General features: G+C 65.0%; 101 protein-coding genes, 3 tRNA genes, 3 rRNA genes, 1 other RNA gene and 2 pseudogenes (2 of these 110 only partly in view). 52 read left to right on the forward strand and 58 right to left on the reverse strand.

Features of this window, described 5'->3' with window-relative positions; translation table 11 throughout:
* From HALZIN_RS0113855 to lldD, 8 genes are all read right to left on the reverse strand, one after another.
* Positions 1-673 carry the 5' portion of a biotin--[acetyl-CoA-carboxylase] ligase gene (locus tag HALZIN_RS0113855; RefSeq protein WP_031384794.1) on the reverse strand. 308 nt of this gene lie to the left of the window's left edge, so 673 of the gene's 981 nt are visible here — the first part of the coding sequence; its start codon is at positions 671-673; its stop codon lies off the left edge, out of view.
* Positions 674-830: 157 nt separating this feature from the next.
* A complete protein-coding gene (locus HALZIN_RS0113860; protein WP_236254993.1) occupies positions 831-1,046 on the reverse strand; it encodes a TonB-dependent receptor in 216 nt (71 codons plus the stop codon).
* 238 nt (positions 1,047-1,284) lie between these two features.
* Positions 1,285-1,400 (reverse strand): 5S ribosomal RNA (gene rrf, locus HALZIN_RS0113865).
* Positions 1,401-1,533: 133 nt separating this feature from the next.
* Positions 1,534-4,627 (reverse strand): 23S ribosomal RNA (locus tag HALZIN_RS0113870).
* Between the two features lie 242 nt (positions 4,628-4,869).
* Positions 4,870-4,945, reverse strand: a tRNA-Ala gene (locus tag HALZIN_RS0113875).
* A 207-nt stretch (positions 4,946-5,152) separates the two neighbouring features.
* A tRNA-Ile gene (locus HALZIN_RS0113880) sits at positions 5,153-5,229 on the reverse strand.
* 94 nt (positions 5,230-5,323) lie between these two features.
* A 16S ribosomal RNA gene (locus HALZIN_RS0113885) occupies positions 5,324-6,878 on the reverse strand.
* The 16S, 23S and 5S rRNA genes sit together here with 2 tRNA genes alongside, the layout of an rRNA operon.
* A gap of 707 nt (positions 6,879-7,585) precedes the next feature.
* A complete protein-coding gene (gene lldD / locus HALZIN_RS0113890; RefSeq protein WP_031384796.1) occupies positions 7,586-8,740 on the reverse strand; it encodes an FMN-dependent L-lactate dehydrogenase LldD in 1,155 nt (384 codons plus the stop codon).
* A gap of 324 nt (positions 8,741-9,064) precedes the next feature.
* On the opposite strand from lldD, the gene HALZIN_RS0113895 reads away from it, so the two are divergent.
* Genes HALZIN_RS0113895 through HALZIN_RS0113910 form a run of 3 tightly spaced genes read left to right on the forward strand, consistent with a single transcriptional unit; the run spans position 9,065 to position 13,530 of the window.
* On the forward strand, positions 9,065-9,850 hold the full coding sequence (locus HALZIN_RS0113895) for a GntR family transcriptional regulator (RefSeq protein ID WP_031384797.1): 786 nt from the start codon (positions 9,065-9,067) through the stop codon (positions 9,848-9,850).
* Between the two features lie 13 nt (positions 9,851-9,863).
* Positions 9,864-12,152, forward strand: coding sequence for an ATP-binding protein (locus tag HALZIN_RS17615; protein ID WP_084173598.1), 2,289 nt, complete (start codon positions 9,864-9,866; stop codon positions 12,150-12,152).
* Positions 12,145-13,530 (forward strand): sigma-54-dependent transcriptional regulator, encoded by a 1,386-nt coding sequence (locus HALZIN_RS0113910; RefSeq protein ID WP_031384798.1) that lies wholly within the window; start codon positions 12,145-12,147, stop codon positions 13,528-13,530. The genes HALZIN_RS17615 and HALZIN_RS0113910 overlap by 8 nt, the downstream gene beginning before the upstream one ends.
* 17 nt (positions 13,531-13,547) lie before the next feature.
* On the opposite strand, the gene HALZIN_RS0113915 is transcribed toward HALZIN_RS0113910, so the two are convergent.
* The 3 genes from HALZIN_RS0113915 to HALZIN_RS0113925 all read right to left on the reverse strand — a co-directional run bounded on the left by HALZIN_RS0113915 (position 13,548) and on the right by HALZIN_RS0113925 (position 16,239).
* Entirely contained in the window at positions 13,548-14,219 is a 672-nt protein-coding gene (locus HALZIN_RS0113915) for a metal-dependent hydrolase (protein WP_031384799.1), read from the reverse strand.
* 79 nt (positions 14,220-14,298) lie between these two features.
* A complete protein-coding gene (locus HALZIN_RS0113920; RefSeq protein WP_031384800.1) occupies positions 14,299-14,835 on the reverse strand; it encodes a gamma carbonic anhydrase family protein in 537 nt (178 codons plus the stop codon).
* 63 nt (positions 14,836-14,898) lie between these two features.
* Positions 14,899-16,239 carry a sodium-dependent transporter gene (locus tag HALZIN_RS0113925; RefSeq protein WP_031384801.1) on the reverse strand — a complete coding sequence of 447 codons (1,341 nt, stop codon included), beginning with the start codon at positions 16,237-16,239 and terminating at the stop codon, positions 14,899-14,901.
* 147 nt (positions 16,240-16,386) lie between these two features.
* Here HALZIN_RS0113925 and prlC point away from each other — a divergent pair, with 147 nt between their 5' ends.
* Positions 16,387-18,438: an oligopeptidase A gene (gene prlC / locus HALZIN_RS0113930; protein WP_031384802.1), complete on the forward strand. Its 2,052-nt coding sequence runs from the start codon at positions 16,387-16,389 to the stop codon at positions 18,436-18,438.
* An 11-nt stretch (positions 18,439-18,449) separates the two neighbouring features.
* Positions 18,450-18,704 (forward strand): YheV family putative zinc ribbon protein, encoded by a 255-nt coding sequence (locus tag HALZIN_RS0113935; protein WP_031384803.1) that lies wholly within the window; start codon positions 18,450-18,452, stop codon positions 18,702-18,704.
* 127 nt (positions 18,705-18,831) lie between these two features.
* Here HALZIN_RS0113935 and HALZIN_RS0113940 read toward each other — a convergent pair whose 3' ends face one another.
* From HALZIN_RS0113940 to hemC, 4 genes are read right to left on the reverse strand one after another with little or no spacing between them, the layout of a single operon-like run.
* The gene (locus HALZIN_RS0113940) at positions 18,832-20,055 is read right to left on the reverse strand and encodes a heme biosynthesis HemY N-terminal domain-containing protein (protein WP_031384804.1); all 1,224 of its coding nucleotides are present in this window, start codon (positions 20,053-20,055) and stop codon (positions 18,832-18,834) included.
* Positions 20,052-21,389 (reverse strand): uroporphyrinogen-III C-methyltransferase, encoded by a 1,338-nt coding sequence (locus HALZIN_RS0113945; RefSeq protein ID WP_084173600.1) that lies wholly within the window; start codon positions 21,387-21,389, stop codon positions 20,052-20,054. The genes HALZIN_RS0113940 and HALZIN_RS0113945 overlap by 4 nt, the downstream gene beginning before the upstream one ends.
* Before the next feature lie 6 nt (positions 21,390-21,395).
* Complete coding sequence (locus HALZIN_RS0113950) at positions 21,396-22,181, reverse strand: uroporphyrinogen-III synthase (RefSeq protein WP_031384806.1); 786 nt, start codon at positions 22,179-22,181, stop codon at positions 21,396-21,398.
* Complete coding sequence (gene hemC / locus HALZIN_RS0113955) at positions 22,181-23,113, reverse strand: hydroxymethylbilane synthase (RefSeq protein WP_031384807.1); 933 nt, start codon at positions 23,111-23,113, stop codon at positions 22,181-22,183. The genes HALZIN_RS0113950 and hemC overlap by 1 nt, the downstream gene beginning before the upstream one ends.
* 267 nt (positions 23,114-23,380) lie before the next feature.
* On the opposite strand from hemC, the gene argH reads away from it, so the two are divergent.
* The 8 genes and pseudogenes from argH (at position 23,381) to HALZIN_RS0113995 (ending at position 29,839) form a co-directional block, all read left to right on the forward strand.
* Positions 23,381-24,784 (forward strand): argininosuccinate lyase, encoded by a 1,404-nt coding sequence (gene argH / locus HALZIN_RS0113960; protein WP_031384808.1) that lies wholly within the window; start codon positions 23,381-23,383, stop codon positions 24,782-24,784.
* Positions 24,781-24,897: pseudogene (gene lptM, locus HALZIN_RS18610) on the forward strand (LPS translocon maturation chaperone LptM); the annotation flags it as partial. The gene argH and the pseudogene lptM, both read left to right, overlap by 4 nt.
* A gap of 119 nt (positions 24,898-25,016) precedes the next feature.
* A complete protein-coding gene (gene lysA / locus HALZIN_RS0113970) occupies positions 25,017-26,297 on the forward strand; it encodes a diaminopimelate decarboxylase (RefSeq protein ID WP_031384810.1) in 1,281 nt (426 codons plus the stop codon).
* Positions 26,297-27,130 (forward strand): diaminopimelate epimerase, encoded by an 834-nt coding sequence (gene dapF / locus HALZIN_RS0113975; protein WP_031384811.1) that lies wholly within the window; start codon positions 26,297-26,299, stop codon positions 27,128-27,130. Before lysA ends, dapF begins: the two co-directional genes overlap by 1 nt.
* Positions 27,131-27,185: 55 nt before the next feature.
* Positions 27,186-27,902 (forward strand): DUF484 family protein, encoded by a 717-nt coding sequence (locus tag HALZIN_RS0113980; RefSeq protein WP_031384812.1) that lies wholly within the window; start codon positions 27,186-27,188, stop codon positions 27,900-27,902.
* Positions 27,886-28,788: a tyrosine-type recombinase/integrase gene (locus HALZIN_RS0113985; RefSeq protein WP_031384813.1), complete on the forward strand. Its 903-nt coding sequence runs from the start codon at positions 27,886-27,888 to the stop codon at positions 28,786-28,788. Before HALZIN_RS0113980 ends, HALZIN_RS0113985 begins: the two co-directional genes overlap by 17 nt.
* A 390-nt stretch (positions 28,789-29,178) precedes the next feature.
* Complete coding sequence (locus HALZIN_RS18750; protein WP_084173602.1) at positions 29,179-29,532, forward strand: KGG domain-containing protein; 354 nt, start codon at positions 29,179-29,181, stop codon at positions 29,530-29,532.
* A gap of 103 nt (positions 29,533-29,635) precedes the next feature.
* Positions 29,636-29,839 (forward strand): hypothetical protein, encoded by a 204-nt coding sequence (locus tag HALZIN_RS0113995; RefSeq protein ID WP_031384815.1) that lies wholly within the window; start codon positions 29,636-29,638, stop codon positions 29,837-29,839.
* Positions 29,840-29,986: 147 nt separating this feature from the next.
* On the opposite strand, the gene HALZIN_RS18565 is transcribed toward HALZIN_RS0113995, so the two are convergent.
* The gene (locus tag HALZIN_RS18565) at positions 29,987-30,481 is read right to left on the reverse strand and encodes a DUF892 family protein (RefSeq protein WP_231664806.1); all 495 of its coding nucleotides are present in this window, start codon (positions 30,479-30,481) and stop codon (positions 29,987-29,989) included.
* Here HALZIN_RS18565 and HALZIN_RS16955 point away from each other — a divergent pair.
* Complete coding sequence (locus HALZIN_RS16955; protein ID WP_236254962.1) at positions 30,413-31,003, forward strand: integrase core domain-containing protein; 591 nt, start codon at positions 30,413-30,415, stop codon at positions 31,001-31,003. The two genes, HALZIN_RS18565 and HALZIN_RS16955, sit on opposite strands and share 69 nt — an antisense overlap.
* Positions 31,004-31,517: 514 nt before the next feature.
* On the opposite strand, the gene HALZIN_RS18225 is transcribed toward HALZIN_RS16955, so the two are convergent.
* From HALZIN_RS18225 to HALZIN_RS0114025, 4 genes are all read right to left on the reverse strand, one after another.
* A complete protein-coding gene (locus tag HALZIN_RS18225; protein ID WP_201448199.1) occupies positions 31,518-31,655 on the reverse strand; it encodes a hypothetical protein in 138 nt (45 codons plus the stop codon).
* A 106-nt stretch (positions 31,656-31,761) separates the two neighbouring features.
* A complete protein-coding gene (gene pncB, locus HALZIN_RS0114015) occupies positions 31,762-32,964 on the reverse strand; it encodes a nicotinate phosphoribosyltransferase (protein WP_201448200.1) in 1,203 nt (400 codons plus the stop codon).
* A 115-nt stretch (positions 32,965-33,079) separates the two neighbouring features.
* Positions 33,080-33,868, reverse strand: coding sequence for a sulfite exporter TauE/SafE family protein (locus tag HALZIN_RS0114020; RefSeq protein WP_031384818.1), 789 nt, complete (start codon positions 33,866-33,868; stop codon positions 33,080-33,082).
* 52 nt (positions 33,869-33,920) lie between these two features.
* A complete protein-coding gene (locus tag HALZIN_RS0114025) occupies positions 33,921-34,598 on the reverse strand; it encodes a GntR family transcriptional regulator (protein ID WP_031384819.1) in 678 nt (225 codons plus the stop codon).
* Between the two features lie 152 nt (positions 34,599-34,750).
* Here HALZIN_RS0114025 and dctP point away from each other — a divergent pair, with 152 nt between their 5' ends.
* The 10 genes from dctP (at position 34,751) to HALZIN_RS0114075 (ending at position 46,212) form a co-directional block, all read left to right on the forward strand.
* The gene (dctP, locus tag HALZIN_RS0114030) at positions 34,751-35,746 is read left to right on the forward strand and encodes a TRAP transporter substrate-binding protein DctP (protein WP_031384820.1); all 996 of its coding nucleotides are present in this window, start codon (positions 34,751-34,753) and stop codon (positions 35,744-35,746) included.
* A gap of 88 nt (positions 35,747-35,834) precedes the next feature.
* Entirely contained in the window at positions 35,835-36,374 is a 540-nt protein-coding gene (locus HALZIN_RS0114035) for a TRAP transporter small permease subunit (protein ID WP_031384821.1), read from the forward strand.
* Positions 36,358-37,686: a TRAP transporter large permease gene (locus HALZIN_RS0114040; RefSeq protein WP_031384822.1), complete on the forward strand. Its 1,329-nt coding sequence runs from the start codon at positions 36,358-36,360 to the stop codon at positions 37,684-37,686. Before HALZIN_RS0114035 ends, HALZIN_RS0114040 begins: the two co-directional genes overlap by 17 nt.
* 24 nt (positions 37,687-37,710) lie before the next feature.
* A complete protein-coding gene (locus HALZIN_RS0114045; protein ID WP_031384823.1) occupies positions 37,711-39,066 on the forward strand; it encodes a malonyl-CoA decarboxylase in 1,356 nt (451 codons plus the stop codon).
* On the forward strand, positions 39,063-40,592 hold the full coding sequence (locus HALZIN_RS0114050) for a malonate--CoA ligase (RefSeq protein ID WP_031384824.1): 1,530 nt from the start codon (positions 39,063-39,065) through the stop codon (positions 40,590-40,592). Before HALZIN_RS0114045 ends, HALZIN_RS0114050 begins: the two co-directional genes overlap by 4 nt.
* Positions 40,593-41,163: 571 nt before the next feature.
* Positions 41,164-41,829, forward strand: coding sequence for an ABC transporter permease (locus HALZIN_RS0114055; RefSeq protein ID WP_031384825.1), 666 nt, complete (start codon positions 41,164-41,166; stop codon positions 41,827-41,829).
* Between the two features lie 33 nt (positions 41,830-41,862).
* A complete protein-coding gene (locus HALZIN_RS0114060) occupies positions 41,863-43,029 on the forward strand; it encodes an ABC transporter ATP-binding protein (RefSeq protein WP_031384826.1) in 1,167 nt (388 codons plus the stop codon).
* A gap of 4 nt (positions 43,030-43,033) precedes the next feature.
* The gene (locus tag HALZIN_RS0114065; protein WP_031384827.1) at positions 43,034-43,765 is read left to right on the forward strand and encodes an ABC transporter permease; all 732 of its coding nucleotides are present in this window, start codon (positions 43,034-43,036) and stop codon (positions 43,763-43,765) included.
* A 53-nt stretch (positions 43,766-43,818) separates the two neighbouring features.
* Complete coding sequence (locus HALZIN_RS0114070) at positions 43,819-44,700, forward strand: glycine betaine ABC transporter substrate-binding protein (RefSeq protein ID WP_031384828.1); 882 nt, start codon at positions 43,819-43,821, stop codon at positions 44,698-44,700.
* Positions 44,701-45,369: 669 nt separating this feature from the next.
* Positions 45,370-46,212, forward strand: coding sequence for a nitrilase-related carbon-nitrogen hydrolase (locus tag HALZIN_RS0114075; protein WP_031384829.1), 843 nt, complete (start codon positions 45,370-45,372; stop codon positions 46,210-46,212).
* A 114-nt stretch (positions 46,213-46,326) separates the two neighbouring features.
* Here HALZIN_RS0114075 and HALZIN_RS0114080 read toward each other — a convergent pair whose 3' ends face one another.
* The 4 genes from HALZIN_RS0114080 to uraH form a co-directional block, all read right to left on the reverse strand.
* Positions 46,327-47,268 (reverse strand): IS1595-like element ISHzi1 family transposase, encoded by a 942-nt coding sequence (locus HALZIN_RS0114080; protein ID WP_031384830.1) that lies wholly within the window; start codon positions 47,266-47,268, stop codon positions 46,327-46,329.
* Positions 47,269-48,050: 782 nt separating this feature from the next.
* Positions 48,051-48,127 (reverse strand) — tRNA-Arg (locus tag HALZIN_RS0114085).
* Between the two features lie 82 nt (positions 48,128-48,209).
* Positions 48,210-48,959, reverse strand: coding sequence for a GntR family transcriptional regulator (locus HALZIN_RS0114090; RefSeq protein WP_031384831.1), 750 nt, complete (start codon positions 48,957-48,959; stop codon positions 48,210-48,212).
* Positions 48,960-49,046: 87 nt separating this feature from the next.
* Entirely contained in the window at positions 49,047-49,400 is a 354-nt protein-coding gene (gene uraH, locus HALZIN_RS0114095; RefSeq protein ID WP_031384832.1) for a hydroxyisourate hydrolase, read from the reverse strand.
* A 169-nt stretch (positions 49,401-49,569) separates the two neighbouring features.
* Here uraH and uraD point away from each other — a divergent pair, with 169 nt between their 5' ends.
* Together uraD and HALZIN_RS0114105 are read left to right on the forward strand one after the other, a co-directional pair.
* Positions 49,570-50,097 carry a 2-oxo-4-hydroxy-4-carboxy-5-ureidoimidazoline decarboxylase gene (gene uraD, locus HALZIN_RS0114100; RefSeq protein ID WP_031384833.1) on the forward strand — a complete coding sequence of 176 codons (528 nt, stop codon included), beginning with the start codon at positions 49,570-49,572 and terminating at the stop codon, positions 50,095-50,097.
* A 124-nt stretch (positions 50,098-50,221) separates the two neighbouring features.
* Positions 50,222-51,049, forward strand: coding sequence for an IclR family transcriptional regulator (locus HALZIN_RS0114105; RefSeq protein ID WP_031384834.1), 828 nt, complete (start codon positions 50,222-50,224; stop codon positions 51,047-51,049).
* Positions 51,050-51,143: 94 nt separating this feature from the next.
* Here HALZIN_RS0114105 and HALZIN_RS0114110 read toward each other — a convergent pair whose 3' ends face one another.
* Positions 51,144-51,998 (reverse strand): SDR family oxidoreductase, encoded by an 855-nt coding sequence (locus HALZIN_RS0114110; RefSeq protein WP_031384835.1) that lies wholly within the window; start codon positions 51,996-51,998, stop codon positions 51,144-51,146.
* A 232-nt stretch (positions 51,999-52,230) separates the two neighbouring features.
* Here HALZIN_RS0114110 and HALZIN_RS0114115 point away from each other — a divergent pair, with 232 nt between their 5' ends.
* The gene (locus tag HALZIN_RS0114115) at positions 52,231-53,262 is read left to right on the forward strand and encodes an aspartate carbamoyltransferase (RefSeq protein ID WP_031384836.1); all 1,032 of its coding nucleotides are present in this window, start codon (positions 52,231-52,233) and stop codon (positions 53,260-53,262) included.
* Positions 53,263-53,418: 156 nt separating this feature from the next.
* On the opposite strand, the gene HALZIN_RS0114120 is transcribed toward HALZIN_RS0114115, so the two are convergent.
* Complete coding sequence (locus tag HALZIN_RS0114120) at positions 53,419-54,252, reverse strand: helix-turn-helix transcriptional regulator (protein WP_231663015.1); 834 nt, start codon at positions 54,250-54,252, stop codon at positions 53,419-53,421.
* Positions 54,253-54,399: 147 nt separating this feature from the next.
* On the opposite strand from HALZIN_RS0114120, the gene HALZIN_RS0114125 reads away from it, so the two are divergent.
* Positions 54,400-55,212 (forward strand): carbon-nitrogen hydrolase family protein, encoded by an 813-nt coding sequence (locus tag HALZIN_RS0114125; protein ID WP_031384838.1) that lies wholly within the window; start codon positions 54,400-54,402, stop codon positions 55,210-55,212.
* Between the two features lie 71 nt (positions 55,213-55,283).
* Entirely contained in the window at positions 55,284-56,606 is a 1,323-nt protein-coding gene (locus HALZIN_RS0114130) for an APC family permease (protein WP_031384839.1), read from the forward strand.
* A gap of 87 nt (positions 56,607-56,693) precedes the next feature.
* Here the strand turns inward: HALZIN_RS0114130 and ruvX are convergent, their stop codons facing one another.
* From ruvX to HALZIN_RS0114155, 5 genes are all read right to left on the reverse strand, one after another.
* Positions 56,694-57,146, reverse strand: coding sequence for a Holliday junction resolvase RuvX (gene ruvX, locus HALZIN_RS0114135; protein ID WP_031384840.1), 453 nt, complete (start codon positions 57,144-57,146; stop codon positions 56,694-56,696).
* Entirely contained in the window at positions 57,146-57,703 is a 558-nt protein-coding gene (locus tag HALZIN_RS0114140; protein WP_031384841.1) for a YqgE/AlgH family protein, read from the reverse strand. The genes ruvX and HALZIN_RS0114140 overlap by 1 nt, the downstream gene beginning before the upstream one ends.
* Positions 57,704-57,717: 14 nt before the next feature.
* Entirely contained in the window at positions 57,718-58,689 is a 972-nt protein-coding gene (locus HALZIN_RS0114145) for an energy transducer TonB (protein ID WP_031384842.1), read from the reverse strand.
* Between the two features lie 69 nt (positions 58,690-58,758).
* A complete protein-coding gene (gshB, locus tag HALZIN_RS0114150; RefSeq protein ID WP_031384843.1) occupies positions 58,759-59,730 on the reverse strand; it encodes a glutathione synthase in 972 nt (323 codons plus the stop codon).
* 372 nt (positions 59,731-60,102) lie between these two features.
* On the reverse strand, positions 60,103-60,828 hold the full coding sequence (locus HALZIN_RS0114155; protein WP_035575382.1) for a CvfB family protein: 726 nt from the start codon (positions 60,826-60,828) through the stop codon (positions 60,103-60,105).
* Positions 60,829-60,967: 139 nt separating this feature from the next.
* On the opposite strand from HALZIN_RS0114155, the gene HALZIN_RS0114160 reads away from it, so the two are divergent.
* Both HALZIN_RS0114160 and HALZIN_RS0114165 read left to right on the forward strand, forming a co-directional pair.
* Positions 60,968-61,279 carry a BrnT family toxin gene (locus HALZIN_RS0114160; RefSeq protein WP_031384845.1) on the forward strand — a complete coding sequence of 104 codons (312 nt, stop codon included), beginning with the start codon at positions 60,968-60,970 and terminating at the stop codon, positions 61,277-61,279.
* Positions 61,254-61,523 carry a BrnA antitoxin family protein gene (locus HALZIN_RS0114165; RefSeq protein WP_031384846.1) on the forward strand — a complete coding sequence of 90 codons (270 nt, stop codon included), beginning with the start codon at positions 61,254-61,256 and terminating at the stop codon, positions 61,521-61,523. The genes HALZIN_RS0114160 and HALZIN_RS0114165 overlap by 26 nt, the downstream gene beginning before the upstream one ends.
* A 69-nt stretch (positions 61,524-61,592) precedes the next feature.
* On the opposite strand, the gene HALZIN_RS17960 is transcribed toward HALZIN_RS0114165, so the two are convergent.
* The gene (locus HALZIN_RS17960; protein WP_150113122.1) at positions 61,593-62,009 is read right to left on the reverse strand and encodes a hypothetical protein; all 417 of its coding nucleotides are present in this window, start codon (positions 62,007-62,009) and stop codon (positions 61,593-61,595) included.
* 139 nt (positions 62,010-62,148) lie between these two features.
* Here HALZIN_RS17960 and HALZIN_RS0114170 point away from each other — a divergent pair, with 139 nt between their 5' ends.
* The gene (locus tag HALZIN_RS0114170) at positions 62,149-63,510 is read left to right on the forward strand and encodes an IS1380 family transposase (protein ID WP_031384847.1); all 1,362 of its coding nucleotides are present in this window, start codon (positions 62,149-62,151) and stop codon (positions 63,508-63,510) included.
* Positions 63,511-63,545: 35 nt separating this feature from the next.
* Positions 63,546-63,746 (forward strand): hypothetical protein, encoded by a 201-nt coding sequence (locus HALZIN_RS17965; RefSeq protein ID WP_150113123.1) that lies wholly within the window; start codon positions 63,546-63,548, stop codon positions 63,744-63,746.
* Here HALZIN_RS17965 and HALZIN_RS17635 read toward each other — a convergent pair.
* From HALZIN_RS17635 to HALZIN_RS0114185, 4 genes and pseudogenes are all read right to left on the reverse strand, one after another.
* Entirely contained in the window at positions 63,734-64,066 is a 333-nt protein-coding gene (locus tag HALZIN_RS17635; RefSeq protein WP_328286636.1) for an FRG domain-containing protein, read from the reverse strand. The genes HALZIN_RS17965 and HALZIN_RS17635 overlap by 13 nt on opposite strands.
* 209 nt (positions 64,067-64,275) lie before the next feature.
* Positions 64,276-65,011: pseudogene (locus HALZIN_RS18715) on the reverse strand (16S rRNA (uracil(1498)-N(3))-methyltransferase).
* A gap of 16 nt (positions 65,012-65,027) precedes the next feature.
* A complete protein-coding gene (gene secB / locus HALZIN_RS0114180; protein WP_031384848.1) occupies positions 65,028-65,519 on the reverse strand; it encodes a protein-export chaperone SecB in 492 nt (163 codons plus the stop codon).
* Positions 65,520-65,570: 51 nt separating this feature from the next.
* Positions 65,571-65,990, reverse strand: a complete 420-nt coding sequence (locus HALZIN_RS0114185) for a rhodanese-like domain-containing protein (protein ID WP_031384849.1) — start codon at positions 65,988-65,990, stop codon at positions 65,571-65,573.
* A 240-nt stretch (positions 65,991-66,230) separates the two neighbouring features.
* Between HALZIN_RS0114185 and gpmI the strand changes: the two genes are divergently transcribed.
* The 3 genes from gpmI (at position 66,231) to HALZIN_RS0114200 (ending at position 70,401) form a co-directional block, all read left to right on the forward strand.
* On the forward strand, positions 66,231-67,805 hold the full coding sequence (gene gpmI, locus HALZIN_RS0114190; protein WP_031384850.1) for a 2,3-bisphosphoglycerate-independent phosphoglycerate mutase: 1,575 nt from the start codon (positions 66,231-66,233) through the stop codon (positions 67,803-67,805).
* Positions 67,806-67,812: 7 nt separating this feature from the next.
* Positions 67,813-69,006 carry a murein hydrolase activator EnvC family protein gene (locus tag HALZIN_RS0114195; protein WP_231662997.1) on the forward strand — a complete coding sequence of 398 codons (1,194 nt, stop codon included), beginning with the start codon at positions 67,813-67,815 and terminating at the stop codon, positions 69,004-69,006.
* Between the two features lie 90 nt (positions 69,007-69,096).
* The gene (locus HALZIN_RS0114200; protein ID WP_031384852.1) at positions 69,097-70,401 is read left to right on the forward strand and encodes a S41 family peptidase; all 1,305 of its coding nucleotides are present in this window, start codon (positions 69,097-69,099) and stop codon (positions 70,399-70,401) included.
* 58 nt (positions 70,402-70,459) lie between these two features.
* Here the strand turns inward: HALZIN_RS0114200 and HALZIN_RS0114205 are convergent, their stop codons facing one another.
* The 4 genes from HALZIN_RS0114205 to HALZIN_RS0114220 form a co-directional block, all read right to left on the reverse strand.
* Entirely contained in the window at positions 70,460-71,752 is a 1,293-nt protein-coding gene (locus HALZIN_RS0114205; RefSeq protein ID WP_035575384.1) for a UbiH/UbiF/VisC/COQ6 family ubiquinone biosynthesis hydroxylase, read from the reverse strand.
* 36 nt (positions 71,753-71,788) lie between these two features.
* Complete coding sequence (gene ubiH / locus HALZIN_RS0114210) at positions 71,789-73,000, reverse strand: 2-octaprenyl-6-methoxyphenyl hydroxylase (RefSeq protein ID WP_031384854.1); 1,212 nt, start codon at positions 72,998-73,000, stop codon at positions 71,789-71,791.
* Between the two features lie 112 nt (positions 73,001-73,112).
* Positions 73,113-74,492 (reverse strand): Xaa-Pro aminopeptidase, encoded by a 1,380-nt coding sequence (gene pepP, locus HALZIN_RS0114215; RefSeq protein ID WP_051907528.1) that lies wholly within the window; start codon positions 74,490-74,492, stop codon positions 73,113-73,115.
* A gap of 50 nt (positions 74,493-74,542) precedes the next feature.
* Positions 74,543-75,127: a UPF0149 family protein gene (locus HALZIN_RS0114220; RefSeq protein WP_031384856.1), complete on the reverse strand. Its 585-nt coding sequence runs from the start codon at positions 75,125-75,127 to the stop codon at positions 74,543-74,545.
* A gap of 175 nt (positions 75,128-75,302) precedes the next feature.
* Here HALZIN_RS0114220 and HALZIN_RS0114225 point away from each other — a divergent pair, with 175 nt between their 5' ends.
* From HALZIN_RS0114225 to HALZIN_RS0114230, 3 genes are all read left to right on the forward strand, one after another.
* Entirely contained in the window at positions 75,303-75,602 is a 300-nt protein-coding gene (locus HALZIN_RS0114225) for a cell division protein ZapA (protein WP_031384857.1), read from the forward strand.
* Positions 75,603-75,656: 54 nt separating this feature from the next.
* A non-coding RNA gene (ssrS, locus tag HALZIN_RS17640) (6S RNA) lies at positions 75,657-75,841 on the forward strand.
* A 25-nt stretch (positions 75,842-75,866) separates the two neighbouring features.
* Complete coding sequence (locus tag HALZIN_RS0114230) at positions 75,867-76,490, forward strand: 5-formyltetrahydrofolate cyclo-ligase (protein WP_236254995.1); 624 nt, start codon at positions 75,867-75,869, stop codon at positions 76,488-76,490.
* A 357-nt stretch (positions 76,491-76,847) separates the two neighbouring features.
* On the opposite strand, the gene ilvA is transcribed toward HALZIN_RS0114230, so the two are convergent.
* A complete protein-coding gene (gene ilvA, locus HALZIN_RS0114240; RefSeq protein ID WP_084173606.1) occupies positions 76,848-78,389 on the reverse strand; it encodes a threonine ammonia-lyase, biosynthetic in 1,542 nt (513 codons plus the stop codon).
* Positions 78,390-78,768: 379 nt separating this feature from the next.
* On the opposite strand from ilvA, the gene rpiA reads away from it, so the two are divergent.
* The gene (gene rpiA, locus HALZIN_RS0114245) at positions 78,769-79,440 is read left to right on the forward strand and encodes a ribose-5-phosphate isomerase RpiA (protein WP_031384860.1); all 672 of its coding nucleotides are present in this window, start codon (positions 78,769-78,771) and stop codon (positions 79,438-79,440) included.
* Positions 79,441-79,456: 16 nt separating this feature from the next.
* Here rpiA and waaA read toward each other — a convergent pair whose 3' ends face one another.
* The 3 genes from waaA to HALZIN_RS0114260 are packed head-to-tail and all read right to left on the reverse strand — an operon-like array spanning position 79,457 to position 83,257.
* On the reverse strand, positions 79,457-80,737 hold the full coding sequence (gene waaA / locus HALZIN_RS0114250) for a lipid IV(A) 3-deoxy-D-manno-octulosonic acid transferase (RefSeq protein ID WP_051907529.1): 1,281 nt from the start codon (positions 80,735-80,737) through the stop codon (positions 79,457-79,459).
* A 2-nt stretch (positions 80,738-80,739) separates the two neighbouring features.
* Positions 80,740-82,170: a bifunctional D-glycero-beta-D-manno-heptose-7-phosphate kinase/D-glycero-beta-D-manno-heptose 1-phosphate adenylyltransferase HldE gene (gene hldE / locus HALZIN_RS0114255; protein ID WP_031384862.1), complete on the reverse strand. Its 1,431-nt coding sequence runs from the start codon at positions 82,168-82,170 to the stop codon at positions 80,740-80,742.
* Positions 82,160-83,257, reverse strand: a complete 1,098-nt coding sequence (locus HALZIN_RS0114260) for a glycosyltransferase family 9 protein (protein ID WP_031384863.1) — start codon at positions 83,255-83,257, stop codon at positions 82,160-82,162. Before HALZIN_RS0114260 ends, hldE begins: the two co-directional genes overlap by 11 nt.
* Here HALZIN_RS0114260 and HALZIN_RS0114265 point away from each other — a divergent pair.
* The 4 genes from HALZIN_RS0114265 (at position 83,256) to HALZIN_RS0114280 (ending at position 87,726) form a co-directional block, all read left to right on the forward strand.
* Positions 83,256-84,017 carry a 3-deoxy-D-manno-octulosonic acid kinase gene (locus HALZIN_RS0114265; RefSeq protein WP_031384864.1) on the forward strand — a complete coding sequence of 254 codons (762 nt, stop codon included), beginning with the start codon at positions 83,256-83,258 and terminating at the stop codon, positions 84,015-84,017. The two genes, HALZIN_RS0114260 and HALZIN_RS0114265, sit on opposite strands and share 2 nt — an antisense overlap.
* A 50-nt stretch (positions 84,018-84,067) precedes the next feature.
* On the forward strand, positions 84,068-85,147 hold the full coding sequence (locus HALZIN_RS0114270; protein WP_031384865.1) for a glycosyltransferase family 9 protein: 1,080 nt from the start codon (positions 84,068-84,070) through the stop codon (positions 85,145-85,147).
* Entirely contained in the window at positions 85,147-85,920 is a 774-nt protein-coding gene (locus HALZIN_RS0114275; RefSeq protein WP_031384866.1) for a glycosyltransferase family 2 protein, read from the forward strand. The genes HALZIN_RS0114270 and HALZIN_RS0114275 overlap by 1 nt, the downstream gene beginning before the upstream one ends.
* 225 nt (positions 85,921-86,145) lie before the next feature.
* Positions 86,146-87,726 (forward strand): sulfatase-like hydrolase/transferase, encoded by a 1,581-nt coding sequence (locus tag HALZIN_RS0114280; RefSeq protein ID WP_031384867.1) that lies wholly within the window; start codon positions 86,146-86,148, stop codon positions 87,724-87,726.
* Between the two features lie 87 nt (positions 87,727-87,813).
* Here the strand turns inward: HALZIN_RS0114280 and waaF are convergent, their stop codons facing one another.
* Together waaF and rfaD are read right to left on the reverse strand one after the other, a co-directional pair.
* Positions 87,814-88,830, reverse strand: coding sequence for a lipopolysaccharide heptosyltransferase II (gene waaF / locus HALZIN_RS0114285; RefSeq protein WP_031384868.1), 1,017 nt, complete (start codon positions 88,828-88,830; stop codon positions 87,814-87,816).
* Positions 88,823-89,779, reverse strand: a complete 957-nt coding sequence (rfaD, locus tag HALZIN_RS0114290; protein WP_031384869.1) for an ADP-glyceromanno-heptose 6-epimerase — start codon at positions 89,777-89,779, stop codon at positions 88,823-88,825. Before rfaD ends, waaF begins: the two co-directional genes overlap by 8 nt.
* A 131-nt stretch (positions 89,780-89,910) precedes the next feature.
* On the opposite strand from rfaD, the gene glyQ reads away from it, so the two are divergent.
* The 3 genes from glyQ (at position 89,911) to gmhB (ending at position 93,656) form a co-directional block, all read left to right on the forward strand.
* On the forward strand, positions 89,911-90,873 hold the full coding sequence (gene glyQ, locus HALZIN_RS0114295) for a glycine--tRNA ligase subunit alpha (RefSeq protein WP_031384870.1): 963 nt from the start codon (positions 89,911-89,913) through the stop codon (positions 90,871-90,873).
* A gap of 2 nt (positions 90,874-90,875) precedes the next feature.
* Positions 90,876-92,942: a glycine--tRNA ligase subunit beta gene (glyS, locus tag HALZIN_RS0114300; protein ID WP_031384871.1), complete on the forward strand. Its 2,067-nt coding sequence runs from the start codon at positions 90,876-90,878 to the stop codon at positions 92,940-92,942.
* Between the two features lie 138 nt (positions 92,943-93,080).
* Complete coding sequence (gmhB, locus tag HALZIN_RS0114305; protein WP_031384872.1) at positions 93,081-93,656, forward strand: D-glycero-beta-D-manno-heptose 1,7-bisphosphate 7-phosphatase; 576 nt, start codon at positions 93,081-93,083, stop codon at positions 93,654-93,656.
* 179 nt (positions 93,657-93,835) lie between these two features.
* On the opposite strand, the gene gyrB is transcribed toward gmhB, so the two are convergent.
* The 4 genes from gyrB to dnaA form a co-directional block, all read right to left on the reverse strand.
* A complete protein-coding gene (gene gyrB / locus HALZIN_RS0114310) occupies positions 93,836-96,256 on the reverse strand; it encodes a DNA topoisomerase (ATP-hydrolyzing) subunit B (RefSeq protein ID WP_031384873.1) in 2,421 nt (806 codons plus the stop codon).
* Positions 96,257-96,259: 3 nt separating this feature from the next.
* Entirely contained in the window at positions 96,260-97,369 is a 1,110-nt protein-coding gene (recF, locus tag HALZIN_RS0114315) for a DNA replication/repair protein RecF (RefSeq protein WP_031384874.1), read from the reverse strand.
* Between the two features lie 77 nt (positions 97,370-97,446).
* Complete coding sequence (gene dnaN / locus HALZIN_RS0114320) at positions 97,447-98,550, reverse strand: DNA polymerase III subunit beta (protein WP_031384875.1); 1,104 nt, start codon at positions 98,548-98,550, stop codon at positions 97,447-97,449.
* Between the two features lie 60 nt (positions 98,551-98,610).
* Positions 98,611-100,092: a chromosomal replication initiator protein DnaA gene (gene dnaA, locus HALZIN_RS0114325; RefSeq protein WP_031384876.1), complete on the reverse strand. Its 1,482-nt coding sequence runs from the start codon at positions 100,090-100,092 to the stop codon at positions 98,611-98,613.
* Positions 100,093-100,661: 569 nt separating this feature from the next.
* Here dnaA and rpmH point away from each other — a divergent pair.
* The 4 genes from rpmH (at position 100,662) to mnmE (ending at position 104,416) form a co-directional block, all read left to right on the forward strand.
* Positions 100,662-100,796 carry a 50S ribosomal protein L34 gene (rpmH, locus tag HALZIN_RS0114330; protein WP_011508608.1) on the forward strand — a complete coding sequence of 45 codons (135 nt, stop codon included), beginning with the start codon at positions 100,662-100,664 and terminating at the stop codon, positions 100,794-100,796.
* A gap of 13 nt (positions 100,797-100,809) precedes the next feature.
* A complete protein-coding gene (rnpA, locus tag HALZIN_RS0114335) occupies positions 100,810-101,193 on the forward strand; it encodes a ribonuclease P protein component (protein ID WP_031384877.1) in 384 nt (127 codons plus the stop codon).
* A 60-nt stretch (positions 101,194-101,253) separates the two neighbouring features.
* Positions 101,254-102,939: a membrane protein insertase YidC gene (yidC, locus tag HALZIN_RS0114340; protein ID WP_031384878.1), complete on the forward strand. Its 1,686-nt coding sequence runs from the start codon at positions 101,254-101,256 to the stop codon at positions 102,937-102,939.
* Between the two features lie 100 nt (positions 102,940-103,039).
* A complete protein-coding gene (gene mnmE, locus HALZIN_RS0114345; RefSeq protein WP_031384879.1) occupies positions 103,040-104,416 on the forward strand; it encodes a tRNA uridine-5-carboxymethylaminomethyl(34) synthesis GTPase MnmE in 1,377 nt (458 codons plus the stop codon).
* A gap of 590 nt (positions 104,417-105,006) precedes the next feature.
* Here the strand turns inward: mnmE and HALZIN_RS0114350 are convergent.
* The 8 genes from HALZIN_RS0114350 to tmpA form a co-directional block, all read right to left on the reverse strand.
* Positions 105,007-105,738 (reverse strand): ABC transporter permease, encoded by a 732-nt coding sequence (locus HALZIN_RS0114350; RefSeq protein WP_031384880.1) that lies wholly within the window; start codon positions 105,736-105,738, stop codon positions 105,007-105,009.
* Positions 105,739-105,758: 20 nt separating this feature from the next.
* Positions 105,759-106,463 (reverse strand): ABC transporter permease, encoded by a 705-nt coding sequence (locus HALZIN_RS0114355; protein WP_031384881.1) that lies wholly within the window; start codon positions 106,461-106,463, stop codon positions 105,759-105,761.
* Between the two features lie 65 nt (positions 106,464-106,528).
* The gene (locus HALZIN_RS0114360) at positions 106,529-107,311 is read right to left on the reverse strand and encodes a transporter substrate-binding domain-containing protein (protein ID WP_031384882.1); all 783 of its coding nucleotides are present in this window, start codon (positions 107,309-107,311) and stop codon (positions 106,529-106,531) included.
* A 119-nt stretch (positions 107,312-107,430) separates the two neighbouring features.
* A complete protein-coding gene (locus HALZIN_RS0114365; protein WP_051907531.1) occupies positions 107,431-108,222 on the reverse strand; it encodes an ABC transporter ATP-binding protein in 792 nt (263 codons plus the stop codon).
* A gap of 72 nt (positions 108,223-108,294) precedes the next feature.
* A complete protein-coding gene (locus HALZIN_RS0114370) occupies positions 108,295-109,479 on the reverse strand; it encodes a pyridoxal phosphate-dependent aminotransferase (RefSeq protein ID WP_031384884.1) in 1,185 nt (394 codons plus the stop codon).
* Between the two features lie 41 nt (positions 109,480-109,520).
* Positions 109,521-111,119 carry a 5-guanidino-2-oxopentanoate decarboxylase gene (locus HALZIN_RS0114375; protein ID WP_031384885.1) on the reverse strand — a complete coding sequence of 533 codons (1,599 nt, stop codon included), beginning with the start codon at positions 111,117-111,119 and terminating at the stop codon, positions 109,521-109,523.
* On the reverse strand, positions 111,116-111,748 hold the full coding sequence (locus tag HALZIN_RS0114380) for an HD domain-containing protein (RefSeq protein WP_051907532.1): 633 nt from the start codon (positions 111,746-111,748) through the stop codon (positions 111,116-111,118). Before HALZIN_RS0114380 ends, HALZIN_RS0114375 begins: the two co-directional genes overlap by 4 nt.
* Positions 111,745-112,935: a 2-trimethylaminoethylphosphonate dioxygenase gene (tmpA, locus tag HALZIN_RS0114385; protein WP_051907533.1), complete on the reverse strand. Its 1,191-nt coding sequence runs from the start codon at positions 112,933-112,935 to the stop codon at positions 111,745-111,747. Before tmpA ends, HALZIN_RS0114380 begins: the two co-directional genes overlap by 4 nt.
* A gap of 154 nt (positions 112,936-113,089) precedes the next feature.
* Here tmpA and HALZIN_RS0114390 point away from each other — a divergent pair, with 154 nt between their 5' ends.
* Positions 113,090-113,536, forward strand: partial view of a GlxA family transcriptional regulator gene (locus HALZIN_RS0114390; RefSeq protein WP_051907534.1) — the beginning only. Its footprint extends 579 nt past the window's final position; 447 of the gene's 1,026 nt are visible here — the first part of the coding sequence; it begins with the start codon at positions 113,090-113,092; its stop codon lies beyond the right edge, outside the window.

A 113,536-nucleotide genomic window follows, 5' to 3' on the forward strand; every position in this document is an offset into this window, starting at 1 on the left:
CACGCGCGCGAAGCGCATCCGGCAGAAATACGTTGAGTCCGATGCCGATCACCACCTCGCAGGGGCCCTGGGCGTCGCCGCTGACCTCAAGCAGAATCCCCGCCAGCTTGCAGAGCGCCCCATCCTGCTTGAGCAGGACATCGTTGGGCCACTTGAGCGCCACCTCCAGACCATGACGCTCGAGCACCTGCGCAAGCACCACGCCGACCGCCAGGCTAAGACCTTCTAGGGCCGCCGCGCCGCCTTCGAATCGCCAGCCGATCGACAACAGCAAACTACGCCCCCATGGGCTGGCCCAGCTTCGCCCGCGCCGGCCACGCCCGGCATTCTGATTTTCCGCCAGACACACCTCGGCATGACCCGCGCCCTGGGCAAAACGCTCGCGCAGGAACTGGTTGGTCGAGGGCAGCGTCTCCTCGACGAACAGCCGCACCAGATGGCGCCGTGAGTCGCGCGGCAGCTCGGCGATGATCGCTTGACCATCAAGCAGCTCGAGTGGCCGCGAGAGTCGATAGCCGCGCCCCTTGACCGCCTCCAGCGGAATATCCAGCGCCTCCAGCTTCTTGAGCTGCTTCCAGATGGCGGTCCGCGATACGCCGAACCGTATACCGAGCTGTTCGCCGGAATGGTAGCCGCCATCGCCCAGCAGCCGGATCAGATCACCGATGGTCATGCGCATCATCCGTCGGGAAAACCGCCATTTTAGCGGAAGGCACTCACCCGCGGAAACGGCAACGGCTAAAGTGGCAGTCTCCAGGCGCAAAAAGGCGGCATTGGTTCCCCGACACCGCCACAACGATCAAGCCTCATCCGCTTGCCTGACGCGCTTTTCAGTATTCGTAAGACCAGCTCAGAGTATAGGTCCGCCCGCGCCCCTGGTAATCGTAGAGGTACTCGGGGCCGTAGCGGGGCGAGTAGAACATCGCCGCACGCTGTCCCCACACCGTCGAGGACTGCTTGTCCAGCAGGTTGCTCACGCCCAGGCTGAGGGTGCCGAAGCGAGTGTCTTCGCTCGCCGTCAGGTCGAGTGTCGTGTCCTTAGTCAACTGGAAACTGACGCTGCCCATCACGTCGACGCTGCGGTTTTCCTGGGTAGTTGCTTGGCTCTCATTTATTGTCCTCGAGTCCTATGACCGCTTGATACCTTGCTTGCAGTGCATGGTAAGGAATCGAGAACGCCATCTCAACGATAATAATTATTTTTTAGATTAGAAAATACGTATAACCGATCACACAGGACATAAAAAAAGCCCCCGGGTTATCCCGGGGGCTTTTCGTGAAGATGCCTGACGATGACCTACTCTCGCATGGGGAAGCCCCACACTACCATCGGCGCTGAGCGGTTTCACGGCTGAGTTCGGCATGGGGTCAGGTGGGACCCGCTCGCTATGGTCGTCAGGCGTAACTGTGGCACGCTGTCGTGACAACGTCCCGCTACCTGGTCTTGACACGGTGAATCAAGCTGGTTGAGGCGACTCGCGTATCCGTCGTGTGTTCTCGCCCATGGGCCGGTTCAGGCCCCTTGGGTGTTATAGGGTCAAGCCTCACGGACCATTAGTACGCGTTAGCTCAATGCGTTGCCGCACGTCCACACCGCGCCTATCAACCTCGTCGTCTTCGAGGGTCCTTCAGGGGGCGCAAGGCCCCAGGGAAGTCTCATCTTGAAGGGGGCTTCCCGCTTAGATGCTTTCAGCGGTTATCCCGTCCGCACATAGCTACCCGGCAATGCCATTGGCATGACAACCGGAACACCAGCGGTGCGTCCACTCCGGTCCTCTCGTACTAGGAGCAGCCCTTCTCAAACTTCCGACGCCCACGGCAGATAGGGACCGAACTGTCTCACGACGTTCTAAACCCAGCTCGCGTACCACTTTAAATGGCGAACAGCCATACCCTTGGGACCGACTTCAGCCCCAGGATGTGATGAGCCGACATCGAGGTGCCAAACACCGCCGTCGATGTGAACTCTTGGGCGGTATCAGCCTGTTATCCCCGGAGTACCTTTTATCCGTTGAGCGATGGCCCTTCCATGCAGAACCACCGGATCACTAGAACCTACTTTCGTATCTGCTCGACGTGTCTGTCTCGCAGTTAAGCACCCTTATGCTCTTGCACTCACTGCACGATTTCCAACCGTGCTGAGGGTACCTTCGTGCTCCTCCGTTACGCTTTGGGAGGAGACCGCCCCAGTCAAACTACCCACCACACACTGTCCTCACACCGGATCACGGTGCCAAGTTAGAACGCCAATGATGCCAGGCTGGTATTTCAAGGGTGGCTCCACCCGAACTGGCGTCCGGGTTTCCAAGCCTCCCAGCTATCCTACACAGGCAACATCAGCGTCCAGTGTGAAGCTATAGTAAAGGTTCACGGGGTCTTTCCGTCTAGCCGCGGGTACACCGCATCTTCACGGCGATTTCAATTTCACTGAGTCTCGGGTGGAGACAGCGTGGCCATCATTACGCCATTCGTGCAGGTCGGAACTTACCCGACAAGGAATTTCGCTACCTTAGGACCGTTATAGTTACGGCCGCCGTTTACCGGGGCTTCGATCAAGAGCTTCGCGCAAGCGCTAACACCATCACTTAACCTTCCGGCACCGGGCAGGCGTCACACCCTATACGTCCGCTTACGCGTTAGCAGAGTGCTGTGTTTTTAATAAACAGTTGCAGCCACCTGGACTCTGCGACCGGCCTCGGCTCCCACCGCAAGGGTGTTCACCTGACGCCGGCGTGCCTTCTCCCGAAGTTACGGCACCATTTTGCCTAGTTCCTTCACCCGAGTTCTCTCAAGCGCCTTAGGATTCTCACCCTGACCACCTGTGTCGGTTTGGGGTACGGTCTCGCGTGATCTGACGCTTAGAGGCTTTTCTTGGAAGCGTGGCATCAATGACTTCCAGACCGTAGTCTGTTCGTCTCGTGTCTCGGCATTCTCTTTGAAAGAGCGACCCGGATTTACCTGAGTCACTTGCCTACGCACTTTCACCGGGGCTACCAACGCCCGGCTCACCTAGCCTTCTTCGTCCCCCCATCGCAATCACGTGAGGTACGGGAATATTAACCCGTTTCCCATCGACTACGCCTTTCGGCCTCGCCTTAGGGGCCGACTCACTCTGCTCCGATTGACGTCGAACAGAAACCCTGGGTCTTCCGGCGGGGATGGTTTTCACATCCCTTGTCGTTACTCATGTCAGCATTCGCACTCGTGATACCTCCAGCTCGCTTCTCAACGAACCTTCATCGGCGTACACGACGCTCCTCTACCGCGAGCATGCATCCTTGATACCACTCTATCCCACCTTCCCGACTCGACGTTCGGGAGGGCTTGGACGTCGCTTCGCGACGCCCAGCGAATAGTATCAAGTGATGCATGCTCACCCGTAGCTTCGGTACCTGGTTTAGCCCCGTTACATCTTCCGCGCAGGCCGACTCGACTAGTGAGCTATTACGCTTTCTTTAAAGGATGGCTGCTTCTAAGCCAACCTCCTAGCTGTCTAAGCCTTCCCACCTCGTTTCCCACTTAACCAGGATTTCGGGACCTTAGCTGACGGTCTGGGTTGTTTCCCTTTTCACAACGGACGTTAGCACCCGCTGTGTGTCTCCCACGCTGCACTCACCGGTATTCGGAGTTTGCCTCGGTTTGGTAACCCGGGATGGGCCCCTAGCCGAAACAGTGCTCTACCCCCGGCGGTGATACGTGAGGCGCTACCTAAATAGCTTTCGAGGAGAACCAGCTATCTCCGAGCTTGATTAGCCTTTCACTCCGATCCACAGCTCATCCCAGCATTTTTCAACATACTTGGGTTCGGGCCTCCAGTTGATGTTACTCAACCTTCACCCTGGCCATGGATAGATCGCCCGGTTTCGGGTCTATATCCAGCGACTGGTCGCCCAGTTAAGACTCGGTTTCCCTACGCCTCCCCTACTCGGTTAAGCTCGCCACTGAATATAAGTCGCTGACCCATTATACAAAAGGTACGCGGTCACCCCATCACTAAGCCACCTCTGCTCGATTGGTGCGGTTGAACGTTGCAGGCAACGTTAACCGCCAAGCGGACGCCATGACAGGTCCACATCACGAAGAAGCTTAGTGATGGGGCTCCCACTGCTTGTACGCATACGGTTTCAGGATCTATTTCACTCCCCTCGCCGGGGTTCTTTTCGCCTTTCCCTCACGGTACTGGTTCACTATCGGTCAGCCAGGAGTATTTAGCCTTGGAGGATGGTCCCCCCGTCTTCAGTCAAGGTTTCTCGTGCCCCGACTTACTCGATTTCACGTCACTCGGATTTCGGCTACGGGGCTATCACCCGCTATGGCCGCGCTTCCCAACGCGTTCGCCTATCAATCATGACGCTTAAGGGCTGCTCCCCGGTCGCTCGCCGCTACTGGGGGAATCTCGGTTGATTTCTTTTCCTCGGGGTACTTAGATGTTTCAGTTCCCCCGGTTCGCCTCCCACCCCTATGGATTCAGGGTGGGATACCCAGCTTGTGCTGGGTGGGTTTCCCCATTCAGACATGCCCGGGTCACAGGTCGTTTGCCACCTCACCGAGCCTTATCGCAGGCTTCCACGTCTTTCATCGCCTCTGGCTGCCTAGGCATCCACCGTATGCGCTTAATCGCTTGACCCTATAACCCCAAGGGGTCTGGTGCGATTTCACACGACAATTGCCGGATACGCTTGAGTCGTATCTCAAATTTGTCAGCTTGATTCACATTGTTAAAGAGCAGTTAAAGCTGGAAGCTTTAAGCCCTAAGCTGTAAGTTACACCCAAAACCCAGGGCTGACTTAAAGCTCACGGCTTAATGCTTACGGCGATTTGACTGTTGGGGTCTCTTACAGCTTATAGCTTCAGGCTTAAAGCTTGAGATGGTGGAGCCTACCGGGATCGAACCGGTGACCTCCTGCGTGCAAGGCAGGCGCTCTCCCAGCTGAGCTAAGGCCCCTGAACACTAGCTTTAAGCGGTAAGCCGTAAGCTTTAAGAAACCCACCCAAGACTTCAGGGATTTTCTTACAGCTTATAGCTTCAAGCTTACAGCTTTGCTGGTGGGTCTGGGCAGACTCGAACAACCCCCGCGACCTCACCCTTCTCTTTATTCAACCCCAGGTTATTCAACCCCAGGGGGGCGCTCTAACCAACCGAGCGAGAGAATGGTGGGTCTGGGCAGACTCGAACTGCCGACCTCACCCTTATCAGGGGTGCGCTCTAACCAACTGAGCTACAGACCCAATGGTCACGCTGGGTCTCAACCCAAACAGTCGTTGCTCTGGCCGATCAGGTAATTCATTGTGAGCGCTTGACCGAACGCGATGACGCGTCGATTAAGGAGGTGATCCAGCCGCAGGTTCCCCTACGGCTACCTTGTTACGACTTCACCCCAGTCATGAACCACACCGTGGTGATCGCTCTCCCGAAGGTTAAGCTAACCACTTCTGGTGCAGTCCACTCCCATGGTGTGACGGGCGGTGTGTACAAGGCCCGGGAACGTATTCACCGTGACATTCTGATTCACGATTACTAGCGATTCCGACTTCACGGAGTCGAGTTGCAGACTCCGATCCGGACTGAGACCGGCTTTATGAGATTGGCGCCCCCTCGCGGGATGGCAACCCTTTGTACCGGCCATTGTAGCACGTGTGTAGCCCTACCCGTAAGGGCCATGATGACTTGACGTCGTCCCCACCTTCCTCCGGTTTGTCACCGGCAGTCTCCTTAGAGTTCCCGACGTTACTCGCTGGCAAATAAGGACAAGGGTTGCGCTCGTTACGGGACTTAACCCAACATTTCACAACACGAGCTGACGACAGCCATGCAGCACCTGTCTCTGCGCTCCCGAAGGCACCCCGCCGTCTCCGGTGGGTTCGCAGGATGTCAAGGGTAGGTAAGGTTCTTCGCGTTGCATCGAATTAAACCACATGCTCCACCGCTTGTGCGGGCCCCCGTCAATTCATTTGAGTTTTAACCTTGCGGCCGTACTCCCCAGGCGGTCGACTTATCGCGTTAACTGCGCCACCAAGTCCTCAAGGGACCCAACGGCTAGTCGACATCGTTTACGGCATGGACTACCAGGGTATCTAATCCTGTTTGCTACCCATGCTTTCGCACCTCAGCGTCAGTGTCAGTCCAGAAGGCCGCCTTCGCCACTGGTATTCCTCCCGATCTCTACGCATTTCACCGCTACACCGGGAATTCTACCTTCCTCTCCTGCACTCTAGCCAACCAGTTCCGGATGCCATTCCCAGGTTGAGCCCGGGGCTTTCACAACCGGCTTACTTGGCCGCCTACGCGCGCTTTACGCCCAGTAATTCCGATTAACGCTCGCACCCTCCGTATTACCGCGGCTGCTGGCACGGAGTTAGCCGGTGCTTCTTCTGTGGGTGATGTCGTCCCTGGCGGGTATTGACCGCCAGGCCTTCTTCCCCACTGAAAGTGCTTTACAACCCGAAAGCCTTCTTCACACACGCGGCATGGCTGGATCAGGCTTGCGCCCATTGTCCAATATTCCCCACTGCTGCCTCCCGTAGGAGTCCGGGCCGTGTCTCAGTCCCGGTGTGGCTGATCATCCTCTCAGACCAGCTACGGATCGTCGCCTTGGTGAGCCGTTACCTCACCAACCAGCTAATCCGACATAGGCTCATCCAATCGCGCGAGGTCCCCATTCCGAAGAACACGAAGCCCCCGCTTTCTCCCGTAGGACGTATGCGGTATTAGCCTGGGTTTCCCCAGGTTATCCCCCACGACTGGGCAGATTCCTATGCATTACTCACCCGTCCGCCGCTCGTCGGCATCCAGCAAGCTGGACCCGTTACCGCTCGACTTGCATGTGTTAAGCCTGCCGCCAGCGTTCAATCTGAGCCATGATCAAACTCTTCAGTTTAAAATCATAGATGTCCGTTAAGCGGACAAATCTTGGCTCAAGGTTCAAACGTTCTCAAAAAGATCCGAAGATCTCTGACGAGTCGCTTGCCTTGATACTTGGTGACTTGTCACCACGTATCGGACAAGCGCCCACATGAATTACCTGATCGATTGTTAAAGAGCGTCTCGCTGTGCCGTCGCACCACCGGGGTGGCTCGCCAGCGCCCTGCGAGGAAGGCGTATTCTACCGATCCGGGCCGCGCTGTCAAGCGCCGGGTCGAGCCCATCGCGCGCTCAATCCAGAGCGCCGGACCCAGCCCGAAACGCGAGGGCAGTGTAGTGTCCGTGAGCGTTTTCGGCAATCCCAATCCATTCGAACGCCTTCAAAAACCTCTCACGAAACAACCACTTGCTTCTCGAATCACCGCCCGCGACGCGGTGCGTCGTCGGCAGCGGATGCGTACTTTACGGATCGATGGTGGCGAACGCAAGCATTTTTTGCGACCAAGGTCGCAATCCGTTTCGACATGGCCGATTCACCTATACTGACAGCTGACCCAGCCATGCATGCCACGGCCAGGCCGCATATCCGCAATGCTTATCTCTCTTGCAGCCAGAGGATCTCAGTGCTCGCCGCCGGTTCGAATGTCGTCGGCGCCGCGAATTCCCTTCAGAAACGTCGCCCTGTTCAAGGCCCGCATCGTGCCGAGACTGGACTAACGGCGTTCAAACGATGTCGCGGCTCGAGGCCGCAACCAGCGAATCCGGCCCCAGCTCGGCGATGCTGCGCGCCCCCGTGAGCGTCATCGCGACCCGCATTTCCTTTTCGAACAGCTCGAGCAGATGGGCAACACCGGACTCACCAGCGGTTGCGAGCGCATAGATGAAAGCACGCCCCAGCAATACGGTATCGGCGCCCAGGGCGATCATCCGCACAACGTCGAGTCCATTGCGCACGCCGGAATCGGCCAGAATGGTCAGCTCACCCTTGACCGCATCAGCGATGGCCGGCAAGGCGCGCGCGCTGGAAAGAACCCCGTCAAGCTGGCGGCCGCCATGATTGGAAACGACGATGCCATCCGCGCCGAAGCGCACGGCATCACGGGCGTCCTCGGGATCGAGTATCCCCTTGATGATCATCGGGCCGTCCCAGAATTCGCGAATCCACTCCAGATCCTTCCAGGAGATGGCCGGATCGAAATTCTGGCCGAGCCAGGCGATGTAGTCCTCGAGCTCCGTCGGTTGGCCACGATAAGCCGAGACGTTGCCGAGGTCATGCGGGCGGCCATGAATGCCCACATCCCAGGCCCAGAAAGGATGCGTCACGGCCTGAAGCATTCGCCGAATCGCCGCGTGCTTGCCGCTCATGCCGGAATGGGCATCGCGATAACGCGCCCCCGGCACCGGCATGTCGACCGTGAAGACGAGCGTCTTGACGCCGGCGGCCTTGGCTCGCTCCAAGACATGCTGCATGAACCCCCTGTCCTTCAGCACATAGAGCTGGAACCAGATCGGACGATCGACTGCCGAGGCCACCTCGTCGATGGCGCATACCGAGACCGTCGACAGCGTGAACGGCACGCCTTTGCTTGCCGCGGCCCGCGCCGCCTGCACTTCGCCCCGACGGGCGTACATGCCCGCCAGTCCCACCGGCGCCAGAGCAACGGGCATGGCCAGGGTCTCACCGAACAGCTCGGTCTCCAGCGACAGGGAGGACATGTCCTTCAGTACACGCTGGCGCAACGCGATACCGGCGAGATCCTCGACATTACGTTGCAGCGTATACTCGGCGTAAGCGCCCCCGTCGGCATAGTGAAAAAGAAACGGCGGGATGCGGCGCCTGGCGGCTTGGCGGTAGTCCGTGGACGCTGAAATGATCATGGCGAGCCCTGTGCAGTGGATGCGCTATCGATGAGTGGCACCGCAGAATTCATGGCGGCCGAGAGAGTACCCATCTCATCCGGATAATTGGTAATACCAATTTACAATTGGCTTTAACAGCACCTTATGGTCAAGTCCTTGAAAGAGTCAACCAGTGCCGTCGTGACGGGGATGGCGCTTATACTCTGGTGGCGCATAACTAATCGCCCTCAACGAGCCAGGCGGCGGCCAAGCCATTCTAACCGCACGGTCGAGATGATCTTCTGAGATAATTTTCCGGGCCTTTACCTGCGGGCCATCAATCATCAATCACGAGAGCAGCGCATGGTCTATCAGCCGGTTCGCCAGCCACGCATCGCCGATGTCATCACCGAGCGTCTGGAATCGATGATTCTCGAAGGCAGCCTCGCACCGGGGCAACGCCTGCCCCCGGAGCGCGAGCTCGCCGAGCGCTTCGGCGTGTCGCGGCCCTCGCTGCGTGAGGCGATCCAGAAACTCGCCGCCCGCGGCCTGCTTAACAGTCGCCAGGGCGGCGGCACCTTCGTCAACGACGAGCTGAAGAGCGGCTATAGCGACCCTCTGCTTGAAATGCTCTCGCGGCATGATGAATTTCACCTCGACCTGCTCGAGTTCCGCGACGCCCTCGAAGGGCTCTCCGCCTACTATGCCGCGTTGCGCTCGACCCCCGCCGACAAGCGGTTGCTCAAGCGACGCTTCACGGAGCTCGAGACCTGCTACGCCGAGCCGACGCTGCAGGACGACCCGTACCGCGAAGCCAAGGCCGACGCCGCCTTCCACCTGGCGATCGCCGAGTCCGGTCACAACGTGCTGTTGCTGCACACCATCCGCGGCATCTTTCACCTGCTGGAGAAGAGCATCGCCTCGAGCCTCGTTCACCTGTTCGAGCGCCCCGGCTCGCGCGAGCAATTGATGAACCAGCACCGCGCGCTGCTCGAGGCGATTCTCGAAGGCCGTGCCGAGGAGGCACAGGCGCGGGCGCACGAACACCTGGCCTTCGTCGAGCAGGGCCTTTACGAGCTGGAGCGTGCCGAAACCCGGGCCCAGCGCGCCCTGCGCCGCAGCCACGCCCTGCCCGAGCGCAGCGAATGAGGACCATCTGACGATGCAGACGACCCGGCTTCCCGCACACTGGCGTCGCCTGCTACTGCTGCTGGTACCGCTGGGCCTGGCACTGTGCATCTGGCAGGCCATCCAGTTAGCCCGTGACCAGGCTCTCGATTCGCTCTACAACGAAGCCAAGAACGAACTGCGGCTGTCCGCCGCGGGCGTCTCGGCCTACCTGTCGCGCCACGACTACCTGCCGCGCCTGCTGGCCAGTCGCGAAGCGGTCGGCCGGGCGCTGGCCAACCCCGACGATGCGCAGATCGTCAACCGGCTCAACCGTATTCTCGACAAATTCCGCGCCATCAGTGACGTCTCCGACATCTACCTGCTCGACCGCCAGGGCACCACCCTGGCGGCCAGCAACTGGGCGCTACCGTATAGCTTCATCGGCCAGAACTACGGGTTCCGGCCCTATTTCAAGGACGCCATTCAAGGTCGCATGGGTCACTTCTACGGTCTGGGTACTCAATCGGGCGAGCGCGGCTATTACTTCTCCGCACCGGTGTGGTCCGAGAAATCCGGGCAGGCGCGTGTCGCCGGGGTGATGGTGGTCAAGGTGTTGATCGCCCCGCTCGAGGCCAACTGGACCGGCCAGAACGGCGAGTTGCTGATCAGCGATGGCAACGGCGTGGTGTTCATGGCCAGCCAGCCGGAGCTACGCCTGATGAGCCTCGCGCCGCTGGATCCCGAAGTACGCGTGCGCCTGCGCGAGACTCGCCGCTACGACGGCGCCCGACTGCTCCCGCTCCCCCTCGACCGACTCAGCGCGCGGCCCGACGGCTCGCAACTCGTGCGCTTCGAAGCCGGTCCGCTGGCCGGCCGCGGCTTCCTCTCGGTGAGCCGTACCTTGCCCAAACAAAACTGGCAGATATACAGGCTCAAGCCCCTCGACTCGCTGAAAAGTGCCCAATGGCAGGCCGGCTTCCTCGCGGCGGGGCTGTACGGTGTGGTGGTGCTGGGTGGCGGCATCGGCTGGCAGCGCTATCGGCTACGTCGCGAGCGCGAGCTGTTCGCCAACCGCGAACGGCGCACCCTGGCCGAAGGCCAGGCCCGGGTGCGCGGGATCATCGACCGGACCCGCGCCGGCCTGCTGGTGCTCGACGAACGCGAGGCGTTGACCTACCTCAACCCCACCGCCCAGGCGCTGTTCGGCCACACCCCGGCGGCGGTCGAAGGGCGCCGGCTCACCGAACTGCTGAGCCCCGCCGATGCGCGTCGCATCGATGCCCTGCGTCGCGATGCCAGGCATCGCTCGACCGCCGGCAGCCCGGCGGTCGAGGTCGTGGCCTTGCGCCCGGGTGGCCAGCGCGTGCCGCTGGAGCTGACCGTCGGGGCGCTGGTCAGCCCCCACGGCCAGCGCTGGCTGGCCACGGTGTTCGACATCAGCGAGCGCAAGGCTCAGGAGCAGGCACTGGCGCGGGCACGCGACCAGCTCGAACAGCGCGTCGCCGAGCGCACCCGCGACCTGCTCGATTCCAACCGGCGGCTCTCCGCGGAGATCGATGAGCGCCGCCGCGCCGAGACCGACCTGCGCCAGACCCAGGACGAACTGGTCCAGGCCGCCAAGCTGGCGGTGCTCGGCCAGATGGCAGCCGGCATCAATCACGAGCTCAACCAGCCGTTGGCGGCGATCCGCGCCTACGCCGAGAACGCCCGTGCCTTCATCGCCCGCGGCCGCGAGGATGCCGCCGACGCCAATCTTCAGCAGATCGTCGAGCTCACCGCGCGCATGGCCGAGATCAGCGCCCAGCTCAAGCAGTTCTCGCGCAAGAGCGGCGACAGCCTGGCCGCGGTCTCGGTCCAGGCCGGCTTCGGTTATGCCCTGCGCCTGTACCGGGCACGACTGCTCAGTGCCGGCGTCTCGATCGTCCGCGACTGGCCCGCCGACGAGGTGTGGGTACATGCCGATCCGGTACGTCTCGAGCAGGTATTGGTCAACCTGATCGGCAACGCCCTGCAGGCGATGACCGACACGTCCGATCCACGCCTGGAACTGAGTATCGCCACTGTCACCGGGCATGTGCGCATCGGCGTCAGGGACAGCGGCCCGGGAATCGCCGAAGCGCACCTGGGCCGCGTCTTCGAGCCCTTCTTCACCACCAAGCCGGTCGGCAAGGGACTGGGCCTGGGCTTGTCGATCTCGGCGCGCATCGTCGAGGATCTCGGCGGCCGGCTCGAGGCCTGCAATGCCGCTGCCGGCGGCGCGCTGTTCACCATCGACCTGCCGGCCGGCGAAGTGGCCCCGGCGACGCCCCGTCATCACACGCAAGAGGATCACCATGCATGAGTCCGAGGCCACACCGGTACTGATCGTCGACGACGAAGAGCACCTGCGCATCACCGCCGGCCAGACCCTCGAACTGGCCGGCTATCGGCCGCAGACGCCGAGCAATGCCGAAGCCGCTCTGGCCGCGCTGAGCGCTGATTATCCCGGAGTGCTGGTCAGCGACATCCGCATGCCGGGCATGGACGGCCTGGCGCTGCTACGCGAGGTGCGCCGCCGCGACCCCGACCTGCCGGTGATCCTGATCACCGGCCACGGCGATATTTCCACGGCCGTGGAGGCGATGCGCGAAGGCGCCTGGGATTTTCTGGAGAAGCCATTCGCCGGCGAGCGCCTCACCGACGTGGTACGCCGCGCCGTGGAGAAGCGTCGACTGAGTCTCGAGAACCGCCGCCTCAAGGCCGAGCTCGACGCCCAGCGTGCCGCACCGGGGCCGCGCATCATCGGGCGCACGCCGGCCATGCAGCAACTTTCGGCGATGCTGCAGCGCGTCAGCCAAGTGGAGGCCGATGTGTTGCTGTTCGGCGAAACCGGGGTGGGCAAGGACCTGGTGGCCCGCGCGCTGCACGAGCGCAGCGCACGCAGCGGCCATCCCTTCGTCGCCATCAACTGCGGCGCGATGCCCGAGAGCATCATCGAATCGGAGCTGTTCGGGCATGAAAAGGGCGCCTTCACCGGCGCCGTCGAGCGGCGCATCGGCAAGTTCGAGTACGCCAATGGCGGCAGCGTGTTCCTCGACGAGATCGAATCGATGCCACTGGCGCTGCAGGTCAGGCTGCTGCGGGTACTCCAGGAGCGCTCGATCGAGCGTCTGGGCTCCAACCAGTCGGTGGCGCTGGATATCCGGATCATCGCCGCGACCAAGACCGATCTGAAGCTCGCCGCCGAACGCGGCGAGTTCCGTGAGGATCTGTATTACCGGCTCAACGTGGTGACCGTGCCGATCCCGCCGCTGCGCGAGCGCCGCGAGGACCTGCCGCTGCTGTTCCAGCATTTCGCGGTGGTCGCTGCCAACCGCAGCGGACTCGAGGCGCCGCCGCTCGACGCCGCCGGGGTCTCGGTGCTGATGGCCCACGACTGGCCCGGCAACGTGCGCGAGCTGCGCAATCTCGCCGAGCGCTTCGTGCTGCTCGGCGCGACCTACGATTATCGCCTCGAGCGGCTGGTCGAGGGCGGCGACAGCGGTAGTGGCGAGATGACCCTGCCGCAGCAGGTCGAGCTGTTCGAGAAGAGCCTGATCAGCCAGTCGCTGGCCAATCACGGCGGACGTGTCAACGAGGTCTGCGAGCACCTCGGACTGCCGCGCAAGACCTGCTACGACAAGCTCAAGAAATACGACCTGCGCGCCGAGGACTACCGCCTGCGCCACGCCGGCGACTAGGAGGGGGGATGGGCGCCCTAGCGCCACAGCCGTGCGCCCTGGCTGACCAGCTCGGCGAGCGCCTGCCAGGGCGGCAGCCAGGGCGCCAGCCCCGCCGCCAGCATCAGCATGACCAGCGAATTGCCCGGCTCGCGATAGTCGAACAGCTTGAGCGCGGTGCCGAACGAGCGCTTGAGCCGCGAACCGGCCAGATCGACGCTGTAGACCTCGTCAAGCAGCAGGTGGATCACCCCGCCGAACGTCAGCGCCAGCCCCTGCGACCAGGCTTGCCAAGCCTCCTGCGCCAGCCATTGATAACTCAGCGCGGTGACGCCGAGCCCGCACAGCCCGGTCGCCAGTAGCGAATGCCAGATGCCGCGATGCACGGTGAAGCGCCGAAACACCGCGCCGACGCCGAAGCGCACGCCGAGATACAGCCCGCCGCAGGAAACCAGCAGCCCGGCCGGGCTGAGCCGCGACTGTAGCCACAGCGCGCCGGCGACCACCGCCAGCAGTGCGAACAGGTTGAAGATCAGCCGAATGGAATGGGACTGGTCGGAGTCGATGTCCGGCAGGATGCCGCCGAAGGCGGTCAGCGCGGCCAGCGACGCGCCGTCGGCCGGCGACCACAGGGCGGCCTGCCAGCCACTCACGGCGAGCAATGCGCCGCCGGAAACGGCGACACTCAGATGGGTACGGAAGTCGGCCACGCAACGCCTGCCAGAAAGGCTGGATATAAATCCAGATTATCCCCAGCGTAGTCCTGAAAAACAATCACTTGCCGCGATCTTATGCGCCTTCGGCCAGGTACTGATCCTTGAGCTTGACGTAATTGCCGGCGGTATAGCCAAAGAATGCCCGTTCGCTGTCCTTGAGCGGGCGCAGCGGCTTGGCCGGGTTGCCGGCGTAGACGTGGCCGCTCTCGAGCCGCTTGCCCGGCGCGACCAGCGCGCCGGCGGCGATGATCACCTCGTCCCCGACCACCGCGCCGTCCATCACCGTCGCCCCCATGCCCACCAGCACCCGGTCGCCCAGCGTGCAGCCATGCAGGGTCGCCTTGTGGCCGATGGTCACGTCATCGCCGATGGTCAACGGATGGCCGCCGGGATTGAAGTCGCTGGCATGGGTGATGTGCAGCACGCTGCCGTCCTGCACACTGGTGCGCGCACCGATGCGAATGCGGTGCATGTCGCCGCGAATTACCGCCATCGGCCAAACCGAGCAGTCGTCACCGAGCACCACATCGCCCAGCACCACGCAGGCCGGGTCGATGTAGACGCGCTCGCCGAGTCGCGGCGTATGGCCTTGGAAGGTTCGTAGGGTCATTGCATTCTCCTCGGCGGTCGGCCCATCATAGCCTATCGCTTATCGCCGCCCGTTGCAGCGGGCTCACCAGATCCCCGAGACCAATACCCCCACGACCAGCGGGATCGACACGAAACGCACCAGCCTCTGCCAGCTGCGAAAACCTGCCGGCCCGGTGCCCAGCGCCAGCTCGGCGGTGTCGCGCGGCATCACCCAGGCGGCGAAGATCGCGATCAGCAGGCCGCCGATGGGCAGGAACAGGTCAGTGGGCACGGTGGTCACCAGATCGAAGAAGTTCATGTCACCGAGCCAGTGCACCTCGGCCATCGACGAGAACGAGAACACCGACAGCAGGCCTACCGCCCACACCGCAACGCCCACGCAGGCCGCCGCGCGGCCGCGCTTGAGCCCCCAGCCCTGCAGGGTGGCGACCATCGGCTCGGCGAGGTTGATCGACGAGGTCCAGGTCGCCAGCAGCAGCAGCAGGAAGAACACCCCCAGCCACAGCGAGCCGCCGGGCAGCTCGGCGAAGGCGATCGGCAGGGTGACGAACATCAGCCCCGGCCCTTCGCCCGGATCCAGGCCCTGCGAGAACACCACCGAGAAGATCGCGATCCCCGACAGCAGCGCCACCGCCACGTCGAGCACCGCGACGGCGCCGACCGCCCGCGGCAGGCTCTGGTCGTCGGGCATGTAGGCCCCGTAGGCCATCAACGCGCAGGCGCCCACCGCCAGGGTGAAGAAGGCGTGGCCCATGGCGTTGAGCATCACCGACACGCTCAGCGCCGCGAGATCGGGGGTGAACAGCCAGGCCATCGCCGTGCCGAAGCCATCGGTGGTGGTGGCATAGCCGGCCAGCACGATCAGCAGCAGGTAGAGCAGCGGCATCAGCAGATTGTTGAGCTTCTCGAGACCGCCGGAGATGCCCGCCGCGACCACCGACATGGTCAGCAGCATGAACAGCGTATGGTTGAAGGTCATGCGCAGCGGATCGGCGAGGAACGCGTTGAAGTTGGCGCCCACCGCTTGCGGCGCCATGCCGGCGAAATCGCCGTTGACCGACTCGACCAGGTACTCGATCGACCAGCCCGAGACCACCGAGTAGAACGACAGGATGAAGAACACCGTGATCACGCCGAACAGGCCCAGCCAGCGCCAGTGCGGCGAAGCCCCGGCCTGGCGCGCCAGGTGGCCCAGCGAGCGCATCGGACTGCGCCGCCCGGCACGTCCGATGAGGATCTCGGCGATCATCACCGGCAGTCCCAGCAGCACGACGAAGACCACGTACAGCAACAAAAACGCCGCGCCGCCGTTCTCGCCGGTCATGTAGGGAAAGCGCCAGATGTTGCCCAGGCCCACGGCGGCCCCGGTGACCGCGAGTATGAATGCACGTCGCGAGCTCCAGCGTTCCAGCGTTTCGTTCATGATCCCCTGTCCTTTATGGCGCCCTGCGCGAAAGGCGCAAGCCTAGCAGGCCGACCGGCGACCGCCAATGGCGCAGCCGGTCATTGAAACCCGTCGCTCGTGCCCGCATCTATCCCGGTATTATTCGGTTTCATACGAGGTTCCGTCATGTCCCACAATCCGCTGCTCGAATCGCATACCTTGCCGCCCTTCGGTGAGATTCAGCCCGATCATGTGGTTCCGGCAGTCGAGCAGCTCCTCGACGAGAACCGTAGCGCCATCGATCGCCTGGCCGAGCAGGCCAATTGCGAGACGCCGACCTGGCAGAGCCTGGCCGCGCCCATCGAGGAACTCAACGACCGACTGTCGCAGGCCTGGTCGCCGGTATCGCACTTGAACGGCACCATGAACAGCCCGGCGCTGCGCGACGCCTACCAGGCGTGTCTCGGCAAGCTTTCCGAATACGCCACCTGGCTGGGTCAGCACGAGGGGCTGTTCCGTGCCTACCGGGCGCTCAAGGACTCGCCGGCCTACGCCGAGCTGAACCCGGCGCAGCAGCGCTCAATCGACAATACCCTGCGCGACTTCCGGCTCGCCGGCGTCGATCTGGCGGCCGACGACAAGCATCGCTACGGCGAGATCCAGGCCCGGCTCTCCGAGCTGACCAATACCTTCTCCAATCACGTGCTCGACGCCACTCAGGCGTGGCACAAGGACATCGCCGACGCCGAGGCGCTCGACGGCCTGCCCCAGAGCGCGCTGGACACGCTCGAGGCCAACGCCGAAGCCAAGCAGCTCGACGGCTATCGCATCACCCTGGATTTCCCCAGCTTCTTCCCGGTGATGAGCTACGCCCACGACCGGGCGCTGCGCAAGGAGGTCTACACCGCCTTCGTCACCCGCGCCTCGGAGCTCGGCCCCAACGCCGGTGAATACGACAACGCGCCGCTGATCGAGGAGATCCTCGCGCTGCGCCAGGAACTCGCCCGGCTGCTCGGCTTTGCCACCTACGCCGACTACTCGCTGGCGACCAAAATGGCCGAGTCCCCCGCCCAGGTGCTCGAGTTCCTCGCGGATCTGGCCAAGCGCGCCCACCCCCAGGCGCAGGAAGAGTTCAACGAACTCGAGGCCTTCGCCAAGGAGACCCTCGGCCTCGAGGATTTGCAGCCCTGGGATGTCGGCTACGCCAGCGAAAAGCTGCGCGAGGCCCGCTACGCCATCTCCCAGGAGCAGCTGCGCCCCTACTTTCCCGCGCCGCAGGTGATCGATGGGCTGTTCCGGGTCACCGAGCGGCTCTATGGCGTGCGCTTCCAAGAGGACGCAGAGGCCCCGCGTTATCACCCCGACGTGCGTTACTACTCGATTCGCGAAGGCGACACGCCGATCGCCGGCTTCTATCTCGACCTGTACGCCCGCGAGGGCAAGCGCGGCGGGGCCTGGATGGACGAGTGCCGGGTCCGCCGCGAGCGCCAGGACGGCAGCCTGCAGTTGCCGGTCGCCTATCTGACCTGCAATTTCACCCGCCCGGTGGGCGGCAAGCCGGCGTTGCTCACTCACGACGAGGTGACCACGCTGTTCCACGAGTTCGGCCACGGTCTGCATCACATGCTGACCCGCCAGACCGTCGCCGATATATCCGGGATCAACGGCGTGGCCTGGGACGCCGTGGAGCTGCCCAGCCAGTTCATGGAGAACTTCTGCTGGGAGCGCGAGGGCCTGGACATGATCGCCGCCCACGTCGACACCGGCGAGCGCCTGCCCGATGAACTGCTCGCCAGGCTGCAGGCGGCCAAGAACTTCCAGTCGGCGATGGGCATGCTGCGCCAGATCGAGTTCTCGCTGTTCGACTTCCGCCTTCATCACGAGCTCGAGGCACCCAGCGCCGACGACGTCCAGCACCTGCTCGATGCGGTGCGCGACCAGTACTCGGTAGTGCCGCGGGCCGACTTCAACCGCTTCCAGAACAGCTTCGGGCATATCTTCGCCGGCGGCTATGCGGCGGGCTACTACAGCTACAAGTGGGCGGAAGTGCTCTCCGCCGACGCTTACGGCGCCTTCGAGGAGGCCGGGGTGTTCGACGGCGAAACCGGGATGCGCTTTCGCCGCGAGGTCCTCGAGCAGGGCGGCTCGCGCGACGCCGCCGAGCTGTTCAAGGCGTTCCGCGGCCGCGAGCCCAGCGTCGAGCCGCTGCTTCGCCACAGCGGCATCCGCGCCGCCTGACAGGAGAAAGCATGTCGACACCCAAACGCTTCATCGCCGGCGCCATCTGTCCGCGCTGTGCGGCCATGGACAAGCTGCGCACCTGGGAAGCCAACGGCATCCGCTACCGCGACTGCGTGGCCTGTGATTTCTTCGAGCAGTTGCCGATCGAGGAGCAGGACGCCCCGGAGCTCGCCACCCGGGTCAACCAGGCACGCGACGACGAGCGGCGCAACAGCGTGCAGCCGGTACGCATCCTCGACCCCAAGGGCGGCTCCAAGGGCTAGCCCGGGCGCTGATCACCGGGGCACGCCAAGGCCCGCTTCAGGTTATACGCCGGTTTCGGTGGGCAGTGTGCCCTCGCAGGCCGTGTTTCGACACAACCTGCGGAACCCGGGAGCGCATTCGCTCCGGCTAGGGATTCTGGTCGCTTGGCTGTGGCAGCGCCGGTAGCGACCTGTCGAGCAACTCGACGCTCTGGCGGTAATACAGCTGGCTCTTGTTGTGCTCGCCGAGATTGGCGAACAGCCGCGCCAGCTCGGCGCACACCACGCCGCTGGGGCGCTGGCGCTGACTGGCCTCGAAGTACTCCTGCGCCTTGCCCCAATAGGCGTTGCGCAACGACAGGCGGCCCAGGGTCAGCAGCAGGTCGGGGTCGTTGGGACGCTCCTGCAGCCACTTCTCGGCATAGGCCAGCTGCCGGCCGGCATCGACATTGAGCAGCCCATAGCGCAGTACCAGACGATTGTCCCAGCGCTCCTTGAGAGTCTGACGCAGCAATCGTTCGGCCAGCCCCTCCTCCTTGCCGCGCACCAGCGCCTCGGTATACAGAGCGACCAGCTCGACCTCGTTGCGCAGGTGGTCAGGCATGTCCGCCCACAGGTTGCGCACCCGCTCCAGATCGCCGGGCGGTCGCGCCGCCTGCAGGATCAACTCGCGGTAGGCGCGCTGCTCGAGTTCGCGGCGCTCGTCGTCGCCGACCAGCTGCTGGCGAGCCAGTCGCGGCATCAGGCGGCGCAGCCCCTCCCAATCGTTGACGCTGAGATACGCCTGCTTGAGCAGCTTGAGCACCTGGGGGTGCTCGGGCAGTTGCTTCTCGAGGCGCGTCAGTGTCGCCAGCGCCTCCTCGAACTGCTGACGGTCGAGCATCAACTGCGCCTGCACCAGGCCGACCGCGGTCTCGGCGCCCTCGGTGCTGAAGTGGGCCCGCTTGAGCAGGCTATCGGCCTGTTCGTAGCGCCCCTGGTAATGCGCCGCCAGCGCCGCCGACAGGTAGTTGACCAGCGGCGTGCTGGAGTCGTCGGCCGCCTTGGTCAACGATTTCTCGGCACGCTTCCAGCGACCCTCGGCGAGCGCCACCAGGCCGCGCACGGTGCGCCGCATGGCGTTGCGGTTACGAGTGCGACTGTTCCAGACCTTGAGCCGGCTGACCGGGCGGCGCAGCCGCGTCAGCAACCGCAACAGGAAGTGCAGGACCAGGAACGCGGCCAGCAGCAGGATCAGCCCGAACCAGAAGGAGGTCTGAAAGGAGGTGTCGCCGACCCGGACCAACCAGTAACCGGGCAGCGACTTCATCAACTGGCCGAACAGCGCGCCGACGGCCAGGCCGAAGACGACGATCAGGACGAATTTTCTCATGCCGCGTCGCTCCCGGCGTCATGGCGACGCTCCATGAAATCGCGCAGTTTCTGAAGCGACGCGCTGATATCCGGCAGTTCGGGGCGCACGTCCTTGACGGCCAGCGTGGCCAGTCGCTCGAGCAAATTGGCGACACCCTGATTGCCGGTATCGTAGTAGCGCTCGATCAGCGTACGCGCCTTTTCGAGGCTCGCCTGGTAGAGCTGGGCGTCGCTCTGCAACAGCGCCAGCTGGGCCTGCTCGAGCTGCAGACGCACGTTCTGGCGCAGGTAGGATTCCTGTTCCGGGGTCATCAGCGCCTCGAGCGCCTGGTCATTCTTGCGCACCACCACCAGGTCCTTGAGCTCCTGACCGAAGCGCGACAACTGCTGCTGCCAGCTGCCCTTCACCGGCGAGGTATCGCCGGCCTCGGCGGCCTGCTGCTGAATGTCCTGCTCCAGCGGCAACTTGGCAAGCTGCTCCTGCTGGGCCATCAGCTCCAGATAAAGCCCGGTGCGGTCGACCTGAGCGACCGATTCGAGCGCGGCGATCTCCGACTGAGTGGCGCGCCGCACCGGCGTCAGCGCTGGATTGTCGATCTGTGCCAGACGCTGGTCGGCAGTCTTGAGCAGCGACGTCGAGCCCTTGACGTCGCGCTCGAGCTGCAGGCGCTGATTGGCCAGCCGCAACAGGTACTCGACCTCGGCGAGGCGCCATTCGCTGGTGTCGGTCTGCTGCTTGCTGGCGAGCTGCTTGAGCACCTTGTCGAGGGTGGCGTTCAGCTCCTCACGGTACTGCTGGAAGTCGTCGCGCAGCGTCTGCATCGCCTGCTGACGTTGCTGGTCGCCATCGCCGAGCTGCGACTTGAGCTGGGAAATCGCCTGGGCGTTGCTCTCGGCCTGTGCCAGACGTTGCTGCTGGGTCTGAAATTTCTGCCAGCCCCACCAGCCGCCCAGCAGCACGACCAGCGCCAGCACGATCACCAGCGCCAGCGCGATGCCTCCGGCCTTGCCGCCCCTCTTGGACGTGTCGGCGGGTGGCTTGCCGCCAGAGCCGCTGCCGCCGGCCGGCGTGGCGGTCGCGCTCGTCGCGGCGGGCTTGTCGTCAGATGGCATGGTCGACTTGCCTTCACCGGCCTTCGACTTGCCTTCACCGGCCTTCGACTTGCCTTCGCCGGCCTTCGACGTGGCGGTGGGGCGCTCGCCATCCGACGGTGCCGAAGCGCTCCGGTCGGGGGTCGCGTCGGCATTTTCCGCCGCTTCGGCGGCCGGGCGTTTTGATGCCTCGTCCGAGTTGTCCTTGCCCGCGCCTGAAAACGCACGCTGTCCATCCTGATCGTGCTCTTGCTTACTCATCTGTCGCTAGCCCTTTTCATCAAGATCGTCATGATCGGCGCCATCCAGGTCGCAGGCCTCGGCCACCGCGGTCGCCAGCGCGGTCGGGGAGGCGCCTCGCGCCACCCTGGGGCGCAGAAAGCCCAGCGTGTCGGCCAGTGTAGCCAAACGCCGACTGGAAACGATTAGCGGTTGGTTCAACGCATCCGCACCACACCATCCTGCCAGATGTTCGAGCAGTTCGCCGCTGGTGACCACCAGCGCGGCGTAATCGCCGCTGGCCAGCAGCCGCTTGCCCGCTTCTTCCGGGGCACGCAACAGGCGCCGGTAGAGCGCCAGTCGGGTCAGCCGCGCGCCGCGTCGGGTCAATTCGTCGGCGAGCCATGGGCGACCACCCTCGCCGGCCGCCAGCAGCACTCGCCGAGAACTCAGGCGCTGCAGCGAGGGCAGCGCCAGCAGCGCTTCGCTGGTACTGCCCTGCTCGCTGGACGGCAGGTGCACGCGAACGTCCAGTTGCTCGTTGAGGACCTGGGCAGTGCCCGCACCCAGCGCATAGAAGCGCGGCCCCAGCGGCAGTTGCGGCCAGTAGCGGTCGAGCCCCTCGGCCAGGCACCGGGCGGCGAAGGGGCTGGCCACCACCACCCGCTGGAAATTGTCGAAGTCGAGCCAGGCCTGACGCATCGCCGGCGTCTCGGCGAGCGCCTCCAGACGCATCACGTCGAGCGTTGCGACCTCGACGCCGCGCACCGCCAGCGCCCGGCACAACACCCCGGCGCGCTCGCCGGGGCGGCTGATCAGCACCCGTGGGCGCATCAATCCTCGCCGTAGACCTGGGCGAGAATTTCGCCGGCGCCCTGATCGAGCAATTCCTCGGCGACTCGCACGCCGAGGGTCTCGGGCTCGTTGACCGAACCGCGGCCCTCGGCGCGCAGCACTCGCGAGCCGTCGGGCATGCCCACCAGGGCACGCAGCCACAGCGTACGCCCGCCCTCCTCGAGGATCGCGTGACCGCCGATGGGGACCTGGCAGCCACCTTCGAGGCGGGTGTTCATGGCGCGTTCGGCGCGCACCCGGGTGGCGGTCTCGGCGTGATCGAGCGGCGCCAGCAGGGCCAGCAGCTCGGGATCGTCGGTACGGCATTCGATGCCCAGCGCGCCCTGGCCGCAGGCCGGCAGGCTGACTTCGGGAGGCAGTTCGTAGGTGATGCGCGCATCCAGCCCCAGCCGGCGCAGCCCGGAAGTGGCGAGGATGATCGCGTCGAAGTCGCCGGCATCGAGCTTGCCCAGCCGGGTCTGGACGTTGCCGCGCAGGCTGAGCACCTCGAGATCGGGGCGCGCTTCGCTGATCTGCAGGCCGCGGCGCAGGCTCGAGGTGCCCACCCGGGCGCCCTCGGGCAACTGCTCGGGAGTCGCATAGCGGTTCGACACGAACGCATCGGTGGGCGCGGCGCCCTCGAGGATCACCGACAGGCCGAGCCCCTCGGGGAAGTGCATCGGCACGTCCTTCATCGAGTGCACGGCGATATCGGCACGTCCGTCGAGCATGGCGTCCTCGAGCTCCTTGACGAACAGCCCCTTGCCGCCGACCTTGGCCAGCGGCGTATCGAGGATCTTGTCGCCCTTGGTGGCCATCGCCACCAGTTCCACGTTCAGCCCCGTGTGCAAGGCCATCAGCCGGTCGCGTACGTGTTCGGCCTGCCACATGGCCAGGCGGCTCTTGCGGGTGGCGATTCGCAGGGTCGTCATAGTCGGTACTGGGCTCTCCCGGCACGGCCCCGGCAAGGGCTCGGTGAAATAGGTTCGATGTTCGGCTCAGCGCTCGCAGACCGAGCAAGAGTGGCGAATCGATCGCCAGCGTATACGGCACACATGGCGTCATCATAAAGCAGTCGCCAGACAAGGAAAAATCGCCCGCCCGACGGGCCGCGGGCGGACCGCCCGCTCGCCTGATACGCTGACTCTGGTACACTCGGGGCACAACGTTCTCGTGACCATGCAGGATCCGCAACCCCGATGAGCCAGCATACCAACCAGTCCTGGGGTGGCCGCTTCAGCGAACCCACCGATGCCTTCGTCGAGCAGTTCACCGCCTCGGTGAATTTCGATCGTCGCCTCTATCACCACGACATCCGCGGGTCGATCGCCCATGCCACCATGCTGGCCCGCGTCGACGTACTGACGCTGGATGAGCGCGACGCGATCATCCAGGGGCTCAGCGAGGTCGAGCGCGAGATCGAGACCGGCGAGTTTCCCTGGTCGGTGGCACTCGAAGACGTACACATGAACATCGAGGCCCGCCTTACCGAAAAGATCGGCATCACCGGCAAGAAACTGCACACCGGGCGCTCGCGCAACGATCAGGTGGCCACCGACATCCGCCTCTACCTGCGCGACGAGATCGACGCCATCGACGCCGAGATTGCACGCCTGCGCCGCGCCCTGATCGAGCTGGCCGACGCCGAGGCCGAGACCATCATGCCCGGTTTCACGCACCTGCAGACCGCCCAGCCGGTGACCTTCGGCCATCACCTGCTGGCCTGGCAGGAGATGGTCGCTCGCGATCATCAGCGGCTGCGCGACTGCCGCAAGCGCGTCAACGTTATGCCGCTCGGCGCCGCGGCGCTGGCCGGCACCACCTATCCCATCGACCGCCACGTCAGCGCCGAGCTGCTGGGCTTCGAGCGCCCCGCCGAGAATTCGCTCGACGCGGTCAGCGATCGCGACTTCGCCATCGAGTTCACCGCCTTCGCCAGCCTGCTGCTGATGCATCTATCGCGCATGAGCGAGGAACTGGTGCTGTGGACCAGCGCGCAGTTCGCCTTCATCGAGCTGCCCGATCGCTTCTGCACCGGCTCATCGATCATGCCGCAGAAGAAGAACCCCGACGTGCCCGAGCTGGTGCGCGGCAAGACCGGCCGCGTCTACGGCCACCTGATGAGCCTTTTGACGCTGATGAAGTCGCAGCCGCTGGCCTACAACAAGGACAATCAGGAGGACAAGGAGCCGCTGTTCGACACTCTCGACACGGTCAAGGGCTGCCTGCGCGCCTTCGCCGACATGATCCCGTCGATCGAGGCCAAGGCCGACAACATGTTTGATGCGGCACGCCGCGGCTTCTCCACCGCCACCGACCTGGCCGACTACCTGGTGCGCAAGGGCGTGGCCTTTCGCGACGCTCACGAGATCGTCGGCCAGTCGGTCGCCTATGGGCTCGAGCAGGGCAAGGATCTCTCCGAGATGTCGCTCGACGAGCTCAAGCGCTTCTCGACGAGCATCGAGGACGACGTCTTCGCGGTGCTGACCCTCGAGGGCTCGGTGGCCGCGCGCAACCATATCGGCGCCACCGCGCCCGATCAGGTCCGCGCCGCCGCCCAGCGCGCCCGCGATGCCCTCGCCGCGCTGGGGGAAGGCCGATGAGCGCATTTCGCATCGCCGCACTCGCCATCGCGCTGACCACGCTCGCCCTGCTCAGCGGCTGCGGCCAGAAAGGCCCGCTGTACATGCCCGGCGACGAGCAGGCCGCCGAGCAGTACGACCCGACCGACGTCTATCCGGCGCAGCCGCCCCAGACGGAAGGAGATGCGGACAGCGCCGACGATGGCCCCACCACGAACGGCAACGCCGCCCCAAGCGAGGCCGGAGAGTAAGCATGGATCATTTCGATTACCGCGACGGCGTACTGTATGGCGAGGACATACCGCTGACCCAGGTCGCCGAGCGCTTCGGCACGCCTTGCTACGTGTATTCCCGGGCTACTCTCGAGCGCCATTACCGCGCCTACAGCGAAGCGCTGTCCGGCCACCCGCACCTGATCTGCTACGCGGTCAAGGCCAACTCCAACCTGGCGGTGCTCAATCTGCTGGCGCGCCTCGGCGCCGGTTTCGACATCGTCTCGGTGGGTGAACTCGAACGCGTGCTGGCCGCCGGCGGCGATCCCGCCAAGGTGGTGTTCTCGGGAGTCGCCAAGCAGCGCCACGAGATGGCCCGGGCGCTGGAAGTGGGCATCAAGTGCTTCAATGTCGAATCGTTGGCCGAGCTCGAGCGCCTTGACCAGGTGGCCGGCGAATGCCGCGAGACCGCACGGGTCTCGCTGCGCGTCAACCCCGACGTCGACGCGCGCACCCATCCGTACATCTCCACCGGGCTCAAGGCCAACAAGTTCGGCATTCCCGTCGACCAGGCCTTCGACATCTATGCCCGGGCCGCCGAGTTCGCGCACCTCGAGGTGGTCGGCATCGACTGTCATATCGGCTCGCAGCTCACCGAGCTCGCGCCGTTCATCGCGGCGCTGGACCGCCTGCTGCTGCTGCTCGACCGGCTTGCCGAGCGCGGCATCCATGTCGAGCACCTGGATCTCGGCGGCGGACTCGGCGTGCCCTATCACGGCGAGACCCCGCCGGCGCCTTACGACTATGCCCGCGCGCTGCTTGAACGGCTCGCCCAGTGGGACAGCCAGCGCAAGCTGACCCTGCTGTTCGAACCCGGCCGCTCAATCGCCGCCAACGCCGGGGTACTGCTGACCCGCGTGGAGTACTTAAAACCCGGCGAGGAGAAGAACTTCGCGGTGATCGACGCCGGAATGAACGATTTGATCCGCCCGTCGCTGTACCAGGCCTGGCAAATGATTCTGCCGGTGGATACGCGCAAGCCGCGCGACTCGGCGCGCTACGACGTGGTCGGCCCGGTCTGCGAGACCGGCGACTTCCTGGGCAAGGATCGCGACCTGGCGATCGCCGCCGGCGACCTGCTGGCGGTGCGCTCGGCCGGCGCCTACGGTTTCGTCATGGCCTCGAACTACAACAGCCGCCCGCGGCCCGCAGAGGTGATGATCGATGGCGAGCGCCTGCACCTGGTGCGCCAGCGCGAGAGCGTCGAGTCGCTGTGGGCGGGCGAGGCGCTGTTGCCGCCCACTGCCGTGGAGAGCCGTTGATGCGGGTGCATTTCACCAAGATGCATGGGCTGGGCAATGACTTCATGGTGGTCGATCTGGTTACCCAACGCGTGCATTTCGAGCCCGAGCAGATACGCCGCCTGGCCGATCGCCATTTCGGCATCGGCTTCGATCAGCTGCTGCTGGTCGAGCCGCCGCGCGACCCGGAGCTGGACTTTCGCTATCGCATCTACAACGCCGATGGCGGCGAAGTCGAGAACTGCGGCAACGGCGCGCGCTGTTTCGCGCGCTTCGTGCGCGACCAGCAGCTGACCCACAAGCGCGAGATTCGCGTCGAGACCCTGGGCGGGCCACTGACCCTGCGCGTGGACGACGACGAGCGCGTCCGCGTCGACATGGGCACGCCACGCTTCGACCCGGCGGCGGTGCCGTTCGAGGCCGAGACCGATCTGGCCCGCCATGTCCTGGAGGTCGACGGCGAACGGCTCGAGATCGGCGTGGTGTCGATGGGCAACCCGCATGCGGTGCTGCGGGTCGACGATCTCGACGCCACCCCGGTGGCCCGGCTGGGGCCGGCCATCGAGCGCCACCCGCGCTTCCCCCGCCAGGTCAACGCCGGCTTCATGCAGGTCGTGTCGCGCCACGAGATCCGCCTGCGGGTCTTCGAGCGCGGCGCCGGCGAGACGCTGGCCTGCGGTACCGGCGCCTGCGCCGCGGTGGCCAGCGGGATTCGTCAGGGGCTGCTCGACAGTCCGGTCGACGTTCACCTGCGCGGCGGTCAGCTGACCATCGAATGGCCGGGTGGCGACGCCGCGCTAATCATGACCGGCCCCGCCGAGCGGGTCTTCGATGGCCGTGTGCAACTATGCTGAGCCGCCAAGCTGTATCATCGAGCTGAAATCAGCGAGCGAACGACAAGAGGACGCCATGCCCCCTGCGAAAGCGCCCGAATCCCGCCAGACGCTCGACCCCGAACGAGTCGCCCGCTGGCTGGCCCGCCATCCCGATTTCTTCATCGGCCGCGAGGGCCTGCTGCAACAGCTCAAGGTGCCGCACCCCGAGTCGCACGGCGCCATTTCGCTGCTCGAGCGACTGGTGATCGACCTGCGCGAACGTGCCGAAGGCGCCGAATGGCGGCTCGAGCAGCTGCTCGAATCGGCGCGCTACAACGAGTCGCAGTATCGCCGCACTCGCGAATTGGTGCTGGCACTGCTCGAGGCCGAGGACAGCGACGCGCTCGGCGAGGCGCTGGCCACTCAGCTCGCCGAGCGCTTCCAGACCCAGGCGGTGGCGCTGTGGTGCGCCCCGGAGCTCACCGATATCGAGCCGCAGCCGCCGCAACCGCCCCGCTTCGTGCTCGACGAGAACAGCGGCACCCGCCTGGGCGCGCTGCTCGATGGCCGCGCCAGCCGTTGCCGGCGACTGTCGCGCAAGGACTGGCAACGCCTGCTGCCGCACAGCGAACCGCCCAAGCAGGCCGGCTCCTGTGCGCTGACTCGGCTGACCCTGGGCGAGCCGATAGGCTACCTGATCCTCGCCAGCCACGACGGCGACTACTTCCGCGCCAGCCTTGACACGCTGTTCACCGAATACCTCGGCGAAGTCGTCGCCCGCCTGATGATGCGCCATGCCGGACGCCTGTGAGGGCCTGACGGCCGAGATCGAGGCCTTCCTCGCCGGGCTCGCGCAGCACGCCAGCCCGGCGACCGTCGACGCCTATCGCCGCGATACCGCCGCGCTGCTGCGCTTTGCCCGCGCCCGGGAACTCGCCGGTTGGGCCGCGCTCGATGTCGCCGAGGTGCGCCGCTTCCTGGGCGGCGAACGCAGCCGCGGGCTGGCCGCGCGCAGCTTGGCGCGCCGCCGCGCGGCGCTGTCGAGCTTCGCCGAGCATCTGGTCCAGCGCGGCGTGCTCGCGCACAACCCGGTGCGCCTGGCGCCCTCGCCGCGCACGCCCCGGCACCTGCCGCGTCCCGTCGACGTCGATCAGCTGGCGCGCTTCCTGGACACGCCCCATGACGGCTCGCCGCTGGCGCTACGCGATCAGGCGATGTGCGAATTGTTGTACTCCTGCGGGCTGCGCCTGGCCGAGCTCGCCGCGCTGGACCTGGCGCACCTCGACGGCCAGCGCGTGCGGGTCGTCGGCAAGGGTGGCAAGCCGCGCCAGCTGCCCGTCGGCCGGCGCGCTCGTCAGGCGCTCGATAGCTGGCTGACGGCGCGCCACAGCCTAGCCGGTAACGACGAGCCGGCGCTGTTCGTCGCAAGCCGCGGCACGCGACTCGGCCACCGCGCCATTCAGCAACGCCTGGCCCGGCTCGCCATTGAGCGCGGCCTGCCCGAACATCTTCACCCGCACCGCCTGCGTCACTCCTTCGCCAGCCATCTGCTGGAGTCCAGCCAGGACCTGCGCGCCGTACAGGAACTGCTCGGCCATGCCCATCTGTCGACCACCCAGGTCTATACCCACCTGGATTGGCAACAGCTGGCCGGGGTCTACGATGCCGCCCATCCGCGTGCGCGACGCCGCGATTGAACGAACGTCGCCCCTCGCCGCCAGCGTATGTACCGCTTGGGTAGCAACCGTCCATGGACGGCCGCTCGATGATGCCAAAAGAGGGTCCGCAAACAAGCGTTGATCCATGCTACGAAACCATCACCGCCAATGGAGCCGCATGAGCGTACCGTTGCGGATAAGTTAGGGTTGAATCATCAAGCCGCGCTGGCCCATTGGCACCCTCAATCCAGACCGGCGAAGCTCACGATTGCTTGTTGCTTTTTTTTACACGCGCGGGTTTGCCTAAACTGCATGGCATGGCTAGCGTGAAAGGTGTCACACGGAAATGTGGCATCCAAAAGTGAAGTGACGCGAAACGTCTTCCAAGCAAGACGCGCTCACATACACCAGAGAGAAAGGAGTATTGTCATGGCTGAACATCGTGGCGGTTCTGGTAACTTCGCAGAAGATCCCAAGCGTGCATCCGAGGCTGGCCAGAAAGGTGGCGAGCATAGCGGAGGGAATTTCGCCAACGACCCCCAAAAGGCTTCCGAAGCCGGCCATAAAGGCGGCCAGCATAGTGAGGGAAATTTCGCCAATGATCCGGAAAAGGCTTCCGAAGCGGGCAAGAAAGGCGGCCAGCATAGTGGCGGCAACTTCGCCAATGATCCGGAAAAGGCTTCCGAAGCCGGTCAGAAAGGCGGGAAACACAGCGGTGGCAACTTCGCCAATGACCGCGAGAAAGCCTCGGAGGCTGGTCAGAAGGGTGGCCGCAACAGCTAATTAACTAGTTCTGCCCATCCGACATGGAAAAGCACACAGGGATGTGCGAAGCACAGGGATGTGCCAAGAGTCATCAATGAGGTTCAAGGAGAGGAGTATAGTGATGGCCAACCCAGTTAAAGATAAGAACTATAACTTGATTAGCTCCATCTATCATCTCGCCCAAGGTTCGGAAAATTGCAAGCAATATGCCAGCGATTCCCAGCGCGACAATGATGATGAAACCACCAAGCTTTTCGAAGAATTGCAACGCTTTTATTCGGAGCATGGCGAAAAGGCCGCCAAGATTCTGAAAAACCGCCTGTGAGTGAGCAGACTCATGGAGTGTGATAAGGATCGGCTTCTGCCGATCCTTTTTGATTTACGAGCATGCAGCAGTCGATCCGACAAGCAGCGGCCCGGCAGGTCGCCGGGCCGCTGGTTCGAATGATAGCTACGCGCCTGACGTCGTCGCTCAGCGCTTTGCCGTAGCACTCGAGTCTTCGTCGCGTTGCAGGTACTGCCGTAGCGTCTTGGGCATGTGTTCATCCAACCAGGCGGCCATGGCCAGCTCCTCTTCGAGGATTTCTTCGCAGACCCGCTTGGTTTCCATATCGCCGGCTTCCTCCGCCGTGGCAATCAGCACCTTATACGAGGAAATCTCCAGTTGCTCGAAGGTATAACTGGCGATACAGCCCTTGACGATCTCGTCGCCGCTGAACATGCCGCCAACTGCCTGTCCCATCGCCGACATTCTTCCGGTAGCGTCTTTCAAGGAAGACGAGCTTTCATCATAACGCGCGATACCCCCCTGTGTGTCAACCTCACTCTCTACGTGGTACTGGACCTGTAAAGCCGCTTCATCGTGGCCTGGATGGTCTCCCACAAGGAGAATGCCGCCTTGGCTCAGCAGCTCTTCCAGGAGGCCGTGGATCGCTACGGAATCCCGCAGGGAGCGCTGACGCTCCACCAGGATCGAGGCTCGCCGATGATCGCCCGCAGCTACCTGGACCTCATGGGAGAGCTGGGGGTGACGTGTAGCCATAGCCGCCCGCGGGTGAGTAATGACAACCCGTTCAGCGAAAGCCAGTTCAAGACCAGCAAGTACCAGCCCGACTATCCCGGGCGCTTCGAGAGCATCGTCCATGCCCGGCAGTGGTACCGCGCCTATGTCGACTGGTACAACCTGCAGCACCCTCACAGCGGGCGGGCTGGCTTCACCCCGGAGCAGGTCTTCACCGGCCGATATCGCGAGATTGCGGAGGTCCGTCAGCGAGCGCTCGATGACAGCTTCGAGGCGCACCCCGAGCGATTCCTACGCGGACGCCCCAAGGTGGCGATGCCACCGGCCAGTGTCTCGATCAATCCGGTACAGCCCGATGACGACGACCCGGCCCCCTACAGCGTGGTGAACTTCCCGACACTGGCGGCGGCAAGCGGCAGCGCGACGAAATCGACACTAATTTTTAACGATCTGTCCGAATCAGGTTGACAGGTTCCGCCATGAATGACGCAACCTATTTGTGTGCCATCCACATATTATCAATGTAGATGATAAATACGCCTGAAAAAACCATGGCCATATATCTTTTTTATTAAAATTAATATTAATCAATAAACCACACTCAACAACACAGGCAGGGCAGCCCACAAAGGGGCAGGATGCGGGTTTTCACCGGCCTGAGGCCAATGTCGATAACGAGAAGTCTCCAGCCTCACGGGAGACACCGGGGCATAACAGCTCTAGCGCCAAGACGCCAGTCCCAGGGGCTCAGGGGAGCGAGCAAACGGAACGCAAGCGTCGTATCGACGATGCTTCGAAAGAGGCCGACTCGCCGCGGCGCGATGAATGACGCTCTTGTTTCGATACTGGAGCGGTGCCTGATTCTTTGATCGATAGGGAAGGCAGAGCGCCTACAGAAACAATTGACACGCTGGCATCATGCGGTCGCTGCTGTCTGGATCTGCGCGTCGGTGACACCTAGCGGCTGACTGGACGATCTTGCTCAGCCCAGATAGGCGGCGACCGTGTCGAAAGCGGCTCGCTGGGTGCGTGCCTCGTCAGCCCAGAACTGCAGCACTTCCGGATCGAACTGCAGGCTCTGCGCAGCTACCGGTCGAACGAGGGAGGGGGAAAGAGTCATGGAAGTACTCCTGGTTGGTTGAAACTTCCAATGTAATACATTTTCTGCTGCAAAGCAGCATGTTCGACTAATGGCTTTTTATTAAAGAATTTACTGAATTAATGGCTCAATGCGATACCCCGAAGACACTTTTCAGATAGTTGACGTAGTTGTAGTCGCGGGACGTCGCCTTGCCCGGCTCGTCGGAAATCTTGGCGACCGGACGAGCGTTGCATGACATCATCTTGATCACGATATTCAGCGGCCTGACCCCCGGCACGTCGCAGGTCAGACTGGTGCCGATGCCGAAACTGGTCTTGATCCGGCCCTGCAGCGCCATCTTGATCTCCATGGCCTTGTCGAACGTCAGGGCATCGCTGAAGATCAGCGTCTTGGTCCCGGGGTCGACTCCCAGCTTTTCGTAATGGCGGATGCACTTTTCGGCAAATACCAGGGGGTCGCCGCTATCGTGACGCAACCCATCGAACAGCTTGGCAAAATACAGATCGAAATCGTTGAGAAAGGCATCGAGGGTGATGGTATCGGTCAAGGCGACGCCCAGATAACCCCGGTATTCCTGGACCCAAGCCTCCAATGCAGCCCGCTGGCTGTCGATCAGCCGACTGCCCAGCTGCTGGTGGGCCATGACCCATTCGTGGGCCATGGTGCCCATCGGCGCAAGGCCATGGCGACGCGCGATGTCGACGTTGCTGGTGCCCACGAAATTGCCCGGAAAATGTGTGCTCAGCGCCTCGATGATCACCTCCTGGACCGGCTGCGATAGTCGCCGACGGGTGCCGAAATCCGCCAGGTTGAATCCCTTGAGCTCGTCCGGCGAGTAGCGACGATTCAGCGTATCGAGTTTGGCGTGTAACTGCGTCAGCGCCTGGTCGACGGTCGCCTCGGGATACAGGGCGCGATTGCGGATTTCGCTGACGATCGCCAGGATGACGATTTCGTAGAGAATGCTGTGAGACCATGGCCCGTCGATGACGATGCATAGATCGTTGCCGTCCATGCCGACAACGACATAGTCCGGGTTGAAACGAAACAGCTCGAGGAAGCGGATGAAATCCGGGGTCATGTAGGCAAAGCTGCTCAGATAATGCGACTCCTCCCTGCTCAAGCTCAACATCGCCAGGTAATCGATCTGCGCCCGTATCTCGTCGACATAAGGCGCCAGGTCCTCCGCATTGCGGGAGCGGAATTCCCACGTCACGCTGGCGTTGGGGTAGTTGTGATGGACGCCCTGCATCATCGTGAGCTTGTACCAGTCGGTATCCAGCAAGGAATCGATGATGGGCCCTTGCATGCGGTAGGTATCCGTCAATGCAGCCTCCGGTGCTTTCGATAATCTGAAATTATCCTAGAGCCTAGTTGGCGGCGGCACCCTGGTAAAACGCCAATGGCGCAATGATCGCTGTCGGCTCGAATACCACCAATCTTCAAAGAAGGAGCTTGATGCCCACTAGCATGATGAGCAGGGCGAAGAGTTTCCTGAGCAGACCGGCCGGCAGCCGGTGGGCAGCGGCCACGCCGAGCCTGGCGGCCGGCACGCTGCATAGCAGCATGCCGAGAAAGGCCGGCCAGTAGAGAAAACCGGTGGCGTAGTCCGGCAGCGCCGCGTCGCGATAGCCGGTCACCACGAAGGTCACTGCGCCGAATGCCGCAATGGGAATGCCGCAGGCCGCCGAGGTGCCGATGGCTCGGGTCATGCTCGCCCCGCTGCGCAACAGCCAGGGCACGCTGAGCACGCCGCCGCCGATCCCGAACAGCGCCGAGAACGCGCCGATGACTGTGCCGGCGGTGATCGTCTGAAGCCCGCCGGCACGCTCGTTCGCTACAGTCGGCATGCGGGAAAACAGCAGGCGCAACGCCAGAAGGGTCAGGAACAGGCCGAATAGCGTCTGCAACTGAGCGGCCGGAAGCACGCTCGCCAGCAGGCCGCCCAGGATCGCGCCGGTGATCAGCCCCGGAAGCAGCCGAATCAGCAGCGGCTTGGCAACGCCCCCGCGCCGCCAATGGCCGAACGCCGACGAGGAACCGGTCACGGCAATGGTCGCCAGCGACGTACCGATGGCCATATGAGTCATGACCGAGGCATCGATGCCCTGCTTGGCGAACGCAAGGAGCAGCGCCGGGACGATCACCACACCACCGCCGATTCCGAACAGCCCCGCCGCAAAGCCGGCGACGCTCCCGATCAGGCAATAGAACAACAACGACAGCAACATGCGAACCCCCAGGGCCAGCGAAGGGAGCCAGATAAAGACCCGACCGACTGCCTCAGGACAACTCGGTCACCGCAGTGCGGCCCAGGTCCTTGACGCTCGCCACCAGATCGCTGAAGCGCTCGCCCTGGACCAGCACATGCCCGCGCAGTGCGTCCTCGGCCGCCTGGGACTCCCCCGCCTCGATCGCCATGACGATACGCCGATGCTCATCGAGCGACGACTGCATGCGATGGCGCACCTTGAGTTGCAGGCGGCGATAGGGCTTCAGGCGCATCTTCAGTTGCCGGGCCTCGTCGGCGAGAAAGGCATTGTGGCTGGCCGCATAGATGCAACTGTGAAAGGCTTCATTCTCGTAATAGTACTCATCGGTATCGCCGTTCCCGGCGGCCTGCTCGCAGCGCTTCAGGGCATCGCGGAGCTCGCCGAGCTCCAGCACCGTGATGCGGCGTGCGGCGAGTCGCCCGCACATCCCCTCCAGTTCCGCCATGACCTCGAACATCTCGATCAGCCGGTCGATGCCGACCTCGGCGACGAACGTGCCCTTCTTGGGTTGCACACTGACCAGCCCGCTGGCCACCAGTTGATGGATGGCTTCGCGAACCGGGGTGCGCGAGACGTTGAATTCCTGACCCAGCGCTTCCGGATCGAGGCGCTCTCCGGGTATCCGATCCCCGTTGAGGATAGCGTTCTCCAGTGCGTCCCTGAGTCGCTGCGTATTAGATCGCTTCATGCCGCCCACGCGTCACCTCCCGCCCCGTCCGGCTCTGCCACTATGGTCTAGGGTCAAAAAATTGACATGAATATACTAGCACCGCTATTAAAGTATACATCAGCAAGCCTGATATATACCCAGCACAATAACAATCGACAGGAGACGCCACCATGAAAACCACTTTTCTTCCCGTTCTGACCACCCTCGGCCTGGCCATCGCCTTCAACTCCACCGCGGCGGCTGCCGAGACCGTACTGCGCGCCTCGCACCAGTTTCCCAAGGGCGACGTGCGCGACGAGATGGTACAGATGATTGCCGACGAGGTCGCCAAAGCCGATGTGGGACTCAATGTTCAGGTCTATCCCGCCGAGTCGCTGTTCGGCGCCAAGGAACAGTGGTCGGCGCTGGTACGCGGCCGCCTGGATATGACCGCGTTGCCGCTGGATTACGCCAGTGGCCGTCAACCGGAGTTCTCGGCGACCTTGATGCCGGGCCTGGTGCGCAACCATGAGCGCGCCCAGCGTCTCAACGACTCCAAGTTCATGGACATGATCAAGCAAGTGATCAACGACGCCGGCGCGCGGGTGCTCTCGGATGCCTGGCTGGCCGGCGGTTTCGTGTCCGACGTGCGCTGCATCACCTCGCCGGACACCGTGAAAGGGCAAACCCTGCGCGCCGCCGGCCCGGCCTTCGACGAGATGCTGGCCACCGCCGGCGCGTCGATCGCTTCGATGCCCTCCTCGGAGATCTACACGGCAATGCAGACCGGGGTGCTCGACGGTGCCAACACCTCCTCGGGTTCACTGGTGTCCTACCGCATCTATGAGCAGTCGGACTGTCTGACCGCGCCGGGCGAGAACGCCCTGTGGTTCATGTACGAGCCGATCCTGATCTCCCAGCAGAGCTGGGAAAAACTCAACGAGCAGCAGCAACAGGCGCTGACCGCGGCGGGCGAGAAGGCCGAGGCCTGGTTCTCCAAGCAGGCCGCCGATCTCGACCAGGAACTGGTTGACGTCTACAAGCAAAACGGCGTCGAGGTGGTCAGCATGTCACCCGAGGACTTCCAGGCCTGGCTCGACGTCGCCAAGCAGAGTTCCTACAAGACCTTTGCCGAGAAAGTGCCCAATGGCCAGGCACTGATCGACGCGGCACTGGCCGTGGAGTAAGCCTACCCGCCCGGCCGTTGTCGCCGGGTGCTCGCCTTGTCGGCCGCCGTGTCTGGGCGGCCCTTCATTCACTGAACGAGAGGGCGCCATGGGCCATACCTCGAGTCACTCGTCGGTACCCACGCGTGGTGTGACCGGCCGTTATATCCGCCTGATGGACGCCTTGTCGAGCGGCTTGGCGGTACTCGCCGCCGCCGCCCTGGCCGCCGGCGTGCTCGCTGTCGTCCACATGGTCTTCATGCGCTATGCGCTCGGCCAGAGCACCGTCTGGCAGACCGAATTCGCGGTGTTCTCGGTCACCGCCGCGATGCTGCTCGGCGCCCCCTATGTGCTGATGACCGGCGGTCATGTCGCGGTCACCGTGCTGCCCGACGCCCTCGGCGGTTCGCTCAGAAAGGCCATGCTGCTGATCGCCTCGCTGATCGGTCTGAGCTTTTGTCTCGCCCTGACCTACGGCGCCTGGCTGTACGTGCTCGAAGCCTGGCACGGCGGCTGGACCACCGGCACGGTGTGGAACCCGCCGTTGTGGCCGGCGCTCACGCCCATGGCCATCGGTGCCAGTCTGCTCTCGCTGCAGTACGTGGCGGAAATTCTTCGTGGGGAGTCCGAACATGGACCCAGTCACTAGCGGCATCCTGATCGCCGTCGCGCTGATGGTACTGATGGCCATCGGCACGCCGATCGCCTTCGCGCTGGGCAGCGTGTCGCTCGGCGCCCTGGTGTTGGACCGAGGCTTCGGCGAGTTGACCTATTTCGGCGAGACCTTCTACAGCAGCCTCGCCTCGTTCGGTTTCGTGGCGATCCCGATGTTCATCCTGATGGGCGCGGCCGTGGCCTCCTCGCCCACCGGGCGCGACCTGTACCGTTCCCTCGACCTGTGGATGGGTCGGGTTCCGGGCGGGCTGGCGATCTCCAATATCGGCGCCTGCGCAATCTTCGCCGCACTGTCCGGCTCGTCGCCGGCGACCAGCGCGGCGATCGGCAAGCTGGGCATCCCCGAGATGCGCAAGCGCGGCTATCCGGATGGCGTGGCGGCCGGCTGCATTGCCGCCGGCGGCACGCTGGGGATTCTGATTCCGCCCTCGGTGACCATGATCGTCTACGGCATCTCCACCGAGACCTCGATCGGCCGGCTGTTCATCGCCGGCGCCATGCCCGGCGTCATGCTGGCCGTGCTGTTCATGGCCTGGACGCTGATCGCCTGCAAGCTGGCCGGCGGCTACGACACCCCGAGCCCGCTCACCCAGGCGGCTACCCAGATCAAGGACAACGTCGAAGGCAACCTCAAGGCGCTGGTCCGAGTCGTGCCGTTCCTGGTGGTGGTCACCGGCATCCTGTTCGCCCTGTACGGCGGGGTCGCGACACCCTCGGAAGCCGCCGCGGTCGGCGCCTTCCTGTGTCTGGCGCTGGCCATCGTGGTCTATCGCATGTGGCAGGCCAGACCGCTCAAGCTGATCATGCGCGATGCGCTGCGCGAAAGCGTGATGATCATGCTGATCATCGCCGCCGCGGAGATCTTCGCCTATGCGCTGTCGTCGATGTTCATCACCCAGACCGTGGCCGGCGCGATCGCCGAACTCGAGGTCAACCGCTGGGTGCTGTTGGCGATCATCAACCTGTTCCTGCTGGTGGCCGGCTTCTTTCTGCCGCCAGTGGCGGTGATCGTGATGACCGCGCCGATCCTGCTGCCGATCATCCTGGCCGCCAACTTCGATCCCTACTGGTTCGCGGTGGTCCTGACCATCAACCTGGAGATCGGGCTGATCACCCCGCCGGTCGGCCTGAATCTGTTCATCATCAACGGCATCGCACCGGATATCGCGCTGCGCGACGTATTGCTGGGCAGCCTGCCCTATGCGCTGTGCATGGTGCTGGGGATCGTGCTGCTGAGTTTCTTCCCGGGCATCGCTACCTGGCTGCCCGATCTGATGATGAACTGATCGCCCACGTCCGGAGCACCGATCATGAACATGAGCTTTCTGCAGGAGCTGTTCAGCACCATCACCCAGCGCGATGCCCTGCGACGCAAGCGCTCGGAGGCCCTCGCGCCGGTCAGCCACGCGGAACTGATCGCCGCCTGCAAGGCGTTGCTGGAAAGCGATGGCGAAGCCTCGAGCATCACCCTGGCGCGTCGCGCGCTGGACCTGTATGCGCGGCTCGGCGAAGACGACAAGCTGCGCTTCTTCGAGCGTCTGACCGGCGAGTTCTCCGCCGACCCGGAGCACATCGACGCAGCCTATCAGCGCTACCAGGCCTCGCGCGACAATCGCGACCTGCAGGCACTGTTCGACGCCTGCGAGCCCAGCCGTCAGGAGGTCCTGCGGCGCCTGAACCTGACCACCGACGGCACCCACGAACTGGTGGGCATGCGCGAGGACCTGCTGGGCCTGCTCAAGGCGCACCCCGACCTGCAACCGCTGAACGCCGACTTCGGCCACCTGTTCGGCTCGTGGTTCAACCGCGGGTTCCTGGTCCTGCGGCGCATCGACTGGAACACCCCGGCGGCGATCCTCGAACGCATCATCCACTACGAGGCGGTGCACGAGATCCAGGACTGGAACGACCTGCGCCGGCGCCTCGACGCCCGCGATCGGCGCTGTTTCGCGTTCTTCCACCCGGCGATCGGCGACGAACCGCTGATCTTCGTCGAGGTGGCACTCCATCGCGGCCTGCCCGACCGGATCCAGCCCATCCTCAGCGGCACCCATGGCGTCGAGGATCCCGACAGCGTCGACAGCGCGGCCTTCTTCGGCATCAGCAACTGCCAGACCGGGCTGCGCGGCATCTCGTTCGGCAACTTCCTGATCAAGCAGGTCGTTCAGGAGCTCAAGCAGGAACTGCCCAACCTGCGCCATTTCGTGACCCTGTCGCCGGTGCCCGGCTTTCGCCAGTGGCTGGATAGCCTGCGCGACAGCGAGGACCGCCTCGACGACGAAGCCCGCGAAACGCTGGCCCTGCTCGACGAGCCCGACTGGCACAGCGATCCGGCCAAGGCCGACCGTCTGCGCGACGCGATCAAGCCGCTGGCGGCCCACTATCTGCTGCACGAGAAGAACGCCCAGGGCCTGCCATTGAATCCGGTCGCCCGCTTCCACCTGGGCAACGGCGCGGAACTCAACCGCATCAACTGGCTGGGCGACGTTTCGACGAAAGGCCTCCAGCAGGCCGCCGGGCTGATGGTCAACTATCTCTATGTGCCCGAGGAGATCGAGCGCAACCACGAGCACTACACCACCAATGGCACGATCGCGCGCTCCTCCAGCGTGCGCGACCTGGGACGGCGCGCCCGGAAACTGCTCACGGGAGAAACGGAAAGATGAGCGACAACCTGTTCGAGACGTTTGCGGCGCGCATGCAGGTTCGCGGCGAAGCCACCTTCATTGCCACCCGCGACGGTCACGGCTATACCTATCGTCAGGCGCTGGCACGCAGCGCGCAACTGGCCGGCGCACTTAAGGCGCTGGGCGTGACGCCCGGTGACCGAGTGGCGGTGCAGGTCGACAAGAGCCCCGAGACGATCCTGTTGTACCTGGCGTGCCTGCGCCTGGGCGGGATCTACCTGCCGCTCAATACCGGCTATACCGCCGAGGAGATCCGCTACTTCCTGGGCGATGCCGAGCCGGCGCTGTTCGTCTGCCGGCCCGACGACCGGGAGGTCGCCCGGCGCGTCGCCGACGACACCGGCTGCCCCCAGGTCGCCACGCTGGGCACCCGGGCCGACGGCAGCCTGCTGGAGCAGGCCGAGCAGGCCGCGCCGCTGGAGACCGTCGAGCCGCGCGAGGCCGACGACCTGGCCGCCATTCTCTACACCTCGGGCACCACCGGGCGCTCCAAGGGCGCCATGCTGACGCATCGCAACCTGGCCTCCAACGCGGCGTCGCTAGTCGAGGCCTGGCGCTTCAGCGAGGTCGACCGGCTGATCCACGCGCTGCCGATCTTCCATACCCACGGGCTGTTCGTGGCCTGCAACGTGGTGCTGATGGCCGGCGCCAGCCTGCTGTTCCTGCCGCGCTTCGACGTCGACACGATCATCGAGGAGTTGCCCCGCGGCACGACGATGATGGGCGTGCCGACCTTCTACACCCGGCTGCTTCAGGACGCGCGGCTGACCGCCGAGCTCACCGCCAACATGCGCCTGTTCACTTCCGGCTCCGCGCCGCTGACCGCCGAGACCCACCAGGCGTTCGAGCAGCGCACCGGGCACGCCATTCTCGAGCGCTATGGCATGACCGAGACCAACATGAACACCTCCAACCCCTACGACGGCGAGCGCATCGCCGGCACCGTGGGCATGCCGCTGCCCGGCGTGGAGATCCGCGTCACCGACCGCGATACCCACCAGCCGCTGGCCCAGGGCGAGATCGGCATGCTCGAGGTGCGCGGCCCCAACGTGTTCATCGGCTACTGGCGCATGCCCGAGAAGACCCGCGAGGAACTGCTCGAGGACGGCTTCTTCGTCACCGGCGACCTGGCGATGGTCGACGAGCGCGGCTACGTGCACATCGTCGGGCGCGACAAGGACCTGGTGATCTCGGGCGGCTACAACGTCTATCCCAAGGAGGTCGAGCAGGTGATCGACGAGCTCGACGGCGTGGTCGAGTCGGCGGTGATCGGCGTGGCCCACCCCGACTTCGGCGAGGGCGTGACGGCGGTGGTGGTGCGCGAGCCGGGCGCCGAGATCGACGAGGCCCGGGTCCTCGCCTCGCTGACGGGGCGGCTGGCCAAGTACAAGCAGCCCAAGCGGGTGTTCTTCGCCGACAGCCTGCCCCGCAACACCATGGGCAAGGTGCAGAAGAACCAGCTGCGCCAGCAGTATCAGGACACGTACGCGGCCAAGACGCGCTGAGGCGTTCGCGGAGCAGCCGAGCGCGGCGGCTGGGTCGGCCGAGGCGGTGGTCAATAGCGCCAGCGCCTCACTCAAGGCCTGCATGTCTTCGGTGCCCGGCGCTTGGCCTCATCTTGCCTACATAAAGCCCCCCTGCTCGGCCAGCATTCTGGTCGAGACCTTATCCGATCGCCTTCACGCTGTTTAATGCGCCAAGCGTGCCGAGCCACATATAAGATACAGAGCGAAATTATTCGCCAGGTCACCCAAGATAATCGATTTAGGCGACGCTTACTCTTAACGGCAAATCAAAGCACTCATAGCCGCGCTTCTTCGCTTAATTGTCGGGACATAAATAACTGTTTTTCAGTATTTAAAGGCTGCGATCCACGGCCAGGATTGCATACTTTCATAGCACCATGAGCGTTTAAAATGAAAGGCATTGCACATCCCAATGGGCCACTCCCCTTGAGCGCTGAAAAAGCGTGTTATGCTCGGTGAATAATTCGAAATTATAAAACGTCAGCCTATCCGGAAATTTATCCGTTCAAGAACGAAGCCTCGTCCCGGAGGCTCGTAGAGGCCAATGCCTGTGGAACTCATACAATACGTCCTCGATAACCTCGAGCTGCTGTTCGAGCTGACCCTGGAGCATATTTCACTGGTCGGGGTCGCGGTGGGTATCGCCACGTTGACGGGGGTGCCGATCGGCATCGCCATCACCAAGAATGAGCGTCTGGCCAAGAGCGTGCTGTACCTCGCTTCGGTCATCGTGACCATCCCGTCGATCGCGTTGTTCGGGGTGATGATTCCGCTGCTGTCGATCTTCGGTTATGGCATCGGCTACGTCCCTGCCGTAATTGCCGTACTGCTCTATTCGCAGTTGCCGATCATTCGCAACACCTACACCGCGATCAACAACGTCAACCCGGCGCTTCGCGAAGCCGCCCGCGGCCTCGGCATGAGCCCCAACCAGCGCCTGCGCATGGTCGAGATCCCCCTGGCCGTGCCGGTGATCATGGCCGGTGTGCGCACCGCCGTGGTGCTCAATATCGGCGTCATGGCGATCGCCGCCTACATCGGCGCCGGCGGCCTGGGCACGCTGATCAGCCGCGGCATTTCGCAATCCGACCCGCGCCAGCTGATCGTCGGGTCGATCGCGGTGAGCCTGCTGGCGATCGCCGTCGACTATGCCCTGCTGGCCCTGCAGAAGCGCCTGACCCCCAAGGGCATGGAACGCGACGCCAGCGCGATGTGACCGCGCCCACTGCTGACTCGACAAGGGTTTCCCATGATACGCCTCGATAACCTCACCAAGGTCTTCGACACGCCCAAGGGGGCGGTCGTGGCCGCCGATCACATCAACATGGAAGTGCCCGAGGGGGAGATCTGCATCCTGCTCGGCCCCTCGGGCTGCGGCAAGACCACCACCCTGAAGATGATCAACCGCATCATCCGGCCCTCCTCGGGCAAGGTGTTCCTCGATGGCGAGGACACCACCGGCATGAACACCCAGGATCTGCGCCGCAACATCGGCTACGTGATCCAGCAGATCGGGCTGTTTCCCAACATGACCATCGAGGAGAACATCACGGTGGTGCCGCGCCTGCTGGGCTGGGACAAGGCCGCCTACAAGAAGCGCGCCCGTGAGCTGATGGACATGATCGCCATGGACGCCGATGCCTTCCTGAAGCGTTATCCCAGCGAGCTCTCGGGTGGCCAGCAACAGCGCATCGGTGTCGCTCGCGCGCTCGCGGCCGACCCGCCGGTGATGTTGATGGACGAGCCATTCGGCGCCATCGACCCCATCAACCGGGCGGTCATTCAGGACGAATTCCTGAAGATGCAGGCCGAACTCAAGAAGACCATCATGTTCGTCAGCCACGACATCGACGAAGCCATCAAGATGGGCGATCGCATCGCGGTGTTCCGCGAGGGCAAGCTCGTCCAGTACTCCCCGCCCGACGACCTGCTCTCGGCGCCGAAGAACGCCTTCATCGAGTCCTTCCTCGGCGAGGACCGGGCGCTCAAGCGGCTCAACCTGGTCAAGGTTCGCGAGGTGTTTTCCGACGACCTGGGCACCGTGCGCCCGGACGACACCCTGGAAACCGCGCTGTCGCGTATCGACGAGTACGGTTACCAGAACGCCATTCTGATGGTCAACGACCGCAACGAGCCGGCCGGGATGGTCACCCGCTCGCTGGCGCGCACCACCCGGGGCTTCTGCCGCGACCATTTCCAAGTCGCGCCACCGGTGGCCGAGCTCGACGACGACCTGCGCAAGGTCGCCTCGCAGATGTTCGCCAACGACACCACCTGGATGCCCTGCGTGGATGCGCAGGGTCGGGTCTGCGGGCACATCACCCAGCGGGCGATGACCCATCACCTGGGCTCGCGCTACCGCTCGCGCCCGGGGGACAGCGCATCGGTCCGCTCGGAAGCCGCCACCAAGGAGTAAGTTCATGCCGAGTCGTTCGCTGCAACGCGTGTGTCGCTGGCTGCTGGCGATCGCGCTGTTTGTGGCCGGTGTCTGGGCGCAGCGCAGCGGCATGATCGAGGAGTTCATCTTCTATCTCCCCGACGTGCGCTACCTGGCCGTTCAGCACCTGTTTCTGACCGCCGTGTCCGGCGGGCTGGCGATTCTGGTCGCCGTGCCGCTGGGCATCGTGCTGTCGCGCCCGAGCGTCGAGCGTTACGCCGAATCGTTGATGCAGGTGCTCAACGTGGGCACCACCATTCCGACGCTCGCCGTTCTGGCGTTGTCGATGAGCTTTCTGGGCATCGGCACGGTGCCGGCGGTGTTCGGGCTGTTCGTGGCGACCCTGCTGCCGATCGCCCGCAACACCTACGTCGGCCTCAAGGGCGTCTCGCCGGCGCTGATGGAGGCCGCGGCGGGGCTGGGCATGTCGCCCATCCAGCGCCTGTTCCGGGTCGAGCTGCCCAATGCGCTTTATGTCATCTTCGCCGGGGTGCGCACGGCGCTGGCCATCAATGTGGGGACGGTACCGCTGGCCTTCCTGATCGGCGCCGGCGGGCTCGGCGAGCTGATCTTCACGGGTATCGCCCTCTACGACACCACCATGATGCTGGCTGGCGCCATCCCCACGGCACTGCTGGCGATCGCAGTCGACATAGTCATCGCCATCTCCGCCTTTCTGGTAGTCCCACGCGGAGTTAACCCGAGCCGTGTCTAGCAAGCCACATCACCAACGCTTCAGATCCGACAATTCACAACAGGAGTGACACCATGAAAACCTTGATGACCCTACTGACCGGCGCGGCACTGGCCGGCACCATGGCCACCGCTCAGGCCAACGAAATCGTGGTGGGAGGCAAGGGTTTTACCGAGCAGCTCATCCTGTCGAGCATGACCACCCAATACTTGGAAGAGCTCGGCTATGACGTCGAAAAACGCGCCGGCATGGGCTCCACCATACTCCGCCAAGCCCAGGTAAACGGCCAGGTCGATCTCTATTGGGAGTACACCGGCACATCGCTGATCACCTATAACAATGTTACCGAGAAGCTCTCCCCCGAAGAGACGTATCAGCGTGTCAAGAAGCTCGATGCCGAGAAGGGGCTCGTCTGGCTCGAACCCTCCGATGCCAACAATACCTATGCCCTCACCATGCGTGCCGACGATGCCAAAGCGCGGGATATCGAAACGATCTCCGATCTTGCCGAGACCATCAACAACGGGGAGACGCTTACCTTCGCCTCCAACGCGGAGTTCTACGCCCGTGAAGACGGCCTGCGGCCATTGCAAAAGACCTACGATTTCCAATTCGGCCGCCCCAACATCAAGCGTATGGATTTCGGCCTGACCCTGCCCACCTTGCGCGACGATCAAGTCGACGTATCCATCGCCTATTCCACCGACGGACGTATCCCGGCCTATAACCTGGTGACGCTGGAAGATGACAAGCAGTTCTTCCCGGCCTACGCACTGACCCCGGTCGTGCGCAAGGACACCCTGGAAGCCAACCCGAAGCTGGATGAACAGATGAACAAGCTCTCGGCGCTTCTGAACGATGACGTCATGGCCTCGCTCAACGCCAAGGTCGACGTCGACAAGAAGAGCGTCGAACAGGTCGCCGAAAACTTCCTCAAGAAACATGATCTGCTGTGATCGGCATCTGAATGGGGCCATGTCCTACCGTGTTCGATCATGACGAAGGCCGCCCCGCGCGGCCTTCTTTCTGCATCATCCGCTGCTTCGCCAACTGCCAGCCCCGAGCCCCCTGCCATGCACGACCACGCCCCTCTCGACTGGATGCATCGGTTCGATCTTTCGAACCTCGACGATGCAGCACTTCATCAGGCCAAGCGCTGCCTGCTCGATTTGCTGGGCGTGGCGGCCGGCGCCACCCGTACGCCGCTGGGCGCGTGCCCGACTGCATCTCGCCAGTGGCGAGATCGTCGAGAGCGAGACACGCGGCAACCCGGACCAGCCCCTGTCGGACGCCGAGGTATTCGCCAAATATCAGGTTCTTCGCATTTTGCCGGGAAAGGCGGCAAAGATCATCGCGAACCAGCTCCCTCCCACAGCCCCCTGCCGGTTAGCTTGCCCTTGCGGGAGCGAATTTATTCGCGATGGCGGCGGGCACTGCACCTCCCCGGCCATGCCGGGCGCCTGCGGCGCCAATCGCGAACCACTTCCCTCCCACCGGCGTCCCCATGCTCCAGTGGGCCATCCAGGCTGGTTTGCGTGGGAGAGAGTTTATTCCCAATAGCGGGGCCTTAACGTTTCACGCTGATCTGCGATGAACCTTTTTATTCACAACATCGAGAGTCCACCATGCACTATCAGGATCACTTGCGCGTCGGCGCCGCGCAGATCAACGCCAGCCTCGGCGAGGTCGACACCAACCTCGAACCTCATCTCGCGTTCATCGCCGACGCACGCCGCGCGGGGCTCGAATTACTGGTCTTCCCCGAGCTCTCGCTGACCGGCTACGGCCTGGGCAACCGGGTAATCGACGTGGCCTGCCCGACCCATGACCCGCGTCTGGCCGAGCTCGCCCGCGCCGCCGGCGAAATGCAGGTGGTGGTGGGATTCGTCGAGGAAGCCAGCCCCGGCGAATGCTACAACGCCCTGGCAATCGTTCAGCACGGCAAGCTCCAGGCCGTGCATCGCAAGCTCAACCTGCCCACCTACGGCGGCCTGGAAGAGGGCAAACTGTTCACGCATGGCAACAGGCTGACCCACCTCGCGGTGCGCCCCGGTTGGTCGGCGACCTCGCTGATCTGCGCCGACCTGTGGAACCCGGGGCTGGTACACGCCGCCCTGCTGGCCCGCCCCACCGTGCTGTGCGCGCCGATCAACTCGGCCTCGGGCATCGTCAGCGACGATTTTTCCAACGAAAAGAACTGGCCCCTCAACCTGCAGTTCTACGCCATGACCTACGGCACGCCCGTGGTCATGGCCAACCGCTACGGCCCTGAAGGCGACAGCCACTTCTGGGGCGGTTCATGCATTCTCGGCCCACAAGGCGAGACCCTGGCCTTGGCCGAGGTCGGCGAGGGGCTGATCACTGCCACCCTCTCGCGCACCGCCATTGCCCGCGCCCGCTTCGAATTGCCCACCCACCGCAACGCCGATACGCCGCTGGTGCGCCGCCTGATGGACGGCTACCGCTAACCAGCGAGACACCGGCGACACGTCGCATTACCCGGCCCAAAACGACACTCGGCGCCTCCCAGGGGAAGGCGCCGAGTGTGTTTGCGGCGTTTAGGCAGTCAAAAATTGACCTGATTACGCATAACAGTCAGCCATCTTCAGGAACCGATACGGCATTGGCGGTGTTTTCGCCGCCACCGTGAGAAAGCGCGGGATCATGGCCTTGAGGTCATAGCGTCGATTGAATCGGTACTCGAACTCGGCCAGGTAGCGTGGGGCATGCTGCCCGCGGATGGCATGGTAAGTGCCCGTGATGGCGTTCTTGACGTTACCCAGCAGGGTGTTGACCCAGTTGAACTCGGGATTCTCCACGCTGGCACGTCCACCCCCGGTGATGTGGCAGTCATGGACGTAGAGGGGTGTGTCGAAGGCTCGGAAACACCCGAGGCCGTCGCTGATGACATGGCTCCCAGGGGCAATGGCCTGGTGGGCGTAGCGACGGATCTCGGTGAGGGTGAAGCCGCTCACGCGGCGAAGCTGAACACGCAGTGGGTGGCCTTCCTCATCGGTTTGTACGGCCGCCACGAATGGGAACTTGTGCTCAGCGCCGCGCCCGCGCTTTCCCGGTCGTTCACCTCCCAGGTAGGCATCATCCAGCTCGATGCGGCCGGAGAGCCGCTCTCCTTGGTTGCGCTCGTGCATGACCTGCAGCAGCTTGTGCTTGAGCTTCCAGGCGGTGTTGTAGCTGACGCCGAGCTCCCGGGACAGCTGCAGCGCTGAGATACCGCTCTTGCGCTGGGTCAGCAAATAGATGGCCAGAAACCAGGTGGTCAACGGCAGGTGCGTGGCATGGAAGATGGTACCGGCAGTCAGCGAGGTCTGATGATGGCAGCGATGGCACTGGTAGAGCCCCCGCGACAGCCGGCAGCCCGTGGTGTTGCCACAGTCGGGGCACACGAACCCCTTGGGCCAGCGATGCTGGAAGAGGGCTGCCTGGCATTGCGCTTCCGTGCCGTACTGCTCGAGAAACGCCGGCAACGACAGGCCGGGCTGGAACTGGATAGGATTGCGTGCCATGACGTCACCTCCTCTACTGGACATAACATCAGTATAGGAGAGACTGACGGGGTGGTGGCTGATCAACATGAGTAATCAGGTAATGCTGAGAGGTGCGACACCATGAGACGACGCAACCCCAGCCCCAGGCCATCAAAGGCGGCACGCGACGCCTACTGCCGACTGATGAGAGGCGAGGATGATTTTTCCCGACTAGAAAAGGACGGCATCGCCTGGTCGCCACCACCACGTGGCGAAAACCCGCATGGTTGAGCGGTTGAGAGCTGCCGAAGCTGCCGATTTGATGTTGAAGTTTGTTGAGGTGATGGCGCCGCCTACTGGTAGACAAAAGCCAACATGGGGGCTGCTGGTTCGCGCGGCAGGTTCGCACTGGTACGCACCATAGGTACGCACTTGGCGCCGCGTACCGGCAAGGTAGGGGGTGGGGCGATTCTTGAGCCGCTGGCGCCGGAAACCGGAGCCAAAGTTTCGTTTGATTCGTAACTCACCCGAGCAAGTGCCAGCGATCAGATGTCGATGCGGACTTCCGGGGCGCGCAACCGCTGACGAGGCGAGGGCAACAAGAAACGGCAACATGCAAAAGCCCGCTTGGCGCCAGCCTTCGAGACTCTGCTGGCAGTTCGCAGAATCCCTGACCTTGGTGACCATCCTTGCCAGCGATCAACTCTGCGATCCTGGCCCGCGAGTTCATGACGCATGGAACCTGTATGGAACCTAGAAAGCCAACAACGAAAAACCGCCACCCGGCGTTATCCATAAGTGGCGGTTTTCGCAGCAATTTCTGGCCCGCCCTGAAGGATTCGAACCTTCGACCTTTGCCTCCGGAGGGCAACGCTCTATCCAGCTGAGCTAAGGGCGGTTTGATCGTGCGCCGCAGCGCCATCAACGCGCCGTATCGTACCTGCTCGCCCCCGAGGTGTCCATAGCCGGCGCCGCACCGGCTAGCGGGCGAAGATCTCGCGCAGGTCGGGGGCCTCGTCGCGCGCTTCCTCGATCGACAGCGAGGCCTCGATCGCCTTGAGGTGGCGACTCATGAATGCCGCCGCCCGCTCGCCGCGGCCGGCTTCGAGATGGCCGATCAGCTCGTCGTGATCGTGCGACTCGCAGCCCAGATGGCCGGCGCCGCCATACACGGCAAGGATCAACGACGAGCGCGAGCACAGCCGGCCGACGAACTCGGCCAGCGTCGCATTGCCGCTCAGCCCGGCCAGGCGCTCGTGGAACTCGGCGGAGAGCTTGATCGCCACGCTCTGCTCGCCCTGCCTGAGCAGCTGGCGTTCGCGGGCGGCAAGCTCGCGCAGCGCCCGTGCTTCAGGGGCGGCCATGCGCCGGGCGACGTCCGCCATGATCCCGCACTCGACCAGTTGTCGTGCGGCGAAGACGTCGTGGGCCTCCTCGGCGGTGGGCCGGGTGACGCTGGCGCCGCGACGCGGGGTCAGCGTCACCAGTTGCTCGTGGGCGAGGCGCTGGAGAATCTTGCGAATGCCGGTACGGCTGATATCGAAGACTTCGGCCAGGGCGTCCTCGCGCAGCCGCGCCCCCGGGCGCAGGCGGTGTTCGACGATCGCGTTGCTGATGGCCCGGTAGATGACCTCATGGCGCTGCGCGCCGTCGCCGTCCTTGCCGCGCCGGCGTCTTGCCGGTTCGCCACGGCCCGCCACGGCATCGGGCGATTGCTGGCGCTCGGTCATGCTCGGAGTCCCCGCATCAGTCGTCGTCGAAGCAAGCCATTGTATACGCCCCGGCCCGGCGCAGGCGACATGCGCCGGGCGGGCTCATCAACTGCCGCGGTAGGTGGAATAGCCGAACGGCGACAGCAGCAGCGGCACATGGTAGTGCTGGCTGGCATCGGCGACCCCGAAGCGCAACGGAATGCGATCGAGAAAACGCGGCCGCTCGCCGCCGGCGCCCCGTGCATCGAGATAATCGCCGGCATGGAACAGCAATTCATATTCGCCGGCCGTGAAGGACTCGCCTTCGAGGATCGGCGCATCGCAACGGCCATCGTCGTTGGTGACCGCCTCGCCCAGCGAAATCCGATCGTCGCCGTCGAAGCGGAAGACCTCGATGCGCAGGCCGTTGCCGGGCCGCCCCGAGGCGGTGTCCAGAACGTGCGTGGTCAAGCGTCCCATCGGCTGTACTCCTTGCTCTCGTGTCGATGCCGCGGCGAATCGGCGCGCGGGCTCACGACACGTTTCATAACGGATTCGTATACCGTTTAATGGTGGCCTGTTCCACGCCGGGCAGGCAAGCGCCTGCCCGCGATTAACTCGATACAGTGCGACCAGGGAGACCACCGAGATGAGCGCCCCGCTTCTCAACCCGCGCCCCAGCACGCTGGGGCGCGACGCCTTCGTCAGCCACTACGGCGAGGTCTACGAACACTCGCCGTGGATCGCCGAATCGGCCTGGGACGCCGGGCTGGATACCGAACAGGATACTGCCGAGGGGCTGGCCACCGCGCTGGCGGCGGTCCTCGACGCGGCCCCGGCCGAGCGCCAGCTGGCGGTGATCCGCGCCCACCCGGATCTGGCCGGCAAGGCCGCCGAGCGTGGCGAGCTGACCGCCGATTCCAGCCGCGAGCAGGCCGGCGCCGGGCTCGACCAGTGCAGACCCGAGGAGTACGCGCGCTTTCATCGCTACAACGCAAGTTACCAGCAGCGCTTTGGCTTTCCCTTCGTGATGGCGGTCACGGGCAGCGATCGCCAGCGGATTCTCGCCGCCTTCGAGCGCCGCCTCGAACACACCCCCGAGCAGGAGCGACGCACCGCCATCGGCGAGGTCAATCGCATCGCCCGGCTGCGCCTGGAGGCCCGCGCCGGGTCGTGAGCCAGCCGCCGAGAGGGCACGCAGGCAAGATGGAAAGCGATTCCGCAACGGCGGACAGGCGCCACGCGAGCGTGTATTCTGGGTCGCTTGAATCGGCAAGTTCAAGCGACACGGAGAACGGGGCGTGACAGTAGAGAGCAAGCGCAAGCCGGTCGGCCGCCCGGCGAGTTCCGCCAGGAACGGCGGCGGTCACAGCCAATCGCTGGTCCGCGGCTTGAATATTCTCGAAGGCCTGGCGGCGGCCCCGGGCGGGCTCGGCCTGTCGGACATCGCCCAGATCGTCGGCCTGGCACCGTCGACCACTCACCGCCTGCTGCAGGCCCTGCACAGGCAGGGCTACATCATGCAGGACACCGAGCTGGGGCTGTGGAAGATCGGCGTCAAGACCTTCCAGGTCGGCAACACCTTCCTCGAGGCGCGCGACTTCGTCGCCACCGCCCGACCCTACCTGCGCCAGCTGACTCAGGACAGCGGCGAGACCGCCAACCTGGCGATCCGCGACGACGGCATGGCGGTATTCCTCGCCCAGAGCGAATCACCGCAGATGATGCGCATGATCACCCGGCTGGGCTCACGCGCCCCGCTTCACGCCTCGGGCGTGGGCAAGGCGCTGCTCGCCTGGCTGCCGGAACGCGAGGTCGAGCGCATCCTGCAATCCCGCGGGCTCAGCCGCGTCACCGAGAACACCCTCGACACTCCGGCCCGGCTGCGCGAGAGCCTGGCCACCATCCGCCATCAGGGTTACGCCTGCGATCGCCAGGAACATGCCATCGGGCTTAATTGCGTGGCCGCCTCGCTGCACGATCAGGACGGTCTGCCGCTGGCCGCCATCTCGGTATCCGGCCCGGTGGCGCGAATCCCCGAGGCACGCCTGATCGAACTCGGCGGACTGGTCAGCCGCGCCGCGCGGGAGATCAGCGAGCAACTCGGCGGCCACGTGCCGCAGCCCTGACCGGAAAACCGCTCGCCCGGCCTCAGCGATCGGCTGAGCATCGTGGGGTTGAGACACGCAGTCTACGCCATTGAGCCGTCCCGATGCGCCGGGCTCAGGTGTTGAGGATCACGCCGCCGTTGAGATGCAGGGTCTGGCCGGTCATGTACGAGGACTCCTCGCTGGCCAGGTAGACATAGGCCGGCCCCATCTCGCTGGGCTGGCCGGGGCGATCCATCGGCACCTGACCGCCAAAGCCCTCGACCTTCTCGGCGCTGAAGCTGGCCGGGATCAGCGGCGTCCAGACCGGCCCGGGCGCCACTGCGTTGACGCGGATGCCGCGCCCCACCAGCGATTGCGAGAGCGAACGCACCAGCCCCTGGATCGCGCCCTTGGTCGCCGTGTAATCGATCAGCGTCTTGTTGCCCTTGAAGGCATTGACCGACGACGTGGCGATGATCGTGTCGCCCTCGTGCAGGTGCGGCAGCGCCTGCTTGACCAGGTAGAAATGGCTGAAGAGGTTGGTCTGGAAAGTCCGCACCAGCTGCTCGTCGGGGATCTCGCTGATGTCGTCCCAGTCGTACTGCTCGGCGGCGTTGTTGACCAGGGTGTTGATCCGGCCGAACGCGCTCATGGCGCGCTCGACGATCTCGCGACAGAACGCCGGGTCGCCGACATCGCCCTGGATCAGCTCGCAGCGCCGCCCTTCGGCTTCGACCAGTGCGCGGGTGTCCTTCGCGTCGCGCTCCTCGTCGAGATAGGCAAGCACGCAGTCCGCTCCCTCGCGGGCGAAGTGCAGGGCCACGGCGCGGCCGATGCCGCTGTCGCCGCCGGTGATGATCGCCACCTTGTCCTTGAGCTTGTCGGTGCCGCGATAACTGTCGCGGATGAATTCCGGCTCGGGGCGCATCGCGTACTCGTCGCCGGGCTGCTTGTGCTGTTCCTGGGGGGGTTGCTGCTGTTCGGCCATGTGCCTCACTCCTTTGTCGCACGTCTCACACACCGGGCGCGCCGCCATCCCGCGACGCATGCACTTTCTAGCAAGGTAGAAGCTCCTGCCGGCCATCGGCAAGCCGCCGGCGGGCTGCCTGCAACGGTACCGCCCCGCGGATGCCGCCAGCGGCGTTCGCCGTTACACTAACGGCCATTCCCAACACACTCTTCCCGACAAGCCTTCTTCTCAGCACACTGCGAGGCCCGCGATGAACACCCACCTGCTCTCCGTCGACTCCCTTGATCGCGATGCCGTCGATCACCTGCTGCGCGTGGCCAGCCGCATGGAACCGATCGCCCAACGCCGCAAGGTCACCCGGGTGCTGGAGGGCGCAGTGCTCGGCAATCTGTTCTTCGAGGCCAGCACGCGCACCCGGGTCAGCTTCAACGCGGCGTTCTGCCGGCTCGGCGGCAGCGTCTGCGACACCACCGGCTTCACCTTTTCGTCGATGGCCAAGGGCGAATCGCTCTACGACACCAGCCGGGTGATGAGCGGCTACTGCGACGCCATCGTCATGCGCCACCCGGACCAGGGCTCGGTGGCCGAGTTCGCCGAGGCGACCAACGTGCCGGTGATCAACGGCGGCGACGGCCCCGGCGAGCACCCCAGCCAGGCGCTGCTCGATCTGTACACCATCGACAAGGAGTTCACCCGGCTCGGCAAGCACCTGGGCGGCGCCCACCTGCTGCTCACCGGCGATCTCAAGCACGGCCGCACCGTGCATTCGCTGATCAAGCTGCTGTCGCTCTACGCGCCGCTGCGCATCACCCTGGTTTCGCCGCCGGGGCTGGAGATGCCCAGCCAGCTGGTCGATCTGGTCGCCTCCCGCGGGCACCGCGTCGAGCAGCGCGAGAGTCTCGACAGCGACTTCCGCGATCTGGACGTGGTCTACACCACGCGGATCCAGAAGGAGCGCTTCACCGACGAGCTGTCGGAAAGCTTCGCCGGGGTCTCGCAGGACTTCCGCGTCGATCGCGCCTTTCTCGACAACCACTGCAGCGCCACCACCCTCGTCATGCATCCGCTGCCCCGCGACAGCCGCCCGGGGACCAACGACCTCAACGTCGATCTCAACGGCGACCCGCGCCTGGCGATCTTCCGCCAGACCGACAACGGCATCCCGATGCGCATGGCGATCTTCGCCACGCTGCTCAAGGTCGAGGACGTGATCGAGCAGGAGATGCGCGACGTGCGCTGGTTCGTGCCGGCGCAGTACGGCGTCGACGACGCCAGCTTCTAGCGCTCAACTTAGGGCTTAGGCTTCGCCTGAAAAGTTGGCGAGCGATGGCCAGGCAAGGCGAAAATGAGCGAGAAGGCGGAGTTTACGGACTGTAAATGAGTACTTTGAGCTCATTTTAACGCCGCATGGCCGAGCGCAGGCACTTTTCAGGCATGCCTAGCGGCGCGCCTGCCAGAACAGCGAGAACAGCTCCGACTGGGAATTGATGCCCAGCTTGACGTAGATGTGCTTCTTGTGGGCGCGCACGGTTTCCACCGAGATCGACAGCCGCCGGGCGATCTCCTTGGTCGAGCCGCCGGCCAGCATCAACTGGCTGATCTCGCGTTCGCGCTCGGTCAGCGCGGGCCGCGCTTCCAGCGGCTGGGCGGGCTCCGGGTCGGGGTGCCAGGGGTGCGGCCCGGGGCGCGTGCCCGGTTCGCTCTCGAAGTGCATGCGCTGGCCCATCAGCGCCAGTAGCCAGGGCTGAATCAGGCTCAAAAGACCCAGCGTGGCGTGGTCGAACGCCACCACCGAACCCAGCGACAGGCACAGCGTACGCTCGCCGCCCAGCACGCAGTTGAACTGGATCTCGTCGGCGACGATGTTGCGCTGGAAGTAGCGCTGGTAGTACTCGGTTTGGGTGAAGCGCTGCGGGGCCACGTCGGCCAGGGTGAAGAGTCCCGAACGCCCGCGCCCCCTGGCGTCGATGTAGAACGGGTCGAGCAGGTAGAGCCCACGCTGGTAATCCTGGAACAGCGACTCGTCCGAGCCGTCGTCCTCGTCGCTCTCGGCGAGGATGCGCGGCGGCTCGCGGGGGTCGAAGATCAGCGCCACCCAGGTGTTGAAGTCTACGTGCGCGCCCAGCGTGCGCACCACGGCGAGCCAGAAGTCGCCCGTATCCAGCTTGTCGACCAGCCCCGCGAAGCTGCGGTGCCAGGCGAGACTTTCCAAGCTGGCCAGGCAGGCCATCGAACCGCCGGACCGATCCTCTTGCGCGTTACGCCCCACCATCTCCCACCTCGCTGATCCCTTTCGCCGCTCATGCGCCGAGCCATCTTATCCGCGCGGGGTAACCCGTTCATGGGATAGGCAGCGCCGCCTGAGTCCGGATACTGAATACAACCGATCATCGCACAGCAATAACACGTCGGAGCTTCCATGCAGATAGCCTTGGCTCAACTGGCCAGCCGCGAGGGCGACATCGCCAGCAACCTGTCCCGCGTCGTCGACTGCATTCGCGACAGCGACCCGGCCACTGAGCTGATGGTCTTCCCCGAGACCCAACTGACCGGCTTCGCCGAACCCGGCCACGTCGCCGACCGGGCGCTGACGCTCGACGGCCCCGAACTGGCCACGCTGATCGAGCTTAGCCGCGAATACGATACCGCCCTGGCGCTGGGCCTGCTCGAGCGCGCCGGGGAAGCGGTCTACAACACCACCGTGCTGATCACCCCCGAGCAGGGCCCCGCGCTGCGCTATCGCAAGACCCACCTGTGGCCCGACGAGCGTGAACTGGTCAGCCCCGGCGACAGCGTCAGTTGCGTCGCCTGGCGCGGCTACCGGATCGGCCTGCTGATCTGCTACGACCTGGAATTTCCCGAACCCGCCCGCGCCCTGGCCGCCATGGGCACCGACCTGCTGGTGGTCACCAACGGCAACATGGACCCCTACGGCCCGGTGCACGCCCGCGCCGCCCAGGTCCGCGCCCAGGAAAACCAGTGCTTCCTGGCCATGGCCAACCGCGTCGGCGAGGGGGCGGGGCTGACCTTCGCCGGCGAGAGCGCGCTGGTGGCGCCCGACGGCGAGCTGCTGTTCCGCGCCGGCCGCGAGGAGCGCGTGACCACCCTGACCCTCGACGGCGAGCGGCTCGCACACGCCCGCCGCACTTACGACTACCTCCGCGATCGTCGCCTCGCCCTGCCGGGGCACAGCGAGGAGACACCGCTGGGCCGGGTCTGGCACTTCGCCTAAGCCCGCCATTCCACTCAACCGCAGCAAGCCATAACCCCCACAGTCGCGACAACCACAAATAGGAGGCGACGATGTCCGAGATGAAGAAGACCCTTTCGCTGGGCCAGGTAGTGCTGTTCGGCCTGGCCTACATGACCCCGATCATCGTGCTGGGCACCTTCGGCGTGCTCGCCGTGATTACCGACGGCGCGGTATCCGGCGCCTACCTGGCCGCGCTGATCGCGATGCTGTTCACCGCCCATAGCTATGGCCGCATGGCCAGCGCCTACCCGGTGGCCGGCTCGGCCTATGCCTACGTGCGCCACGCCATCGACGACCGGCTGGGCTTCATCGCCGGCTGGGCGATCCTGCTCGACTACCTGTTCCTGCCGATGGTGATCTGGCTGATCGGCGCTGCCTACCTCAACTCGGCCTTCCCGGCGATCCCCCAGGCGGTGTGGCTACTGGCGTTCATCGGCGTGACCACGGTGATCAACGTGCTGGGCCTCAGGCTCGCCAGCCTGGTCAACAGCGTGATGATGCTGGTGCAGGTGCTGGTGCTCGTCGCCTTCGTCGGCCTCGCCGTGCATTACGTGCTCGGCGATGCCAGCCAGCCGTTCTGGAGTCTGGCACCGTTCCTCGGCGCCGAGTCCTCGGCCTCGCTGGCGACGCTGATGGCCGGCGCGGCGGTGGCCTGCTACTCCTTCCTCGGCTTCGACGCCGTGACCACCCTGACTGAGGAAACCAAGGACCCGCAGCGCAACCTGCCGCGCGCCATCCTGCTGATTACCCTGATCGGCGGACTGATCTTCATCGTCGTATCCTACTTCGTGCAGCTCGCCGCCCCGGGCACCGACTTCGCCAACCCCGATGCCGCCGCCTACGACATCGCCCGCAACATCGGCGGCGACATCTTCGTCACGGTCTTCCTAATCGGCCTGATCGTCGGCCAGTTCGCCTCGGGCATCGCCGCCCAGGCCAGTGGCGCCCGGCTGATCTACGCCATGGGCCGCGACGACGTGCTGCCCAAGCGCTGGCTGGGCCGCCTGGGGCGCTTCGGCACGCCGATCGGCGGGCTGGTGCTGAGCGGCCTCGTGGCGCTGCTGGCGCTGACCATGGACGTGCTCTCGGCGGCCTCGTTCATCAACTTCGGCGCCTTCCTGGCCTTCGCCCTGGTCAATGCCGCCGTGATCTGCCATTACTACCTCAAGGAACGCCGGCGCGGCGGCCTCGATACGCTGTGGTTCCTGGCCTGCCCGCTGATCGGCCTGGTCGCGATCTTGTGGCTGATGGCCAGCCTCGATCCTCTGGCCGTCACCCTGGGCAGCATCTGGCTGGCCTGCGGCCTCGCCTGGCTGACCTGGCTGACCCGCGGCTTCAGCCGGCCGACGCCGGAGCTGCACCTGGATGGCTGATTCGGCTAGCTAAGCGGGTGAACCACTGCAAACGACCACGGCCAGCCTCCAGGGGCCGGCCGTGTCGTGTGTAACGTGCTGTGCGGTTCAGCCAAAGGGCCGCGCCGGCAGTCCCTCATCCCTGGCGAACCAGCTTTCGAGAATCAATTGCGCGGCCAGCCCGTCGACGCTCTCCTCGCGGTAGTTGCCGCGATGACCGAGGCCGCGAGCGATGGTCTTGGCCTCGCGGGTCGAGCCGCGCTCGTCGGCCATCTCGCAGGGCTTGCCGTAGCGCCCGTAGAGCCGCTTGCCGAACTTGCGCGCGCGCCGGCTCATGTCGGATTCGCTGTCGTCCATGTTGAGCGGCAGCCCGACCACGAACAGATCGGGCTGCCACTCCTCGACCAGCCGCGAGACCACGTTCCAGTCGGGAATGCCGTCGCGGGCGGGTAGCGGGTCGAGCGCCGTGGCGCGGCGGATCAGCTCGTTGCCCACCGCCACGCCGATGCGCCGGGTGCCGAAGTCGAACGCCAGCACCAGCCGCTGCCCCACCGCGGCCATCAGCTGTGGCCGGCCTGGCTGGTGAGCAGGTTGAGATCGACCCCGAGGATGCCCGCCGCGGCATTGAGCCGCTGCTCGGCCGGCAGGTCGAAGATCACCCCCGGCTGGGCCTCGACGGTCAGCCAGGTGTTGTCCTTGAGCTCCTCCTCGAGCTGGCCGCCACCCCAGCCGCAGCAGCCCAGGCAGACGATGAACTGCTCGGGGCCGTCGCCGGCGGCGATCGCCTGCAGCATGTCCATCGAGGTGGTCAGCGCCACGTCGTCGGCGACCTGGATGCTGGAATCCCACGGCGCACTGCTGCCGCGATGCAGGATGAAGCCGCGATCGCGATGGGTCGGCCCACCGAAGTAGACCGGCTGGTCGCGCATCGGGCACTCCTCGGCATCGAGTTCGAGCTGCTCGAGCAGCGCATCGAGGGTCAGCTCCAGCGGATGATTGATGATCACCCCCATGGTGCCGTTGTCGTCGTGGTCGCACAGGTAACTCAGGCTCCCGGCGAAATTGGGGTCCTCGAGATGAGGCATCGCCAGCAGGAAATGATTGCGCAAGCTTTGCATGGGTCTCCCGGGCGTCAACGCACGCCGAAATTGTTGCCTTTCCCGTACTGCCAGACCCGCGTGATGGTCAGGCTGTCGCGCTCGCCCATGCCCCGGTCGAAGGGCCGGTAGGGCGCCGCGCCGCGCACCGTGTCGAGTGCGGCCTGGTCGAGTTCGGGCTGTTGCGAGGATTGTATCACCTCTGCCTGGCGTAGCTGACCGTCGCGGCCGATCACCACGCGGATACGCAGTTGGCCGTCCAGCGCCTCGGGGGCCGGGTAATAACGATTGCCGTACTCCTCGACGCGTCGCGACCAGGCATCGATATAGCGCGCCTTGGCGGCGCGTTGCGCGGCCTTCTGGCTGTCGCTGGCGCTGTCGTCGCCACCGCCGGCCGCGCTCGAATCGAAGCCGCGCTCGCGCACGCTGGCCGACGCCTGGGCGAGCAGCGCCTGAGCATCGGGCTGTGACGAGGTCTTGGGCGGTGACGAAGCTTTGGGCGGCGTCGCCGGCTCCGGGGGCGCCTCGGGCTGGGGGGCTGACTCGGGCTTGGGCGGCGGCTCGGGGCTCGGCGGCTGCGGCGCGGGTTCGGGCTCCGGTGGCGGCTCCGGCGCCGATGGCTCGGGAGCGGAGTCAGGCTCCGGCGCCTGCTGGGGTGCGGGCGGCGCTTCGGGGCTCGCCGGTGCCTGTGGCTGCGGCGGGGCCGGTGGCGCAGCCACACGCGAGGCCACCTGCTCTTCGACCGTGCGGCCGGCGGACTCCGGACCCGAGGCCCGCTGAGCGGCGGCGGCGATCGCCTGGGCGGCCTGCGGCTCGACCGCCGGCTGGCGGGCCAGCACCACGTCGATGCTGGCCGGCTCGCGGTGCTTGATCGGCGGTGCCCACTGCCATTGCATGGCCACGGCGATCACCACCCCATGCAACGCCACCGCCAGGCCACCCGCCAGCCATTGGCGGTAGCCGCGGTTGACCGGGGCATAGCGGATCGGATCAGTCACGAACGCCATGACGCTGTTCTCTCTCTTCGTCCCCCGCGCCCCCTCGCCCTCGTGCGGCAACGGCGAGCCGGCCACCACTCAGCGCAGCCGAAGCTCGCCGAGGCGCCGCTCGACGACGTCCATCAGCAGGCCGGCGATGTCGGTGCCGCGCTGATCGTCGATCTCGCGCACGCAGGTCGGGCTGGTGACGTTGATCTCGGTGATGTAGTCGCCGATCACGTCGAGGCCGACGAACATCAGTCCCTTGTCGCGGATCATTGGCTGGACCTGCTCGATCAGCCAGTGATCGCGCGCGGTCAGCTCCCGTGCGCGGCCCTGGCCGCCGGCCGCCAGGTTGCCGCGGGTCTCGCCGGCCATCGGCACCCGCGCCAGGCCGTAGGGCACCGGCTCGCCGTCGATCAGCAGGATGCGCGTATCGCCGTCCTTGATCTCGGGCAGGTAGCGCTGGGCCATGATCTGGCGTCGGCCCCGCTCGGTCAGCGTCTCGATGATCGCGCCGATGTTGCGACCGTCGGGCTGGACGTGAAAGATCCCGGTGCCGCCCATGCCGTCGAGCGGCTTGAAGATCACGTCGCCATGCTCGGCATGGAAGGCGCGCAGCACCTTGTCGCTGCACGCCACCAGCGTCGGCGGTACGCACTGCGGAAACTGCTGGGCAAAGAGCTTCTCGTTGCACTCAAGCAGCGCGCGGGTCGGGTTGACCACCAACACGCCCTCGCGTTCGGCGAAGCCCAGCAGGTGCACGGCGTTGAGGAAATGGCTGTCGACCGGCGGGTCCTTGCGCATCAGGATCACGTCGAGTTCGGCCAGCGGCGTGGCCCGCGGCTCGCCGAGCTCGTGCCAGTGCTGCGGATCGCGGAAGGGGCTCAACTCGCGCAGCCGGGCCATCGAACGGCCATGCTCCAGGTACAGGTCCTCCTGCTCCATGTAGTACAGCGAGGCGCCGCGTGACTGGGCGGCCCACAACATGGCCAGCGTGGTGTCCTTCTTGTAGGTAATGTCGGCGATGGGGTCCATCACCACCCCGATCTTGAGGGCGCGTTCGCTCATCGGTGCGGTCTTCCATGGGTGGAAATGATTGGTTCATCGCATTTTGCCGGGAAATGCAGCACAGATCATCGCGAACAAGCTCCCTCCACAGCCCACTGCCGGTTAGCTTGTCCTTGCGGGAGCGAATTCATTCGCGATGGCGGCGGGCACTGTACCTTCCCGGCCATGCCGGGCGCCTGCGGCGCCAATCGGGAACAAGTTCCCTCCCACAAAAATCCCCGGCCCCATGCTCCAAATGGCCATCCAGGCCGGGTCGCGTGGGAGGCAATTTATTCCCAATAGCGAGGCCTTGACGTTTCACGCTGATCTGCGAAGAACCAAATGATCCCGGCAGTATGCCGCAGCGGCCGTCACAAGACCAAGCGGCGGCGCTTACTCGACACCGGGGTCGGCACCGGGCTCCACGCGACGGATGCCGGCGGCCTCGAGGCGAATCCGGCGCTGCCGGTAGAGCCCGCCGATGGCCTGCTTGAAGGCGTTCTTGCTGATCCCCAGCTGCGCCTTGATCGCGCTCGCCGGGCTCTTGTCGTTGAGCGCCAGAAAGCCCTCGCCGTCGTCGAGCGCCGCCATGATCCGCTCGCCGGCCAGGTCGCGCCGCGCGCCGCCCAACGGCTGCAGGGTCAGATCCAGCCGGCCGTCGTCGCGGACGCGCTTCACGTAACCGGTCAAACGCTCGCCACGGCGCGGCGGTCGCGAGCCCACCGCCTGGTATTCGTCGTGATACACAAGGCCCCAGAAGCGATGCTCGACCACCGCCTTGACGCCCAGCTCGGTGCGATCGCCGATCACAAGCGTCACCGCGTCGCCCGCGGCCAGCCCCTCGGCCTCGTCCTTGATGAACCGGTCCAGGCGCATCGAGGCCACCGGCCGGCCTTGCTCATCGACATTGATCTTCACCAGCACCGACTTGTCGACCGCCGGGCGGAAATCCTGCTCGCCGAACGGCAACAGCAAATCCTTGGGCCGGCCCCAGTCGAGAAACGCGCCGGTGGCGTTGACCGTGACCACCTTGAGCAGTGCCACCTCGCCGACCTCGGCAAGCGGCTGGCGCCGCCCACTGGCGGGTAAACGCGGGGAGGGATCCTGGGAGCGGGGCATAGACAATCACCTACGTGAGATAGGCGCTCATTATCACGCCGAGTGGCGATACGGGCAAAGGGCCGGGCATGAGACGACATTAGAGAGCGCACAAACGACGCGACATTGACGACTATGTATATATTGATAATATACATTCATGATTAACTGGGCACAGGTTACTGGCTTTGACTGGGACGAAGGCAACTCCCGAAAGAATGCGGAGAAGCACGGCGTCAGCCAGTCCGAAGCGGAAGAAATCTTCTTTAACGAGCCGCTTCTGGTGCTGGAAGACTCCAGGCACAGCCAAGCCGAGGCCCGCTTTCATGCCCTTGGCGAGACAGATGACAAGAGGCTGCTCCACGTCACGTTCATACAGAGGCAGAACGGCACGTTGATTCGAGTGATTTCCGCACGCGACATGCACCGCAAAGAGAGGGCGGTTTATGAGCAAGTCAAAAAAGATGCCTGAGTTCAAAACGGAAGCGGAAGAGCGAGCGTTCTGGGAAAGCCACGACTCCTCCGATTATGTGGACTGGAGCCAGGCGAAACCAGCTTCTTTCCCGAAATTGAAGCCATCAACCAAGACTATCTCGCTCCGCTTGCCCGAAACGCTACTTGATCGGATAAAGATCGAAGCGAACAAGCGAGACATGCCCTATCAGTCGCTGATCAAGGCTTGGCTGGTGGATGATGTGAACGACAGCCGGGGCTGAGGTTCTAACCCTTGGGCTCAGCCGCCGGCTTGGAGCGGCAGCGGAAAGACGGTCAGCTGCAACCCTTGGTTAAGCATCTATAAGCAACGATTGTTCGCGGACGATTCGCTTCGTGAGCGAATTCAAGTCACAATAGATGTCGTCCTCTTTAAAACCAAGCGAATAAAGCTGTTTAAGTATTTCTGTCCTTTTGGACGGGGTCTTTAGCACGAGCTTGGCAATACAGCCATTTCCAGCACTAAAAAAATATTCTTCGATACCTTTAAGCTGCTTTCCATGGAATGTGAAGCAGCCCTTCTGGGCCGAAATTCTTGGATTGACAAGAGGATGCTTGAAAGCAAACGGGTTCTCGGGAACTTTACTAGTAAGGCCCTCACGCAGCATACCGGGAAGCCAAGATTTAGTTGGACAGTGGTCTATATTTCTCTTGGGCACAATATTGCTTTCAAAACCTGTTGTGATTTTGTTGAGATCGGATGGAGACATAGCCCATACAGTGTTCGAAGTTTCCGACTCTTTTTCCAAAGCAAAACCTGAATCCGTGAGACTGACCCCCCTGCAGCGCTTCTAACCTACTGACCTGCATGGCAATATAGCGAATATCGTCATTCACCCAGACAGTGCCATGCCCAACGTCACGTTTCGCGCCAGTCGCCGTACCCTCACCAGCCACGCCGGGCTATCCATCATCGGGCAGTGCCTTGAGATCGCCGGCGTCGACAGCATCGACGGTCGCTTCCCCACCACGCTGGGCATGCGCACCAGCGACGTGGTCAAGAGCTATCTGGGCCTGCTGTGTCTGGGCATGAGCGACTATGACGCCATCGAGAATTTCCGCCGCGACAAACCGTTCCAGCACCTGCTGGCCCTGCAGAAGGTGCCGAGCTCCGCCACGCTGCGCCAACGGCTGGAGAAGCTCGCCGCCAATGATCTGCAGGCACGTACCGCGACTTGGTCCACCACCTTGCTGTCGCTGGTGGAAGCACCGATCACCGCCGAGAAGACGCATGTCTGTCTGGACATCGACACCTTCGTCATGGACAACAGCAACTCGCACAAGGAGGGCGTCTCGCGGACCTACCAGAAGGTCGATGGCTACACGCCGATCGCCGCCTATCTGGGCAATGAAGGCTGGTGCCTGGGCCTGGAGCTGCGTCCCGGCAAACAGCACACCATGAAGGAGAGCAACGCCTTCCTGGAGCGGGTGCTGCCACGCGCCCAGGGCCTGACCGAGCAACCGATCCTGGTCCGCGAGGACAGCGGCTTCGACAGCCAGGCGCATCTGGCCCTTCTCGAACGGCAGCGGCAGGCCTTTGCCGACGAGGGCCGGCGGCTCGACTACCTCGTCAAATGGAACCCGCGGGACTCGGCCAAGGCCGATCTCGCCACCTGGTGCGCCGTCGCCGAAGACTGCTGGCAAGAAGAGCTGCGCCCCGGCAAGCGCCAGGCGTTGTGGACACAGACCGTCTCGATCCGCGATGGCCAGACCGAGGTCGAGGTCAGGCGTGTGATGCGCCTGGTGGAGCGCACCGCCGATCGCGATGGCCAGCTGCTGCTCGAACCGGACTATGAGCTGGAAGGCTGGTGGACCAGCCTGGACGAGGCGCCGGAGGCGGTGATCCAGCGCTATCAGGCGCATGCCACCCATGAGCAGTTTCACAGCGAGATCAAGACCGATCTCGACCTGGAGCGTCTGCCCTCGGGCAAGTTCGCCACCAACGACCTGATCCTGCATCTCGCCCAGCTGGCCTATAACATCCTGCGTCTGATGGGGCAACTGGGCATGACTGGCGAGCTGAGCCCGGTGCGCCATCCCGCCAAGCGGCGCCGGATACGCACCGTATTGCAGGAACTGGTCCATCGTGCCGCCGTGGTAGTCCACAAGGCCCGTCAGATCATCCTCGATTTCGGGCAGGACATTGGCCGCATGACGGTGTTGAACACCCTGCGGAGCCGGCTGCGTTACCCGCGAGGATCGCCCTGCTGATCGCCTGTCGGGGAATGTCACTTGGAAGAGGGCTGATGGTCACCAGCAGCCAGCATCGCCATGCCCGGCGGGTAGAAATGCATGACAAAACGGATCATCGTCGCCGGCCGACGCGGCAATGGTTGGCCATCGCAGACATGCGTTCGGCGATTGAGACGGGATCGGAGGTCAAAAAATGCTCGCTGGCGGTGATAGGGAAAGTGCCGACGCCGGCTTCACGGATTCAGGCAAAATAGAGTCCAACCAATGGGGAGGTTGTCCAATCTAATAATCTGGTCGGCAAACCATAATGCTGCATCAATGCATACAACTCCAAGGGATCTTGGATAGCTTCAGAATAGAAAGAACGATAATGAATTAGAAATTCACCAACGCATGATTCTTCAAGATCAAGGTCAATTTTTTGCCAGACACATCCCGGAATTAGTGCGTAATTTGCCTCTTTAACTCCACGGTACCAGAGACCGCTTGGATGCATGTTCCATGCGCTAGGAAGGCACCGAACAATCTCCAAATACTCTTGGATTGAGTCAAACATTATTTCATTCATAACCATCCTAGGGCCTAGTATATTGAGCCTATCCAGAGAAATACACCAACACCCATAAAACACCAAGCGATCACGCTATTTTTATCCTCGCTCTGTAGATAAGCCCCGAGGAGAAATAAGGCTATTCCGAGTATCAAGACAAATAAATTCATTCTTGGAAGCCCCTTGTTCCTCAACAATTTATCCGCCCGCGATCGTGAGAGGTGGCCTGCCCCTTACCCCAAATCCCCAAAATAATACTGCAACAGCGTCAACACGACTACGGGGGCAGTTTCGGTGCGCAGAATGCGCGGGCCGAGGGTCAGCGGGGTGAAGCCGGCCGCCGTGGCGGCGTCGACTTCGGCGGGGGACAGGCCGCCTTCGGGGCCAATCAGCAGCGCGGCACGCTCGATGGTCTCGCGATCGGACCAGGGCGAGGCGGTGGCCGGGTGAAGCACCAGCCGCAACGCTTCGTCGCGGCTGGCCAGCCACTCGCCGAGCGGCTGCGGCGGGGGGGGCGGGGGCCGTGGGCACGGTGGCGCGCCCGCTCTGCTCGCAGGCGCTGCTCGCCACGCCCTGCCAGTGGGCGAGTTTCTTGGCCTCGCGTTCGCCCTTCAAGCGCACGTCGCCGTGCTCGGTGTAGAGCGGGGTGATCGCCGCCACGCCCAGCTCGGTGGCCTTCTGGAGGGCGTAGTCCATGCGATCGCCCTTGGAGATCGCCTGGCCCAGATGCACCGCCAGCGGCGACTCGCCGCGCCCCGCTTCCACCGCCTCGATGCGCGCGACGACCCGCTTGCGGGTGACCTCGACGAGCACGGCCGCGGCCTCCTGGCCACGGCCGTCGAACAGCGTCAGCGCCGCGCCCTCGCGCAGCCTGAGCACCGCCGCGACGTGGCGCGCCGGGCCTTCGGGCAGGCTCAGCTCGGCGCCCGCGGTGAGCGTGGCGTCGAAGTGGATGCGCGGGACGCTCATCGCCTTGCTGACTTGCTTACTGGGTAGTCTCGCTGCCTTCGGCCTGGCGCTGCTTCTTCTGGGCGTACATCGCCTCGAAGTTGACCGGCGCCAGCATCAACGGAGGGAAGCTGCCGCGGTTGACCAGATTGTCGATGCATTCACGCGCGTAGGGGAACAGCACGTTGGGGCAGAAGGCGCCCAGGGTGTGGTCGAGCTGCTCGCCTTCCAGCCCGGCGATGCGGAACAGCCCGCCCTGCTCGACCTCGACCAGAAACGAGGTGGTGCCGCTCTCGGCATGCGCGACCTGGGCGGTGACCTTGACCACCACCTCGTAGAGGTTCTCGCCGACCTGTTCGCTGGTGGTGTTGAGATCCAGGCTTACCTTGGGCTTGAACGGCTGCTGAAAGACCGAGGGCGCGTTGGGCGACTCGAAGGAGATGTCCTTGACGTAGATACGCTGCAGGGAAAATTGCAGTTGCTGCTGTTCGTTGCCCTGGGCGGCCTGCGGCTTGTTGTCGTCTGCCATAACTGTGTCTCTTGTCTGGATGAGGTTGTTCGATGAAGGCGGGCGAGCCGGTTACTTCTTGACCACCGGCATGTTGTCGGCCTGCCACTGGGCCATGCCGCCCTTGAGCTTGACCGCGCGCGCGAAACCGGCCTGGGTCAGCTTGGTGACGGCGGCGGCGGACGACTGGCCCTGCTTGCAGACCACCACGACCGGCTTGTCCTTGAACTTGTCGAGCTCGTTGAGACGCTGGTCGAGCTTGCCCTGGGGAATATTGCGCGCGCCGGCGATGTGCCCGGCCTTGAATTCCTTGGGATCGCGGATATCGACGATCACCGCGTCGTCGCGATTGACCAGCTTGGTGGCCTCGCCGGTATCGACACCGTGGTTGCCGGTCTTGGCCTCGTAGGCCAGCCAGGCGGCGAGCACCGCCACGAAGGCACCCACCAGCAGCGGGTGATTCTGCACGAATTCGAACAACTGATCGATCATGGGTCTGGGTAACTCTGCCGGATAGCGCTAGTTGATAGCTCGGGTTGAAAACGGCCCGCGCGTACGGGCGGCGCCCAGTATACACAAGCCTTGCGGCTGCGTCCGTCGACCATGGGCGGGTTGTGACGTTCGCCCATCCGCTGCGGTATGATGCCATACGAACGTGAGTCGCGAAGCCCGGAGGCTGGTGCCGCCAGTGCCGCCGGCCGATGCCCGCTACAGCAAACACGAGGCCCCAACATGGCAGATGCCACAGTTTCCCGCCCGCGCCCGGTGGCGTTGATCATCCTTGATGGCTACGGCCACAACGAGTCGACCGAACACAACGCGGTGGCCGCCGCCGACACGCCGGTGATGGATGCGCTCAAGTCGCGCTATCCCCACGGCCTGATCCACACCGACGGCGGCTACGTGGGCCTGCCCGACGGCCAGATGGGCAATTCCGAGGTGGGTCACATGAACCTCGGCGCGGGACGCATCGTCTATCAGGATTTCACCCGCATCACCAAGGCGATCGCCGACGATGAGCTGGCCGGCATCGCCGAGCTGACCCAGCCGATCGACGCCGCGGTGGCGGCCGGACGCGCCGTGCACCTGCTCGGACTGTTGTCGCCGGGGGGCGTGCACAGCCACGAAGATCATATCCTGGCGATGGCCGAACTGGCCGCGGCACGCGGCGCCAAGCGCATCTACATTCACGCCTTCCTCGATGGCCGCGACACCGCGCCAAAAAGCGCCCAGGCGTCCCTCGAGCGCGCCAACGCCCAGCTCGCCGAGCTGGTGGGCGCCGACAACGGCTTCGTCGCCTCGATCGTCGGGCGTTATTTCGCCATGGACCGCGACAACCGCTGGGATCGCGTCGAGCAGGCCTATCGCGTGGTGAGCGAAGGGGCCGGCACGCACATCGCCGAGTCCGCCGAAGCCGGCCTGGCGGCCGCCTACGCCCGCGGCGAAACCGACGAATTCGTCGTCGCCACCAGCGTACGCCCGGCGGGTGAGCCGGTGGTCATGGCCGACGGCGACGCGGCGATCTTCATGAACTTTCGCGCCGACCGCGCCCGTGAGCTGACCCGCGCCTTCGTCGAGGACGGTTTCAGCGGCTTCCAGCGCCAGGCGCGTCCACGCCTGGCCGGCGAGGGCCTGGTGATGCTCACCCGGTACGCCGCCGACATCCCCGCCCCGTGCGCCTTCCCGCCCAGCGACCTGGTCAACACCCTCGGCGAGGTGGTCGCCAAGCGCGGCATGACCCAGCTGCGCATCGCCGAAACCGAGAAGTACGCCCACGTGACGTTCTTCTTCTCCGGCGGTCGCGAGGCCGCGTTCGACGGCGAACACCGCGAGCTGATCCCCTCGCCGCAGGACGTCAAGACCTACGACGAGAAGCCCGAGATGAGCGCCGTTGAACTCACCGACACGCTAGTCTCGGCGATCGACGCGGGCAGCTACGACCTGATCGTCTGCAACTACGCCAACGGCGACATGGTCGGCCACAGCGGCGACTTCGACGCCGCGGTCAAGGCCATCGAGGCGGTCGACGTGTGCCTGGGCCGGGTGGTCGAGGCGATCGAGCGCGCCGGCGGCGAGTGCCTGATCACCGCCGATCACGGCAACGCCGAGCAGATGGTCAACCCCGAAACCGGCGCGCCGCAGACCGCCCACACCACCTTCGAGGTGCCGCTGGTCTACGTCACCCAGCGCCGCGCTGGCCTGCGCGACGACGGTCGGCTGTGCGATCTCGCCCCCACCCTGCTGGCGATGATGGGCGAGCCGATCCCCGACGAGATGACCGGCAACGTGCTGGTCGACTACCGCTGACCGGCGGGTGACTGTCGGCACGCCGCGCGGCGCCGCGCGCGCCATTCGCAACCTGGCGTTGGCCCTGGCGGCTAGCGCCGCGCTGCTGACGGGCGGCCTGCCCGACGCGGCGGCGCAGTCCGCCAGCAAGGAGGACGCCCAGGCCGCGGCAGCGCGTGTCGATGCGCTCGGCAAGGATCTCCAGGCGCTCGGCAAGCGCCTGGCGGCGACCCGCGAAGCGCGCAGCGATGCCAGCGAAGCGCTCGCCCAGGTCGAGACCCGGCTCGCCGAACTGCGCCGCCGGCTGGCCTCGCTGGCCGACCAACAGCGCCGCCTCGATGGCCAGATCGCCGGACTCGAGAGCCGCCGCCAGACCCTGCGCGAGCGGCGCCGCGAACAGCTCGACGCCTTGGCCAAGCAGCTCGACGCGCTCTACCGGGTCGGCGACTCGCCGCAGTTGAAACTCTTGCTCAACCAGGACGAGCCGGGGCGGCTCGATCGCCTGCAGACCTATCTCAACCGTCTTTCCCGGGCGCGTGAACGCCAGCTCGACGAACTGGCGCGACTCGACACCCAGCTCGCCGAGACCCGAACATCCCTCGATCAACGCCGCCAACGCCTCGCCGAGCTGGTCGCCGAGGCCGCCGAACAGCGCACCGCGCTGAATCGCCAGGCGCGTGAGCGCGAAGCGCTGGTCGCCAAGCTCGACGCGCGCTACAGCGACGAGCGCAGTCGCCAGCAAGCGCTGGCCCGCGCACGCAACGAGGCCGAACAGCAACTCGCGCGCATCCGCGAAGCGCTCAAGCGGCTCGACCAGCCGCCGCCTTCCACCGCCATCGACAAGACCCGCGGCGACCTGCCCTGGCCGGTGCAGGGCCGGATCGTCTCGACCTACGGCAGCGGCGAGGGCGTCAACCGCAACGGCCTGGTGATCGCCGCCGCCGCCGGCACCCCGGTCAAGGCGATTCATGCCGGGCGCGTGGTGTTCGCCGACTGGATGCGCGGCTTCGGCAACCTGTTGATCATCGACCACGGCGATGACGTGATGTCGCTGTACGCGTACGTCCAGCGCTTCGACGTCGCGGTCGGCGCCCGCGTCGCCAGCGGCCAGACGATCGCCGCCGTCGGCGCCAGCGGCGGGCGCCGCGATCCGGCGCTGTATTTCGAGATGCGCAAGAACGGCGAGCCGATCGATCCACGGCGCTGGATCAGCCAGCGCTGACACTCAGCCTCACTCCACGACGGCGCGGGTAGCACTGGCCCCGCCGCTAACGCTATGCTGAGCCCTCGCCCGACGCGATCCGGAGTGAGCATGCGCGTTCATTGTCTTCGCTGGCTGCTGCCAGCCCTTCTCGTTTCCTTCACAACACCGACGCTGGCCGCCCCCGAAGCGTCCGACGACGAGCTGCCGGTGGCCGATGTCCAGACCTTCGCCGAGGTCTTCGAGCGCATCAAGCGCGCCTACGTCGAGGAGGTCGACGACAGCACGCTGATGCGCAACGCCATGCGCGGCATGCTCAGCGAGCTCGACCCGCACTCGAGCTATCTCGACAGCGAGGATTTCGAGGCCCTGCGCGAGTCCACCGAGGGCGAGTTCGGCGGCGTGGGCATCGAGGTCGGCATGCAGGATGGCCAGTTGACGGTGATCGCGCCGATCGACGACACGCCGGCGGCGGCGGCCGGGCTCCAGCCCCGCGACGTGATCCTGCGCATCGACGCGACGCCCACCGAAGGCATGTCGCTGCAGCAAGCCGTGACGCTGATGCGCGGCGAGGCCGGCACCGACATCCAGATGACCATCCTGCGCGAGGGCGATAATTCCCCGCGTACGCTGACCCTGACCCGCCAGATCATCCGCAGCGACAGCGTCAAGCAAGAGCTGCTCGAACCCGGCTACGGCTATCTGCGGATCAGCCAGTTTCAGAGTCGCACCGGCAACCAGCTCAAGGATGCCCTCGCCACGCTCAAGCAGCAAGGGCCGCTGGACGGGCTGATACTCGACCTGCGCAACAACCCCGGCGGAGTCCTTGACAGCGCCGTCGAAGTCGCCGATGTCTTTCTCGACAGCGGGCTGATCGTGTATACCGAGGGCCGCTTGCCCGACAGCGACATGCGTTTCTCGGCGCAGGCCGAGGGTACCCTGACCGACGTGCCGATGGTGGTGCTGATCAACGGCGGCAGCGCCTCGGCAGCCGAGATCGTCGCCGGCGCCCTGCAGGATCAAGGCCGGGCGGTGGTGATGGGCACGCGGAGTTTCGGCAAGGGTTCCGTGCAGCAGGTCATGCCGCTGGGCAACGGCGATGGTCTCAAGCTGACCACGGCGCTGTATTACACGCCCAACGGCCGCTCGATCCAGGCCCAGGGCATCGCCCCCGATGTCGAGGTGGTGCGCGGCCGGCTCGAGGTCGCCGAAGGCAACGACTTCGGCCTGAGCGAATCGGATCTCGCCGGGCGGCTGGCCAACCCCAACGGCCGCGCGCCGAAGGACCGCGCATCCAGTCAGCCGGTGCTTGATTACCAGCTCGGCGAGGCGCTCAATCTGCTCAAGGCGCTCAACGTGCTCGAACGTCGCCCCGCCCGGTCGGCGGGCTCGGCGGGCGAAGCGCCCAGCGGCTAGCCGCGGCAGTGGGCGGCTATCGACAGCGCCGGCAGTGGGCGGCTATCGACAGCGCCGGCTAGCGACAGCGCGCCGGCAGCCGCCCGCGCTCGCCGATCGCCTGGCGCATCATCAGCCGCTTGACCGGCACCAGCCGGTCGGCTCCGCTCAACCCGACGTTGCGCAGCAGCCGCAGCGCCGGAGTTCGGGCGCCGAACAGCAACCTGAAACCATCCATCAATGCCAGCATCAGGCTATTGTCGCCGCGCCGTCGCCGTGCGTAGCGCGACAGGATGCGCACGTCGCCGAGGCCGGCACCGCGGTCGCGCGCCGCGAGCAGCTCCTCGGCGAGTACCGCGGCGTCCATCAGTCCCAGGTTGACGCCCTGGCCGGCCAGCGGATGAATGTTGTGGGCGGCATCGCCGATCAGCGCCAGCCCCGGCTCGACGTAATGCGCGGCGTGACGCTGGGTCAGCGGAAAGCGCGCCGTGGCGCCGGTCACCGTCACGCCGCCCAGGCGCTGCTCGAACGCCTCGCCCAGTTCGCCGGCCAATGCCTCGTCGGGCAGCGCGGCGAGACGCGCGGCCTCGTCGGACGCCGTCGACCAGACGATCGAGCAGTAGTGCGCATCGCCATCCACCGTCAGCGGCAAAAACGCCAGCGGCCCGTCGCCGCGGAAGACCTGACGGGCGACGCCGCCGTGGGGCCGCTCGCAGCGCACCGTGGTCACCAGCGCCGCCTGACCGGTGTCGCGTTCGCGCACGGCGATCTCGGCCAGCTCGCGCAGCTGCGAGCGCGCGCCGTCGGCGGCGATAACCAGCGGCGCCTGCAACCGGCGGCCGTCGTCGAGTATCAATCGACGTCCGCTGGCCGGGCTCTGCAAGGCCTTAAGCCGCACGCCGTAATCGATGCGCACCGAGGGCAACGCCTGCAGGCGCGCCTCCAGCGCGGCAAGCACCACCGCGTTCTCGACGATGTGCCCCAGCGTCGCGACCCCCACCTCGTCGGCATGAAAGCGGATCTCGCCGCTGCCTTCGCCGTCCCAGACCTGCATGCCGGTATAGGGCGTGGCGCGCCGCCCGGCGATCGCCGGCCACACACCGAGGTTGCTGAGCAAGCGCTCACTAACTGGCGTCAGCGCGCTGACCCGCGCCGCCGGCGGGCCCTTGCCCACCGCCTCGCCATCGAGCGGCCGCCCCCGGCTCTCGAGCACGCGCACGGCAATACCCGCCTCGCCGAGCAGCAGCGCCAGCGTGGCGCCGACCAGCCCGCCACCGACGACGATCACCTGCTCGGTGAACTCCCTGTCCTGCGGCGGGGCTTTTTCTTGCGACGAGGCTTGTCGAGCCGCCGCGGCATCGCTGTCTGTCATGAGTCGTTGTCCTTTGCCGTGTAGCCGTTGCAGTTACTAGCGTTCGATGCCCATCGCCCGCCTGGCCAATGTCCGGCGCAGCGGCCCGGCCAGATTGAGCCCCACCAACCCCGCCGCACGGGCGTGGGAAAGGAGGGGATGGTCGAGGCCGAACAGCCGGATCAGCCCATCGCTGAAACGGATCACGGTGTGGCTATCGCGTTCGCGGCGCGCCTCGAAATCCTGCATGACGCGCATGTCGCCCGGCCCCTGGCCGGTCGTCAGCCCCGCCTCGAGCGCCGCCACCAGGTCCATCACTCCGCGCAGCGCCAGGTTGAAGCCCTGGCCGGCGACCGGGTGCAGCGAGTGCGCGGCGTTGCCCAGCACCGCCAGCCCCGGACGCGCCGTTTCCTTCGCGGTCACCAGCGACAGCGGGTAGACGTGACGGGCGCCGACCCGCCGGAAGCGCCCCACCCGCTCGCCGAACGCCGCCTGCAGGCGCGCCAGGAAGGCCGCGTCGTCGAGCGCCAGGATCGCCTGTTCGCGACCCTGCTGGTGGGTCCAGATCAATTCCATGCGGTTGCCCTTGAGCGGCAGCAGCGCCAGCGGGCCATCCGGCGCGAAGCGCTCGAAGGCCACGCCGCGATGCGGGCGGCTGACCTCGAGGGTGGCGATCAGCGCGCTCTGCTCGTAGGGGGTCGTCCGGCTAATGATCCCCAGGCGTTCCTTGAGCCCCGAACGCCCGCCATCGGCGAGTACGGTCAGCCCGGCTTCAAGGATTTCGCCGTTGGACAGCGCCAGGCGATGGCCGCCGGCCTGCGGGGCGATCGACTCGACCCGCGCGGGGCACTGCCAGTCGATCGCCTGCTCGCCCAGCCGCGCATGCAGCACGCGGCCCATCCAGGCATTGGGCATTACGTACCCCAGCGCGTGCATGCCCAACTCCCGGGCCGTCAGCCGGGTCGCGCCAAGCCGGCCGCGCTCGCTGACGTGAATGGTCTCGATGGCCGTGGCCTCACCGGCCAGGTCCGGCCACACCCCCAGCGTCTCGAAGTGCCAGCGCGAGCCCAGCGCGATGGCGCTGGCGCGCACGTCGAAGCTCGGCTGATAGTCCGCCAGGTCCGCCCTGGAAGGCACCGCCAGCGGCGCCGCCTCGATCACCGTCACCCGCAGCCCGTGGCGTTCGATCAGCGGCGCCAGCGCGCAGCCCAGGCTCGCGCCGACCAGGCCGCCGCCGACGATGGCGATATCTACCGGGGTTACGCCCATGAACTCTCCTTTGTTCTGTAGCGCGTGTTCGTGTAGCGCGCCCTGCTGCTCAAGCCTATTCCGGCTCTTTACGTAATTTACGTATGATTAAAAATCACGCACATCGACTTGATCAATTCTTGACCATCAGGGCTTCGATATCCTCGACCCGCTTGGGCGCATCCGCCGTCAGTACCTCATGGCCAGTGGCGGTGACCACCACGTCGTCCTCGATGCGGATGCCGATGCCGCGCAAGGCGGCCGGAATGTCGTCGTCGGCCGGAATGTACAGCCCGGGCTCGACGGTCAATACCATCCCCGGCTCGAGCTGGCGCGGCTCGCCATCGCGGCGCTGGCCGCCGACGTCGTGCACGTCGAGCCCCAACCAGTGGGAGGTCGAATGCAGGTAGAAGCGCTTATAGCTTTCGTCGTCGATGCGCGCGTCTAGCTCGTCTTCAACGCTGCCCTGCAGCAGACCCAGCTCGATCAGCCCGCGGGTCAGGTCGCGGACCACGCCGCGATGGATCTCGCCGAGCGTCGCCCCGGGGCGTACGGCCTCGACGGCACGCGTCTGCGCGGCGAGCACGATGTCGTAGACGCTGCGCTGGGTGGCGCTGAAGCGGCCGTTGACCGGGAAGGTACGGGTGATGTCGCCGGCATACAGCGCGAATTCGGCGCCGGCGTCGATCAGTACCAGCTCGCCGGCGGCGAGGGTCGCGGCGTTCTCGATGTAATGCAGCACGCAGGCGTTGGCGCCGCCGCCGACGATGGTGCTGTAAGCCGGGGCGCGAGCGCCGTGCCACTGGAACTCGTGCTCGAGCTCGGCCTGCAACTGATACTCGCCGAGTCCGGGACGGGCGCTGCGCATTGCGCGCACATGCGCCCGGGCGGAGATCCGTGCGGCGTGGCGCATGAGCTCGAGCTCGGCGTCGCTCTTGATCAGACGCTGCTCGTGAATCAGCGCTGCGACGTCGACCAGCGCTTCGGGCGCGCGGGCGCCCCGCCGCGCGCGGGCCAGCAACTGTTGGCGCACCTCCTCGGCGAGCGCCATCGCGCCGTCGTCGCCGAGCGGCAGGTAAAGATGCCGTCGGCCATCGAGCAGCGCCGCCAGGCGCTCGTCGCGCTCGCTGTTGGCGAAGGCCTGGTCGACGCCGTAGCGCTCGACCGCCGCCTCGGCGCCGACCCGGATACCGGTCCAGGCTTCCAGAGCGGGGTCCTTGTCGAGACAGAACAGGACCGCTTCGCCGTCCTCGCGATCGGGCAGCAGCAGCAGCAGCGCATCGGGCTCGGGAAAACCGCACAGGTAATGGAAATCGCTGTTCTGGCGGAAAGTGTATTCGCTGTCGTTGCTGCGCGTGACCAACGTTGCTGCCGGCAACAGCACCGCGCTCGAGCCCGGCAACCCGGCCATCAGCGCCTGGCGCCGCTGGCGGTATTCGTCGAGGCCGATGGCCGCAGGGCGGGGCGATGATGACCGGGGCGATGATGAATAGTGTAGTGTGTCGGGTGCCATGCGCGCTCCTTTTCATTGCGTCGACGACTCATCGCGTCAGCGACGCGCAATCATTGGGTGGGTGGCGGGGTATCGCCCTGTTCGACCTGGGGGCTGGCGGGGTGCTGTTCGGTGTACAGCAGCATCGCAGCCATCCGTGCGTGCTCGGTGAGCGTGAACAGGTCGTTCTCGTTCTCGGGGCTGTCGTCGAGGGCCAGCTCGTCGAGCCCGGCCAGGGTCTCCAGGTCCTCGATCGCCTCGCGCAAGTTGGCCGACCAGGCGTCGCGGGTTTCGCCGCCGATCTCGTTGACCACTTCAAGGAAACCCAGCGTCCATTCGCGCAGGCCGCGGGCGCGCTCGGCGAGCGAAAAAAGCTCGTCGGGCAGCAGCGGTTCGAAGTTGAGATCGGCCGCGGAGAGCGCCTCCAGTGCCTGACGACGCCAGGCCAGCAGCACCTCGCCGGCTTCGCGGTCATGGGGCTGGTCGACGCCCATCGCCAGGCAGACCGTCTCCAGCCAGGCCCCGGCGGGAATGTCGTTAAGCGCCAGCGCAGCGCTCAGCTGGCCGTCCAGGAACGCCGGCGACTGCAGGCTGCCGTGGATTAGCAAGACATCGGCGACCGTGGAGAAATCGAGCTGATCGTTGATGATAGACATGAGCTTCCATAATGGCGGTTGGGAGATGCCCGTGACGGTCGCGGCGGGCCGGAGCAGCGCGTTGACCGGCCGGCGGGGCCTCTCTATAGTGGCTCGAACCGAGATATACAGTGGCTCGAAACCTGAGTTCATCTTATCGTACGGGCCGCTTCTTGGCCCGCGCCTGGAGCCTGCCATGAGCGACGACGCACGGTCGACCACCGAGATCACCCTGCTGGGACGCTCTTACGTGATTGCCTGCCCGCCCGACGAAGAAGCCGAGCTCAAGCGCACCGCCCGTTACCTGGACCGCGCGATGCATGGCATCCACTCCCGCGGCAAGGTGCTCGATGCCGAGAAGATCGCCATCATGGCCGCGCTCAACATCACCCATGAACTGCTTCAGGTGCAGGACGAGAAACGCGCCGGCGAGGACAGCCTGGCCGAGCTCAACCAGCGCCTGGAGCGCGCGCTCGGCGAGATTCCCAAGCGCTGAGCCGATTGAGCAAACAGGCCTTTGGCCATACTTCCAGCTCTGTTACGATGAAAGCGTTCCCTGGGGTGTACGTCAGTCGTTGACGTCCCTCGAGCCTATGCGCAGTACCCAGGGGGCCAATTGCTAGACAGACCCGTGTGCATGTCCGTGCGACGGAAAGCCTGACGGTCTGTCTGCGGCCACCCACCTTGAACCAGTGGGTTCAAGGGCCAGAACGACAGCGGCACTCTGGGGAACCCTTTTCAGCCATTCATGGCCATGCCCGTGTCTGACCCGCAGTTTCTCAACGATCAGCGCAAGGCCCTGCGGCGGACCCTGCGCCAGCGCCGGCGCGCGCTGACCAAAGCCCAGCAGCGTCAGGCCGGCGAGGCGCTGTGCCGCCGGTTGCGAGGCCTGCCGGAAGTCCAGCGTGCCCGACGGGTCGCTCTCTACCTGCCCAACGACGGCGAAATCGACGCCACCCCGCTGCTGGCCTGGCTGCGCCGCCGCGGTGCGCGTGCCTACCTGCCGGTACTGCGCCCGCTGGCCAAGAACCGGCTATGGTTCGTGCACTATCATGCCGCCACGCCGATGACCCGCAACCGCTTCGGCATTCGCGAGCCGGATACCCGCCATGGCGCCCATCGCGCCCGTCAGTTGCCGCCCTGGGCACTCGACCTGGCGCTTCTACCCTTGGTCGGCTTCGACGATCTGGGCAACCGGCTGGGCATGGGCGGCGGCTTCTACGATCGCAGCTTCGCCTTCACCCGCCGGCGCGGGCCGCGCCCTCGCCTGATCGGCGTCGCCCACGACTGCCAGCATGTCGAGCGGCTGCCGTTCGCCGGCTGGGACGTACCGCTCGACGCCATCGTCAGTGACCGCCGGATGGTCCGCCCACGCCATCGCTAACGCTGAGGAGAACCCATAAAAAACCGCCAGAGGCTTGCCTCTGGCGGTTTTTTATGGCGGCTCGCGGTACAGCCCGGTCGACATCAGGTACCGATCAAAGTCTGTGCGTAGCCAGTGGCGACTATCCCCAGACCGAAGATCAATACCAGCGCCATGACCAGGTCGGGCTTGCGTTTCATGACCAACTCCGAAATTTAGCGTTAATAATGCTGCACCCAGATAACGCACCGACTATAGGGCTACTATAAAAGAATGACAATACTCGGTGCGCAAACGCTAATTGACAGAGCCCACTCTTTACAAGGGGTTACAGGTTAGCAAGTGGCCACTCACCCGAATTGGCTATTAAAACTCGCGTTATTCCATGAACAGCCGATAAGCGACGTTCTCGGTTTCCTTCCAGTAACGGTAACCAATCTTCTCGAAATACTCTTCGACATGGTAACGATCGCCGTTGGGAACCTGCATGCCGACCAGTACCCGACCGTAGGCAGCGCCATGATTGCGATAGTGGAATAGCGAGATATTCCAGTCGGCGGGAAGATGGGTGAGAAAGTTCATCAGCGCGCCGGGGCGCTCGGGAAACTCGAAGCGGTAGACCTCTTCCTCGAAGTGCTCCTTGGGCCGCCCGCCGCCGAGATGGCGGATATGCAGCTTGGCCAGTTCGTTGTCGGTCAAATCCTCGACCGGATAGCCGGCCTCGCGCAGCTTGTCGGCCACCGCCCGGCGGTCCTCGCCGCCCGGCTTGACCTGCACGCCGACAAAGATGTGCGCGCTGTCGGCATCGGCGTAGCGGTAGTTGAATTCGGTGACCATGCGCTTGCCAATGGTCCGGCAGAATTTCTTGAAGCTGCCCGGCCGCTCGGGGATGGTCACCGCCAGGATCGCCTCGCGCTGCTCGCCGAGTTCGGTGCGCTCGGCGATGTGCTGGAGACGATCGAAATTGGTGTTGGCGCCGGAGTTGATGCAGACCAGCGTCTGGCCCGTGACGCCGGTCTGCTGAACGTATTTCTTGAGCCCGGCCAGCGCCAGCGCGCCGGAGGTCTCGGCCACCGCGCGGGTGTCCTCGAAGGTGTCCTTGACCGCGGCGCACATCTCGTCGGTGGTGACGGTGATCACCCCGTCGACCAGATCACGCATCACCGCGAACGGCACCTCGCCGATCTGCGCCACCGCGACGCCCTCGGCGAACACCCCGACCTGCTCCAGGACGACCCGCTCGCCGGCCTCCAGCGCCGCCTTGAGACAGGCGCTGTCCTCGCTCTCGACGCCGAACACCTTGATCTCGGGACGCAGGTACTTGACGTAGGCGGCGATTCCGGCGATCAGTCCGCCGCCACCCACCGGCACGAAGATCGCGTCGAGCCGGCCGGGCTGCTGACGCAGGATCTCCATGCCCACGGTGCCCTGGCCGGCGATCACGTCGATATCGTCGAACGGCGGGATATAGGTGTAGCCGTGCGCCTCGATCAACTCGCGGGCATGGGCCAGCGCCTCGCCGAAGGCGTCGCCGCGCAACACCACCTTGGCGCCCCGGGCGCGCACCGCCTGGACCTTGATCTCGGGGGTGATGCGCGGCATCACGATCACCGCCTTGACACCGAGCTGCTTGGCCGCCAGCGCCAGCCCCTGGGCGTGGTTGCCGGCCGAGGCGGCGATCACGCCCTTGGCCTTCTGCGCCTCGCTGAGCTGCGCCATCTTGTTGTAGGCGCCGCGCACCTTGAACGAGTAGACCGGCTGCAGGTCCTCGCGCTTGATCAGGATCTGGTTGTCGAGACGGCGGGACAGGAAGTGCGCGGGCGAGAGCGGGGTTTCGCGGGCCGCTTCGTATACGCGGGCCTTGAGTATCTTCTTGACGGTGTCTTCGAGCATCCTGGAGTCCTGAGTCGCACGTCGCATAGGCCGCGTCGCGTGGGCATTGCACCCGACTGGAAAACCCCTATTGGTAGCAGACGCGGCGCCTCGGCGTCCAGCAAAAGCCCAGCTAGAGCAGGGCTATCGCAGTTGAACTGACGAAGGGCGCCGGGGATAAGCCGAAGAGGAGGTCCGACGCCATGGACGGCGTCGGTAGCGTACATGGAGGTATTCACAGCGCCTCCGGCACGCCGGCCCCGCTCGCAGGCTTATCGACGGATCAGCCCCGAGCGAAACGCCAACTGCGATTGCCCTGCCAGCTAGAGCCGCTGCGTTGCTCGCCATGCCGGCCCAGCGGGCATCTACAGCGGCTCCCGGCTGGCCTATAATGGCCGTCCCTGCCCATCGACCGACGAGCCTTGCCATGACCCAGGACGCCTTAAAGCGCGCGGTGGCCGCCGCCGCCATCGACGAAATCAAGCCGCTGCTTCACGCCGACTGCGTGATCGGGGTCGGCACCGGCTCCACCGCCAATCATTTCATCGATCTGCTGGCGGCACATCGTCACGACTTCAAGGGCGCAGTGGCCAGCTCCGAAGCCACCGCCAAGCGGCTGCGCGATCACGGCATCGAGGTCTTCGAGCTCAACCATGTGGGCAGCCTTCCGGTCTACGTCGACGGCGCCGACGAGATCAATCCGCGCCTGGAGATGATCAAGGGCGGCGGCGCGGCGCTGACCCGCGAGAAGATCATCGCCGCCTGCGCCGAGCGCTTCGTGTGCATTGCCGACGCCTCCAAGCGCGTCGCAGTGCTCGGCGGCTTTCCGCTGCCCATCGAGGTGATCCCCATGGCGCGCTCCTACGTGGCCCGCGAGCTGGTCGCGCGCGGTCTCACCCCGGTCTACCGCGACGGCGTGATCACCGACAACGGCAATCAGGTTCTCGACTGCTACGACTATCTCATCGAGGCCCCGGCCGAACTCGAGTCCGAACTCAACGACATCGCCGGCGTGGTCACCAACGGCCTGTTCGCGCGCCGCGGCGCCGACGTGCTGCTACTGGCCGGCGAGGAGGGCGTGACGCGTTTCACGCGTTGAGGGCATTGCGCTCGAACTAAGCATTTGAGCGCAAGTAAGCGCTTACTTTCTCGAGCGTCGCCGCCAGTGCACCGCGGTTGGCCTCGACTACCGCCCGGCCCGCGGCACCCAGACGTTGGCGCTCCTCGGGGGCGTCGAACAGCGTGATCAGCACTTCGCCCAGCGCCGAGCCATCGACGATTTCACGCCGCGCATCGGCCTCGGCCAGGGTATCGGCGATCTCACGCAGATTGTCCAGATAGGGCCCGCTGACCACCGCCACACCCAGTGCCGCCGGTTCGAGCAGGTTGTGCCCGCCCACCGGCACCAGCGAGCCGCCGACGAAGGCCACATCCGCCGCGCCGTAGAAGCGCATCAAATCGCCCATGGTGTCGCCCAGCACAATGGCGGTGTCCGGCTCCGGCACCTCGCCGCGCGAATGCCGCGCCACGACCAGGCCTCGCGCCCGGCACACCTCGGCGACCGCGTCGAAGCGTTGCGGATGGCGCGGCACCAGCACCAGCAGGGCGTCTGGATAGCGCTCGCGCAGCCGGGCGTGAGCGACGAGCACCGCTTCGTCCTCGCCGGGATGGGTCGAGCCGGCGACCCACACCGGTCGCTCGCCCCAGCTAGTGCGTAAGCGCTCACTTTCGCTTTCGAGGCTGTCATCGAGCTGAATGTCGAACTTGAGCGCACCGGTGACGGCGGTTCGGGCGGCCGGGCAGCCGAGTGCGCGAAAGCGCCCGGCATCCTCGCCCGACTTGGCACCCACCCAGGCGACACTCTCGAGCATGTCGCGGCTCAATGCCGCGAAGCGCCGGTAGGTAGCGAAGGCGCCGAGGCTGAGGCGGCCATTGGCGATCACTACCGGCACCCCGCGAGTCGCGCAGGCATGCAATAGATTCGGCCACAGCTCGGTTTCGGCGATGATCGCCAGCGCCGGCTGCAGGCGCTCGACGAAGCGCCGGGCGGCACCGGGAAAGTCCAGCGGCAGGAAGTGATGGCGCACCGCGTCGCCGAACAGCGTCTCGATGCGTTCGGCGCCGGTCGCGGTCATGGTGGTGATCACCAGCGCATGGTCGGCATGCTGCGCCAGCAGCGCGCGTATCAGCGGCGTGGCGGTGACCACTTCGCCGAGCGACGCCGCGTGCAACCAGATGCGCGGCCGCGCGTCGGTGCGTCGGGGAATCAGCCCGAGGCGTTCACCACGCGGGTGAGTGGGCGCTGACTCACGCCACACCAGGCGCCAGATCAGCGGCGCGGCAAGATACAGCACGCCGCTGTAGGCGAGCCGCGCCAGCCCGTGGCGGGAGGCCACACTCAGCGCTCGCGATCGAGGATGGTGGCGATCATCGCAGTGGTCGACACGCCGTCCTCGAAGCCCAGCACCTTGACCTCGCCGCCGTTGGCGATCACCGCCTCGCCGCCGGCGATCTCCTCGGGCCGGTAGTCGCCGCCCTTGACCAGTACGTCGGGCAGCACCGATTCGATCAGCCGGTCCGGTGTCTCTTCGCCGAAGGCGACCACCCAGTCGACGGCGGCGAGACTCGCCAGCACCTGCATGCGCCGCGCCAGGCTATTGATCGGCCGGCGCGGCCCCTTGAGTCGCGCCACCGAGGCGTCGTCGTTGACCGCGACGATCAGCCGGTCGCCGAGTCGCCGGGCCTGTTCGAGATAGGCGACGTGCCCGGCGTGCAGGATGTCGAAGCAGCCGTTGGTCATCACCACCCGCTCGCCGCGGGCCTGGGCGGCGCGCACCGCCTCGATCAGCGCCGCCGCCTCGATGGCGCCGAATTCGGCGAGCTTGTCACCATGCAGCGCGGTGTAGAGCTCGGCCACCGACAGCGTGGCGGTACCCGGCTTGGCGACCACCAGCCCGGCGGCGAGATTGGCCAGGGTCACCGCCTCGGGATAGGCATGGCCCGCGGCCAGCGCCAGCCCGAGCACGCCGATCACCGTGTCGCCGGCGCCGGTGACGTCGAACACCTCGCGGGCGTGGGTAGGCAGGTGCAGCGGCGCATGATCCGCGCGGATCAGCGTCATGCCGCGCTCGCTGCGGGTGATCAGCAATGCCTCCAGTTCGAGCTCGGCACGCAGCCGTTCGCCCTTGGCGGCCAGCTCGGCGTCGTCGCGGCAGACCCCGACCACCGCCTCGAACTCGCCCAGGTTGGGGGTGATCACGCTGGCGCCGCGATAACGCCGGAAGTCGCCGCCCTTGGGATCGACCAGCACCCGCTTGCCGCTGGCGCGGATCAGCGCGATCAATTCCTCGACGCGGCCCAGCGTGCCCTTGCCGTAATCGGAGAGGATCACCAAATCGCTGTCGGGCAGTGCAGCCTCGACCCGGTCGAGCATTTCGCCGGTATCGATGCCGGCCAGGCTGTCCTCGAAATCCAGGCGGATCAGCTGCTGGCTGCGACTCATCACCCGTAGCTTGGTGATCGTGGGTATCTGGGGGTTGCGCTGAAAGTGAGTGCTTACATCGGCATCTTCGAGCCGCGCGCTCAGCACGCTGGCGTTGTCGTCGTCGCCGACCAGCCCCGCCAACGCCACGTGGCCCCCCAGTGCGGCGATGTTGAGCGCGACGTTGGCGGCGCCGCCCGGGCGGTCCTCGCTTTCGCCGACGCGCACCACCGGCACCGGCGCCTCCGGCGAGATCCGCGAGGTGCCGCCATGCCAGTAGCGGTCGAGCATCACATCGCCCACCACCAGCAGGCGGGCCCGTTCGAGGGCGGTCAGGTCAAACTTCATCGCGCGGCTCCAGCGTCGGGTTGGGTCGGGGTAGCGCCAGGACCTGATCGACACGCGCGATCACGTCCTCGGCGCGAATCAGCGCCATGGCATCCGGATGACGGACCCGCTGCCCCCAGGGAAGCGTCTCCGGGTCCTTGTGCAGGTAACGGCGTACCGCGTCAGGGTAGCGATCGACGACGTAGTCGCGCCAACCGTAGGGCGCGGCGCGATCGGGGTTGGTGGTGGCGTAGAGCCCGACGGTGGGCGTGCCCAGGGCGTTGGCCATGTGCACCGGGCCGGAGTCCGGGGCGATCGCCAGCCGGGCCTGGTCGATCAGCGCCAGCAGGCCCTTGAGCGAGCTCGCGCCGATCGCGTCGATCACCGATTCGGCGGCGGCAAGCTGACGGATACGCTCGCCCATCTCGCGCTCCTGGGCGCTGCCGCCGCCGGTCAGCACGCTCTTCAGGCCGTGCTGGGTCCACACATGCTCGATCAGCGTCGCGTAGCCCTGTGCCGACCAGTTGCGGAAGTTGCGCAACCGCGGGTTGGCGCAGGGACTGATCACCAGGTAGCCGCCCTCGCCGCTCAGTCGCCGGGCCTCGGCGCGTGCCGTAGCAGGAATCGGCAAGTCCCATTCGAGCCGGGTATCGGCGACGCCCAGCAGGCGAGCGAAGTCCATGAACGACTCGAGGACGTGGGCACGCGCGTGAACGGCGAGCTGGCGATGGGTGAACCAGTGCTGCCAATCCTTGGCGCGGGCCTTGTCGTACCCCACCCGCACGGCGCTGTTGAGCCCCATCAACAGCACGCTGGCGCGCAGCGCCTGTTGCATGTGCAGCAGCACGTCGAAGCGCGTCGGCGCCAGCTGCCGCCAGAGTTCGCGCATCCCGGCCAACCCCGTCGCCTTGTCGTAGACCACGAACTCGACCCCGGACAGGCCCGCCAGTAGACTATGCTCCGCCTTGCCGATGATCCAGGTGATGCGGGCGTTGGGCCACTGGCGTTGCAGGGCGCGCACGGTGGGCACCAGATTGCAGACATCGCCCAGCGCGGAAAGGCGCAGAATGCCGATATGCGCGGGCTGAGCTGGCAAAGGATGCTTCATGCGGTTGGCAACACTCCAGGTGGGCAGGCAATTCATTTTACATGACGCCGGCATTCTATGTGATGCCACGACCCCGCCACAAACGCTGGTCACCGGAGGCGCCCGCGACTCGTTCGACCCGGCGTGGTTCAGTGCCACCTTCTGGCAACGCCACGACGCCGTGGTCGGCCAGGCCCCGGGGCGCGGGGCCAGCCTGTTCGTCGATGCCGCCAGGATCGCCCTGGCCGACGAGCAATGGGTACTGCGCGACTATCGCCGCGGCGGCATGGCGGCACGGCTCAGCGAGGCACGCTACGTCTGGACCGGGCTGGAGCGCAGCCGCGCCTTTTGCGAGATGCGCCTCACCGCCAGGCTGTACGACCAGGGCCTGCCGGTGCCACGCCCGGTGGCCGCTCGCGTGACGCGCCATGGGCTCAGTTACGCCGCCGCGCTGCTCACCGTGCGCCTGGCCGGCGCGCGCGCCCTGGCCGAGTGCCTAGAAGGCAACGACCCGGCTTTGCTCGAGCGCGTCGGCGCCACGATCCGCCGCTTCCACGCCGCCGGGCTCGACCACGTCGATCTCAATGCGCGCAACCTGCTGATCACCCCCGACGAGAGGGTATGGCTGATCGACCTGGACCGTTGCCGGCTGCGCCGTCCAGGAGACTGGCAGAACGCCAATCTCGAACGCCTGCAGCGCTCGCTGGCGAAGTTCGACGCCGAGGAGGCGGTGCCGGCGATCCTGCGCGGCTACGACCGGGCCGGGCCGGCTCGGGTATAATTCGCGGTCAATCCATGCCACGGCGCGATGCGCCACTGCGGGGAGTTGACATGCCACAGCCCAAGGGCCAGCGCCTGCTGGTCGTGCGCAACGACAAGCTCGGCGACTTCATGCTCGCCTGGCCCGCCCTGGCCTGCCTCAAGCAAGCCCATCCGGACAATCATGTCAGCGTGCTGGTGCCGCACTATACCGCTGCCCTCGCCCGGGCCTGCCCGTGGGTCGACGAGGTGCTCGTCGACCCCGGCGACGACGCGTCGCGCGATGTGCAGCGCGCCTTGCTCGCCCAGCTGCGCGCGGGCCGTTTCGATGCGCTGCTGACGCTGTTCTCGACGCCGCGCATCGGCTGGCTGGGCTGGCGGGCCGGCATTGCGCTGCGCCTGGCGCCGGCGACCAAGTGGGCTCAGGTGTTCCACAACCGGCGTATCGTCCAGCGCCGTTCGCGCTCGCAGCGCCCCGAGTATCGCTACAACCTGGAGCTCGCCGAGGCGCTGTTGACCCAGCTCGGCCAGCCGATTCCGATACTCGAGCCGCCCTACTGGCCGCTGCCGACAACGATGCGCGGCGAGCAGCGCCAGCGCCTGGCCCGTGAATGCGGGCTCGACGCGCGACGCCGCTGGGGCTTCGTGCACGGTGGCAGCGGGGGCTCGGCGGTCAACCTGTCGCCCGCGCACTATGCCGCGCTGGTCGCGAGCATCGACGTGCGCCTGGACACACCCGCGGAGTGGGTACTCACTTCGGGACCCGGCGAGCACGCCGCCGCCGCCGCGCTGTGCGACGACCTCGTCGACCAGGGCGTGGCGACGCGGGTCATGCCGCCGCGTGACGACCTGGTCGATTTTGCCCACAGCCTGAGCGCCGCCGACCTGCTCATCGCCGGTTCCACGGGGCCGTTGCATATCGCCGGCTGCCTGGACGTGCCCACCGTCGGCTTCTACCCGGCCAAGCGCTCGGCGACGCCGCTGCGCTGGCAGACCTGTAACCGCGACGCCCATCGCCTGGCGTTCAGCCCACCCGCCGACGAGCACGCCACCGACATGAGCCGCATCGACATCGAGGCCGCGGCACAGGCCATCGCCGACTGGTGGCCCGCGCCGACCGCGTCGCCCATGCCTGCCACGGGGAGCCGCTAATGCCCATCACCGGAATCGTCATCACCCTCAACGAGGCCGCCAACATCGCCGCCTGCATCCGCTCGCTGCAGCGTGTCTGCGACGAGGTGATCGTCGTCGACTCGCTGAGCGAGGACGACACGGTGGCGATCGCCGAAGCGCACGGCGCGCACGTCATCGCCCAGGCCTACCTCGGCGACGGCCCGCAGAAGGCCCATGGCGTGCCCTTCGCCCGCAACGACTGGATTCTCGCCCTCGATGCCGACGAGCGCCTCGCTGACGATGCCGTCGCGCTGATCGAGGGTCTGGCGCTGGACGATCCTTCCCAGGCCTACGCCTTCCGGCGCAAGAACTACGTTGGAAATCACTGGATTCGCGCCGCCGGCTTCTATCCCGACTCGGTGACGCGGCTCTACAATCGCACCACCGCGGGCTATCTGCCCAGGAAGGCCCATTCCTCGGTCGAGGCGCCCCGCGTCAAGCTCACCCAGGCCCACCTTGATCACTTCACTTACGCCAGCCTGTCGCACTGGATCCAGCGCATCGACGCGCTCTCGACCCGTGACGCCTGGGCGATGAAGGAGCGGGGCGTGACGCCCTCGCCGCTGCGTCCCGCCGTGCACGCCTTGACGGCGACGCTGCGCAAGCTGCTGTTCAAGGGGGGCCTGCTCCAGGGCGCCGATGGCATGACGGTCGCGCTGACCACGGCGTTCCACGCCTACATGAAATACGCCAAGCTCAACGAGCTCTACGAAAACGAGCGTACCGCCAATGCTCAGGAGCCGCCTCCGTGACATGGCTATGACAGCCCCATGACGCGCTTGCTAGTCTAAGAGTCTGTCGGGTTTGACCGATCGTCACGAGAAGCACGGATTTCGAGTCAAATTAAACGATCGATTGAGGCGAATAGCGCGCTATTTAACGAAATGGATCGATAAAGTTGGCCGAAAGCCCGGGATTCGCAGTAGATCAGCGTCAAGCCCGATAGGCTCCTGCGTTGCTCGGAAGGATTCTTGCAGATGTCGACCCGTTTACCCGCCGGACGCTGGTGGGCCATCGCCTACCTGGGTCTGTGTATCGGCTACGCCATGACCACGGTATTCAGTCTGTCGCATTTCTGGGCGCTGCCGGTCCTGGTCCTGTGGCTGATGCTAGCCTGGGAGTTTCGTTGGGGGGCTCCCGCCCATCAGGTCGTCCGGCCGCGCGCCTGGCCCTGGTCGCTGCTGCCGCTGGCACTGTGGTGGATCTACCTGTTTCTGGCCGATAGCTACGGCAAGGTCGACCTTGGCGCGGTGATCTTCCACTTGCAGGCGGGGATCGCCGATAACGGCAGCGGCGGGCGGATCTTCGTCGGGATGGTTTATACCCTGACCGGGCTGATCATGCTCGGCATATTCACCTGGCTGGTGCGCGTCGATCAGCGCTGGCGGCTGCTCGAGCGCGTGCTGGTGTTGTTCCTGCTGGCCTTCAACCCGTTGCTGTTCGGCATCACCCTGGAAGGGGCGTCGATCGTCGCCGAGGATGGCGCCTGGCTGGAGCGCCGCTATGTGCCGCCGCAGATCGAGGCCATGCCAGAGAACCCGCCCAACCTGATCTATCTGTACATGGAAAGTACCGAAGGCACCTACGCCGACGAATCGCGTTTCGGCGACGTCTATGCTGACCTGGAGACGCTCGGCCAGCGCGGCGTGGTCTTCAAGGGCCTGCGCCAGATCGCCAATACCGGCTGGACCACGGCGGGCATGATCGCCAGCCAGTGCGGCACGCCACTGATCCCCGCGGGGCTGTTGCATGACTCCCAGCTCGAGCCGCTGGAGTACGTGGTGCCAGGCGTCGACTGTCTCGGCGACCTGCTTTCCAGACGCGGCTACAATCTGACCTTCATGGGCGGAGCCAGCCTCGACTTCGCCGGCAAGGGATTGTTCTACAAGCAGCATGGCTTCGACACCGTGCTCGGCCGCGAAGCCTTGAGTCCGCGCCTCGACGATCCCGGCTATCTCAACAGTTGGGGGTTGTACGACGATTCGCTGCTGGACATGGCGGTTCAGCGGGTGCGCACCCTGCAGCGTCAGCCCGAGCCCTTCGGGCTTTTCGCGGCCACCTTGTCGGCGCATCCACCCTACGGTTATCCAGCCCGGCGTTGTCGCAACAACCAGGGGGCTTTCGATGGCAAGAATATCCTGTACTCCATCAAGTGCACCGGGTGGCTGACGCGTCGCTTCGTCGAGCGCCTCGAGCGCGAAGGGTTGCTCGACAACACCCTGGTGGTGATCGCCAGTGATCACCTGGCAATGAAGAATTCCGCCTGGCAGGCACTGACCGCCGGCGAGCGAGAGAACACCTTGATCATGTTCGGAAATGGTCTCGAGCCACGGGTCATCGAGCGCGAGTCGTCGATGGTCGATGTACTGCCGACGGTGCTGGAAGCCATGGGCTTCGAGGTGCCCGCCAACCGCGCCGGGCTCGGTGCCTCCCTGCTGTCGCCGGCCCAGACGCTGCTGGAGCGTCACGGCATCGAGACGATCGATGCGCGCATGCGGTCAGAAAGCGCGCTGCAGCAACGCCTGTGGAAGCCTTCCTCGGGCGAGTCGCCGCGCTAGCCCAGCGAGCGATGCCGCGCCGGCTTGTCGACGCGTGTAAACGCTATCTGCGATAGCCCTGGGCTGGCGTGCGGCCGAATCGGGCCGTCAGTTCGAGGCGATCGCGCGGCTCAGTCGCTCGGGCATGATGTGCTTCAGACAGTGCGTGTGCCCCAGTGGGCAGGTGCGCTGGAAACAGGGCGAGCAATCAAGCTCGAGATCGTGGATGACGGCGTTATCGCTCAACGGTGGCGTGTAGACCGGCGACGACGAGCCGTAGATGGCCTGGATGCGTGTGCCCACCGCGGCGGCGACGTGCATCAGCCCCGAATCGTTGGTGACCACCTGCTTGCAGGCGGCCAGCAGATCCACGGCGTCGCCCAGCTTGGTCCGGCCGCACAGATTGACAACGCCATCGAGTCCCCGGGCGATCTGCTCGCCGTCATCGGCATCCCTGGGCCCGCCCAGCACCCAGACGCCATAACCGCGCTTCGTGAGCACCTGGGCAAGTTCGCGGAAATAAGCCAATGGCCATTGCTTGGCGGGCCCGTATTCGGCGCCGGGCATCAGGCCGATGGCCGGGCCGTCACCGAGCCCGAAGGTCTCGCGAAGACGCCGCTGGCGGCCCGGGTCGACCCGCAAACGCGGCCGGGGGATGGCGAAATCGCCGCGTGCCGCCTGTTTTTCGTCGAGCCCCAGCGAGACGAAGCGCTTGACGGTCTGATCGAGCGTCGCCTTGTCGAGCTTGCGGCGCCGATTCAGCAACACCACGCGCTGCTCGCCGGTAAAGCCGATGCGCTCGGGGATCCGTGCCAGAAACGGCACCAGCGCCGACTTCCACGAGCGTGGCAGGACCAGTGCCCGATCGAAGCGACCGCGCAGCGAGCGGGCCACCGCGCGGCGCGCTTGCCAGCCGAACTCGCCATGCCCGACCTCCAGCGCGATCGCCTCGTCGACTTCGGGCATGCGCGCCAGGATCGGCTGCGACCAGGCCGGCGCCAGCACCCCCAGGGACGCTTCCGGGTAGCGCGTCTTGAGCGTCATGAACAGGCTCTGGGCCATGACCATGTCACCGACCCAGGAGGGGCCGACGATCAGGATGCGCGGCGCGGATGCGTCAGCCATTCAGCCAATCCAGGTAGGCGCCGACGCCCTCGCGCACGGTCTTGAACTCGGCGGTGTAGCCCGCCTCGCGCAGCCGCGAAATATCCGCGCGGGTATAGCTCTGATAGCGCCCCTTGAGCTCGTCGGGGAAGTCGATGTACTCGATCTCGCCGCGCCGGTAATGATCGATCACCGTCTCGGCGATCGCCTTGAAGGGCTCCGCGCGGCCGGTGCCCAGGTTGTAGATGCCCGAGACCTCGGGGTTGTCGAAAAACCACAGATTGACGTCGACCACGTCGCCGACGTAGACGAAGTCGCGGCTCTGCATGCCGGCATCAAAGCCTTCCCAGGCACCGAACAGCCGCGGATTCTGCCCCTGACTGACCTGGGTGTGGTGATGGTAAGCCACGCTGGCCATCTTGCCCTTGTGCTGCTCGCGCGGACCGTAGACATTGAAATAGCGAAAGCCCACCACCTGGCTGGTGAAGCTGCCCCAGCGTGCGCGCACGTACTGGTCGAACAGCAGCTTCGAGTAGCCATAGACGTTGAGCGGTTTCTCGTGCTCCGGCGCCTCGACGAACACCTCGCTGCCACCGTAGGTGGCCGCCGACGAGGCATACAGAAACGGGATGCGCTTGTGCTGGCAGTACGCCAGCAGCATCTTGGAGTACTCGAAGTTGTTGTCGAGCATGAACTGGCCGTCCCACTCGGTGGTATCCGAACAGGCGCCCTCGTGGAAGATCGCCTCGATCGGCGGCAAGTCGCTTTGCTCGCCGCGCAGCGCCGCTTCGACGCGCATGCGAAAATCTTCCTTGTCCAGGTAGTCGCCGAGGATGCAATCGGCGAGATTGACGAACTTGGTGCCATCGGTCAGGTCGTCGACCACCAGCACGTCGTCGCGGCCCCGTGCATTGAGCGCCTTCACCAGATTGGCGCCGATGAACCCGGCGCCGCCCGTCACTACGATCATTCGCGAATCCTCTTGATGGTTGCGACCCGCCACGGCCATGCGGCAGGCAATTCGGCGCGGTGCCTATAACCGATTACCCGCTAATTGTATACTTGGCGGTCCGCGAATTCATGGGCCAACGGTGACCCGCAATGACACAGTCGACGCCAGACGTCACAACCTTTCAGGGTTTGATCCTCGCCCTGCAGCAATACTGGGCCGGAAAGGGCTGCGTGATCATGCAGCCACTGGACATGGAAGTGGGCGCCGGCACCTTCCATCCGGCCACCTTCCTGCGCTCCATCGGTCCCGAGACCTGGAACGCCGCCTACGTGCAGCCTTCGCGCCGCCCGACCGACGGCCGCTATGGCGAGAATCCCAATCGCCTGCAGCACTATTATCAGTTTCAGGTGGTGATGAAGCCCTCGCCGGCCGATCTTCAGGAACTCTACCTCGGCTCGCTGGAGCGGCTCGGCATCGACCCGCTGGTCCACGACATTCGCTTCGTCGAGGACAACTGGGAGTCGCCCACCCTGGGCGCCTGGGGACTGGGCTGGGAAGTCTGGCTCAACGGCATGGAGGTGACCCAGTTCACCTACTTCCAGCAGGCCGGAGGCATCGAGTGCTTCCCGGTCACCGGCGAGCTGACCTATGGACTTGAGCGCATCGCCATGTACCTGCAGGACGTCGACAGCGTCTACGATCTGAGCTGGGCAATCGCCCCCGACGGCTCGCGGGTCACCTATGGCGACGTCTACCTGCAGAACGAGCGCGAACAGTCCGCCTACAACTTCGAGCATGCCGATGTCCCGGCGCTATTCGCGAGTTTCGATCACCTCGAGGGCGAATGCAGCAAGTTGATCGCGGCTAACCTGCCGCTGCCCGCCTACGAGATGGTGCTCAAGGCCTCGCACACCTTCAATCTGCTCGATGCTCGCCACGCCATCTCGGTCACCGAGCGCCAGCGCTACATCCTGCGCGTGCGCACCATGGCCCGCGATGTCGCCCAGGCCTATTACCAATCGCGCAAGGCCGCAGGCTTCCCGATGGCCCCCGAACCGCTGCGCCAGGAACTGCTGGCCGAACAGCCACTAGCCGAAAAGGGAGACGCTTGAGCATGGCTGCCAATACCCTACTGGTCGAACTGGGCGTCGAAGAGCTGCCGCCGGGTGCCATCGATTCGCTGGCCGACGCCTTCGCCGACGCTATCGCCAGCGGCCTGCGCGAGGCCGAGGTCGGCTTCGGCGAGGCTCGGGCCTATGCCACGCCGCGACGCCTGGCGGTACAGATTCAGGCCCTCGAAGCCAAGCAGCCCGACCGGCTGATCGAGCGTCGTGGGCCGGCGTTGGCCGCCGCCTTCAAGGATGGCGAACCGACCAAGGCCGCCCAGGGCTTTGCTCGCTCCTGCGGCGTCCAGGTCGATGAGCTCATCCAGCTCGAAACCGACAAGGGGACCTGGCTGGGCCATCGCTTCGAGCAGCCCGGCGCGACGGTCGATGAGCTGCTGCCGGCAATCATTCGGCAGAGCGTTGCCGGGCTGCCGGTGCCCAAGAACATGCGCTGGGGCGACTCGCGCATCGAGTTCTCGCGGCCGGTGCATTGGCTGGTGGTTCTCCATGGCCGTGATGTGGTCGAGGCCGAGGTGCTGGGATTGCACGCCGGGCGCGAGACTCGCGGCCATCGCTTCCATGCCCCCGCGGCCATCGCCCTGCCCCAGGCCGATGACTATGTGAGCGCCCTGGAGAATGCCTCCGTGCTGGTCGATCGTCAGATCCGTCGCGAGCGAATCCGCGAGCAGGTACTTGCCGAAGCCGAAGTCCAGGCGGCCACTGCGGTCATCGACGAGGATCTGCTCGACGAGGTCAATGGCCTGGTCGAATGGCCGGTGGCACTGGCCGGCAGCTTCGATGAACGCTTCCTCGAGGTGCCCGCCGAATGCCTGATCTCGTCGATGAAGGCCAACCAGAAATATTTCCACCTGCTCGACGCCGACGGTAAGCTCGAGCCCGGCTTCATCACCGTGGCCAATATCGACAGCCGTGATCCGCAACGGGTGATCGAGGGCAATGAACGGGTCATCCGCCCGCGCCTGGCCGACGCCGCCTTCTTCTACGAAACCGATCTCAGGCATAGCCTGGCCTCGCGCCAAGAGGGGCTGGCCAGCGTGGTCTTCCAGCAGCAGCTGGGCACCCTGGCCGACAAGGCCCGGCGCAGCGAAGCCCTTGCCCGCTACATTGCCGAGCGCATCGAAGGCGACCCGGAGCATGCCGCCAGGGCCGCGCAGCTCGCCAAGTGCGACTTGGCCAGTGAAATGGTGCTCGAGTTCCCCGAGCTGCAAGGCATCATGGGCTGCTATTATGCCCGCCACGATGGCGAACCCGAGGCAGTGGCTCAAGCGATCCATGAACAGTATCTGCCGCGCTTCGCCGGCGACGAGGTGCCCAGGAGCAAGACCGGGCTGGCGCTGGCATTGGCCGATCGGCTGGATACGCTCACCGGCATCTTCGGCATCGGCGCGCGGCCTACCGGCGCCAAGGATCCGTTCGCCCTGCGCCGGGCGGCAATAGGCGTGCTCAACATCCAGATCAAGGCCGAGCTCGACCTTGATCTGCGCGAACTGCTCGAGCAGGCCGCAGCCCAACATAGCCACCTGCCCCAGTCAGCGGGACTTGCCGAGGAAGTGCTCGAATACATGCTCGATCGCTTTCGCGCCTGGACGCAGGACGAAGGCATCGCCGTCGAGGTCTACCTCTCGGTACGCTCGCGTCCGGTCACGCGGCCGCTGGACTTCGCGCGCCGTATCCGCGCCGTGCATGCCTTCACTCAGCGCGAGGAGGCAGGCGCCCTGGCAGCCGCGAACAAGCGCGTCTCCAACATCCTGACCAAGCAGGCCGACGAGATCGCCGAGTCGGTGGATGCCTCGCTGCTCGCCGAGGACGCTGAACGAGCGCTCGCACAGGCCTTGGCAGAGCGCCGCCGGATAGTCGCCCCACTGTTCGCCGAGGCTCGTTACAGCGAAGCGCTGGACGCCCTGTCGATGCTGCGCGATCCCGTGGATGCCTTCTTCGATGACGTAATGGTGATGGCCGATGACAGCGCCGTCAGACGCAATCGCCTGGCCCTGCTCGCCGAGCTACAAGCTCTGTTCCTCGATGTGGCGGATATCGCGCAACTGCAGCAGTAGATCGTCTCTCGCTTCGGCGACTGCAGTACTTCGTAGACCGGCCCATCGGGGCTGGTCTTTTTGCATGTGTTTCACGTGAAACATTTTTACGCCATGCTTGTTTCACGTGAAACACTCGGATTAGATCAGGCCATGCCTATGCAACCATTATCCGGCCAGTCCCATGACCTGACGCCAAGCAAGGTGATCATTCTCGATCGCGACGGTGTCCTCAATGAGGACTCGGATGACTACATCAAGTCACTCGATGAGTGGCGGCCTTATGCGCAGGCCATCGAGGCGATCGCCCGGCTGACGCGACATGGTTGGACGATTGCCATCGCCACCAACCAGTCGGGAGTGGCCCGCGGTTATTACGATGAAACCACTCTGCAAATGATACACGACGATTTATGTGAGCGCGTATCGGCTGCGGGTGGCACAATCGCCCACATCGCCTACTGCCCCCATGGACCCGACGATGGCTGTGAATGCCGCAAGCCGAAAACCGGTCTTCTCGATCAGATCCAGCATAGCCTGAAGCTGGACAGTCTTCAGAACGCCTGGATGGTAGGCGACAGCCGCAGAGATCTGGAAGCGGGCATTGCCAAGGGCTGCCACCCGGTGCTGGTTCGCACGGGCAAGGGCAGGAGGACCGAAGCCAGGGGCAGCCTCGGGCAGGCACGGATCTTCGACGATCTTGCCGCCTTCGCCGATTATCTGATAGAAAACTGAATGCCCCCTTGGGGGGGGCATGTGCGAGCCTCCCAATATGCATTGAGTCGCGACGCTCGATCGAGCAGCCCCACCGCCAACCAACGCGGCCCCATTTCTTGAGAGAGTGAATAAAAAAGCCCAGCGCTTGGCTGGGCTTGCGGTCACTCAACGTTGACCGTGGTGTTTCACGTGAAACATCACACGTCGAGGTTGGCAACCAGCGCGTTCTGCTCGATGAAGAATCGACGCGGTTCGACCTCGTCACCCATGAGCGTATTGAACATCATGTCGGCGGCCACCGCGTCCTCGATCGATACACGCAGCATGCGCCGAGTCTCGGGATCCATGGTGGTTTCCCAAAGCTGATCGGGATTCATCTCACCCAGGCCCTTATAGCGCTGGATGGAAAAGCCGCGCTGCGCTTCGGACATCAGCCAATCGAGCGCTTCGTAGAACGTATCGACTTTCTTGCTGCGTTCGCCACGCGCCACGTAGGCGCCCTCTCCCATGAGATCGTCAAGCGTCTCACCCAGCGCTGCCATTGCGCGGTAGTCGGCACTGCGGAAGAAGTCCGCGCCCCAGACGTACTCGGCAGTCACGCCATGGGCGGTCAGCGATACGCTCGGCAGGAATAAGCCCCGCTCATCGTCCTCCTGCAGATGAAAGACGTAGCGCGGCCCACCCTCGTAGGCAATCAGTGCATCCATCGCTTGCTGCAGGGAGTCAATCCAATGCTGCATGGTGACCCGGTCTCGCAGACTCTCTTCGCCATTCAGCGTCGCCGCGTGAACGATCTTGCGCAGCACTTCATGCGGGTAAACTCGCAGCAGGCGATCGATACGCTTCATCACGTCGCGATACTGATTGACCAGGGCCTCGAGATGCTCGCCGCTGATTCCCGGAGCATCCGCGTTGACATGCAGTCCCGCGCCGTCCAGAGCTGTCGTGGTCAGATAATCGAGCAACGCCTGCTCATCCTTGAGATACATCTCCTGCTTGCCGCGCTTGATCTTGTAGAGCGGCGGCTGGGCGATAAAGATGTGGCCGCGCTCGATCAGCTCCGGCATCTGACGGAAGAAGAACGTCAAGAGCAGTGTACGAATATGCGAACCATCGACGTCGGCGTCGGTCATGATGATGACCGAGTGATAGCGCAGCTTGTCGGGATTGAACTCCTCGCGACCGATGCCGCAGCCTAGCGCCGTGATCAATGTACCGACTTCGGCGGAAGACAGCATCTTGTCGAAGCGGGCCTTCTCGACATTGAGTATTTTGCCCTTGAGCGGCAGGATTGCCTGCGTACGGCGATCGCGACCCTGCTTGGCGCTCCCCCCTGCCGAGTCGCCCTCGACCAGGTACAGCTCGGAAAGGCTCGGGTCCTTTTCCTGACAATCAGCCAGCTTGCCCGGCAGGCCGGCAATATCCAGCGCACCCTTGCGACGCGTCATTTCCCGCGCCTTGCGCGCTGCCTCACGCGCACGCGCCGCATCGATCATCTTGTTGACGATCGACTTGGCTTCGTTGGGGTGCTCGGCCAGGTAGTCGGAAAATTGTCGACCCAGCTCTTGCTCGACAGCCGTCTTGACCTCAGAGGAGACCAGCTTTTCCTTGGTTTGCGAGGAAAACTTGGGATCCGGGACCTTGACGGAAATGATCGCGGTCAACCCTTCGCGCGCGTCATCGCCCGAAGTGTTGACCTTGGCCTTCTTGAGCACGCCCTCGGCTTCGATGTAGCTATTGAGCGAGCGAGTCAGCGCGGCACGGAAACCGGCCAGATGCGCCCCCCCGTCGCGCTGAGGGATGTTGTTGGTATAGCAGAAGATGTTCTCGGCGAAGGTGTCGTTCCACTGCATCGCCACCTCGACGGCAATGCCGTCCTCGCGCTCGACATTGAAGTGAAACACGGGATTCAGCGTCGATTTGTTGGTATTCAGATGATCGACGAAGGCCCGCAGGCCGCCCTCGTAGTGAAAGAGCTCTTCCTTGCCGCTGCGCTCATCCATCAAGCGAATGGCCACACCGGAATTCAGGAACGAAAGTTCGCGCAGCCGCTTGGCAAGAATATCGTAGTGGAATTCTATATGCGTAAACGTCTCCGCCGAGGGGCGGAAATGCACGCGCGTACCGCTCTTCTCGGTCTGCCCCACGACGGCAAGCGGCGCATCGGGCACGCCGTGATGGTAAAGCTGTTCGTGAACCTGACCAGCCCGCCAGATGGTCAGCTTGAGCTCTTCGGAAAGCGCGTTGACGACCGAGACGCCGACGCCGTGCAATCCCCCGGACACCTTGTAGGAATTGTCGTCGAACTTGCCCCCGGCATGCAGGACCGTCATGATCACTTCCGCCGCCGAGACGCCCTCTCCGCTGTGGATATCGGTCGGCACGCCGCGACCATTGTCGCTGACGGTGATCGACTCGTCGGGATGGATGACCACGCGTATCTCGCTGCAGAAACCGGCCAGCGCTTCGTCTATGGAGTTGTCCACCAGCTCGAACACCATGTGATGCAGCCCCGTCCCGTCATCGGTGTCGCCGATGTACATGCCGGGGCGCTTACGCACCGCATCCAACCCTTTCAGGACCTTGATGCTCGTTGAGTCGTAAGCTTGTTCGCTCATTGACTACTCCGTCGTGAAGTCTTTCGTTCCGTATGTCGCAAGCCGACCGTGTTTCACGTGAAACATCGCGACCGTTGTATCTGTCTGCCACAATCCTGCCAGTGCGCTCTGATCGACGCTGGTGATGAACGCCTGGCAGCCCATGCGCTCGAGCCAGCGACAGAAGACGCCGCGATGCTCGGCATCGAGCTCCGCCGGCAGGTCATCGATCAGATAGACGCAGGTGCGCCCCGTGGTCATTTCCAGCAAGCGCCCCTGGGCCAGCTTCATGGCACTGACCACCAGTTTCTGCTGACCTCGCGAGAGCACCTCTACCGCCGGCCGTCGCTCAATACGTATACGAAGGTCGGCACGCTGTGGACCTTGCTGAGTAAACCCCATCTGACGGTCGGTAACTCGCCCCTGGTCGAGGATTTCTGCCAGGTCGCGCTGGCGATCCCAGCCGCGGTAATAACGCAGCGTCAGGTCGGGGAGCGGCAAAAGTTCGGCGAGTGTCTCTTCGAAAATCGGGAGAAAGGCCGCCAGGTAGTCGTCGCGCAGAGCGTCAAGGCGGTTGCCCCAGTGCGCAAACTCGCGCTCCCAGACCGCAATCGATTGCTCATCGATTCTATCATGCCTGAGCAGCGCATTCCGATGTTTAAGCGCGCGCCGAGTACGCCTCCAGGCATCGAGGAAATCGTGTTTCACGTGAAACACACCCCAATCGAAGAACTCGCGCCGCGAAGCGGGTGCACCTTCGAGCAGGCGAAAGGCATCGGGGTTGATCAGTTGAAGTGGCAGCGCTTCGACTAGCTCGGCGACCCGAGCCACACGTTCACCGGCCATGCGCATCTCCAGCTCGCTCTGGGCGCGGTGTCTGCGCACACCCAGCGGCACAGGAGGATCGCCGGCCAGACGGCCATGCAAGGTAACGCTGTCGCCTTCATGATGAATGGCATGGCGGAGCTGTTGTGTCCGAAAGGAGCGTCCCATGCCAAGGATGTGAATCCCTTCAAGCAGGCTGGTCTTGCCGCTACCGTTGTCGCCGACGATGACATTGATCGACGGCGATGGGCGCATGTCGAGCGCCTCGAGGTTACGCAGCCCCTGAAAGGTCAAGCGATCAAGAGGCATCCGGGCACCGACTGAAAGCTCGCCCTGGAACGGTCGAAGCGGGCGAATCAGACATCAAGGTGCGCATTGCAGCACGATCACAGGCGCATCGGCATGACCACGTACAACGCATCCCCGCCGCCCGGCTCTTCCATGATGGCGCTACTGTTGGAGTCGGAGAGGGTCATCTGCACGCGATCCTCGTCGAGCGCGTTGAGCACATCGATCAGGTAGCCGACATTGAAACCGATTTCCAGCGCATTGCCGTCGTAGTCGATGGCAATATTTTCCTCGGCCTCTTCCTGCTCGGGATTGTTGGCCAGTACACGCAAGTTGCCCGCCTCGAGATTGAGACGCACGCCCCGGTACTTCTCGTTGGAAAGTATCGAGGTGCGCGAGAGCACCTGGCGCAGGTCAGCGCGATCGGCGATGAATACCTTGTCCCCGCCGCGGGGTATCACCCGCTCATAGTCGGGAAACTTACCGTCGATCAGCTTGGAGGTGAAGGTGAAGCTGCCGGTATGCGCGCGAATATGGCTGGCGCCCAGCGTTAGCTCGACCGGTTCGTCGCTGTCATCGAGCAGGCGCACCAGCTCGAGTATTCCCTTGCGCGGCACGATGAGCTTTTGCGTCGGCTCGACGCTCACCTCGACGCTGCGCGTGCACATCGCCAATCGATGACCATCGGTAGCCACGGTACGCACCAGGTTGTGGCCCAATTCCAGCAGCATGCCGTTGAGATAGTAACGCACATCCTGTTGCGCCATGGCGAAGGACGTGGCGTCGATAAGCTGCTTGAGACTGCCGCGCGGCAAGGTCAGCTCCTGGCTAGCCTGGCTGTCTTCGATATTGGGGAATTCGGCGACCGGCAACGTCGACAGCGTAAAGCGTGAGCGTCCCGAACGCAGGATCGCCCGCCCCTCCTCGAGAGTGAAGGCTATTTCAGCCTGCTCGGGCAACGACTTGCAGATATCCATCAGTTTGCGGGCCGGCACCGTGGCCGACCCCGGCTCATCGACCTGGCTGGGTTCGACCCGGCCGATCAGCTCGACTTCGAGATCGGTGCCGGTAAGCGCCAGTTGAGTGTCCTGGACCTCGATCAGCACGTTGGACAGCACCGGCAGGGTCTGGCGCCGTTCGACCACGCCGGCGACCAGCGATAACGGGCGCAGCAGGGCTTCACGGGAAATGGAAAATTTCATGAGGGCTCCACTCTTCTCCTGAGTTCCAAAGACGGGAACAGGCTGCGTTGGACGGCGTCATCAGCTGGTCAATAATCGCAGCAAGTTCTTGTAATCCTCGCGAATATCCGCGTTTTCTTCCTGCAGCGCCAAAATCTTGCGGCAGGCATGCAGCACCGTGGTGTGATCGCGTCCGCCAAAAGCGTCGCCGATTTCCGGCAGGCTGTGGTTGGTCAGTTCCTTGGCCAGGGCCATGGCGACCTGCCGCGGACGGGCCACCGAGCGCGAGCGGCGCTTGGAAAGCAGGTCCGCCAGCTTGATCTTGTAGTACTCGGCGACGGTACGCTGAATATTGTCCACCCCGACCTGCTTGTCCTGCAAAGCCAGCAGATCCTTGAGCGACTCGCGAATGAAATCCTGGGTAATCGGCTTGCCCATGAAATGGGAGTCGGCGATCACCTTTTTCAGCGCGCCCTCCAGCTCCCGCACATTGGAGCGTATCTTCTGGGCAATGAAGAAGGCCGCATCGTGAGGCAGCTCGACCTTTGCCTGATCGGCCTTCTTCATCAGGATCGCCACCCGCGTTTCCAGTTCGGGCGGTTCGATTGCCACCGTCAGGCCCCAGCCGAAACGCGACTTGAGCCGTTCCTCCACCCCGCTGATTTCCTTAGGGTAGCGGTCGGAGGTCAGGATCATCTGCTGACCGCCTTCCAGCAAAGCATTGAAAGTATGGAAAAATTCTTCCTGAGAGCGCTCCTTGCCGGCGAAGAACTGAATATCGTCGATCAATAGCGCATCGACGCTTCGGTAAAACCGCTTGAAATCATTGATGGCGTTGAGCTGCAGCGCCTTGACCATGTCGGCGACGAAGCGCTCGGAGTGCAGATAGACCACCTTGGCATTGTCGCGCAGGATAGCCAGCTGGTTGCCCACGGCGTGCATCAGGTGGGTCTTGCCCAGCCCTACCCCACCGTACAGGAACAGTGGATTGTAGGCACCGCCAGGGTTCTCCGACACCTGCCGCGAAGCGGCCCTGGCCAGCTGGTTGGACTTGCCCTCGACGAAGGTGTCGAAGGTGAAGTTGGGGTTGAGTCCGCTCTGGTGCTTGAGGCTGCCTTCCACCTGAACCTGACGCTCGCCCGCGGGCTGCTGAGTGGAACGCCGCGGGCCTTCGCCATTGTGCCTGTCGATTTCGCGCTCCTCGGCGTACTCGTCGCCGCGGGACGGGGTATGCACTGCCGGTGCGGGAGGCTGACGAAAACGACTGGCCGAGACCGGGTTGCCCAGATCCCGCGGTTGCGGACTCGGTGCAACGCGCCGGCTACCCACTGCCAAGCTCACCTTGGGCGGCTTGTTGGGCGCCAGCTCGCGCAGCAGTTCATTGATCCGTTTGAGGTACTTGTCGCTGACCCAGTCACGCACGAAACGATTGGGCGCCAGCAGACTGAGCTCGTTAGGCGTTGCGTCTTCCGCCTGCAGGGGGCGAATCCAGGTATTGAACTGCTGCGAGCTCAGCTCATCCTGCAGATAAGCCAGACATTGTTGCCAAAGAGCGACCGACACGCGACCTCACCATCCCGTTGCGAAAAGACCGAACATTGTATCGCCCTCACCGCAAGTTATCCACACGCGAAACGATGCGAGCCATGCTGTGGAAAACTACAGTATGGCTGGGTGGAGCGATACGGTATGACTGTGCGGATGCGTCTCGGCTGTGGATATTCCAGCAATCGGTACACAGCTTGACGCCCCTCCAGCCACTGGATCCGCGGACTTTGTCCACACCCTTGCTTTTATATTAACTATTTGATTTATAAAAATTAAATAAGGTTATAAACAGAAACCACCCCTACTATCAATAACAACAACTTCCAATGACACCTGTAATTATTGTAAGTGGCGCGGCAGCATCGCATAGCGAGTGCCCAATCCGCGATGCACCGGCACCGCAGGCATTCGCCGGCTATCGTCAACGCCGCGAGCGACAAGGCGGTGTGGAGAATTGCGCGCAGAAATTGCACCCGGCTTGCAAAGCCTCTAGAATTCCCGGCCTTGAACGAAATCCGCCCGGGTTCCATGCGGGAGCCGGGGCATCGGTCAATGTCAAATCAACCACGTGGGAATTCGCCGTCATGAAACGCACATTTCAACCCAGCGTACTGAAGCGCAAGCGTGTCCACGGCTTCCGTGCACGCATGGCCACCAAGAACGGCCGCCAGGTCCTGGCTCGCCGCCGTGCCAAGGGCCGCAAGCGTCTGAGCGCTTGATCGCGGCTCGCGAATGTCCGGTCAGGGCTTTCCCCGGCGACTGCGTCTGCTGACTGCCGGGGACTATCGGTACGTCTTCGAACACGCCTCGTACAAGGTACACGCCAAAGGGTTGCTGGTGTTGGCCAGAGACAACTCCCTGGATCATCCGCGCGTGGGCCTGGTCTTCAGCAAGAAGAACGTTCGCCGTGCCATAGATCGCAACCGTCTCAAGCGCTTGGTGCGCGAATCCATTCGCCTCCGGCAGCATCGCCTACCCGCTGTGGATATCGTTGTCCTGGCCCGCCGTGGCGTACACGAGCTAGACAATCCCACATTGCACCGCCAGCTTCACGGCTTGTGGCGACGTCTTGAAAAGGAGGCTGGCAAGCAGTCAGCTATGGCTTCAACCTCCTGAACCGGAACAGCGTGCCGACCAACCGCAGAATGATCCAATATCCCATCGGGCAGATCCCTAATGGACGTAAAACGACTCCTCCTCGTCATCCCGCTCGCGGTACTCGCCTATCTCTTGGTGATCCAGTGGAATGAGGATTATGGCCAGACCGCCGTCGAGACTGAAGCCCCTTCCTACAGCCAGTCGAACGTCCGCGATACGGATAACACCACCAACACCGAGACCGAGCAGGCCCTGGCGGCGCCTTCCAGTGACGCCAAGCAGGCCGGCAACAGCCCGGACATGGCCGAGAGCGCTCAGGACGACAATCGCCGCAGCCTGATCAGGGTGACGACCGATGCCCTCGATGTGCGTATCGACCCGCGTGGCGGCGATATCGTCTATGCGGCGTTGCCTAAGTACAAGGCGAGCCAGGATACCGAGCAGCCCTTCGTGCTGCTTTCGGATGGACAGGCACGCAGCTACGTCGCCAAGTCGGGCCTGCAACTCGAGGGACAGCAGGGGCGCATCTCGTTTGATGCCGAGAAGACGCGCTATACCCTCTCGGAAGGTCAGGATGCCCTGAACGTCGATTTGAGCGCCACCGTCAATGGCGTCGAGGTCATCAAGCGTCTGACCTTCAAGCGCGACAGCTACGCGGTAACGGTCAGCTATCTGCTGGCCAACCAGAGCGAAACGCCGGTTACCGCGCGATTCATCGGTCAGTTGGCCCGCGACAACAGTCCCGACCCCTCTGCAGGCGGCGGCGTAGGGATGAGCTCCTATCTGGGGGCGGCCTATTCCTCGCCCGACAATAATTACGAGAAGATCGATTTCGAAACGATCCAGCAAGGCCAGTTCAACAACCGCGATGTGCAGGGCGGCTGGGTCGCGATCATTCAGCACTATTTCACGTCAGCCTGGGTACCGAAGGACAACCAGCAGAACCTCTACTATGCGACCACCGACTCGCGTGATCGCAACGTGGTGGCCTTCGCCAGCCCTACCCAGACCATCGCCTCCGGCGGGAAAAGTACCCTCGAGGCGACGCTGTACATGGGCCCCAAGATTCAGGATCGGCTCGAGGCAGCAGCCCCCAACCTGGAGCTGACCGTCGATTTCGGCTGGCTGTGGTTCCTCGCCAATCCATTATTCTGGCTGCTCGATCAGATTCATAATGTACTGGGCAACTGGGGCTGGTCGATCGTCGTGCTGACGGTGATCGTCAAGATCGTGCTTTTCCCGCTTTCCGCGACGGCTTACAAGTCGATGGCCAAGATGCGTAAGCTGGGCCCCGAGATGCAGCGCATCAAGGAGCAGTACGGCAGCGATCGCCAGAAGATGTCCCAGGAAATGATGAAGTTCTACCAGAAGGAGAAGATCAATCCTCTGGGGGGCTGCCTGCCGATCGTCATTCAGATGCCGGTGTTCATCGCCCTGTACTGGATGCTCATGGAATCAGTCGAGCTGCGTCAAGCGCCGTTCATGCTGTGGATCAACGATCTGTCGGTCAAGGATCCATTATTCGTGCTGCCGATCATCATGGGTCTGACGATGTTCGTGCAGCAGCAGCTCAACCCGGCGCCGCCGGATCCGACCCAGGCGAAGATCATGAAGATGCTGCCGATCGTCTTCACCTTCTTCTTCCTGTGGTTCCCGGCCGGCCTGGTGCTCTACTGGATCGTCAACAACAGCATCTCGATCCTGCAGCAGTGGGTCATCACGCGGAAGATCGCCGGCGCGCCGGCGCCTGCCAAGGGCAAGTAGCCGCTCGAGCGTGCCGAGCTCCAGACCCCCGCCTCAGTGCGGGGGTCTGGCGTTGGAGCTTGACATCCGGCAATGGCCGACCGTAATTCAGGAAACGCGCATGCTCGATCAGCCGCTTTATACCCAGGACACCATCGCTGCCTTGGCCACGCCCCCTGGACGCGGCGGGGTTGGCATCATTCGCGTCTCGGGACCGGCCTGTCAGGCGATCGCCGAGGTCATGCTGGGCCACTGCCCGGCGCCCCGCCACGCCGCCTACGGCGCATTCACGGGGGCCAACGGCCAGGTCGTCGACGAGGGAATCGCCCTGTACTTTCCCGGCCCGCATTCGTTCACCGGCGAAGACGTGCTTGAACTGCACGGTCATGGCGGCACGGTGCTCATGGATCTGCTGCTCGAGCATTGCGTCACTCTGGGCGCCCGATTGGCCCGCCCGGGCGAGTTTTCCGAGCGGGCCTTTCTCAATGACAAGCTCGACCTGGCCCAGGCCGAAGCAATTGCCGACCTGATCGACGCCAGCTCGCGCGCCGCCGCGGAAAACGCCCTACGCTCGTTGCAAGGTGAATTCTCGAACCGTGTCGCCAGCTTGGTCGAGCGTCTGATCGAGCTGCGCATGCATGTCGAGGCGGCGATCGACTTCCCCGAGGAGGAGATCGATTTCCTCGCCGATGGCCGGATCGCCGCGAAGCTCGGTGAAGTCCAGGACGAGCTCGGCGAGGTCCGCCAGGCAGCCGGGCAGGGCGCGCTGATGCGCGAGGGCATGAACGTGGTGATCGCCGGTCGCCCCAATGCCGGCAAGTCGAGCCTGCTAAATGCCCTGACCCAGCAGGAAACGGCGATCGTCACCGAGATCGCCGGCACCACCCGGGACGTTCTGCGAGAGTATATCCATCTCGACGGCATGCCATTGCATGTCATCGACACGGCGGGGCTGCGCGACACGCCGGACGCGGTCGAGCAGATCGGCGTGGCACGTGCCTGGGCGGAGATCGAGAAGGCCGACCGAGTCTTGCTGCTGGTCGACGCCGCGACCGATGCGGCGACCGATCCGATGGCCATCTGGCCGGAATTCGTCTCGCGACTGCCCGACCCCGCTCGGTTGACGCTGGTGCGCAACAAGATCGACAGCAGCCACGAGCCGCCCGGAGTAGCGTTATCCACAACCCCGCCGATCGTTCGCCTGTCGGCGAAAACCGGTCAGGGCGTGGATAGTCTCAAGGAGCATCTAAAGTCGATCATGGGCTACTCGGCCACCGCCGAGGGACGTTTCTCGGCCCGCCGGCGTCATCTGGATGCCCTCGACCGGGCCGAACGGGCCCTGAGCAATGGCGAGGCCCAGCTTCAGGTCTACGCGGCCGGCGAACTGCTGGCCGAGGACCTGCGCGAGGCCCAGCAGGCGCTGGGTGAAATCACCGGCGAGTTCAGTGCCGACGACCTGCTGGGCAAGATCTTCGGCGAGTTCTGCATCGGGAAGTGAAACGGCCAAAAAGATCGAAAAGCATCCAACCCGGCGTAAACAACCTAACGGGCGTTTACAAAACAGGCGAGCGAAGGCAAGACAAGGCAGCCATCGTGCTGCTTGTGCTGGTGCCGCAGCTGGTGCTGTTCCTGCCCAACGCGATCTTCGGTCGCTGATGGGAGTGATGCCCGGCCGCTTCGGCGTAGCGTGACCGCCGCCCACCGCGCATTGGCTAGAATACGCGCCTAAAAAAGCCCGGTCTTGCGACCGGGCCATGAGTGCTGCGAGTCCTTGCGGCACATCCATGGGCATCCAGCCCATGCATCCTTGGCACTGCGAGCCGTCCCGGCTCGGTCTTCCGTGCTGACGCCTTCCTTGCGTCGATGCAAGACACTCTAGTCTCCCTATCGGGAATTCGAGCTAACCCAGGTTAAATTTCCCTGTAAGCGATTGCCGACAAAATATCTGTCCATGGCGGGAGAGCCCAAGCAAAGCGCGCATCCCATTGATAGTGCTTGCTAACGGCGCCAGATGTTTCACGGAAAATCTTTTTTTGATCGCCCGAACAACGCCTTTCTATGCCTACATATTAGCCTTTCACCGCACTGTCATCCCGGCAATAGCCGACGCCGCCGCGGCTTGACCGGACGGGCGCCGGGAAAGCGCGTCTCGACCAGGCGCATCCCGGCGGTGAGCACCAGCGTCATCGCCAGATAGATGCCGGCGATCAGCAGCAGCGGCTCGTAGACCAGAAAGGTCTCGTCGCGCACCAGGTTGGCGGCCTTGAGCAGATCCATCATGGCGATCGTCGAGACCAGCGGCACCGACTTGAGCAGCAGGATCATCTCGCCGGTCAGCGTCGGCAGGCACAGCTGGAAGCCGCGCGGCAGCCACAACCGATAGAGGATCTGCCAGCGCGACAGGCCGAAGGCGCGACCCGCGGCCAGTTCGCCGTCCGGCACGCTGAGCAGCGCGCCGCGGATCACCTCGCCGGAATAGGCGCCGACGCTGATCGTGAAGGTCAGCGCGCCGTAGAAGAACGGGTCGCGCAGCAGCGGCCACAACAGGCTGTCCTGCACCCCGGGAATCGCCGGCAGCAGGCGGCCGACGCCGTCGTAGAAGAAGAACAGCTGGACCAGCAGCGGCGTGCCGCGGATCACCGTAGTGAAGCCGCGCACCAGCAGCGCCAGCGGCCGCGGGCCGCGAATCTGCGCCAGCGCCACGCCCACCGCGAGCGTCAGCCCCAGGCTGCCGGAAACGCCGACCAGCCACAGCGTATTGACGAAGCCCGTCCATAGATAGCGCTGATAGAACGGATCGGTCAGCCAGGAAAAGTCCATCGGGGTTCCTTGCGTAGCCCTCAGGCACCGACCTGGCCGCGGCGCACATGGCGCTCGGCACGGGCGAACAGGGCATTGGAGCCCAGCGTCATGACCAGGTAGAGCGCGCCGGCGACGGCATAGAACAGGAAATAGGCGCGGGTACTGGCGGCGGCCTGCTGAACGGTGAAGAACAGCTCCTCGAAGCCGATCACGCTGACCAGCGCGGTGTCCTTGACCAGGATCAGCCACAGGTTGGACATCCCCGGCAGGGCGTTGGGCAGCATCGCCGGGATCACGATGCGCCGGAAGCGGCTGGCGCGCGAGAAGCCGTAGGCGTCGGCGGCCTCGAGCTGGCCGCGGGGGATCGCCAGGATCGCGCCGCGGAACACCTCGGTCATGTAGGCGCCCTGGACGAACGCCAGCACGCCGACCGCGGTGGCGAAGCCGCTGATCGCCAGTTGGCCGTCGCCGCCCAGCGCCGCATAGGCGGCGCTCAACGCCTGGCTGCCGGCGTAATACAGCAGGATGATCAGCAGCAGCTCGGGCACCGCGCGCACCAGCGTCGAATAGCCGGTGCCCAGCACGCGCAGCGCCGGCCATGGGCTCAGCCGTGCGCCGGCGCCGAGCAGTCCCAACACCAGGCCGATGGCATAGGCGAGCAGGGCGATCTCCACGGTGGTCAGCGCGCCCTGCAGGATCGGCCCCATCCAGGCCAGCAGGCCATCGCTCGACATGCTATCCATAAGCGGTTGTTCCGGTGGCGTGGCAGCGACGCACCCGGGCCGGGTGCGTCGCCAGGGCACGGCGATCAACTGCCGCAGATGTCGGTGTCGAAGTACTTACGCGACAGCGCCGCGCAGGTGCCGTCCTCGATCACCTGGGCGATCGCCGCGTTGAGGCCCTCACGCAGGGCATCGTCGGCCTGACGCAGGCCGATGCCCACGCCTTCGCCGAAGGCCGGATGACGCGGCGCGGTGGCGCGGATCTCGTAGCCCTGGGCCTCGTCGCGCTTGACGAACTCGGTCATCGCGACCTTGTCGGCGAGGATCGTATCGACACGCCCGGCGAGCAGGTCGCGGTTGGCCTGCTCCTGCTGGTCGTAGATCTTGATCTCGACGCCGCTGTCGGCCAGCGCGCGGCGCGCATAGCTGGCGTTGGTGGTCGCGCCCTGCACGCCCAGCACCTTGCCGTCGAGCCCGTCGGGAATCGCGAAGTCGGCGTCCTTGGCGGCGACATAGGCGCTCGGCGTGTAGTAGTACGGATCGGTGAAGTCGATGACCTTCTTGCGCTTGTCGGTGATCGACAGCGAATTCATGATCATGTCGATCTTGCCGCTCTCGAGCGCCGGGAAGATCCCGCCCCAGCCGGTCGGGGTGACCGCACAGTCGGCCTGCATCGCCTCGCACAGCGCCTGGCCGAGCTCGACCTCGAAACCGGTCCAGTCACCGTCGGCGCTCTTGTAGGTGAACGGCGGGTAGGGTTCGGCGGAGATGCCGATCTTCAGCGGTTCGGCGGCGTTGACGGTCAGCGCGGTCATCGTCGATAGCGCCAGCACGCCGGCGCTCAGGGCAGGAAGCAAGCTACGTTTCATCAAGCTACGTTTCATCAAGCTACGTTTCATCAAGGTTTCCCCTTGGTTGTTGTGACGAGCCGCAGCGGGCGGCCCGGAAAGAGACGCCGCCGAAGCCAGCGACGCTGGAACTCAGACGCTCAGGCGACGCTCGAGACGAACTGCCGGCAGCGTTCGCTGGCGGCGTTCTCGAACACCTCGCGCGGGCTGCCGCGCTCCTCGACCACGCCCTGGTGCAGGAACACCACTTCGTCGGAGACCTCGCGGGCGAAGCTCATCTCGTGGGTGACCAGCAGCATGGTGCGGCCCTCGTCGGCGAGGCCGCCGATCACCGCCAGCACCTCACTGACCAGCTCGGGGTCGAGCGCCGAGGTGGGTTCGTCGAACAGCAGCACCCGGGGCTGCATGGCCAGCGCCCGGGCTATCGCCACGCGCTGTTGCTGGCCGCCGGAAAGATAGCCGGGGTAGGCGTCGCGCTTGTCGGCCAGCCCAACTCGTTCGAGGAAGTGCTCGCCGAGCTCGAGCGCCGCGCGCCGGCGCAGGCCGCGCACCCGCAGCGGCGCCTCGATGACGTTGCCGAGCACCGTCAGATGCGGCCACAGGTTGAATTGCTGGAAGACCATCGCGACCTGGGCGCGCAGACGCTGGATCTGGCGACGCTCGAGGCCGACGTTGTTGCCGGCGGCGTCGTGGGTGAAGCGGATCGCTTCGTCGGCGATGGTCAGCTCGCCGCGGTCGGGGGTCTCGAGCAGGTTCATGCAGCGCAGCAGGGTACTCTTGCCAGAGCCGCTGGAGCCGATGATCGAGACCACGCTGGCTTCGCGCACGCGCAGCGAGACATCCCTGAGGACCGTTTGCTCGGCGTAGCGCTTGACCAGGTGGCGGGCATCGATCGCCGGGGCGGTGTCGTTGTTGTCGGTATGTTGGGTCATGGACGCTGTCGGGGGTGGCCGGTGGAAAGAGTGCGGCTCGGGGCAAGACGCGCCACGCAGCCGCTCGTTCGTTCAGTCGAGCGCCGTCGCCAGGCAGTCCCGGGCGCAGCGCTCGATGCGCCGGCAGGCCTCGTCCAGGCGCTCGGCGTCGACCGTCAGGCTCAAGCGCACGAAGCCCGCCGCCGAAGGACCGAAGGCCTCGCCGGCGAGCAGCGACACGCCGTGTTCGTCGAGCAGCCTGTCGGCGAAGCCTTGAGCGGTGAGCCCGGTGCGGCGGATGTCGATCATCATGAACATCCCCGCGGCGGGGCGCAGCACCTCGACCGCGCTGCTGCCTGTAAGCGCGCGGCATACCGTGTCGCGACGCGCGCGATAGGTCTCGCGCATCGTCGCCAGCTGCTCGGGCGGGTCGGCCAATGCCGCGCAGGCCGCGTCCTGGATGAACTCGGGGCTGCCGTAGAGCATGCACAGCGCCAGGTTGCTCAGGTGATTGATCAACGCCTCGGGGCCGATCACCCAGCCCAGCCGCCAGCCGGTCATGGCGTGCGACTTGGACAGGCTGTCGATCACCGCGGTGCGTTCGGCCATGCCCGCCAACGTAGCGGGGCACAGGTGCTCGCCCTCGAACACCAGATCGGCGTAGACCTCGTCGGAGATCAGCCACAGATCGCGGCGCTGGCACAGCTCGGCGATGCCCTGCCAGGTCTCGCGGCTCAGGCACTGGCCGGTGGGATTGTGCGGGCTGTTGACCAGCAGCGCCCGGGTGCGCGGGGTGACGGCGGCCTCGAGATCGGCCAGCCGCGGCTGGAAGCCTTCCCCGGCGCGCAGCGGCACGCGCACCAGCGTCGCGCCGGCGGCCTGCAGCGCAGCCTCGTAGGTCACGTACATCGGCTCGGGGACGATCACTTCGTCGCCGGGGTCGAGCAGGCACTGGGCGACCGCGTAGAGCCCGCATTGCGCCCCGGCCATCACCGCCACGTTGTCGGGCCCGGCCGCGCCGCCGCGGGCGCGGTGGCGGGCGGCGATCAGCTCGCGCAGGCGCGCCTTGCCCTGCACGTCGGCGTAGTGGGTGGCGCCGCCACGCAGGCTGGCGATGGCGCTGTCGACGATCGGCGCGGGCGTGACGAAGTCGGGATCGCCCACCGAGAGGATGATCACGTCGTCGCCGTTGGCCTGGCGCTCGAGGGCGCGGTAATGAATGTCCCAGGCGGCGGCGCCTTCGCCGGCGATGCGGGTGGTCAGGCTTGAATAGTGCATGGGCTCCTCGATGTGAACTGGTTATCGGCTGGCTCGTTGCCTCAGCGGTGTCGCACCCAGGCCTCGGCATCGACCTCGATCAGCGTGGGCGCCGTGGCGGCCTGACTGGCGGCCAGCGCCTGGCCGAGCGCCTCGGGGTCATCGACCCGCGCCGCGTGGCAGCCGAAGGCCTCGGCCAGGGTGGCCAGGTCGGGGGCCGGCAGGTCGACGCCCAGCCGGGCGACCGCATGCCTGTCCATGTAGCGGCGAATCTCGCCGTAGCCGTCGTTGTTCCACACCACCACGGCCAGCGGCACGCCGGCATCGCGGGCGGTGGCCAGCTCGCCGAGGGTGAACATCAGCCCGCCGTCGCCGACCAGCGCGATCACCGGCCGCTCGGGGACGGCCAGCGTCGCGCCGAGCGCCGCGGGCAGGCCGTAGCCGAGCGTGCCGTAGCCGGTGGCGGCGTTGAACCAGCGCCGCGGCGCGGGCATCTCGACGATGAAGTTGCCGGCGTAGACCGGCCCGGTGGAGTCGCCGACGATGCTCGCCTCGGGCAGCGCGTCGCGCAGGGTGTCGAGAAGCTCGGCGTAGGGCGCCACGTCGTCGGCCTCGCGCAGTGCCAGGGCGGTCCGCGTCGCGCTGACCTGGGCCGCGGCGTCGCGCGCGGCGGCCACCGGCAAGCGCTCGAGCAGGCCGCGCATGACTTCGCCGGCATCGGCGAGCAGCGCCAGGTCGGCGGCCTGGTTGCGGGCCAGCTGCTGGGCGTCGATGTCCACGCGGATCAGCCGGCCGGTGAGCGCGAAGCCGTCGTCGAAGACCAGATCATAATCGGTTTCGCCGAGTTCGCTGCCCAACGCCAGGATCACGTCGGCCTTGGCGGCCACCCGTCGCCCGGCCGGCAGGCTGGCGCAGGCGCCCAGATCGAGCGGATGATGCTCGCCGAGTACACCGCGGGCGTTGATGGTGGTCATGGTCGGCGCATCGAGACGCTCGACGAGCGCGCGGGCGTCCGCGGCGGCGTCCACACAGCCGCCGCCGAGCAGCACCAGCGGGCGTTCGGCGCCGGCCAGCCAGGCCGCGGCGGCATCGAGCCCGGCGGCGGCCGCGGCCGGCGGATAGACCGCGGCTCGCTTGATCGGCGTGTCGGCGACCGGCTGGGTCATCACGTCCAGCGGAATCTCGATGTGCACCGGGCCGGGGCGGGCGCTTTTGAACACCGCAAAGGCGCGGGCGACGATCTCGTCCAGCGCCTCGCCGGCGTGCAGGGTGTGGCTGAACACGCTGACCCCGGCCAGCGTGCGCTGCTGGTCGGGCAACTCGTGCAGGCGGCCCTGGCCGCGGCCCAGGGTGTCGCGACGGTTGACGCTGGAGATCACCAGCATGGGCACCGAGTCGGCCAGCGCCTGAGCCATCGCGGTGGCGATGTTGGTCATCCCCGGGCCACTGATGATCAAGCAGGCCGCCGGCTTGCCGCTGGCGCGGGCGTAGCCATCGGCCATGAACCCGGCGCCCTGCTCGTGGCGCGGCGTGACGTGGCGCAGCGGACTGTCCGCGAGGCCGCGGTAGAGCTCGATGGTGTGCACCCCGGGGATGCCGAACACGGTATCGATGCTGTGGGTCTCGAGCAGCTCGAGCAGGCGTTGCGCGCAGGTCGTCATGAGCGCACCTTGGTATCACTGGCCACGCCCGAGGTTTCCGCCGGTGCGTCACCAGGCGGTGCGCCACCAGACGGTGCGCCACCGAACGGCTCACGGGAGAAGATCCGCTCGACCATCGGCACGAAGTATTCCAGTGGCCGCGAGGGATAATCCGGGTCGAAGGCGCGCTGGTCCCACTCGTCGCAGAAGCGCGCGGTGCGCGCATAGGCCGGGTGGTCGCGGTAGGCCTCGCGGGCATGCGGGTCCAGGCCGTAGAAGGCGCGGTAGTGATAGCCCTGGAACAGCTCGTGGTGACGGATCATCCACACGTTGAGCGGATCGATGTAGGGCTCGAGGATCGCCGCGGCGATCTCGGCGTGATTGGCCGGCGCCAGGTCGTCGCCGATGTCGTGGAGCAGCGCGCAGACCACGGTCTCCTCGTCGATACCGGCATCGAGCGCGCGGCTGGCGGTCTGCAGGCAGTGCGCGTAGCGGTCGATCGGGTAGCCGTGGTTGTCGCCCTTGAGGCGCAGCAGATGCTCGAGCACCCGGCGGCTGGCGTCGTTCTGGTAGATCTGAAAGTGCGCGTCGATGATCGCCCAGTCGTCGGCGGTGCTTTCGTCGAAGCGCGTGAAGCGGGCCTGGTTCATCGAACCGGTCCTCCCTGGGTGGCGGCGCGAGGGGCATCGGCGTCGTTGGCGCCGACCGAACCGGCGAGCGTATGGCGCAGCACCTGACGGCGACTGGCGGTGCTGTCGCGATCGACATAGCCCTGGCGCATGTGACGCACGCCACCCTCGAGCTGATAGGCGGTGCGCCCATGCAGCAGCCGGTAGTTGTCCATGATCAGCATCTCGCCGGGGGCGAGCTTGAGGTACACGGTCAGCGCCGGGTCGGTGATCAGCGCATGAAAGCGCTGGCGCGCCGCGTAGTAGCGCTCCAGCGTCTCGGCGTCATAGGCGGCGACACGCTCGGTGCGATTGGAAAAGCGCACCCTGGCGAGCCGGCCGTGGCCGTCGAGCTCAATCAGCGGGCCTTCGCTTTCCAGCCGGGTGGTGGCATCGACGTAGCGAAAGCCGGGCGACAGCCGGGTCAGGCAGTCGAACGCCGTCGGGTCTTCCCGCTGCAAGCGGCGGGCCGCCATGAAGCCGTCGACCAGCGTGCTGTCGCCGCCCGCGGCGGCGTTGCTCAGGCAGTGCAGCCAGATGTAGCCGGGGATCGGATCGCGGTAGGGGTTGTCGGTGTGCGGCTCGAGCCCGCGCTGGGTCATGGTCAGGTCGTAGGCGTTGGCCACCGACTTGACGTCGGCGATGCCGCCCCAGTTGGTGCGCCGCAGCGGGCCGATGCGATCGATCAGCGGCTGCATGCCGTCCTCCTCGCCGGGCACCCCGGCGACGCGCACGAAACCGTAGCGCTGTAACTCGTCGAGCAGCCCCAGCAGCGCCCGGTCATCGGCCAGCGCGGCGGCGAAGTCGGCCTCGGGCAGGTGCGCGAGACTGGCGTCCCACAACAGCTGCGCGTCGTCGGCCGCGCCGCGCGAAGTGTCCCTCGGCGGACGGTCCTCGGCGAGCAGCGTGGATAACGCGAAGGCGGTGCGATGGCCGTCGCTGAACGCCAGGTGCAGCGTCTCGCCGTCGACGGCGGCAGACTCGAGGGTCAGGTCGAGCGGCAACTCGGCGGCCTCGATCAGCCGTTGGCCGGTCTGGGCATCCAGGGTCTCGCCGTCGGGGGCGCGCTCGCGCAGCCACAGCGCGGCGAAGTGCTGTTCGAGACCGGGGCCGCTGAGCGTCAGGCGGCGGCCCTGGGTAGTGACGATGGCGTCGACGGGATTGGACATGGCGGCGCGAACCTCCACAGCTGGCTGGGTCAAGGGAACCGGACGCGAATCCGAAGCGCTGTCGACACCATGACGGGTGCGACCTGATACTACCCTAGAGCCATGCGGAGTCAGTGATTTGCCTAAAATGGCCATATAATCGATCATTTTGGCCATGAAGGAGTTCGATTCGGCCCACTGGGCCCAGGCCTGGCCCTATCCGCGCCCCGATCTGCCGCCAGTGGCGCGCCCCGGCGAGGCCGAGCACACCGTCAGCGTGTGGCTGCTGCCCAAGTTCTCGATGCTGACGCTGTTCTGCCTGCTCGAGCCGCTGCGCGTCGCCAACCGCTTCGGCCGCACGCTGTTCGCCTGGCAGTTGCTGTCCAGCGGTGGCGAGGCGGTGGTCGCCAGCAACGGCGTGCGCATCGATGTCGATGGCGCGCTCGGCGGCGCCGGCGATTGCAAAATGCTGATGGCGATCTCGTCCTACGAGGCGGAGGCCACGGTGACCGCTGCCGACCGCGCGGTGCTGCGTCAGGTCGCCGCGCACGGCGGGCGGGTCGGCGGGCTGGACACCGCGCCGTTCATCCTTGCCCGCGCCGGGCTGCTCGAACAGCAGCGC

The organism is Halomonas zincidurans B6, from assembly GCF_000731955.1.
Taxonomy (GTDB): Bacteria; Pseudomonadota; Gammaproteobacteria; order Pseudomonadales; family Halomonadaceae; genus Modicisalibacter; species Modicisalibacter zincidurans.

Bases quoted from the DNA above. Each gene is read 5' to 3' on its own strand.
- HALZIN_RS0113920 (WP_031384800.1), bottom strand. From the start codon at position 14,835: ATGACCCTACGAACCTTCCAAGGCCATACGCCGCGACTCGGCGAGCGC.
- HALZIN_RS0114275 (WP_031384866.1), top strand. From the start codon at position 85,147: ATGCCCATCACCGGAATCGTCATCACCCTCAACGAGGCCGCCAACATC.
- HALZIN_RS0114025 (WP_031384819.1), bottom strand. From the start codon at position 34,598: ATGAAGCGATCTAATACGCAGCGACTCAGGGACGCACTGGAGAACGCT.
- hldE (WP_031384862.1), bottom strand. From the start codon at position 82,170: ATGAAGTTTGACCTGACCGCCCTCGAACGGGCCCGCCTGCTGGTGGTG.
- hemC (WP_031384807.1), bottom strand. From the start codon at position 23,113: ATGACGACCCTGCGAATCGCCACCCGCAAGAGCCGCCTGGCCATGTGG.
- HALZIN_RS0114050 (WP_031384824.1), top strand. From the start codon at position 39,063: ATGAGCGACAACCTGTTCGAGACGTTTGCGGCGCGCATGCAGGTTCGC.
- waaF (WP_031384868.1), bottom strand. From the start codon at position 88,830: ATGGCTGACGCATCCGCGCCGCGCATCCTGATCGTCGGCCCCTCCTGG.
- HALZIN_RS0113895 (WP_031384797.1), top strand. From the start codon at position 9,065: ATGGTCTATCAGCCGGTTCGCCAGCCACGCATCGCCGATGTCATCACC.
- HALZIN_RS0114045 (WP_031384823.1), top strand. From the start codon at position 37,711: ATGAACATGAGCTTTCTGCAGGAGCTGTTCAGCACCATCACCCAGCGC.
- HALZIN_RS18225 (WP_201448199.1), bottom strand. From the start codon at position 31,655: ATGACTCTTTCCCCCTCCCTCGTTCGACCGGTAGCTGCGCAGAGCCTG.
- rpmH (WP_011508608.1), top strand. From the start codon at position 100,662: ATGAAACGCACATTTCAACCCAGCGTACTGAAGCGCAAGCGTGTCCAC.
- HALZIN_RS17965 (WP_150113123.1), top strand. From the start codon at position 63,546: ATGGTCACCAGCAGCCAGCATCGCCATGCCCGGCGGGTAGAAATGCAT.
- tmpA (WP_051907533.1), bottom strand. From the start codon at position 112,935: ATGTCCAATCCCGTCGACGCCATCGTCACTACCCAGGGCCGCCGCCTG.
- rpiA (WP_031384860.1), top strand. From the start codon at position 78,769: ATGACCCAGGACGCCTTAAAGCGCGCGGTGGCCGCCGCCGCCATCGAC.
- HALZIN_RS0114370 (WP_031384884.1), bottom strand. From the start codon at position 109,479: ATGCACTATTCAAGCCTGACCACCCGCATCGCCGGCGAAGGCGCCGCC.
- HALZIN_RS0114090 (WP_031384831.1), bottom strand. From the start codon at position 48,959: ATGACCGAGCGCCAGCAATCGCCCGATGCCGTGGCGGGCCGTGGCGAA.
- HALZIN_RS0113940 (WP_031384804.1), bottom strand. From the start codon at position 20,055: ATGAGAAAATTCGTCCTGATCGTCGTCTTCGGCCTGGCCGTCGGCGCG.
- lldD (WP_031384796.1), bottom strand. From the start codon at position 8,740: ATGATCATTTCAGCGTCCACGGACTACCGCCAAGCCGCCAGGCGCCGC.
- HALZIN_RS0114065 (WP_031384827.1), top strand. From the start codon at position 43,034: ATGCCGAGTCGTTCGCTGCAACGCGTGTGTCGCTGGCTGCTGGCGATC.
- uraD (WP_031384833.1), top strand. From the start codon at position 49,570: ATGAGCGCCCCGCTTCTCAACCCGCGCCCCAGCACGCTGGGGCGCGAC.
- HALZIN_RS17635 (WP_328286636.1), bottom strand. From the start codon at position 64,066: ATGGTTATGAATGAAATAATGTTTGACTCAATCCAAGAGTATTTGGAG.
- HALZIN_RS0114350 (WP_031384880.1), bottom strand. From the start codon at position 105,738: ATGGACTTTTCCTGGCTGACCGATCCGTTCTATCAGCGCTATCTATGG.
- HALZIN_RS0113925 (WP_031384801.1), bottom strand. From the start codon at position 16,239: ATGAACGAAACGCTGGAACGCTGGAGCTCGCGACGTGCATTCATACTC.
- HALZIN_RS0114070 (WP_031384828.1), top strand. From the start codon at position 43,819: ATGAAAACCTTGATGACCCTACTGACCGGCGCGGCACTGGCCGGCACC.
- HALZIN_RS0114205 (WP_035575384.1), bottom strand. From the start codon at position 71,752: ATGACAGACAGCGATGCCGCGGCGGCTCGACAAGCCTCGTCGCAAGAA.
- HALZIN_RS0113945 (WP_084173600.1), bottom strand. From the start codon at position 21,389: ATGAGTAAGCAAGAGCACGATCAGGATGGACAGCGTGCGTTTTCAGGC.
- HALZIN_RS0114375 (WP_031384885.1), bottom strand. From the start codon at position 111,119: ATGACGACCTGCGCGCAACGCCTGCTCGAGCTGCTCGAGACCCACAGC.
- glyQ (WP_031384870.1), top strand. From the start codon at position 89,911: ATGACACAGTCGACGCCAGACGTCACAACCTTTCAGGGTTTGATCCTC.
- HALZIN_RS0113985 (WP_031384813.1), top strand. From the start codon at position 27,886: ATGCCGGACGCCTGTGAGGGCCTGACGGCCGAGATCGAGGCCTTCCTC.
- HALZIN_RS0114060 (WP_031384826.1), top strand. From the start codon at position 41,863: ATGATACGCCTCGATAACCTCACCAAGGTCTTCGACACGCCCAAGGGG.
- rfaD (WP_031384869.1), bottom strand. From the start codon at position 89,779: ATGATCGTAGTGACGGGCGGCGCCGGGTTCATCGGCGCCAATCTGGTG.
- HALZIN_RS0114225 (WP_031384857.1), top strand. From the start codon at position 75,303: ATGAGCGACGACGCACGGTCGACCACCGAGATCACCCTGCTGGGACGC.
- HALZIN_RS18750 (WP_084173602.1), top strand. From the start codon at position 29,179: ATGGCTGAACATCGTGGCGGTTCTGGTAACTTCGCAGAAGATCCCAAG.
- HALZIN_RS0114075 (WP_031384829.1), top strand. From the start codon at position 45,370: ATGCACTATCAGGATCACTTGCGCGTCGGCGCCGCGCAGATCAACGCC.
- HALZIN_RS0114040 (WP_031384822.1), top strand. From the start codon at position 36,358: ATGGACCCAGTCACTAGCGGCATCCTGATCGCCGTCGCGCTGATGGTA.
- HALZIN_RS0114185 (WP_031384849.1), bottom strand. From the start codon at position 65,990: ATGATCGATCAGTTGTTCGAATTCGTGCAGAATCACCCGCTGCTGGTG.
- argH (WP_031384808.1), top strand. From the start codon at position 23,381: ATGAGCCAGCATACCAACCAGTCCTGGGGTGGCCGCTTCAGCGAACCC.
- HALZIN_RS0114220 (WP_031384856.1), bottom strand. From the start codon at position 75,127: ATGTCTATCATCAACGATCAGCTCGATTTCTCCACGGTCGCCGATGTC.
- dnaN (WP_031384875.1), bottom strand. From the start codon at position 98,550: ATGAAATTTTCCATTTCCCGTGAAGCCCTGCTGCGCCCGTTATCGCTG.
- HALZIN_RS0113950 (WP_031384806.1), bottom strand. From the start codon at position 22,181: ATGCGCCCACGGGTGCTGATCAGCCGCCCCGGCGAGCGCGCCGGGGTG.
- HALZIN_RS0114140 (WP_031384841.1), bottom strand. From the start codon at position 57,703: ATGCAAAGCTTGCGCAATCATTTCCTGCTGGCGATGCCTCATCTCGAG.
- HALZIN_RS0114115 (WP_031384836.1), top strand. From the start codon at position 52,231: ATGAACACCCACCTGCTCTCCGTCGACTCCCTTGATCGCGATGCCGTC.
- HALZIN_RS0114165 (WP_031384846.1), top strand. From the start codon at position 61,254: ATGAGCAAGTCAAAAAAGATGCCTGAGTTCAAAACGGAAGCGGAAGAG.
- ilvA (WP_084173606.1), bottom strand. From the start codon at position 78,389: ATGCGACGTGCGACTCAGGACTCCAGGATGCTCGAAGACACCGTCAAG.
- HALZIN_RS0114145 (WP_031384842.1), bottom strand. From the start codon at position 58,689: ATGGCGTTCGTGACTGATCCGATCCGCTATGCCCCGGTCAACCGCGGC.
- HALZIN_RS0114080 (WP_031384830.1), bottom strand. From the start codon at position 47,268: ATGGCACGCAATCCTATCCAGTTCCAGCCCGGCCTGTCGTTGCCGGCG.
- HALZIN_RS0113910 (WP_031384798.1), top strand. From the start codon at position 12,145: ATGCATGAGTCCGAGGCCACACCGGTACTGATCGTCGACGACGAAGAG.
- glyS (WP_031384871.1), top strand. From the start codon at position 90,876: ATGGCTGCCAATACCCTACTGGTCGAACTGGGCGTCGAAGAGCTGCCG.
- HALZIN_RS0114265 (WP_031384864.1), top strand. From the start codon at position 83,256: ATGCGGTTGGCAACACTCCAGGTGGGCAGGCAATTCATTTTACATGAC.
- HALZIN_RS0114110 (WP_031384835.1), bottom strand. From the start codon at position 51,998: ATGGCCGAACAGCAGCAACCCCCCCAGGAACAGCACAAGCAGCCCGGC.
- pepP (WP_051907528.1), bottom strand. From the start codon at position 74,492: ATGGCACCCGACACACTACACTATTCATCATCGCCCCGGTCATCATCG.
- HALZIN_RS0114035 (WP_031384821.1), top strand. From the start codon at position 35,835: ATGGGCCATACCTCGAGTCACTCGTCGGTACCCACGCGTGGTGTGACC.
- HALZIN_RS0114120 (WP_231663015.1), bottom strand. From the start codon at position 54,252: ATGGTGGGGCGTAACGCGCAAGAGGATCGGTCCGGCGGTTCGATGGCC.
- gyrB (WP_031384873.1), bottom strand. From the start codon at position 96,256: ATGAGCGAACAAGCTTACGACTCAACGAGCATCAAGGTCCTGAAAGGG.
- HALZIN_RS0114160 (WP_031384845.1), top strand. From the start codon at position 60,968: ATGATTAACTGGGCACAGGTTACTGGCTTTGACTGGGACGAAGGCAAC.
- HALZIN_RS0114355 (WP_031384881.1), bottom strand. From the start codon at position 106,463: ATGGATAGCATGTCGAGCGATGGCCTGCTGGCCTGGATGGGGCCGATC.
- rnpA (WP_031384877.1), top strand. From the start codon at position 100,810: ATGTCCGGTCAGGGCTTTCCCCGGCGACTGCGTCTGCTGACTGCCGGG.
- HALZIN_RS0114125 (WP_031384838.1), top strand. From the start codon at position 54,400: ATGCAGATAGCCTTGGCTCAACTGGCCAGCCGCGAGGGCGACATCGCC.
- uraH (WP_031384832.1), bottom strand. From the start codon at position 49,400: ATGGGACGCTTGACCACGCACGTTCTGGACACCGCCTCGGGGCGGCCC.
- yidC (WP_031384878.1), top strand. From the start codon at position 101,254: ATGGACGTAAAACGACTCCTCCTCGTCATCCCGCTCGCGGTACTCGCC.
- secB (WP_031384848.1), bottom strand. From the start codon at position 65,519: ATGGCAGACGACAACAAGCCGCAGGCCGCCCAGGGCAACGAACAGCAG.
- HALZIN_RS0114365 (WP_051907531.1), bottom strand. From the start codon at position 108,222: ATGACCCAACATACCGACAACAACGACACCGCCCCGGCGATCGATGCC.
- HALZIN_RS0114280 (WP_031384867.1), top strand. From the start codon at position 86,146: ATGTCGACCCGTTTACCCGCCGGACGCTGGTGGGCCATCGCCTACCTG.
- HALZIN_RS0114155 (WP_035575382.1), bottom strand. From the start codon at position 60,828: ATGCCCCGCTCCCAGGATCCCTCCCCGCGTTTACCCGCCAGTGGGCGG.
- prlC (WP_031384802.1), top strand. From the start codon at position 16,387: ATGTCCCACAATCCGCTGCTCGAATCGCATACCTTGCCGCCCTTCGGT.
- HALZIN_RS0114020 (WP_031384818.1), bottom strand. From the start codon at position 33,868: ATGTTGCTGTCGTTGTTGTTCTATTGCCTGATCGGGAGCGTCGCCGGC.
- HALZIN_RS0114170 (WP_031384847.1), top strand. From the start codon at position 62,149: ATGCCCAACGTCACGTTTCGCGCCAGTCGCCGTACCCTCACCAGCCAC.
- recF (WP_031384874.1), bottom strand. From the start codon at position 97,369: ATGCCTCTTGATCGCTTGACCTTTCAGGGGCTGCGTAACCTCGAGGCG.
- gpmI (WP_031384850.1), top strand. From the start codon at position 66,231: ATGGCAGATGCCACAGTTTCCCGCCCGCGCCCGGTGGCGTTGATCATC.
- HALZIN_RS17960 (WP_150113122.1), bottom strand. From the start codon at position 62,009: ATGTCTCCATCCGATCTCAACAAAATCACAACAGGTTTTGAAAGCAAT.
- HALZIN_RS17615 (WP_084173598.1), top strand. From the start codon at position 9,864: ATGCAGACGACCCGGCTTCCCGCACACTGGCGTCGCCTGCTACTGCTG.
- dapF (WP_031384811.1), top strand. From the start codon at position 26,297: ATGCGGGTGCATTTCACCAAGATGCATGGGCTGGGCAATGACTTCATG.
- HALZIN_RS0114260 (WP_031384863.1), bottom strand. From the start codon at position 83,257: ATGAAGCATCCTTTGCCAGCTCAGCCCGCGCATATCGGCATTCTGCGC.
- mnmE (WP_031384879.1), top strand. From the start codon at position 103,040: ATGCTCGATCAGCCGCTTTATACCCAGGACACCATCGCTGCCTTGGCC.
- gshB (WP_031384843.1), bottom strand. From the start codon at position 59,730: ATGAGCGAACGCGCCCTCAAGATCGGGGTGGTGATGGACCCCATCGCC.
- ruvX (WP_031384840.1), bottom strand. From the start codon at position 57,146: ATGGCCGCGGTGGGGCAGCGGCTGGTGCTGGCGTTCGACTTCGGCACC.
- HALZIN_RS0114200 (WP_031384852.1), top strand. From the start codon at position 69,097: ATGCGCGTTCATTGTCTTCGCTGGCTGCTGCCAGCCCTTCTCGTTTCC.
- HALZIN_RS0113935 (WP_031384803.1), top strand. From the start codon at position 18,450: ATGTCGACACCCAAACGCTTCATCGCCGGCGCCATCTGTCCGCGCTGT.
- dctP (WP_031384820.1), top strand. From the start codon at position 34,751: ATGAAAACCACTTTTCTTCCCGTTCTGACCACCCTCGGCCTGGCCATC.
- HALZIN_RS0113995 (WP_031384815.1), top strand. From the start codon at position 29,636: ATGGCCAACCCAGTTAAAGATAAGAACTATAACTTGATTAGCTCCATC.
- gmhB (WP_031384872.1), top strand. From the start codon at position 93,081: ATGCAACCATTATCCGGCCAGTCCCATGACCTGACGCCAAGCAAGGTG.
- HALZIN_RS0114270 (WP_031384865.1), top strand. From the start codon at position 84,068: ATGCCACAGCCCAAGGGCCAGCGCCTGCTGGTCGTGCGCAACGACAAG.
- ubiH (WP_031384854.1), bottom strand. From the start codon at position 73,000: ATGGGCGTAACCCCGGTAGATATCGCCATCGTCGGCGGCGGCCTGGTC.
- HALZIN_RS0114380 (WP_051907532.1), bottom strand. From the start codon at position 111,748: ATGAACCAGGCCCGCTTCACGCGCTTCGACGAAAGCACCGCCGACGAC.
- HALZIN_RS0114360 (WP_031384882.1), bottom strand. From the start codon at position 107,311: ATGAAACGTAGCTTGCTTCCTGCCCTGAGCGCCGGCGTGCTGGCGCTA.
- HALZIN_RS0113980 (WP_031384812.1), top strand. From the start codon at position 27,186: ATGCCCCCTGCGAAAGCGCCCGAATCCCGCCAGACGCTCGACCCCGAA.
- HALZIN_RS0114130 (WP_031384839.1), top strand. From the start codon at position 55,284: ATGTCCGAGATGAAGAAGACCCTTTCGCTGGGCCAGGTAGTGCTGTTC.
- lysA (WP_031384810.1), top strand. From the start codon at position 25,017: ATGGATCATTTCGATTACCGCGACGGCGTACTGTATGGCGAGGACATA.